Annotated in this window: 105 protein-coding genes, 1 tRNA gene and 1 pseudogene; 60 read left to right on the top strand and 47 right to left on the bottom strand. The window is 47.9% G+C overall.

Going from position 1 to position 115343, the window contains the following annotated elements; genetic code table 11:
• Nucleotides 1–271: 271 nt before the first annotated feature.
• Together feoB and GA0116948_RS03630 are read left to right on the top strand one after the other, a co-directional pair.
• Nucleotides 272–2395, top strand: a complete 2124-nt coding sequence (feoB, locus tag GA0116948_RS03635) for a ferrous iron transport protein B (RefSeq protein WP_089709141.1) — start codon at nucleotides 272–274, stop codon at nucleotides 2393–2395.
• Nucleotides 2396–2455: 60 nt separating this feature from the next.
• Complete coding sequence (locus GA0116948_RS03630; RefSeq protein WP_205686086.1) at nucleotides 2456–3397, top strand: M28 family peptidase; 942 nt, start codon at nucleotides 2456–2458, stop codon at nucleotides 3395–3397.
• Between the two features lie 69 nt (nucleotides 3398–3466).
• Here the strand turns inward: GA0116948_RS03630 and GA0116948_RS03625 are convergent, their stop codons facing one another.
• Entirely contained in the window at nucleotides 3467–4963 is a 1497-nt protein-coding gene (locus GA0116948_RS03625; RefSeq protein WP_089709139.1) for a S41 family peptidase, read from the bottom strand.
• Nucleotides 4964–5410: 447 nt separating this feature from the next.
• On the opposite strand from GA0116948_RS03625, the gene GA0116948_RS21880 reads away from it, so the two are divergent.
• Both GA0116948_RS21880 and nadD read left to right on the top strand, forming a co-directional pair.
• Nucleotides 5411–5548 (top strand): PaaD-like zinc ribbon domain-containing protein, encoded by a 138-nt coding sequence (locus GA0116948_RS21880; RefSeq protein ID WP_449384873.1) that lies wholly within the window; start codon nucleotides 5411–5413, stop codon nucleotides 5546–5548.
• A 36-nt stretch (nucleotides 5549–5584) separates the two neighbouring features.
• On the top strand, nucleotides 5585–6154 hold the full coding sequence (gene nadD / locus GA0116948_RS03615) for a nicotinate (nicotinamide) nucleotide adenylyltransferase (protein WP_089709135.1): 570 nt from the start codon (nucleotides 5585–5587) through the stop codon (nucleotides 6152–6154).
• Nucleotides 6155–6231: 77 nt separating this feature from the next.
• Here the strand turns inward: nadD and GA0116948_RS03610 are convergent, their stop codons facing one another.
• Nucleotides 6232–7269 carry an AI-2E family transporter gene (locus GA0116948_RS03610; RefSeq protein ID WP_089709133.1) on the bottom strand — a complete coding sequence of 346 codons (1038 nt, stop codon included), beginning with the start codon at nucleotides 7267–7269 and terminating at the stop codon, nucleotides 6232–6234.
• 87 nt (nucleotides 7270–7356) lie between these two features.
• Between GA0116948_RS03610 and GA0116948_RS03605 the strand changes: the two genes are divergently transcribed.
• From GA0116948_RS03605 to GA0116948_RS03595, 3 genes are read left to right on the top strand one after another with little or no spacing between them, the layout of a single operon-like run.
• A complete protein-coding gene (locus tag GA0116948_RS03605) occupies nucleotides 7357–7614 on the top strand; it encodes a YtxH domain-containing protein (protein ID WP_089709131.1) in 258 nt (85 codons plus the stop codon).
• Nucleotides 7615–7643: 29 nt separating this feature from the next.
• Complete coding sequence (locus tag GA0116948_RS03600) at nucleotides 7644–8066, top strand: phage holin family protein (protein ID WP_108675031.1); 423 nt, start codon at nucleotides 7644–7646, stop codon at nucleotides 8064–8066.
• 30 nt (nucleotides 8067–8096) lie between these two features.
• Nucleotides 8097–8423 (top strand): hypothetical protein, encoded by a 327-nt coding sequence (locus tag GA0116948_RS03595; protein ID WP_089709127.1) that lies wholly within the window; start codon nucleotides 8097–8099, stop codon nucleotides 8421–8423.
• A gap of 112 nt (nucleotides 8424–8535) precedes the next feature.
• Here GA0116948_RS03595 and GA0116948_RS03590 read toward each other — a convergent pair whose 3' ends face one another.
• A complete protein-coding gene (locus tag GA0116948_RS03590; protein ID WP_089709125.1) occupies nucleotides 8536–9564 on the bottom strand; it encodes an SPASM domain-containing protein in 1029 nt (342 codons plus the stop codon).
• 119 nt (nucleotides 9565–9683) lie between these two features.
• Between GA0116948_RS03590 and GA0116948_RS03585 the strand changes: the two genes are divergently transcribed.
• Both GA0116948_RS03585 and GA0116948_RS03580 read left to right on the top strand, forming a co-directional pair.
• A complete protein-coding gene (locus tag GA0116948_RS03585; RefSeq protein ID WP_089709123.1) occupies nucleotides 9684–10436 on the top strand; it encodes a glycoside hydrolase family 25 protein in 753 nt (250 codons plus the stop codon).
• Nucleotides 10437–10447: 11 nt separating this feature from the next.
• Nucleotides 10448–10711 carry a hypothetical protein gene (locus GA0116948_RS03580; RefSeq protein ID WP_089709122.1) on the top strand — a complete coding sequence of 88 codons (264 nt, stop codon included), beginning with the start codon at nucleotides 10448–10450 and terminating at the stop codon, nucleotides 10709–10711.
• A gap of 105 nt (nucleotides 10712–10816) precedes the next feature.
• Here GA0116948_RS03580 and GA0116948_RS03575 read toward each other — a convergent pair whose 3' ends face one another.
• Nucleotides 10817–11389 carry a CAP domain-containing protein gene (locus GA0116948_RS03575; RefSeq protein WP_165798395.1) on the bottom strand — a complete coding sequence of 191 codons (573 nt, stop codon included), beginning with the start codon at nucleotides 11387–11389 and terminating at the stop codon, nucleotides 10817–10819.
• 387 nt (nucleotides 11390–11776) lie between these two features.
• Nucleotides 11777–11989, bottom strand: a complete 213-nt coding sequence (locus GA0116948_RS03565) for a CsbD family protein (RefSeq protein ID WP_089709115.1) — start codon at nucleotides 11987–11989, stop codon at nucleotides 11777–11779.
• A 270-nt stretch (nucleotides 11990–12259) separates the two neighbouring features.
• Between GA0116948_RS03565 and GA0116948_RS03560 the strand changes: the two genes are divergently transcribed.
• Nucleotides 12260–12478 carry a hypothetical protein gene (locus GA0116948_RS03560; protein WP_089709113.1) on the top strand — a complete coding sequence of 73 codons (219 nt, stop codon included), beginning with the start codon at nucleotides 12260–12262 and terminating at the stop codon, nucleotides 12476–12478.
• 282 nt (nucleotides 12479–12760) lie between these two features.
• Here the strand turns inward: GA0116948_RS03560 and GA0116948_RS03555 are convergent, their stop codons facing one another.
• Nucleotides 12761–13201, bottom strand: coding sequence for a YybH family protein (locus GA0116948_RS03555; protein ID WP_089709555.1), 441 nt, complete (start codon nucleotides 13199–13201; stop codon nucleotides 12761–12763).
• Between the two features lie 106 nt (nucleotides 13202–13307).
• On the opposite strand from GA0116948_RS03555, the gene GA0116948_RS03550 reads away from it, so the two are divergent.
• The 4 genes from GA0116948_RS03550 (at nucleotide 13308) to GA0116948_RS03535 (ending at nucleotide 17805) form a co-directional block, all read left to right on the top strand.
• Nucleotides 13308–14498, top strand: coding sequence for a DegT/DnrJ/EryC1/StrS family aminotransferase (locus tag GA0116948_RS03550; protein WP_089709111.1), 1191 nt, complete (start codon nucleotides 13308–13310; stop codon nucleotides 14496–14498).
• An 85-nt stretch (nucleotides 14499–14583) separates the two neighbouring features.
• Nucleotides 14584–15309: a 3-deoxy-manno-octulosonate cytidylyltransferase gene (gene kdsB, locus GA0116948_RS03545; RefSeq protein WP_089709109.1), complete on the top strand. Its 726-nt coding sequence runs from the start codon at nucleotides 14584–14586 to the stop codon at nucleotides 15307–15309.
• Between the two features lie 70 nt (nucleotides 15310–15379).
• Nucleotides 15380–16456, top strand: coding sequence for an iron-containing alcohol dehydrogenase family protein (locus GA0116948_RS03540; protein WP_089709108.1), 1077 nt, complete (start codon nucleotides 15380–15382; stop codon nucleotides 16454–16456).
• Between the two features lie 131 nt (nucleotides 16457–16587).
• On the top strand, nucleotides 16588–17805 hold the full coding sequence (locus GA0116948_RS03535) for a DNA recombination protein RmuC (protein ID WP_089709106.1): 1218 nt from the start codon (nucleotides 16588–16590) through the stop codon (nucleotides 17803–17805).
• Nucleotides 17806–17869: 64 nt separating this feature from the next.
• Here GA0116948_RS03535 and GA0116948_RS03530 read toward each other — a convergent pair whose 3' ends face one another.
• The gene (locus GA0116948_RS03530; protein ID WP_089709104.1) at nucleotides 17870–19048 is read right to left on the bottom strand and encodes an MFS transporter; all 1179 of its coding nucleotides are present in this window, start codon (nucleotides 19046–19048) and stop codon (nucleotides 17870–17872) included.
• A gap of 177 nt (nucleotides 19049–19225) precedes the next feature.
• Here GA0116948_RS03530 and GA0116948_RS03525 point away from each other — a divergent pair, with 177 nt between their 5' ends.
• Together GA0116948_RS03525 and GA0116948_RS03520 are read left to right on the top strand one after the other, a co-directional pair.
• Nucleotides 19226–19696 carry a Dps family protein gene (locus tag GA0116948_RS03525; RefSeq protein ID WP_089709102.1) on the top strand — a complete coding sequence of 157 codons (471 nt, stop codon included), beginning with the start codon at nucleotides 19226–19228 and terminating at the stop codon, nucleotides 19694–19696.
• Between the two features lie 79 nt (nucleotides 19697–19775).
• Entirely contained in the window at nucleotides 19776–20561 is a 786-nt protein-coding gene (locus GA0116948_RS03520; RefSeq protein WP_089709553.1) for an NYN domain-containing protein, read from the top strand.
• A gap of 109 nt (nucleotides 20562–20670) precedes the next feature.
• Here GA0116948_RS03520 and GA0116948_RS21200 read toward each other — a convergent pair whose 3' ends face one another.
• From GA0116948_RS21200 to GA0116948_RS03510, 3 genes are all read right to left on the bottom strand, one after another.
• Nucleotides 20671–20817: a hypothetical protein gene (locus tag GA0116948_RS21200; protein ID WP_165798394.1), complete on the bottom strand. Its 147-nt coding sequence runs from the start codon at nucleotides 20815–20817 to the stop codon at nucleotides 20671–20673.
• 91 nt (nucleotides 20818–20908) lie between these two features.
• Nucleotides 20909–22912, bottom strand: coding sequence for an alpha-ketoacid dehydrogenase subunit alpha/beta (locus GA0116948_RS03515; RefSeq protein ID WP_089709550.1), 2004 nt, complete (start codon nucleotides 22910–22912; stop codon nucleotides 20909–20911).
• A 60-nt stretch (nucleotides 22913–22972) separates the two neighbouring features.
• Nucleotides 22973–23326: a phage holin family protein gene (locus GA0116948_RS03510; RefSeq protein WP_089709100.1), complete on the bottom strand. Its 354-nt coding sequence runs from the start codon at nucleotides 23324–23326 to the stop codon at nucleotides 22973–22975.
• Between the two features lie 133 nt (nucleotides 23327–23459).
• Between GA0116948_RS03510 and GA0116948_RS03505 the strand changes: the two genes are divergently transcribed.
• Nucleotides 23460–24755: a D-alanyl-D-alanine carboxypeptidase/D-alanyl-D-alanine-endopeptidase gene (locus GA0116948_RS03505; protein WP_089709099.1), complete on the top strand. Its 1296-nt coding sequence runs from the start codon at nucleotides 23460–23462 to the stop codon at nucleotides 24753–24755.
• Between the two features lie 515 nt (nucleotides 24756–25270).
• On the opposite strand, the gene GA0116948_RS03500 is transcribed toward GA0116948_RS03505, so the two are convergent.
• From GA0116948_RS03500 to GA0116948_RS03490, 3 genes are all read right to left on the bottom strand, one after another.
• A complete protein-coding gene (locus GA0116948_RS03500) occupies nucleotides 25271–26725 on the bottom strand; it encodes a Gfo/Idh/MocA family protein (protein ID WP_089709097.1) in 1455 nt (484 codons plus the stop codon).
• Between the two features lie 71 nt (nucleotides 26726–26796).
• Nucleotides 26797–27495: a gluconate 2-dehydrogenase subunit 3 family protein gene (locus tag GA0116948_RS03495; RefSeq protein WP_089709095.1), complete on the bottom strand. Its 699-nt coding sequence runs from the start codon at nucleotides 27493–27495 to the stop codon at nucleotides 26797–26799.
• A 26-nt stretch (nucleotides 27496–27521) separates the two neighbouring features.
• Nucleotides 27522–29258 carry a GMC family oxidoreductase gene (locus tag GA0116948_RS03490; protein WP_089709092.1) on the bottom strand — a complete coding sequence of 579 codons (1737 nt, stop codon included), beginning with the start codon at nucleotides 29256–29258 and terminating at the stop codon, nucleotides 27522–27524.
• 208 nt (nucleotides 29259–29466) lie between these two features.
• Between GA0116948_RS03490 and GA0116948_RS03485 the strand changes: the two genes are divergently transcribed.
• On the top strand, nucleotides 29467–30942 hold the full coding sequence (locus GA0116948_RS03485; protein WP_089709090.1) for a gluconokinase: 1476 nt from the start codon (nucleotides 29467–29469) through the stop codon (nucleotides 30940–30942).
• A 21-nt stretch (nucleotides 30943–30963) separates the two neighbouring features.
• Here GA0116948_RS03485 and mutL read toward each other — a convergent pair whose 3' ends face one another.
• Nucleotides 30964–32814, bottom strand: coding sequence for a DNA mismatch repair endonuclease MutL (gene mutL, locus GA0116948_RS03480; RefSeq protein WP_089709088.1), 1851 nt, complete (start codon nucleotides 32812–32814; stop codon nucleotides 30964–30966).
• Nucleotides 32815–33156: 342 nt separating this feature from the next.
• Here mutL and msrB point away from each other — a divergent pair, with 342 nt between their 5' ends.
• Together msrB and GA0116948_RS21195 are read left to right on the top strand one after the other, a co-directional pair.
• Nucleotides 33157–33627, top strand: a complete 471-nt coding sequence (gene msrB, locus GA0116948_RS03475; protein ID WP_089709086.1) for a peptide-methionine (R)-S-oxide reductase MsrB — start codon at nucleotides 33157–33159, stop codon at nucleotides 33625–33627.
• A 115-nt stretch (nucleotides 33628–33742) separates the two neighbouring features.
• Nucleotides 33743–33904, top strand: a complete 162-nt coding sequence (locus GA0116948_RS21195; RefSeq protein WP_165798393.1) for a hypothetical protein — start codon at nucleotides 33743–33745, stop codon at nucleotides 33902–33904.
• A 93-nt stretch (nucleotides 33905–33997) separates the two neighbouring features.
• Here GA0116948_RS21195 and GA0116948_RS03470 read toward each other — a convergent pair whose 3' ends face one another.
• Nucleotides 33998–34285 carry a YciI family protein gene (locus GA0116948_RS03470; protein WP_089709084.1) on the bottom strand — a complete coding sequence of 96 codons (288 nt, stop codon included), beginning with the start codon at nucleotides 34283–34285 and terminating at the stop codon, nucleotides 33998–34000.
• A gap of 239 nt (nucleotides 34286–34524) precedes the next feature.
• Between GA0116948_RS03470 and GA0116948_RS03465 the strand changes: the two genes are divergently transcribed.
• The 4 genes from GA0116948_RS03465 to GA0116948_RS03450 all read left to right on the top strand — a co-directional run bounded on the left by GA0116948_RS03465 (nucleotide 34525) and on the right by GA0116948_RS03450 (nucleotide 38755).
• Complete coding sequence (locus GA0116948_RS03465) at nucleotides 34525–36390, top strand: hypothetical protein (RefSeq protein WP_123891745.1); 1866 nt, start codon at nucleotides 34525–34527, stop codon at nucleotides 36388–36390.
• A 161-nt stretch (nucleotides 36391–36551) separates the two neighbouring features.
• Nucleotides 36552–37205 (top strand): ATP-binding cassette domain-containing protein, encoded by a 654-nt coding sequence (locus GA0116948_RS03460; protein WP_165798392.1) that lies wholly within the window; start codon nucleotides 36552–36554, stop codon nucleotides 37203–37205.
• Nucleotides 37206–37214: 9 nt separating this feature from the next.
• Complete coding sequence (locus GA0116948_RS03455) at nucleotides 37215–38408, top strand: FtsX-like permease family protein (protein ID WP_089709077.1); 1194 nt, start codon at nucleotides 37215–37217, stop codon at nucleotides 38406–38408.
• A gap of 29 nt (nucleotides 38409–38437) precedes the next feature.
• On the top strand, nucleotides 38438–38755 hold the full coding sequence (locus GA0116948_RS03450; protein WP_249260562.1) for a Dabb family protein: 318 nt from the start codon (nucleotides 38438–38440) through the stop codon (nucleotides 38753–38755).
• A gap of 78 nt (nucleotides 38756–38833) precedes the next feature.
• Here the strand turns inward: GA0116948_RS03450 and obgE are convergent, their stop codons facing one another.
• Both obgE and GA0116948_RS03440 read right to left on the bottom strand, forming a co-directional pair.
• Nucleotides 38834–39946, bottom strand: a complete 1113-nt coding sequence (obgE, locus tag GA0116948_RS03445; protein ID WP_240619171.1) for a GTPase ObgE — start codon at nucleotides 39944–39946, stop codon at nucleotides 38834–38836.
• 87 nt (nucleotides 39947–40033) lie between these two features.
• Nucleotides 40034–40624, bottom strand: a complete 591-nt coding sequence (locus GA0116948_RS03440; protein WP_089709073.1) for an adenylate kinase — start codon at nucleotides 40622–40624, stop codon at nucleotides 40034–40036.
• Nucleotides 40625–40882: 258 nt separating this feature from the next.
• On the opposite strand from GA0116948_RS03440, the gene GA0116948_RS03435 reads away from it, so the two are divergent.
• Nucleotides 40883–43858: a glycoside hydrolase family 3 N-terminal domain-containing protein gene (locus GA0116948_RS03435; RefSeq protein ID WP_089709071.1), complete on the top strand. Its 2976-nt coding sequence runs from the start codon at nucleotides 40883–40885 to the stop codon at nucleotides 43856–43858.
• Between the two features lie 104 nt (nucleotides 43859–43962).
• Here GA0116948_RS03435 and GA0116948_RS03430 read toward each other — a convergent pair whose 3' ends face one another.
• Nucleotides 43963–44391, bottom strand: a complete 429-nt coding sequence (locus GA0116948_RS03430; RefSeq protein ID WP_089709068.1) for a hypothetical protein — start codon at nucleotides 44389–44391, stop codon at nucleotides 43963–43965.
• 257 nt (nucleotides 44392–44648) lie between these two features.
• Here GA0116948_RS03430 and GA0116948_RS03425 point away from each other — a divergent pair, with 257 nt between their 5' ends.
• Nucleotides 44649–45707: a COX15/CtaA family protein gene (locus GA0116948_RS03425; RefSeq protein WP_089709546.1), complete on the top strand. Its 1059-nt coding sequence runs from the start codon at nucleotides 44649–44651 to the stop codon at nucleotides 45705–45707.
• 117 nt (nucleotides 45708–45824) lie between these two features.
• Entirely contained in the window at nucleotides 45825–48062 is a 2238-nt protein-coding gene (locus GA0116948_RS03420; RefSeq protein WP_089709065.1) for a patatin-like phospholipase family protein, read from the top strand.
• A 189-nt stretch (nucleotides 48063–48251) separates the two neighbouring features.
• Here the strand turns inward: GA0116948_RS03420 and GA0116948_RS03415 are convergent, their stop codons facing one another.
• Nucleotides 48252–49250 (bottom strand): alpha/beta fold hydrolase, encoded by a 999-nt coding sequence (locus GA0116948_RS03415; RefSeq protein WP_089709063.1) that lies wholly within the window; start codon nucleotides 49248–49250, stop codon nucleotides 48252–48254.
• 443 nt (nucleotides 49251–49693) lie between these two features.
• Between GA0116948_RS03415 and typA the strand changes: the two genes are divergently transcribed.
• Nucleotides 49694–51502, top strand: coding sequence for a translational GTPase TypA (gene typA / locus GA0116948_RS03410; protein WP_089709544.1), 1809 nt, complete (start codon nucleotides 49694–49696; stop codon nucleotides 51500–51502).
• A 75-nt stretch (nucleotides 51503–51577) separates the two neighbouring features.
• On the opposite strand, the gene GA0116948_RS03405 is transcribed toward typA, so the two are convergent.
• Nucleotides 51578–51898: a YbaB/EbfC family nucleoid-associated protein gene (locus tag GA0116948_RS03405; protein WP_089709060.1), complete on the bottom strand. Its 321-nt coding sequence runs from the start codon at nucleotides 51896–51898 to the stop codon at nucleotides 51578–51580.
• A 78-nt stretch (nucleotides 51899–51976) separates the two neighbouring features.
• Between GA0116948_RS03405 and GA0116948_RS03400 the strand changes: the two genes are divergently transcribed.
• The 3 genes from GA0116948_RS03400 to GA0116948_RS03390 all read left to right on the top strand — a co-directional run bounded on the left by GA0116948_RS03400 (nucleotide 51977) and on the right by GA0116948_RS03390 (nucleotide 55891).
• On the top strand, nucleotides 51977–53218 hold the full coding sequence (locus GA0116948_RS03400; RefSeq protein ID WP_089709058.1) for an NAD(P)/FAD-dependent oxidoreductase: 1242 nt from the start codon (nucleotides 51977–51979) through the stop codon (nucleotides 53216–53218).
• 87 nt (nucleotides 53219–53305) lie between these two features.
• Complete coding sequence (locus GA0116948_RS03395) at nucleotides 53306–54061, top strand: DUF3857 domain-containing protein (RefSeq protein ID WP_089709055.1); 756 nt, start codon at nucleotides 53306–53308, stop codon at nucleotides 54059–54061.
• 81 nt (nucleotides 54062–54142) lie between these two features.
• Entirely contained in the window at nucleotides 54143–55891 is a 1749-nt protein-coding gene (locus GA0116948_RS03390; protein ID WP_123891744.1) for a DUF2569 family protein, read from the top strand.
• 106 nt (nucleotides 55892–55997) lie between these two features.
• Here GA0116948_RS03390 and GA0116948_RS03385 read toward each other — a convergent pair.
• Nucleotides 55998–56070 (bottom strand) — tRNA-Thr (locus GA0116948_RS03385).
• A 193-nt stretch (nucleotides 56071–56263) separates the two neighbouring features.
• Here GA0116948_RS03385 and GA0116948_RS03380 point away from each other — a divergent pair.
• Nucleotides 56264–57112 carry a bifunctional transcriptional activator/DNA repair enzyme AdaA gene (locus GA0116948_RS03380; RefSeq protein ID WP_089709051.1) on the top strand — a complete coding sequence of 283 codons (849 nt, stop codon included), beginning with the start codon at nucleotides 56264–56266 and terminating at the stop codon, nucleotides 57110–57112.
• Here the strand turns inward: GA0116948_RS03380 and GA0116948_RS03375 are convergent.
• The 8 genes from GA0116948_RS03375 to rlmD all read right to left on the bottom strand — a co-directional run bounded on the left by GA0116948_RS03375 (nucleotide 57109) and on the right by rlmD (nucleotide 66384).
• Entirely contained in the window at nucleotides 57109–57726 is a 618-nt protein-coding gene (locus GA0116948_RS03375; RefSeq protein WP_089709049.1) for a DNA-3-methyladenine glycosylase family protein, read from the bottom strand. The genes GA0116948_RS03380 and GA0116948_RS03375 overlap by 4 nt on opposite strands.
• 23 nt (nucleotides 57727–57749) lie before the next feature.
• Entirely contained in the window at nucleotides 57750–58889 is a 1140-nt protein-coding gene (locus GA0116948_RS03370) for a M28 family peptidase (RefSeq protein WP_123891743.1), read from the bottom strand.
• Between the two features lie 12 nt (nucleotides 58890–58901).
• Nucleotides 58902–60395 (bottom strand): cysteine--tRNA ligase, encoded by a 1494-nt coding sequence (gene cysS / locus GA0116948_RS03365; RefSeq protein WP_089709045.1) that lies wholly within the window; start codon nucleotides 60393–60395, stop codon nucleotides 58902–58904.
• Nucleotides 60396–60533: 138 nt separating this feature from the next.
• On the bottom strand, nucleotides 60534–61478 hold the full coding sequence (locus GA0116948_RS03360; protein WP_089709044.1) for an endonuclease/exonuclease/phosphatase family protein: 945 nt from the start codon (nucleotides 61476–61478) through the stop codon (nucleotides 60534–60536).
• A 274-nt stretch (nucleotides 61479–61752) separates the two neighbouring features.
• Nucleotides 61753–62877, bottom strand: coding sequence for an endonuclease/exonuclease/phosphatase family protein (locus GA0116948_RS03355; RefSeq protein WP_165798391.1), 1125 nt, complete (start codon nucleotides 62875–62877; stop codon nucleotides 61753–61755).
• Nucleotides 62878–63003: 126 nt separating this feature from the next.
• Nucleotides 63004–63939, bottom strand: a complete 936-nt coding sequence (locus GA0116948_RS03350; RefSeq protein WP_089709042.1) for a rhomboid family intramembrane serine protease — start codon at nucleotides 63937–63939, stop codon at nucleotides 63004–63006.
• A gap of 180 nt (nucleotides 63940–64119) precedes the next feature.
• On the bottom strand, nucleotides 64120–64911 hold the full coding sequence (locus GA0116948_RS03340) for a rhomboid family intramembrane serine protease (RefSeq protein ID WP_165798390.1): 792 nt from the start codon (nucleotides 64909–64911) through the stop codon (nucleotides 64120–64122).
• Between the two features lie 51 nt (nucleotides 64912–64962).
• Entirely contained in the window at nucleotides 64963–66384 is a 1422-nt protein-coding gene (gene rlmD / locus GA0116948_RS03335; RefSeq protein ID WP_089709039.1) for a 23S rRNA (uracil(1939)-C(5))-methyltransferase RlmD, read from the bottom strand.
• Between the two features lie 161 nt (nucleotides 66385–66545).
• Here rlmD and GA0116948_RS03330 point away from each other — a divergent pair, with 161 nt between their 5' ends.
• The 3 genes from GA0116948_RS03330 to GA0116948_RS03320 all read left to right on the top strand — a co-directional run bounded on the left by GA0116948_RS03330 (nucleotide 66546) and on the right by GA0116948_RS03320 (nucleotide 69767).
• Nucleotides 66546–67940, top strand: coding sequence for a TlpA family protein disulfide reductase (locus tag GA0116948_RS03330; protein WP_089709038.1), 1395 nt, complete (start codon nucleotides 66546–66548; stop codon nucleotides 67938–67940).
• A gap of 179 nt (nucleotides 67941–68119) precedes the next feature.
• The gene (locus tag GA0116948_RS03325) at nucleotides 68120–68857 is read left to right on the top strand and encodes a porin family protein (protein WP_089709037.1); all 738 of its coding nucleotides are present in this window, start codon (nucleotides 68120–68122) and stop codon (nucleotides 68855–68857) included.
• 238 nt (nucleotides 68858–69095) lie between these two features.
• Entirely contained in the window at nucleotides 69096–69767 is a 672-nt protein-coding gene (locus tag GA0116948_RS03320; RefSeq protein ID WP_165798389.1) for a porin family protein, read from the top strand.
• Nucleotides 69768–69859: 92 nt separating this feature from the next.
• Here the strand turns inward: GA0116948_RS03320 and metF are convergent, their stop codons facing one another.
• Nucleotides 69860–70822, bottom strand: a complete 963-nt coding sequence (gene metF, locus GA0116948_RS03315) for a methylenetetrahydrofolate reductase [NAD(P)H] (protein WP_089709033.1) — start codon at nucleotides 70820–70822, stop codon at nucleotides 69860–69862.
• 231 nt (nucleotides 70823–71053) lie between these two features.
• On the opposite strand from metF, the gene lptB reads away from it, so the two are divergent.
• Genes lptB through fabG form a run of 3 tightly spaced genes read left to right on the top strand, consistent with a single transcriptional unit; the run spans nucleotide 71054 to nucleotide 74138 of the window.
• Nucleotides 71054–71791: an LPS export ABC transporter ATP-binding protein gene (gene lptB, locus GA0116948_RS03310; protein WP_240619170.1), complete on the top strand. Its 738-nt coding sequence runs from the start codon at nucleotides 71054–71056 to the stop codon at nucleotides 71789–71791.
• 30 nt (nucleotides 71792–71821) lie between these two features.
• On the top strand, nucleotides 71822–73345 hold the full coding sequence (locus GA0116948_RS03305) for a GH3 auxin-responsive promoter family protein (RefSeq protein WP_089709027.1): 1524 nt from the start codon (nucleotides 71822–71824) through the stop codon (nucleotides 73343–73345).
• Nucleotides 73346–73388: 43 nt separating this feature from the next.
• Nucleotides 73389–74138, top strand: coding sequence for a 3-oxoacyl-[acyl-carrier-protein] reductase (fabG, locus tag GA0116948_RS03300; RefSeq protein ID WP_089709025.1), 750 nt, complete (start codon nucleotides 73389–73391; stop codon nucleotides 74136–74138).
• A 76-nt stretch (nucleotides 74139–74214) separates the two neighbouring features.
• Here fabG and GA0116948_RS03295 read toward each other — a convergent pair whose 3' ends face one another.
• The gene (locus GA0116948_RS03295) at nucleotides 74215–75117 is read right to left on the bottom strand and encodes an SMP-30/gluconolactonase/LRE family protein (protein ID WP_089709023.1); all 903 of its coding nucleotides are present in this window, start codon (nucleotides 75115–75117) and stop codon (nucleotides 74215–74217) included.
• 94 nt (nucleotides 75118–75211) lie between these two features.
• Here GA0116948_RS03295 and GA0116948_RS03290 point away from each other — a divergent pair, with 94 nt between their 5' ends.
• Nucleotides 75212–76264, top strand: a complete 1053-nt coding sequence (locus GA0116948_RS03290) for a nucleoid-associated protein (RefSeq protein ID WP_089709021.1) — start codon at nucleotides 75212–75214, stop codon at nucleotides 76262–76264.
• A gap of 77 nt (nucleotides 76265–76341) precedes the next feature.
• Here the strand turns inward: GA0116948_RS03290 and GA0116948_RS03285 are convergent.
• Nucleotides 76342–78450: pseudogene (locus GA0116948_RS03285) on the bottom strand (S46 family peptidase).
• A 265-nt stretch (nucleotides 78451–78715) separates the two neighbouring features.
• Between GA0116948_RS03285 and GA0116948_RS03280 the strand changes: the two are divergent.
• The 6 genes from GA0116948_RS03280 to GA0116948_RS03255 all read left to right on the top strand — a co-directional run bounded on the left by GA0116948_RS03280 (nucleotide 78716) and on the right by GA0116948_RS03255 (nucleotide 84793).
• Nucleotides 78716–79174 carry a hypothetical protein gene (locus GA0116948_RS03280; RefSeq protein ID WP_123891741.1) on the top strand — a complete coding sequence of 153 codons (459 nt, stop codon included), beginning with the start codon at nucleotides 78716–78718 and terminating at the stop codon, nucleotides 79172–79174.
• Between the two features lie 60 nt (nucleotides 79175–79234).
• Entirely contained in the window at nucleotides 79235–79855 is a 621-nt protein-coding gene (locus GA0116948_RS03275) for a ribonuclease HII (RefSeq protein ID WP_089709016.1), read from the top strand.
• A gap of 75 nt (nucleotides 79856–79930) precedes the next feature.
• Nucleotides 79931–81418: an RNA polymerase factor sigma-54 gene (gene rpoN / locus GA0116948_RS03270; RefSeq protein ID WP_089709014.1), complete on the top strand. Its 1488-nt coding sequence runs from the start codon at nucleotides 79931–79933 to the stop codon at nucleotides 81416–81418.
• 53 nt (nucleotides 81419–81471) lie between these two features.
• Nucleotides 81472–82170, top strand: coding sequence for a hypothetical protein (locus GA0116948_RS03265; RefSeq protein WP_089709012.1), 699 nt, complete (start codon nucleotides 81472–81474; stop codon nucleotides 82168–82170).
• 529 nt (nucleotides 82171–82699) lie between these two features.
• A complete protein-coding gene (gene recA / locus GA0116948_RS03260; RefSeq protein WP_089709011.1) occupies nucleotides 82700–83716 on the top strand; it encodes a recombinase RecA in 1017 nt (338 codons plus the stop codon).
• Nucleotides 83717–84328: 612 nt separating this feature from the next.
• A complete protein-coding gene (locus GA0116948_RS03255) occupies nucleotides 84329–84793 on the top strand; it encodes a DUF1572 family protein (RefSeq protein ID WP_089709542.1) in 465 nt (154 codons plus the stop codon).
• Between the two features lie 554 nt (nucleotides 84794–85347).
• Here the strand turns inward: GA0116948_RS03255 and GA0116948_RS03250 are convergent.
• From GA0116948_RS03250 to radA, 7 genes are all read right to left on the bottom strand, one after another.
• Entirely contained in the window at nucleotides 85348–85710 is a 363-nt protein-coding gene (locus tag GA0116948_RS03250; protein ID WP_123891740.1) for a hypothetical protein, read from the bottom strand.
• 89 nt (nucleotides 85711–85799) lie between these two features.
• The gene (locus GA0116948_RS03245; protein ID WP_089709007.1) at nucleotides 85800–86408 is read right to left on the bottom strand and encodes a hypothetical protein; all 609 of its coding nucleotides are present in this window, start codon (nucleotides 86406–86408) and stop codon (nucleotides 85800–85802) included.
• 304 nt (nucleotides 86409–86712) lie between these two features.
• Nucleotides 86713–88224, bottom strand: coding sequence for a PSP1 domain-containing protein (ricT, locus tag GA0116948_RS03240; protein WP_240619169.1), 1512 nt, complete (start codon nucleotides 88222–88224; stop codon nucleotides 86713–86715).
• A 304-nt stretch (nucleotides 88225–88528) separates the two neighbouring features.
• Complete coding sequence (locus GA0116948_RS03235; RefSeq protein ID WP_089709004.1) at nucleotides 88529–89668, bottom strand: DNA polymerase III subunit; 1140 nt, start codon at nucleotides 89666–89668, stop codon at nucleotides 88529–88531.
• A 74-nt stretch (nucleotides 89669–89742) separates the two neighbouring features.
• Complete coding sequence (locus GA0116948_RS03230) at nucleotides 89743–90264, bottom strand: glutathione peroxidase (RefSeq protein WP_089709002.1); 522 nt, start codon at nucleotides 90262–90264, stop codon at nucleotides 89743–89745.
• A gap of 197 nt (nucleotides 90265–90461) precedes the next feature.
• A complete protein-coding gene (locus tag GA0116948_RS03225; protein WP_089709000.1) occupies nucleotides 90462–91160 on the bottom strand; it encodes a ComF family protein in 699 nt (232 codons plus the stop codon).
• Between the two features lie 84 nt (nucleotides 91161–91244).
• Entirely contained in the window at nucleotides 91245–92615 is a 1371-nt protein-coding gene (radA, locus tag GA0116948_RS03220) for a DNA repair protein RadA (RefSeq protein WP_089708998.1), read from the bottom strand.
• 650 nt (nucleotides 92616–93265) lie between these two features.
• Between radA and GA0116948_RS03215 the strand changes: the two genes are divergently transcribed.
• The 8 genes from GA0116948_RS03215 (at nucleotide 93266) to GA0116948_RS21875 (ending at nucleotide 99135) form a co-directional block, all read left to right on the top strand.
• On the top strand, nucleotides 93266–93958 hold the full coding sequence (locus tag GA0116948_RS03215; RefSeq protein WP_089708996.1) for a zinc metallopeptidase: 693 nt from the start codon (nucleotides 93266–93268) through the stop codon (nucleotides 93956–93958).
• Nucleotides 93959–94210: 252 nt separating this feature from the next.
• Entirely contained in the window at nucleotides 94211–94654 is a 444-nt protein-coding gene (rplM, locus tag GA0116948_RS03210; RefSeq protein WP_089708994.1) for a 50S ribosomal protein L13, read from the top strand.
• A gap of 14 nt (nucleotides 94655–94668) precedes the next feature.
• Nucleotides 94669–95058: a 30S ribosomal protein S9 gene (gene rpsI, locus GA0116948_RS03205; RefSeq protein ID WP_089708992.1), complete on the top strand. Its 390-nt coding sequence runs from the start codon at nucleotides 94669–94671 to the stop codon at nucleotides 95056–95058.
• 51 nt (nucleotides 95059–95109) lie between these two features.
• Nucleotides 95110–96126 carry a 30S ribosomal protein S2 gene (rpsB, locus tag GA0116948_RS03200; protein WP_089708990.1) on the top strand — a complete coding sequence of 339 codons (1017 nt, stop codon included), beginning with the start codon at nucleotides 95110–95112 and terminating at the stop codon, nucleotides 96124–96126.
• Nucleotides 96127–96264: 138 nt separating this feature from the next.
• Nucleotides 96265–97089: a translation elongation factor Ts gene (tsf, locus tag GA0116948_RS03195; protein WP_089708989.1), complete on the top strand. Its 825-nt coding sequence runs from the start codon at nucleotides 96265–96267 to the stop codon at nucleotides 97087–97089.
• A 149-nt stretch (nucleotides 97090–97238) separates the two neighbouring features.
• The gene (gene pyrH / locus GA0116948_RS03190; protein WP_089708987.1) at nucleotides 97239–97952 is read left to right on the top strand and encodes a UMP kinase; all 714 of its coding nucleotides are present in this window, start codon (nucleotides 97239–97241) and stop codon (nucleotides 97950–97952) included.
• Nucleotides 97953–98164: 212 nt separating this feature from the next.
• Entirely contained in the window at nucleotides 98165–98821 is a 657-nt protein-coding gene (gene pdxH, locus GA0116948_RS03185) for a pyridoxamine 5'-phosphate oxidase (RefSeq protein ID WP_240619168.1), read from the top strand.
• 98 nt (nucleotides 98822–98919) lie between these two features.
• Complete coding sequence (locus GA0116948_RS21875) at nucleotides 98920–99135, top strand: hypothetical protein (RefSeq protein WP_449384872.1); 216 nt, start codon at nucleotides 98920–98922, stop codon at nucleotides 99133–99135.
• A gap of 99 nt (nucleotides 99136–99234) precedes the next feature.
• Here the strand turns inward: GA0116948_RS21875 and GA0116948_RS03175 are convergent, their stop codons facing one another.
• The 5 genes from GA0116948_RS03175 to GA0116948_RS03155 form a co-directional block, all read right to left on the bottom strand.
• Nucleotides 99235–99504 (bottom strand): HU family DNA-binding protein, encoded by a 270-nt coding sequence (locus tag GA0116948_RS03175; RefSeq protein ID WP_089708982.1) that lies wholly within the window; start codon nucleotides 99502–99504, stop codon nucleotides 99235–99237.
• A 395-nt stretch (nucleotides 99505–99899) separates the two neighbouring features.
• A complete protein-coding gene (locus GA0116948_RS03170) occupies nucleotides 99900–100202 on the bottom strand; it encodes a DUF4286 family protein (RefSeq protein WP_089708980.1) in 303 nt (100 codons plus the stop codon).
• Nucleotides 100203–100226: 24 nt separating this feature from the next.
• The gene (locus tag GA0116948_RS03165) at nucleotides 100227–100991 is read right to left on the bottom strand and encodes an exodeoxyribonuclease III (protein WP_089708978.1); all 765 of its coding nucleotides are present in this window, start codon (nucleotides 100989–100991) and stop codon (nucleotides 100227–100229) included.
• 10 nt (nucleotides 100992–101001) lie between these two features.
• The gene (gene metH / locus GA0116948_RS03160) at nucleotides 101002–103746 is read right to left on the bottom strand and encodes a methionine synthase (RefSeq protein ID WP_089708976.1); all 2745 of its coding nucleotides are present in this window, start codon (nucleotides 103744–103746) and stop codon (nucleotides 101002–101004) included.
• Nucleotides 103747–103791: 45 nt separating this feature from the next.
• Nucleotides 103792–104808, bottom strand: a complete 1017-nt coding sequence (locus GA0116948_RS03155) for a homocysteine S-methyltransferase family protein (RefSeq protein ID WP_089708974.1) — start codon at nucleotides 104806–104808, stop codon at nucleotides 103792–103794.
• A gap of 360 nt (nucleotides 104809–105168) precedes the next feature.
• Between GA0116948_RS03155 and GA0116948_RS03150 the strand changes: the two genes are divergently transcribed.
• Complete coding sequence (locus GA0116948_RS03150; protein WP_089708972.1) at nucleotides 105169–105360, top strand: hypothetical protein; 192 nt, start codon at nucleotides 105169–105171, stop codon at nucleotides 105358–105360.
• A gap of 99 nt (nucleotides 105361–105459) precedes the next feature.
• Here GA0116948_RS03150 and recR read toward each other — a convergent pair whose 3' ends face one another.
• The 3 genes from recR to GA0116948_RS03135 all read right to left on the bottom strand — a co-directional run bounded on the left by recR (nucleotide 105460) and on the right by GA0116948_RS03135 (nucleotide 110970).
• Nucleotides 105460–106080 carry a recombination mediator RecR gene (recR, locus tag GA0116948_RS03145; protein ID WP_089708970.1) on the bottom strand — a complete coding sequence of 207 codons (621 nt, stop codon included), beginning with the start codon at nucleotides 106078–106080 and terminating at the stop codon, nucleotides 105460–105462.
• Between the two features lie 188 nt (nucleotides 106081–106268).
• Entirely contained in the window at nucleotides 106269–107657 is a 1389-nt protein-coding gene (locus tag GA0116948_RS03140) for an Ig-like domain-containing protein (RefSeq protein WP_165798388.1), read from the bottom strand.
• A 151-nt stretch (nucleotides 107658–107808) separates the two neighbouring features.
• Nucleotides 107809–110970, bottom strand: coding sequence for an ATP-dependent DNA helicase (locus GA0116948_RS03135; RefSeq protein ID WP_089709540.1), 3162 nt, complete (start codon nucleotides 110968–110970; stop codon nucleotides 107809–107811).
• A gap of 78 nt (nucleotides 110971–111048) precedes the next feature.
• On the opposite strand from GA0116948_RS03135, the gene GA0116948_RS03130 reads away from it, so the two are divergent.
• The 6 genes from GA0116948_RS03130 (at nucleotide 111049) to GA0116948_RS03105 (ending at nucleotide 114981) form a co-directional block, all read left to right on the top strand.
• A complete protein-coding gene (locus tag GA0116948_RS03130) occupies nucleotides 111049–111516 on the top strand; it encodes an SRPBCC family protein (RefSeq protein WP_089708966.1) in 468 nt (155 codons plus the stop codon).
• 211 nt (nucleotides 111517–111727) lie between these two features.
• Entirely contained in the window at nucleotides 111728–112225 is a 498-nt protein-coding gene (locus GA0116948_RS03125) for a hypothetical protein (RefSeq protein ID WP_089708963.1), read from the top strand.
• Nucleotides 112226–112484: 259 nt separating this feature from the next.
• Nucleotides 112485–113012 (top strand): RNA polymerase sigma factor, encoded by a 528-nt coding sequence (locus GA0116948_RS03120; RefSeq protein ID WP_123891739.1) that lies wholly within the window; start codon nucleotides 112485–112487, stop codon nucleotides 113010–113012.
• Nucleotides 113013–113074: 62 nt separating this feature from the next.
• Complete coding sequence (locus GA0116948_RS03115) at nucleotides 113075–113467, top strand: hypothetical protein (protein ID WP_123891738.1); 393 nt, start codon at nucleotides 113075–113077, stop codon at nucleotides 113465–113467.
• 134 nt (nucleotides 113468–113601) lie between these two features.
• On the top strand, nucleotides 113602–114102 hold the full coding sequence (locus tag GA0116948_RS03110) for a lipocalin family protein (RefSeq protein ID WP_089708956.1): 501 nt from the start codon (nucleotides 113602–113604) through the stop codon (nucleotides 114100–114102).
• A 96-nt stretch (nucleotides 114103–114198) separates the two neighbouring features.
• A complete protein-coding gene (locus GA0116948_RS03105) occupies nucleotides 114199–114981 on the top strand; it encodes a penicillin-binding transpeptidase domain-containing protein (RefSeq protein ID WP_089708954.1) in 783 nt (260 codons plus the stop codon).
• The last annotated feature ends 362 nt before the right edge of the window (nucleotides 114982–115343 follow it).

The following is a 115343-nucleotide window of genomic DNA, read 5'->3' as shown; positions in this document are numbered from 1 at the left end:
GAATGGCACATGACCACGGTTTTTACCGTGGTTTTTGCATGCTGGGCATAGCCGAAAGGGGCAACGACCAGGCTGGCCTTTTATGCCGGCACACAACCGGGTGGAGGTTGTAGGTGCATTTGTGCAAAAAGCAAAACCCGCCCATCCATTTTTTCCCGATACGATCATTCCCCCCTGCTTTTTAATTCATAGCTTTGCATGTTCGTTGAAAAGCCGTGGCCGTAAGCCGCGAGTCTCGGTTTTCAAGCATAGGATTAATTACGCGGAAAGGATGGAAGCTCCCATAAATATTGCGCTGGTAGGCAACCCCAACAGCGGTAAAAGTTCACTTTTTAATGCCCTCACCGGTTTAAATCAGAAGGTCAGCAACTTTCCGGGCGTAACGGTGGACAAAAAAACCGGTTCCAGCCGCATCACTTCCAACCTGGTGGCCAATATAATTGACCTGCCAGGTACTTACAGCCTCTATCCTAAAAGCGCTGATGAGTACGTGACTTACGAAGTACTCATTAACCCCTCCCATGAAGAAGTACCCGATCTGATAATCATTGTGGCCGATGCGGCCAATCTGAAACGCAACCTGCTTTTCTGCTCCCAGATTATGGACTTGAAAATACCCGTAATTATTGCCCTCACGATGATGGATATTGCCCGTAAAAAGGGCATTGAAATAGACCTGGAAGGCCTGGAATCCAAGCTGGGCGTGCCCCTGGTGGCCATTAACCCCCGCAAGAACAAAGGCCTGGGTGAATTAAAAAAGACGATAGAGCAGGTAATGCGTGATAAACAAGGGGTATCTGTGCACGATTTTATCGATAACCATGGCCTGGCGCCGCAAATGATCCGGGACATTAAACAATATTTCCCTGCTAAGAGCGACTACGCCGCCCTGCACATTGCGGTGAATGTGGAAGAGCTGCCTTTCCTGAATGGTGGCCAGCGCCTGGCCATCAAGAACAAGCTCGTAGAATCTAAGTTCAACAAGACGAAGATGCAGGCAGAGGAGATTATGCTCCGTTATGCCCGCATTAAAACGGTAATGAAGACCACCGTAGTAGAGGCCGACCCACTGGAAAAACAACTGCGTTCCGAAAAAATAGATAACCTGCTGTTGCACCGGGTATGGGGTTATTTGATCTTGCTACTGGTGCTGTTTCTGCTGTTTCAGAGTATATTTTGGCTGGCTTCTTACCCGATGGATGGCATTGAGGGGGCCTTTAGTGCCCTGAGTGGCTTTCTATCTGCTACGCTGCCCGATAATAATTTTACAGATCTCCTGGTAAATGGGGTATTGGCCGGTATTAGCGGCATTGCCGTGTTTGTGCCGCAGATTATGATACTCTTTGGCCTGATCACCATCCTGGAAGATACGGGGTACATGTCCCGTATCAGTTTTCTGACAGACCGCCTTATGCGCCAGGTGGGCCTGAATGGCAAGTCGGTTATGCCACTGATCAGTGGGGTGGCCTGTGCTGTACCGGCCATCATGGCCGCCCGCAGCATTGAAAACCGTAAGGAACGCCTGATTACGATTATGGTGACCCCGCTTATGAGCTGCTCGGCGCGTCTGCCCATTTATACTATTGTGATTGCCCTGGTAGTACCGGATCATAAGGTGTTGGGCTTTTTGAGCTTGCAGGGCCTGGTGATGATGGGGTTGTATCTTATGGGCTTTTTTATGGCCATCGTGCTGGCTGCAGTTATGCGCTTGCTGATACGCATGAAGGAAAAAAGCTACTTTATCATGGAACTGCCCGTATACCGCGCGCCACGCTGGAAAAACGTAGGCGTAACCATGATACAGAAAGCCCGGATATTTGTGACGGATGCCGGTAAGGTGATCATGGTCATTTCCGTGATCCTTTGGTTCCTGGCCTCTTACGGTCCGTCGAAGGCGATGAAGGAAGCCAAAACCAGGCATGAACAATTAGTGCAGGCCCACCCAGAAGATACAACAGACCTGGACCGCGTGTACCAGTCGGACAAGCTGGCCCATTCTTACGCCGGTGTATTGGGCCATGTCATAGAACCCGCCATTAAACCCCTGGGTTTCGACTGGAAGATCGGTATTGCTTTGATCACTTCCTTTGCCGCCCGTGAAGTATTTGTAGGCACCATGGCCACCCTGTACAGTGTAGGAGAAAATCCGGATGATAACGACGCCACCCTGCGAGAAAAAATGATGGCGGCCCGCCGGGAAGACGGCACGCCGGTGTACACCCTGGCCACGGGCTTGTCGCTGATGATCTTTTATGCTTTTGCCATGCAATGTATGAGCACCATGGCAGTGGTGAAACGGGAAACCCGCTCCTGGAAGTACCCTGTAATACAATTGTTTTACATGACGGGACTGGCGTATGTATGCAGTTTTGTTGTGTACCAGTTATTCAAATAAAATACCGCTAAACCAGCATTTTTAAAAAAGCTACATTGCAGGATACCTAAACACATTTCCATGCGCAAACTTTTTTTAGGCGGACTGCTGCTGATGGCAGCACAGATGGCGCAGGCCCAGTACAGCGTTGATTCATCCCGCCTCATGGACGATATCCGCACCCTCTCTTCGGACAAGTTTGAAGGGCGTAGAATAGGCACAAAAGGCAACCGGATGGCCCAGTTTTACCTGCTGGATCGTTTTAAAGAAATAGGCTTAAAACCTTTTAATGGCAAGTACGAACGTATGTTCTTGCACCAGGCCGGCACGGAGCGCATTAGCGGTACAAACATTTATGGTTACATTGCAGGGAAGTCTGACTCCACGATCATCATCACCGCTCATTATGATCACTTGGGTATCCGCAAGACAAAAGAGGGTAGCAAGGGTGAAGACAGCATTTATAACGGAGCAGATGATAACGCGTCTGGAGTAGGGGGGTTATTGGCCATTGCCAGATACTACAGCCTGCATACCCCGGCACATACCCTGGTGTTTGCCGCACTGGACGGGGAGGAAGAAGGCCTGCTCGGGGCCAAAGCATTTTTTGAACAGCCGCCCCTTCCGGTGAAACAACTTCAGCTGAATGTGAACATGGATATGATAAGCCGTAACGATCAGCAGGAGCTGTATGCCAGCGGCCTTTATTATAACCCGGCCTTAAAATCTTTTGTAGACGCAGCATCCGCACAAAGCCGCATACACCTGAAAACAGGCCACGACCAGCCCAACCAAGGGGGCAACGACTGGACAGGGCAAAGCGATCAATACGAGTTTAAGCAACACAATATACCCTTCCTGTATTTTGGCGTGGAAGATCATCCGGACTATCATAAAGTGTCTGATGAGTTTTTACACATCCAGCCGTCTTTTTATTTCCAGGCGGTGAATACTATTCTTTCTTTTGTAGATGCGGCAGATAAAGCGTTGCCGTTGAAACCAAAGGATAGACGGGTGATGTAGTTATATTTTATTTAAAAAAAATCCCGCTTCATTCAGGTGAAGCGGGATTTTCTTTTAAAGGTAAAGTACTCATTTGTGCAAACCCTGGTGGGGCAGTTTTAATACCATGCCTTTGAATGCGCGTAGCGAAAAATCTTGGTTTACACTAGGACGCAGGTAGGGATTAAAATCGTGGCCACGAAGCCTGCTGCCTAATTGGGCGTCTGTAATGCCCAGTATGTTTAAGGCTTGGTGAAGGTACACTTCCTGTGTATCTCCAAAATCTTCGCGGGCGTCTTCATAGGTTTCAGTTCCTCCATCAGGAGAAAGACCATAATAATAATCGCCTACGTTCTGTGAATTTTTAATGGAAAAAGAGATGGCATACATGTCTTTGCCGCCAATGGTAATACCAATAAATCCTACTGGTTTGCCATAAGTATAAGTACCCACCTGGTGCCAGGCTGGCAATACTGGTTTCAGGTTATTGATCAGCAATTCACTGGCAGAAGCTGTTTGCCCTGTGGCGATGAAAACAACATTATTGGGGCTTAGCGTCCCTGCTTTAGCCCATTTGGCAATGTTATTTTCCACCAGATAATCATATTCATCTGTGAGTTTATACTGCCCATTTTCAATGCGCATTACTTTGGTGTAGGCATTGTATTGTTTATTTATGAGGGCACTGTTAAAGTACTCCGTATACATTAATTTGGTGTTGGTGCCCACGGAAGCAGGTGCCAACAGATTGGCCAGGTATTCGGAAGTTTCAACAGCGCCACCGCCATTGTAGCGGATATCTGCAATCACATCGGTCACGCCTGCGCTGGCAAAAGCCCCGAAAAGGCTGTCTAGCCTTGACTTTACGATGTCTAGCGATAGGAAGGAATTAAAAACAAAATAGCCGATTTTATGTCCGTTAAAATTAAAGATATTGGAATACAGCAGCGGATTTATGTCGTACGTTGTAGTAGTAAGATTTACGGTAACGGAACTATTATCTGGTTTCAGGAAAGTGAAAGCGGTTTGGCTGCTGTAATAAAAGGCATCCACCAAACGATCATAGTTAGTACCGTGGCCAGTAGTTTCATTTAGGTCATAATATAAGCTGGTATCCCCATTTACCGCGGTGAGTTTCCAGCCACGCTTCACGCCAGCCAGGCCGGCGGGCGATCCGGGATATACATAAGTGCTACGGATATCATCATAGTTATAGAAACCGATATTAAACCCAAAATCGCCGGCGCGGCCTTGATCCAATGCTTCAGATACGGAGCCATCATCCAGAAAACTATAATGGTCTTTTGCTTTGGTGGGATCAAGCGAATCCCGCTTGTAGCTCATCAGCGCGTCGAGTTCTGGTTCCAGCGAATCTATGCTGTGGGGTTTAAAAGTATTGTAATCGGGAATGGCATCTGTCCACAAGTACTCGTCTTTAAAAATATAATACAGGGTATCTTTTGTCCGGTCGGCCAGTGATAGGGTGGTATTGGTGGGGGTACTACTGCCTTTATCTTTTTTATGACAGGCTGTTAGCAATGCCAGGGCAGCGAACAGCAGGGGCTTTCCAATTTTTATATTATACATCGGTTTAGAATTTTGGCCATTTATAGTAAAAAATAAATATACGAAAAATTGGGTAGCGATGAAACCCGCAATAACAGAGGTAGTGCAGCTATTTACTGCGGGCTGTCAAGCGCTGGAACCGGCAGTCCCTGCGCCGCCAGTTGCAGCCATTGGGGTACCTGCATTGCCCAGGCGTGTTGCCTTATGCAGCCCACCGAAAAATGGACAGCCCCAGTGGCATAAAAGCAAGGGAAAATGATGAATGAACTATCACTTGATCCAAGGATAAGCCGCCTGCAACTGGGCGCAGCCGGCCCAGTTACCGTGGCCGATGGAAAAGCTCCCGTGCTTAAGAAGTTTTTCACCAGGAAAAAGGGGAGCCCGTTGTCATCTCGTGGATCAATCTATAGGTAATTACAGTTTTAGCCTGGTACGTCATTTCCTGTTTGATCATTCGCTACAGAAATATTGCTGCATACAACCTGTCCGCATTGCGTCAGCAGGGATACCTATCTGCGTTCGCCCTTTGGCGCCACCTTGTGCAGGGTCACCCATTTTTGCAAAAGAAGTGGGCAGTTGTTCGAACAGTTTAAGCCATTGGAGTAAGATTTTTCCTACTTTCACGGCTCAAATTAGCAGGGCATGAAGATAGGCTTGTACTTTGGCTCTTTCAATCCGATTCACAACGGGCATTTAATCATTGCGAATTTTATCGCTTACAATACAGACCTGGATATGGTATGGCTGGTGGTATCACCGCAAAATCCGTTGAAATCTGCCGGTACCTTATTGAATGAGCATCACCGGTACCATCTTGTGGAATTGGCTGTGCAAGGTGCGCCCCGCCTTCGGGCCAGTAATATTGAATTTTCCTTACCCCGCCCTTCCTTTACCATCGATACGCTGACATATTTAGCGGAGAAGTTCCCCACCCACGAGTTTTCTGTTATCATGGGTAGTGACAGCCTCGAAAACCTGCCCCGATGGAAAAATTATGAACAGCTCATCCGGCAGTACCCGATGTACATTTACATGCGCCCAGGCCACCCCGCCAGCGAACTGGCTGGGGCCAGCATTACCGTATTGGAAGCTCCCTTGCTGGATATTTCTGCCACGGCTATACGTCGCTGGATAAAAGAAGGCAAACCGGTTCGATATCTCATCCCGGATAACGTGGCGGCCTACATAGAGGAGAATAATTATTACCGGTAAAAATGGAACAGCCACCGCCAGGATGACGGAGGCTGCATTTATTTCTTGGCAAAGCCCAGGAATTCTTATTGAATGTACTATGCAGGGTGCTGTAAATTTTCCTTTGTATGTTGGGAGAATTCGTTGGCATATATTTTCAGCAATAACAAAAACATAGAAATCAGCAGCGGCCCAAAAACAATACCGATAAATCCGAATATATTAAGCCCTATGAGTACTCCGAAAATTGTAATCAGCGGATGTACATCACCAATACGTTTGGCCAGCATGAAGCGGAACACATTGTCTACCGTACCCACAATAAGGAAGCCGTATAACAACAATCCCAATCCGTACCAGGTACCCCCCGTGGCCAGCACATACAGCCCAAGCGGCACATAAACGGCTGCCGCTCCAATCACTGGTAATAGCGAAGCAAAGGCTGTGACCACGCCCCAAAAAACAGGTTGATGAACACCTAGCAACCAATAGCCGAGTCCAGCCACCGTACCCTGTAAAATGGCAATGAGGGGAATTACCACCGCATTGGCGATCACCATGGTATGTACTTCTTTACCCATGCGCACTACATTTTCTTCTTTTAACGGGATGTTTTTGTGCAAAGACGTTTCCATGGCCCGGGCTGAAGTTAGCATGAAGTATAAAATAAAATACATGATCACAATGCTCGTGATGGAGCTAAAGGTGGCTCCCAGCAAATTGGGGACAACGATCGCCAGCTTACTTTGCATTTGCTGCATCCGTTCGGGCGACAAAGGATCAAACCCAACGCTTTGTTGTATACGGCCATTGAGTTGTTTAATGCTGCCAGCCAGATCGGCATAATGCTCGATGGCAAAAGAGGCTTTGGAGGCCAGCATATTAAACAACAGCCCAAAAGGCAACAAAATGATGACGAAAGACAACACCATCACCAGTGCTGCTCCGGCGGGTGCTGGCCATCGTCGTTTTTCCACCAGGTAGAACATCACTCTTCTACATAATACATAAAACGTTACAGCGCCCAGGAATCCGGGGATAAAAGGGGACAGTTCAAGAAACAAGAGCGTTCCCAGTAACAGAATAAGGATGATGAAACCCACCTGCTTAAGATGTTGGTTTTGAATAATTCCCATTGGCTAAATGATTATAATTAAAAAGCTAACAAATTACAGGCCCAACAAGTTCACACTTTATAGTTCTTTTATATTTAAAATGAATTTATGGAATGGTGTTTGCGTTTTACCCAACGTCATTACATTCCTCAACTTAAAAAAGAAAATACCATGAACAACAGTTCCAAAGCCGTAGTATCTTTCATTGTAGGAGCTGCCGTGGGTGTAGCCGTAGGTTATTTCCTGAACTCCGATAAGAAAGACGAACTGGTAGATAAGCTTAAATACCAGGCAGATAAGCTGAAAGACAAGCTGAAAAAAAGAAAAGCGGAGTATGAAAATGCCATTGAAAACGAATTGGCCTAAATTCACCCACCTGCAATAAAAAAATTTGCATGGAAGACAACTTCAGTAATTATTTTCAGGAGACGGGTAAAACACTCAAGGAATATCTCCAGACTAGGGTAGATCTTATTCGGCTCCAGGCAGCAGGGAAGCTGTCCAGGACCATCGGGATATTATTTTCGATGATGCTGGCTTTTCTGCTGTTTTTTTTCGTGATTGTTTTTTTAGGCATGGTGCTAGGTTTTTTTATTGGGGAGAAAACAGGTAGTTTCACCATTGGTTTTTCTTGCTCCGCCGGTGCCTTTCTGGTGCTAATGCTGATCATGTACCTGGTGCGCAAGCAGGTACAAAGGGGTGTTGCCAACCTGGTTATCGGTGAAATATTGCGGGAAGAAAAGATGGATGATCTCATTGAAAAATCTCAGGATGATCCCGAAGCCGAGGCAGAACCAGCCGTTACAGAGCATCATTAAAACATACCTCTCAATGATAAAATCATACCCATGCAGAAAGTGACCCCCATGGACGCGCTGGAACAAGAAATCATTCGCCTGAAAAAGCATTCCAGGGTGCTGGAGCAGGAACTGGGTGAAAGGGCTACACATTTTAAATCGAATTTCAAAGGCATGGCCGTAAACTCGATTGTACCCAGCAATGTGCGTAAGAGCGGAGCGATGGGCATTGTAGGCCGGGTGGCCAGGTTGGCTTGGGAAAGCGGCAAGATAAAAAGCTTTGCTACCACTGCATTAATGAGCGCCTTGGAATATGTAGGTGTACGTGCAGGGGTAAACCTTTACCAGAAATTCACAAACCGCAAAAAAGACAAATAATAAGACTATTAATCTATAAAAATAAAGGGGCCATCCTTTCAAGATGGCCCCTAAAAAATTAGGTTTAACAGCTAAAAATACCTGCCTGCAGATGTAGACCTGCAGGCATTTTTTAATCTTCCCACACCTTCGTTCCTTCACTGCAATTGGCGCAAATATCAATATTCTTGCGGCTCACCATCAACTGGGTGCGGAACTTCACATATTCATCATTATGCCATAATGTGCGAAAATCTTCTTTCTTCAGATCGCCCAGGCGATGTTGTGCATCTTTATCGAAACAGCAGGGTACCACCAGCCCATCCCAAGTAACTACCGGTGAGTGCCAGAGCCGCCAGCAATGATTGCCCATGCCATTTTTGATGGCAAAGGTGCCGTCTTCTTTTTGTTTATAACGGGAGTATTTATCGATGGTAGGGATAAGGCGGTTGCCTTCTTCAAAATCGTATACCTGTGCAGTTTTAAAACGCACCTGGTCTACCCCAATCTCTTTGGCCAGTTTTTTAATGTCTTCAATCTGGTGTTCATTAGGTTTTACTACCAGGAACTGGAAGAAGACGAAGGGTTTGGTGCTGTTCAACGCTTTTTTCCACTTCACAATGTTTTTAGCTCCCTCGATCACCTTATTAAGATTGCCACCCACGCGGTACTGTGTGTAAACATCTTGGGTGGTGCCATCTATTGAAATAATAAGGCGATCCAGCCCACTTTCCACGGTACGTTTGGCATTGGCATCTGTCAGGTAATGCGCGTTGGTAGACGTAGCGGTGTATACTCCGCGGCAGGAAGCATGTTTTACCATGTCCAGGAAACCAGGGTTCAGGTAGGGCTCGCCCTGAAAATAAAATATCAGGTATAAAAGCTCTTTGGAAATACTGTCGATGGTACGGCGGAAAAAGTCTTGTTCCAACATGCCCGTGGGCCGGGTAAAGGCGCGCAGGCCACTGGGACATTCCGGGCAGCGCAGGTTGCAGGAAGTGGTCGGCTCAAAAGAGAGGGAGATGGGATAGCCCCACTGCACCGGCTTGCCCGTCCACTTACTGACCCAGTAACTTGACAATACTTTCCCGGCATTCCAAGCTCGGCGCAGGGTAAATTTGGAAAGTAGGTTCAGGCTGTCGTTCAGGTTAAAATCCGGCATGACGATAAGATTGTTCGTAAAAATAGGACAACTATGTCTTATAAAAACGGAAAAAGAAATTTAAGCGCTATACTTGCGGAAATAATCGGCCTTGGCCGCCATCTATCCTGCAACGTACAATGATAAAAAAAGCCTGGCGTTTTTCCATTTTCCTGGTGCTGCTATTGGCGGCAGCAGTGGGGAGTTATCTTTGGTGGCGCCATCGGAGCGGCATCAACTTCGTTCATTATGCAGAATTCGGCATCGATATGCCGGTAAATTATTCCATGCATGGGATTGATGTGAGCAAATTTCAGCAGGACATTAACTGGAATGCCGTGGGACAAATGCAGGTAGAACAGGTAAAGATTAGCTTTGCCTTTATCAAGGCTACAGAAGGCATTACCCGGCAGGATGCCGCTTTTAAGCGTAACTGGGTCAAATGCCGGGATGCCGGCGTGATCCGGGGCGCTTATCACTTTTTTTACGCCACCCGCGACCCGCTGAAGCAGGCCATCAATTTTAAGAATGTAGTAAACCTGGAATCTGGCGATCTGCCGCCGGTACTGGATATTGAAACCAGCAACAACCAGCCCGCTGCAGTAATCCGCATGACCGCACGCATCTGGCTGGAAGAAATGGAAAAGGCGTATAAGGTGAAGCCCATCATTTATACCAACATGAAGTTTTACCACAATTATCTGGGAGATGAATTTGATGATTACCCTCTCTGGGTGGCACACTATTATGTAGAAAAAAACCCGCAAACCGCCCGCTCCTGGATGTTCTGGCAGCACAATGACCGGGGAAGGGTAGACGGCATTCGTACGACGGTGGATTTTAATGTTTTTAATGGGGATAGCGCCGCCCTCTCCAAACTATTGATCCCATAAAACTTTTACATATGACCGAGGAAGAAGAAAAGCCGCAAGGTGGGATAGACATGCGCCTGGTGCGCTTTTTCTCAAAGATCATCCGTACCGTTTTTATTGGACTTTTTTGGATGATGGTGAATGTATTCATTGGTCTTTACCTGGGCTATGGTTTGCCGGATCAGGCATCGGTGGGGCAACTGGTGGGATGCTATATTTTCTTTGGGATTACGCTGGTGGCCTATTTGTATTATGTGTATCGCCTGTGGCGGGATCGTTTTAAGCAGCAGCCATGACTTGCATCCAGCTGGCCGGCGGGGTACGATGAAGGCCCGCACGGCCAAAGGAAGATGCAAAAATTTCCAGGTGATGGTTTATTATAATTTTGGAAAGCCAGCTATTTATTTAACGGAAACACTACCCAGACTGCCCAGTTCCATGGTCCAGTAGTTACCAGCGCGGGCAATGCCGATATGCTCATAGTTTGCATTCATCATATTCTGGCAATGGTGAGGGCTTCCCAGCCAGCCTACCATTACAGCCTGTTCGTCCATGTTACCCATAGCAATATTCTCTCCTGCAAATACCCAGTTATAGCCAGCGGCCACTATGCGGCTTTCCGGAGTAGACCCATCTGGCGCAGTGTGGTCGAAATAATTTTTCAAAGACATATCCTGTGCGTGCGACCAGGCCGCTTTTTCCAGTTTACCATTCCAGGAAAGGACTGGAACAGGGGGCATTTGTATGCCGCCGCAGTTACAGCCATGGGATCGCAGACCGTTTACTAATTGGAGCAGGAATACACGATTAATATGGTTGTCCGCAACCGTATCTATGATGGTGGCCACAGGCGTACTATCTGCAATGATGGTAGTTTGTTTGGGAGGCGTAGCCGCCTCTTTGGTACAACTCGTAAATAGTACGGCTGCTATACCAATACAAAAAATTAAAAAGAAATTGATCTTGCCAGACATTTTATCCCGGTTTAACATTAAAAGTGTTGTTGCGGGCTTTTAACAGGAAAAAGGCTAAAAATTGGTCAGGTCAATTTCAGAGGAGGAGGCTAAAGGAGATGGCAAAGATAAGTGCGCTATGTATAAAGTAGTACAGTGCTTTTGCAAACGTTTAGTTAACGATCTTTGGAAACTCGCTACCCTTGCACATTTCAGCTTATTATTAGTTCGGGATCAACTAGTTGTATTTATGGTTGAGCGGGTAATGGTAGGTATTATTTAATATAAAATAGCCCGGCTGTATAGGCCAGGCTATTTTATAAATGAAGTGACAACATATAAGTGATGTTCAAACGACCAAAATGAATGGAACGTATTAATACATCCTATTTTTCATGATATGAACGATTACAACAGTTTGCGGTAGGTAAAATATGCTACATAAAAACTGCGGATAATACGCTCAATTTCCTCTGCTGGTTGCCCGATTTTTTGCTGTAACCTGGTCATTAGCTCATATTCTTTTCCTTTTTCATAGACGAGATCATCGTCAGACAACTGCGCAAAGCGTTTTTTAAGTAAAGGCTTCATCTCTGTCCATCTCTTTAGTTGGAGGCTCATAGCAATTATATATTTTAAACTTGTTTAGTGAGATAAATCTATAATCGGGTCATAATTCTTATAGTCAAAACCTATGCCCGGGAGCCAAGTAGCGCTATGCCCGGCAGCGTGTAGAAATCGTTGCACAGCAACAATGTGTCTCCTCCCATCTGTAGAATTTGGGCAACGCTGTATTTAAGAGGTAGTCAGCGTGCCTGCGGTCATTGAGTTGGAATAGACTTTGTTTGGTTTTTCTTGCAGCATAGTTTGTACTGCACAAAACAGGTCACGATGGTAAAAAGTAAAGACAAGCGCACTGCACCGCAAAACCGGAACGACAACGCAGCACAAAGTACAGGCGCTTATGAACAACAACCACAGCACCGCTCTAAGGTGTTGAAAACAGATAAGGCATCCAACTTTACCAATCCGCTAAAGGAAGCACTTTCTGAAAAACCGGAAGTAGAAAATAAGGCGGTAAAAGACAATAAGGATATCCAAAAGAAATAACGGCATAGAAAATGCCTTCTTCCGCGTGGGCTGGCCTATAAAAAGGATCCGTTCATTTAAATACCTTACAATAGGTACTGTCAGCACGATGATATAAAAAGTGATAGGAAAGAAATGGTGATGACATCGTGATAGTTCCTGGCTATTTTTTAAACTTCTTTTTAATGTTGTGGTGTATAGCAGCCGTCCTAATCCTGGGACGGTTCTATTTTTTAAGCCATTTCAAAGTGATCTCACCTACTTCTTTCCCCAATTATCTGTTTAGGCTTTAGCTTTGCACCATCAACTGGAGCTAGAATGATCGGCAACAATTTTCCATACTCCATCTATTTTACGCAGCAGTAGGGTAAAATATCCCTGCAAATCGCCGATTACGCGTTTCAGGTGCCATTTGCCCACTACAAACCATGCGTCTGGGGCGGGTTGCCGCCATTCCAGCAGCGTAAAGTCCAGTTGGCCCATATTGGCGCGGGTGGGATAGCCTTTTTTATAGGCGTCCAGTGTAGTTTGCCAGCCGTGGCGAGGGCCGTTCTTGCCAATAAATAGCAGCGAGTCAGAGTGCCAGTAAAACTGCATATAACCCTCCAGATCACCCTTATTCCAGGCGGTAGATTGTTTGTCCAGCAGGGCTTGTATTTCCGCAGGCCCGGCTTGCTGGGCCAAGAGGGCCTTAGGGAGTAGCAGGTTTATCATTAATAGGATGCTGAGCAGTGAAAAACGCATGGCAATTTTTTGGCAAAAGATAAACAGTTTTTGGGATGCACCCAATAATTGAATAATGTAACTTTGCGCAACAGAAAAATTATTCAACCCTCACAAATTTGTGTATATGCCTGGATATGAACTTTTTGGCGAAGCTGAAAGAAAAGAAGTAAACGAGGTGCTGGAAACGGGCATCCTCATGCGGTATGGTTTCGATGGTTCGCGCAAAGGTATCTGGAAGGCAAAAGAACTGGAAAACGAGATCAGCAAAAAACTGAAAGTAAGATATACCCAACTTACCACCAGTGGTACATCTGCCCTTACCACGGCCATGGCGGCCCTGGGCATTGGCGCCGGCCATGAAGTGATTATGCCCACCTTTACTTTTGTGGCCAGCTTTGAATCGATATTTTCTGCCGGCGCTATACCGGTGCTGGTAGACGTGGATGACACCCTTACCCTGGACCCCAAAGCGGTGGAAGCGGCCATTACCCCTAACACCAAGGCTGTAATGCCTGTGCATATGTGTGGGGCTATGGCGGATATGGATGCCCTGAAAGCTATTTGCGAAAAACATAACCTGTTATTGCTGGAAGACGCTTGTCAATCTTTTGGTGCTTCTTATAAGGGCAAGGCCCTGGGTACCATTGGCCATGCCGGCACCTTCTCTTTTGATTTCGTGAAAACCATTACCTGCGCAGAAGGCGGAGCCGTGGTGACCAACGATGCCGATGTGTACACTAAATGCGACGGCTATACGGATCACGGGCATGACCACCTGGGGGTAGACCGTGGTGCAGATCAGCATCCTTTCCTTGGATATAATTACCGCATATCTGAACTGCATGCCGCCGTGGGCCTGGCCCAAGTGCGGCGCCTGGATGATTTCCTGGCTGTGCAGAAGGCGCATAAAAAAATATTGAAAGACGCTGTGGCAACCATTCCAGAAGTAACTTTCCGCCGCCTGCCCGATGCAGCAGGAGACAGTGCTACCTTCTTGTCTTTCTTCCTGCCAACAGAGCAGACGGCACGTAAAGCAGCAGCCGCCATTAAAGCTGCCGGCATTCCCGCTTTCTTTTGGTTCGATAATAATTGGCATTACATCCGCCAATGGCAACACTTTAAACAAAGCGCTGTACTGACACCCTTTGCCGCCGAACTGCAACAGGCCATGGAAGTGTACAAGACCAAAGAATTTCCCGCTTCCGATGCCATCATAGGCCGCTGCATTTCTACCCCCATTAATCTCGCCTGGACGGAGGAAGAAACCATTGCCCGTGCAGAAAAGTTGGTGAAAGCAATTAAGGATAGTTTATAATACAGGCGGCAGTAAGCGAATGAAATCCACTTGGCTGCCTCAGTTTATCCAATACCAGTATTGGCCGCAGGTCTAAAAAACATACATGAAAAAAGTAGCACTTATACCAGCCCGCTATGGTGCCACCCGCTTTCCGGGAAAGCTGATGGCCCAATTGGGTAACAAATCGGTGATTTTGCGCACCTATGAATCGGCGGTAAAAACTGGCGTATTCGATGAGGTGGCGGTGGTGTGCGACAGTGAAATAATTTTTGACGAAATTACCCGCAACGGTGGCAAAGCCATTATGAGCCGGCAGGAGCATGTATGCGGTACTGACCGGATAGCCGAAGCAGCAGAAAATCTGGATGCCGACATCTTTGTGAATGTGCAGGGCGATGAGCCTTTTACCCAGAAAGAGCCGTTGGAAAAATTATTACAGGTATTTGAAGGAGCCGGCGGCCAGCAAGTGCAGGTGGCCAGCCTTATGCAGGTACTGACCGACTGGAAGTCTATCGAAGACCCCAATTATGTAAAAGTGGCCGTGGATAAGCATTTCAATGCCCTGTTTTTTTCCCGCTCGGTAATTCCTTACCCCCGTGAGAAAAACATCGGCACAGTGTATTATGAGCATATCGGTATCTATGCTTTCCGTAAGCAGACCCTGCTCAATTTCCCCAAAATGCCTATGACCCCGCTGGAAGCTGCGGAGAAAATAGAATGCCTTCGTTTCCTGGAAAACGGTATTCCCATGAAAATGGCGGTAACGGAATACATGGGCGTGGAAATAGATACACCGGAAGATCTGGAGAAAGCATCCAGGTTATTGTAAGCCATATCGATATTATATTGGTAGCCAATCACTGCCTTATTTTTAAACGCAAACGAAAAGCTTTAGCGATATGAAATTCAGGAATTTTAAAATGGTGGATTACGTGATCTTTGGACGTGGCGCCTTTAACCAGTTGGGTGAAATTATAGCCCCTCACCGTAAGGGCGATGCGCCGATGATCTTTTTTATAGACTATCATTTTGAAGGCAACCCGGCGTTTGCTGCCCGAGTGCCATTGCAAGGAAAAGATAAGATCGTGTACATCGATGTGACCGATGAGCCGAAAACCAAAGTGGTGGATGCTTTGCGCGACCAGTTGGTCGCCGAATTTGGTACCGTGTCCGGCATTATTGGTGTAGGTGGCGGTTCTGTGATGGATATGGCCAAGGCAGTGTCGCTCATGATGAACAACCCCGGTTCTTCTGCCGATTATCAAGGTTGGGACCTGGTTAAATTTCCTGGTGTGTATAAAGTAGGTATTCCCACGATCAGCGGCACCGGCGCAGAAGTAAGCCGCACCTGCGTACTTACTGGACCTACCCGTAAGCTGGGCATGAACTCCGACTTTACCCCTTTCGACCAGATTGTATTGGATCCCGAATTGGTACGGGGTGTGAACAAGGATCAAATGTTCTACACCGCCATGGACTGCTACATTCATTGCATTGAATCGCTGCAGGGTACCTATCTCAACGCGTTTAGCCAATCATATGGAGAAAAGGCGCTGGTGCTTTGCCAGGAGATCTTTCTGCAGAAAGAAAAGTGGGATGACGATGCAGACGATAAACTGATGATGGCCTCTTACGCTGGTGGTATGAGCATTGCTTATTCCCAGGTAGGTGTAGCCCATGCCGTGAGTTACGGGCTGGCTTATCTGCTGGGTACTAAACACGGTATTGGCAACTGCATTGTGTTCGACAAGCTGGAAGAATTTTATCCGGAAGGGGTGAAGGAATTTAAGCAGATGGTGAAGAAACACAACATCACCATTCCGCAAGGCATTACCAAAGGCCTTTCCAATGCAGATTTTGATAAAATGATCGACGTATCCCTGGGTATGGCGCCCCTGTGGGAAAACGCCTTGGGCAAAGACTGGAAAACAATCATGACCCGCGAACGCTTGCGCAAGCTCTATGAGCAGTTGTAATGGCTGGAATATATTATCTGCCAAAGCGGTCATGAACAGCACGGCCGCTTTTTTATTTTCAATCCTCCGTATACCGCAGATACAATGCGTATGCCATTGCTATTATTACCTTCGTGATCAAACAAAGGATTATGTTACTACCTATCCTGCTGGCCGCAGCCCTGGTGCTTTTGGGTGTGTTGTACTTGCAGCAGCAATTACGTAATAAATCCCTGCAACAGCTACTGGATGCCGCTGTGGAGGAAAAGCACGACATCCAGCTGGCGCACCACCGCCTGCTTGAACGCCAGGAGATACTGCAAACCCAGTTTGCCGAAGATAAACAACAAGTCCAGCGCCAATTTGAGATCACCGCGCAGCAGCTACTGCAACGGGTTTCCGGCAATTTACTCGAACAAAATCAACTAAAACTGGTCAACGTATTACAACCGCTGTCTGAGAAAATTGAAAGCTTCCGGGGGGCTATGCAGCAATCCCTGCTGGCCGAAACCTCCCAGCGGGCGGCGCTTCGCACGGAATTACAACAACTCCTGCAACTGAACCAAACTCTTACCCGCGAGGCCAACAATCTTACCAACGCACTGAAAGCAGACACCAAAAAACAAGGGAACTGGGGTGAAATGATACTGGAACGGGTGCTGGAAGCATCCGGCCTGGAAAAAAATGTACACTACCAGGTGCAGGACAGCCGCCGCGATGAAAATGGCCGCCAGTACCGGCCCGACGTAATCCTGCAACTGCCAGAACACCGGCAATTGGTAATTGATTCTAAAGTATCGCTCAAAGCTTACGAAGGTTATTGCAGTGCACCAAGCGAGGAGGAAAAACAAACCTTTCTGCGCAGTCATTTGCAGTCGGTTAAAAATCATATCGATGAATTGAGCCACAAAAATTACAGCGTATTATATGACAACAGTACCGACTTTGTGCTGCTATTTGTGCCGATAGAGCCGGCCTACACCCTGGCGGTGATGCAGGAAGACGATCTTTATGATTATGCCTTTCGCAAACGTATTGTTATGGTGAGTGTACCCGCATTGCTGGCCACTTTGCGCATCATAAACAGTATGTGGAAACTGGAACAGCAAAACCGCAACGCCACCGAAATTGTACGGCAGGGAACGGCCTTATACGATAAGTTTGTGGGCTTTGCTGAAGATCTTCGCCTGGTAGGCACCCAAATGCACAAAAGCCAGGAAGCGTTTGATAATGCCCTGGCCAAATTGAGCACCGGCAAGGGCAACCTCATGGCCAGGGCACAGCACATGCAAAAGTTGGGACTAAATAGTAAAAAAGAATTGCCTAAAGAATTATTGGATAAAAGCGAATTAACAACTCCGGAAGATTAATGCAATGCATTGGGCTTCCAGGGCTTCCGTGGTAACTGGGGAGCGGGCTATTCCCACCTGGCCCTTATGCCTGTAATGCTTTGCTCCGTGGATGTACGGTGAACAAATACAGGGGCGCCACCATCGTTACGGCAGCGGTTACATAAAAGGTAATAGGAAAACGCCCCGGCAAATTGTGGTACAGCAATGCAGAAAAATACGCGCCTAATCCAATTGCCGCTTCCTGGGCAATGTACATGCTTGCCAGCGCCCGCCCCCGGTGCTGTGGATTGCCCAGGTCTATCGTCCATGCGGTAACCGCCGGCGATCCCATGCCCACGGATACGCCATACACCAGCGCTGCCGCAAAAAGCATCCATGGAGAAGTACTTAGTGCAATCATTACCATGGCCACTGCCATTACCAGGGCAGATATTTTAAGAATGGGAATGCGTCCAAACTTATCAGACACCTTGCCCGCCAGTAGCCGGATAGCAATAGAACTACCGGTAAAGAAACTATAAAAAGCACCTTTGTTGGAAATGCCCAGATAATCGCTCATGTCGGGAATTACGGTAAATACGGCACCATAGCTTAGGTAGATCAGGAAGGTAACAATTACTGCCGGCCACACCAGGGGCTCAAACACCTCCTGCCGGGAAATTCGCAGCAGCGACAGCCGGAAGGGCTGCCGGTTTGCCAGGGTTTCTTTCATCCCAATTAAAATCACCACCGATAGCAGGGCAAACACAGCCGACAGCCGGAACATAAATATAATACCCCATTGATTACTCACCCATCCACCGATGACTGGCCCTATGCTCATGCCAATGGTATGAAAAAGCCCGATCACCCCCATGGCCTCGCCCCGGCGGGTGGCCGGCACCAGGTCAGATACGTAGGCGGCTGTGCCAGTGGGTTTAAAGCCCGTAGAAAACCCATGAAAAAAGCGGAGTAATAAAAAGGCAAAAACGGTACTCACCGCAGGATAAAGCAGACTGCAAACTACACAGGTAAGTGAGCCAAAGATCATAACCGGCACCCGGCCAATGGTGTCGGTAAGCTTGCCGCTGAAAGGTCTGGAAAGCCCAGCCATTAAGGTGAATAAGGCAAGAATATATCCCTTATAGTCTGCCCCGCCCAGGTGGGTAAGGTAGGCCGGCAGTTCGGGGAGCATCATGTTAAAACTGGCGGAAAACAAAAGATTGCTCAGGCAAAGTAAAAAGAACTGTAAAGTATAAATCCTTTCTTCCGTTGTATTCATCCTGCAAAATTAATAATTGAATGCATATTGGGTACGCTTTATGCAGGAAGGATGAACAACAGGGGGGAATTACGTTGTTCTTCATCATGAAGTTTCATGACGGCAAACATTGTTTTAACTGCCTAACAATCCGTAACTTTATCATATCCCACTACACACTAAAAATATCCAAACAATATGCAAGTAGAGATTGGCATTACCGACAGCAACCGTCAGTCCGTAGCCACCGGGCTTAATAAAGTGCTGGCAAACGAAGTGGTGTTGTATCAAAAAACCAGGAACTACCACTGGAACATTGAAGGATCCAGTTTCCTGGAACTACACCGTTTTTATGAAGAGCAGTATAAAGAGTTGGAAGCAGCCATCGACGACGTGGCAGAACGCATCCGCTCCATTGGTCACTATGCCCAGGGCCGCCTGGCAGACTTCCTGAAGTCTACCAGCCTGCTGGAACAGGATTATAGCACCGACCGCGTAGTTCAGATGACGAACCTGCTGAACGACCATGAAACCATCATCCGCGAGCTGCGTAATTTGGTAGATGAATTTGGCGACAAATACAAAGATTCTGGCAGCGCCGACTTTGTAACAGGCCTCATGGAAAAACATGAAAAAATGGCCTGGATGCTCCGTTCCTATCTGAAATAAGGGTATCTGACCGATAAAGATTAAATTGTAAGGGCTGGCATAATAAATTGCCGGCCCTTATTTATTTTAAATGATTTTTATGGACCAGGAAAAAGACCTGCGTTTGGCAATGTTGATCGATGCCGACAACATTTCCCACACTCACATTAAAGGCATGATGGAAGAACTGGCCAAGTATGGCAATCCTACGTTTAAAAGGATATACGGCGACTGGACAAAACCCACGCTCAATGGCTGGAAAACGGTACTGCTCGATAACGCGGTAACCCCCATACAACAATATGCTTATACTGCCGGCAAGAACTCTACCGATGCCGCAATGATTATAGACGCGATGGATATTCTCTACACGGGCCGGGTAGACGGTTTTTGCCTGGTGTCCAGCGACAGCGATTTTACCCGGCTGGCCACCCGCCTGCGGGAAGCAGGCATGCGGGTGTTTGGCATGGGAGAAAAGAAAACGCCCAGTGCATTCCGGGCAGCCTGCGATAAATTTATTTACTTGGAGATACTGCATACTGATGAGAAAAAAGAAAGAAAGAAAACCGGCACCAAGCAGCCAGCCAGTAAACAGGAAAAAATAAAACCACCCATCAGTAAAAGAGACGAAGAGCTGATCAATCTGCTGACAGATAGTATCAATGATATAGCAGATGAGGATGGATGGGCCTATCTCGGGGAGCTGGGTAACCTGATCTTAAAAAAGCAACCTGATTTCGACTCCCGCAATTATGGTTATACCAAACTGGTGCAGTTAATTAAGAGCTTCGATCAATTGGAGGTGGAACTGCGGGAAACCGGTAAGAAAGTAGGTAATAATCTGGTATACGTAAGGGTAGTTCCGGGGCCTTTCTTTTTAAGTTAAGACCGGCATATGCCTACCCGTTGTGGGTGCATAAACAATATAAAAAAGCAAAAACAGGCTGCATGTTATTAGGCAGCCTGTTTTTTATATAAAATGAATTAAAGGCAGATTAGCGCTTTACATATTTCACGGTAGCGAACAGAATGCCACATGCCAGCACTACAATGAAAACACGGCTCAGGATAAAGCCGATATGATCCCAGGTATAGTAAAATTGAGTAGTAGTAACTTCTGAAACTAAGAGCGACGACAACATATTACATGATTTAAATTCTGTGTGCAAGGTATAACATTCATCGGAGAATTACAATGCAAAGGATCAATTATATCATATGCTGACCTATCATTTAGTAGGCCAATAATTTGTTGAGACTGGCTTCCAGCCTGGATTTAGCAAGAAATTCATGTTCCAGTGCGGCGGCAAAGGGTACAGGTGTATCCAGGCTGGCGCAGCGTAGTACCGGGGCGTCCAGGCTGGTGAAACAATGCTCCCCTATCCAGGCCGCGATTTCTCCCCCAATACCGCCAGTGAGTGTGTCTTCATGTAAAACCAGTACCCTTCCCGTGCGTGCTGCGGTATTGCGGATAGCGCTGTAGTCCAGGGGCTGAAGCGTGCGCAGGTCCAGTATATCCAGTGAAATTCCTGGGTGAAGGGCTGCATATTCCATGGCCCAGTGCACGCCGCTGCCATACGTGATAATGCTGGCATCCGTGCCGGTTTGCACCAGGTGGGCCTTGCCGATAGGGGTTAAGTAATAATCTTCCGGCACTGGCCCGCTGATGCTGCGGTACAAGGCCTTATGCTCAAAGAATAGTACCGGGTTAGGATCTTCCAGGGCGGCCAATAACAGGCCTTTGGCGTCGGCAGGAGAAGAGGGATACACCACTTTCAGGCCAGGAGTGTGGGTAAACCAAGACTCATTGCTTTGGGAGTGAAATGGCCCTGCACCTACGCCGGCGCCTGTGGGCAGGCGCACCACCACGTCTGCGGGCTGTCCCCAGCGGTAATGTAATTTGGCCAGGTTATTTACAATCTGGTTAAAGCCGCAGGTCACGAAATCGGCGAACTGCATTTCCACCATACTCTTGTGGCCCTCCACAGCGGCTCCGGCAGCTGCTCCCAGCACTGCACTTTCGCACAAGGGCGTGTTGCGCACACGGTCTTTACCAAACCTTTCCAGGAAACCCTCGGTAATTTTAAAGGCGCCTCCGTAGCCGGCAATATCCTGCCCCATTAGCAACAACTGCGGATGTTTATTCATTGCCTGTTGTAAACCTTCTGTAATGGCGTCGATAAAACGTTTTTCCCGGGGAGCGGACATGGCCGCCAGCGCCTCATTTACGAGAGGGAGCAAAGACATGCTTGCAGGCAAGGGTGCATATACATCTGCCAGTTCCTTTTTCTGGTTGATCGCCACGGGGGCTGCAGCATCTGCCAGCGCCAGTTCGGCCTCCAGGGTGGTATGTAATTCGTGATGAAGCGCAGTGATAAGCTCCGGGTTCAGTATTTTTTGTTCCAGGAGAAATGCCTCATATTGTTCAATAGGGTCTTGCAAGGCCCATTCCTCTAGTTTCCGGGCCGGCACATACTTGGTGCCACTAGCCTCTTCATGGCCCCGCATACGGAACGTCATGGCTTCTATGAGTACCGGTTTTTGCTCGCGAATGGCGTACTCGCGGGCTTTTAAGATGGTTTGGTACACTTCCAGCAAGTTGTTGCCGTTTATGCGCATACCTTCCATGCCGTAGCCCCAGGCCTTGTCAGCCAATTGGGAGCAGCGGTATTGTTCCGAAACAGGCGTACTTAGGGCGTAGCCATTGTTTTCAATGAGAAAGATAACAGGGAGTTCCCATACAGCGGCCAGGTTGAGGGCTTCATGAAATTCGCCCTCACTGGTGCCACCTTCGCCAGTGAAGGCCAATGCTACCAGCTTTTCGCCTTTAAGACGATGGGCCAGGCCTATGCCATCGGCAATAGAAAGCTGGGGACCCAGGTGGGAGATCATACCCCAGATATGATGCGCTTTGCTACCAAAATGAAAACTACGCTCGCGGCCCTGGCTATAACCTTCGGCATGGCCCTGCCACTGGTGAAAAAGCTTGTGCAGGGGCATGTGGCGGGCAGTAAAAACTCCCAGGTTGCGGTGCAGCGGTAATATCCATTCGTTGGGTTGTAACGCCAGGGTGGCACCCACGGCAATGGCTTCCTGCCCTATGCCGGAAAACCATTTGGTAATGCGCCCTTGCCGCAGGAGCAATAGCATTTTTTCCTCTACCAGCCTTGGGTACACCAAAGCTTTGTAGAAGTCGAGCAATTGGGCGTCGCTCAGGTTGGTTCGGTCGAAATACATACCGTTCATTGCTTTAATCGAAGTGCTATTACAGCGGCTGCAAAGGTAGGCACTGCTGCATTAAGCACCACGCTGCTCATTAGGGCCGAGCGATACCAGAACGCTGTTAATAAGGGTCATCACAAGACTGAACAGCAACGCCCACCAAAAACCATCTACGTGGAAACCTGAAACCAGCTTGGCGGCCAGCAGGATAATTACCGCGTTAATGATTAGCAGGAACAGGCCCAGCGTAAAAACGGTGATCGGAAAGGTGAGCAAAACGAGCAGCGGTTTTAAAAAAATATTCAACAACCCCAGTACTACAGCCAGTATAATGGCAGACCAAAAAGAGTCGAGGTGTACACCTGGTAGAATGTAGGCCGTGGCAAAAGCCGCCAACGCGCTAATAATTAACCGGAAAAAAATGTTCATACGCCAGATTTGAATTTCAAATGTAGGGAATCTGGGGAGATGGGCAATATACCGTCACATTACCCGGAGCAGGTAGTTTTTTTCTTTACGGGAAATGTCCCCGTTTTGTTAAAAATGAATACTTTGACAAGCAATGAATCGTATATTATTTTCCTTATTGGCATTGCTGGCTGTGCCGGCTATTGCCTTGGGCCAGATAGCGCAATGGGCGCAGGCCTTCCGGCAAACCAAGGGCGTGGCAGGCGCGCATAGTGGCATATGCATTTATGAGCCGGCCACCGGTAAATACCTCTACCAGTATCAGGACGATAAGTATTTTATACCAGCCTCCAACACTAAGATCCTTACCGCCTTTACCGCCCTCACCTTGCTGGGCGATTCGCTGGCGGCTTTCCGGTACGAAGCAGGCAAAGACACTCTTTTTATACAGGGAACCGCCGACCCCAGTTTCCTGCACCCGGTATTTATACAGCAAAATGCTTTTACCTGGCTAAAGGCCGTTAACAAGCCCATTGCGCTGGTACCCATGCCCAACGATAACATGCCCTTTGGCCCGGGCTGGTCCTGGGAGGATTATGAAACCGAATACCAGCCCGAACGCAACGAGTGGCCTATGTATGGTAATGTGGTGACCATTTATCACCGCTGGAAAGCAGACAGTATAGCGCCCTCGTTTTTTAAACAGCCCATTGCTACCAAAGTAGATAATACGCTGACCGAGGCTACCGGAGGGAGGGCGTGGCATAGTAACCAGTTTTATGTGCAATACCCTGCACGTAATAATAACACCATGCAAGCCCGGGTACCCTTTATAACCGGCAGCCTGGCAGACCTGGCGGCCCGCCTGGCAGACACCCTGCACCGGCCTGTAACGGTAATGGATACACGTAAATTATCAACACCTGTGGTTTTCTACAGCCGCCCAGTGGATAGTATACTGCGTTATATGATGTACGAAAGCGATGATGGCATGGCGGAGCAAATGCTTATGGCAGCCAGCAGCCGCTTGCTGGATACGCTTAGCACGCCGCGTGTCATTGACTGGATGTTGAGCCATTCGCTGAAAGACCTGCCAGAGCCACCGCATTGGGTAGACGGTTCCGGCCTTTCGCGGTATAATTTAGTTACTCCCCGAGATCTGGTGGCGGTTTTACACAAACTCACCGCCACATTCCCGGCAAGCCGCGTGTACGCTTTATTTCCCACCGCTGGCCATGGCACGCTTACGAATCATTATGCTGGTATGGAAGGCGCTATTTATGCGAAAACGGGCTCCTTTGGCAACTGTTTTAACCTGAGCGGTTACCTCTTTACCAGGAAAAAAAGGAAGTTGATTTTTAGCGTGATGGTCAATAATCACAATGACAAGAATACCAACATCCGGATTGCGGTAGAACAATTGCTGAGGAAGATCTATGAGCAGGAATAAATAAACTTGTGCGGGATGCATGCGTGGGAAAGTGCCGGGTAAACAAATACGCAACCTGTAAGGGATAGGTCCAAAGGAGGGACATAAAATTTTAAACGTAATGAAAGTTAGTAGCCCAAATGTGTTTTTAAGGGAAAAGAAGGCATTCTATTGTAAATAAGAGTATGGGGTACGCTTATTTTTAGAAATTATTTAACGGGGAAAATATTAACTTAACAGGGATACGCAAAGGGAAACCTGTTTTTTTATAGCTTATAGTATCGTTTACCCATTTTCGAAAATTCCACGTTTACGCTTTTGCCGGCACAATCGCCGGTATTTCCATTTGTATACGGGATATTAACGAAGATGCTATTCACATGCGGATAGTGTTTTTTTTATAAATGTGTGTATTAAAGCTGCTGGTCTTCTGGCCGGCGGTTTTTTTTATGGGCATGGTAGTGCTAATATAAGCAATGGCCAGATAGGCTGTTTTCCAACCCATCCGGCCACGCCCGGTTATCTATAAAAGAGCATTATACGCCTAAGCTCCAGCCCTCACGGTATTGGCGTTTTACGAACTGGTTAGCCGCGTCAAAATTGGTCACCTTCATAGCCTGTTGGTCCCATAGCAACTTAATGTAACGGCCGGGATAGCTGAACTGGGCTGGGTTTTCTGGTTTTGATACCCGAATGTCAAAACTGCGGATAGCCAGGTTGGCCATCAGCAATGTTTCGGTGAGCGGGCCGGCAATTTCGAAGGGAGAACTCAGTTGTTTTTTGCCGTAGCCGGCAATGGCGCCATTTACCCACTGCTGGTAGTGGCCTTCCGGCACACGGGCAATGGTTTGCGCAACGCCTGCGGTAGCGGTTTTGCTGGTAGGCAGCAACTGGGGGTTAATGCCGTAAGTTCCACACATCATCTTGCCTTTGGTGCCGATGAACAGGGCGCCGTTACCACCATCACCCATAGTTTCGTTCGGACCAAGTTCTTCGGGGCGTTCTGGCTGAATGCCACCATCCATCCAGTGGAGGGTAACGGTTTTGCCATCTGGCTTTTTAAATCGCAGGGTTACGTGGGAAGACGGGGGGCAACTGTCGGGGAAGTAGCCACGTTTAAATTCGTCTACATACACACTTCCTACGCTGCATTCTACTTCAGAAGGATATTCCAGGCCCAATACGCGGAAAGGCGGCTCAATGATGTGGCAGCCCATATCGCCCAGTGCGCCAGTGCCGTAGTCCCACCAGCCACGCCAGTTAAAAGGCACTAATTTATCCACGAAATCTTTGTAAGGTGCAGTACCCAGCCAGAGGTCCCAATTCAGTTCTTTTGGCACTTCAGCCTTGTTAGCGCTCCATGGAATGCCCTGGGGCCATACGGGGCGGTCTGTCCAGCAGTACACCGTATGTACATCGCCTACCAGGCCGGCGTTGTACCATTCCATGAGCTGGCGTACACCATCGCCAGAAGAACCCTGGTTGCCCATTTGGGTTACAACTTTATATTTCTTAGCGGCGGCAGTTAGGGCGCGGGCTTCATAAATATCGTGGGTAAGGGGTTTTTGCACGTACACGTGTTTGCCCAGTTGCATGGCGGCCATAGCGGCTACAGCGTGCTGATGATCGGGTGTGGATACAGAAACGGCATCGATATGTTTATGCTCCTTTTCCAGCATTTCCCGGAAGTCTTTGTAATACTTGGCTTTGGGAAAATTGGCACGGGTGGTGGCGGAACGGCGGTCGTCCACATCACAGAGGAAGGCAATGTCTACCGGTGCCAGGCCCTTGTTAGAAAATTCAGCAATATCGCTTTGGCCTTTACCGCCTACGCCAATGCCGGCTATCTGGAGACGGTCGCTGGGAGCAATAAAACCTTTACCGCCCAGCACGTGGCGCGGCACAATCATAAAGCCAGCCGCCGCTAAGGCGCTGTTTTTCAGGAAATCGCGGCGGGAATTAGCGCCGGGTTGTTTGTGATCCTCTTGCATGATTTTTATTTAAAACATGGATAAATGGAGATAGCAATGTGGTGTGCCAAGGCCGGAAACTGGCCAGGCGCTTAGTCTTCCCAGGTCATGATCTTACCACGGTCCTCCATTTTCAGGTAGAGGGGCAGGTATTTTTCATCATAGGCAAGTCCATACTGGGCCAGTACGTCTGCCGGGGGGCCGTCCCATTCATTGGGTGTATTGCCCATGTAACCCAGGTCGTTTATGCCTATGCGGGTGGTGTAAAAACCGGTGGCCGTAAGGTCGCGCAAGTGGTTAAAAAAGCTTACGCCCTGGCTTAGTTCCGGGGCTGCTTTTTCGGGCCAGGCAATAAGTTCAACCATAGCAATCTGCTGCTCTTGTGTGCATTCCACAAACGACTTCCCAAAACGGCTGGCCATCTGTACGTCCAGCCAGCGTAGGCCGCCCCGCAAAGGGATTTGGTGGGATGGTTGGTCTTTCGCCATAAACTCGATGAACGCCGGCACCTTGGCATCTGAGGCGGAGCCAGAGTGTTCGTCTTTGGGAATAATTATATCGGCCAGCACGGTAATGGTGGCCATTTCAGCATCAGTAAAAAATTTTTCGCCCTTGAGCTTTGCATCGCGGTCGGCTTCGGCAGCAGTTCGGCCGTATACGGTGGGCTTATCGCCTGTGTCGGCACCGGCTGTTTTTTTATCCGTTTTTTTTGGGTTTTCGCAGGCGGCCATAAGGGTGCCTACCGCTGCGCCGCCTACCAAAAGGGCTTTAATCGATTTTCTTCTGTCCATATAGTGATGATGGTTAAAGACGTGTTTTACAGATTCTGTTTTTTTAATTCACCGTACAGGTATTCTGAAGCACGGATGGCCAGGGCCATGATAGTCCAGGTAGGATTTTTATCTGCCTGCGACACGAAAGCACCGCCGTCCATCACGAATAGGTTGTTCACATCGTGGGCCTGGTTGTACTTGTTGACTACCGATGTTTTGGGATCGTTTCCCATGCGGGTGGTACCTACTTCATGGATGATGCGGCCAGGATTTTCCAGTCCGTACATACTGTCGGCCCCGGGTTTAGTACCCATGGGAATGCCGCCCATTTCATGGATCAGCGATTCAAAGGTTTCGTGCATGTGTTTGGCCTGTTTGATCTCGTGATCGCTCCATTTATAGTTGAAGCGCAGAACGGGAATACCGTATTTATCTACCACATTAGGGTCTATCTCGCAATAGTTATCTATGCGGGCAATCGCCTCTCCACGGCCTGCCATGCCGATAGTGGCACCGTAGTGGCGGCGGATATCTTCTTTTAGTCCAGCGCCGTATCCACCTGCGGGTTTAGATTGGCCGTTTTTGTCGGGCAAACCGTTTATATGATGCATGCCCATGCCAAAGCCATAGGTAGGCATGCCCATGCCGCCACCCATTTCTATGTGGTAACCACGGGCAAAATCCAGCTTTTTATTATCTGCCCACCAGGGTACGTATACATGCATGCCGCCGGTTCCGTCTTCATTATATCGCTTACGGTCCATCAGTGCAGGGATGAACGCGCCGCGGGAAGCGCCGGTAGAGTCGTGGAGGTATTTACCTACCAGCCCGCTGGAGTTGGCCAGCCCATTAGGAAAGCGGGTGCTCTTGGAATTGAGGAGCAGGCGGGCTGTTTCACAGGTGCTGGCGGCCAGGATAATGGTATGTGCGTTTACTTCATATTCCTGTAGATCTGTCTTATCTACATACAATACAGCGGTGGCTTTGCCTTTATCGTCAAGCTTTACCTCGCGGGCCATGGCATTCACGAAAAGGTCTACCCGCCCGGTTTTCAGGGCGGGGTGTACCAGCACCGAGGAAGAGGAAAAGTCTGCGTAGATGGTGCAACCCCGGCCGCACTGGTGGCAGTAGAAGCAGGCGCCCCGGTCTTTATTCACGGTACGTGTTTGGATAGAAAGTCGGGAGGGAATAACGGGCAGGCCTATGCGACGGCCGGCTTTGGTTATCAACATTTCGTGCAGGCGGGGCTTGGGCGGTGGCAGAAAGTAGCCATCTGGTTCGTTGATCATGCCTTCTTTAGTACCAAACACACCCACCATTTTGTCGAGGCGGTCGTAGTAGGGTTTAATGTCGGCATATCCGATGGGCCAGTTTTCTCCCAGGCCATCCACGTCGCGGTGTTTAAAATCACGTTCGCTGAAACGCAGGGAAATACGGCCCCAGTGGTTGGTACGGCCTCCCAGCATGCGGGAGCGGAACCAGTCGAACTGTGTACCATTTTTTTGGGTGTAAGGTTCTCCTTCCAGTTCCCAGCCGCCATAAGCTGCATCAAAATCTCCAAATGGGCGGGAGGTGCTGGCCCCGCGGCGGGGAGAGTCCCAGGGCCATTTTAATTGGGTGGCCTGGTCTGGATTAGCGGGATCATAATTGGGGCCTGCTTCGAGCAGGGCTACACTCAGCCCGGCTTCGGCCAGCATTTTGGCGGCCATGCCGCCACCGGCCCCAGAGCCTACAATACAAACATCGTAGCGCTTCCCCTTCTTTTTAATTTCAAAAGCCATTGCGTGGTAGTTTACAATTCACAGCGTTGGTTGCTGTGGCGATTGCCTGTTTAATTCAATTACAACGTGGCTTCAATGTTCATAAGCAGTACGAGCATGAAAGTCAGCTATTTTGGTTTCCGTATAACCCATGGTATGGGCGCAATAAATCTATAAAAGAATAAGGGAAAATGAAAGGTCTTTTTTATTTTGTTCAATATTACACGATATGAAAACCGAAGGGACGTATTATTTAGGGATAGACATGGGAACCAGCAGCACCAAGGGATTGGCTGTAGATGGCCATGGTAGTGTATTGCAGGTAGAACAGGTACATTACACCATTGAGCACCCCTCCCCTGACCAAAGTGAGCAGCAACCAGACCAGATTGCGGAGGCGGTACTACAATGCCTGACCTCCATCGTACGGCAACAGGGGCCGCCAGCCGCCATTTCCTTTAGTAACGCCATGCATAGCATAATGGCAGTGGACGCTGCCGGACAGCCCCTTTCTCCTTTGCTGATCTGGGCAGACAACCGCAGCCTGCCAGTGGCGGAGCGCCTGAAAAATACCGAAGCCGGCCGGCGCATCTATGCAAAAACCGGTACGCCCATTCATCCCATGTCACCCCTTTGCAAAATTGCCTGGTGGAAGGATACGGAACCAGCGCTTTTTGCGAAAACCGCTCTTTTTGTAGGCATTAAAGAATATGTACTGTATCGCCTGTTGGGTAAATTTTATATAGACGATGCTACGGCTTCTGCCACTGGCATGTTTAACATCCACACCCATTCCTGGAGTAAGGAAGCCCTGGCGGTGGCCGGCATTGGTCCAGAAAGGCTGGCAGAGGTAGTGCGCAGCACGGATATACTGCGGGGCCTTACGCCAGCGGCAGCCCTGCGTACGGGCCTGCCCGAAAACACACCCATTGTGCCCGGCGGTAGCGATGGCTGCCTGGCCCAGTTGGGCAGCGATGCTATGGATGAAGGCCATGCCACGCTTACCATTGGTACCAGCGGCGCGGTGCGTATGGCTACTACCCGGCCCCAGGTAGATGCGGAGGAAAGACTATTCACCTACATCCTGCAAGAGCAGTATATCAGTGGCGGAGCCATTAACAACGGGGGCGTTATTTTGCAATGGTATGCCAAACAGTTCCTGCCAGCCCTGCCCTTTGCGCAGGCGCTGGAACAGGCCCTGGCCCTGCCGCCGGGAGCTGATCAGTTATTGTGTTTGCCCTTTCTGCTGGGAGAGCGCGCACCCATGTGGGATAGCCTGGCCCGGGGAGCATTTGTGGGCGTACAGCCCGGACACACGCCGCTGCACTTCCTGCGGGCGCTGATGGAAGGCATGGCCTATGACTTGCTGGAAGTAGCATTGGCCTTGCAGGATACGGTGGGACCCATAAAAAAAATATCGGTAAGTGGTGGCTTTACGGCCAGCCCGGGATGGATACAATTGCTGGCAAATATTTTTCAACTGCCCATGCACCTGCAGCAGCAAAGCGACGCTTCAACACTGGGTGCCATCCGGCTGGCCATGGAAGCCCTGGGACAGGCGCGGCCACATAATGCCACTATAGATGCCGACCAGGTATTTGCCCCCGATGCAGCACAGGCGGTCGTTTACGGGAAATATTTTGCCCTGTACCGGCAGTTGTACGGCCGTTTAAAAAGTGTGTTTGAAGCGCTGCATGCCATATAGATAATTACTGCAATCAGCGAGCTACTGCGCTCCCTTCTCAAACATTTTATCCAGTTCATTCAGCTTAAAAGACACAAACGTGGCCCGCCCGCTGGGCGACACATTGGGCGTAGCGCAGGCAAACAATTCATCGATTAGGTTCTGCATTTCCCGCACACTTAACCCTTTCCCAATGGGAATAGCATTATTGCGCGCCATAGAGCGAACCAGTTGTTCGCGTCGGTCTAACTTCAGGTCTGCACTGTGTTTAAACTGTTCCAGCAGCCCTTCTATACTAGCCTGCTCGTTCCCAAACTGTATGTCTGCCGGAGTACCCCGCACCACAAAAGTATTTTGTCCGAAAGGCTCCAGGTCGTAGCCCAGGGTTTGCAGGTCTGGCAGCATGGCGCTTACCAAGGCCGCATCTGCTGGTGCCAGGGATAGTGTTTGAGGAAATAATGACTGCTGTGTGGCCATAGGTTTTTCGTGCAGCGCACGCTGGTAGCGTTCATACAAAATGCGCTCGTGTGCCGCGTGCTGGTCTATCAAGAAAAAACCCGACTTAATGTGCGACAGGATGTATTGCTGGTGTACCTGCATGGGGGCCTTTTGCTGGTCTTGCCAGTGGGCGTCTATCACGGAAGCGCCACTAGGGATGTAGGCAGGTGGCGGGCTGACAAATTCACCGCCGGCTGGCCTGGGTGCGCTTGGTTCGTAAAGGTCTTTCCAGTGCCGCAGGTTGCTATCGTTTTGATCAATGCGATGTGCCTGGTGTGCCTGGGTAAATGTTTTATACAACGAGCCACCGGTGGAGTCTTCCTGCTGTTGTTTTGTAAATGGCTGGCTTACTGAAGTAAGCTGTTGAATGCTGGGATCCAGGTCAAAATCTAGGGTGGGCGTTATATTGAACTGTGCCAGCGAATGTTTGATGGTGGCCTGTATAAAGGCATACAATACCTTTTCGTCATCAAACTTTATTTCCTGTTTGGTAGGATGTACGTTAATGTCTACATGTTCCGGGCTTAGTTCAATGAACAGTACATACAGGGGAAAGCTGTCGCCGGGCAGCATTTCGGCGTAGGCGCTCATCACGGCATGGTTCAGGTAGGGGCTGCGGATGAAGCGGTTGTTAACAAAAAAAAACTGGTCTCCACGGGTTTTCTTGGCTGCATCGGGCTTGCCTACAAAGCCGTACACGTTCATGTAGTCGGTCATTTCTTTTACCGCTACCAGTTTGGAATTATAGTGCTGTCCCAGGATGTTTACAATGCGTTGTTTCAATGAACCTTTTTCCAAGTAAAAAAGCTGTGTGCCGTTGTGCGTAAGGGTAAACTGCAACTGGGGGAATGCCATGGCCACCCGGATAAATTCATCCACCACGTGGCGCATTTCCGCAGCATTACTTTTCAGAAAATTACGGCGGGCCGGCACGTTAAAGAACAGGTTCTTCATAGCGATGCTGGTACCCTGTAGCCACTGCACGGGCTCCTGTTTGCGTACGGTGCTGTTTTCGATTTCAATGTAGGTGCCTACATGATCTTCGGCCCTGCGGGTTTTTAGTTCCACCTGGGCTACGGCCGCAATAGAGGCAAGGGCCTCGCCCCGGAAGCCCATGGTGCAGATGCGGAACAAGTCGTCTATATGCTGGATCTTGGAAGTGGCGTGGCGTTCAAAACAAAGGCGTGCATCGGTTTCACTCATGCCACTGCCGTTGTCTATCACCTGCACTAGTTCTTTGCCGGCATCTTTCAAGATCAATTGAATTTCGGTAGCACCCGCGTCTACGGCATTCTCCAGTAATTCCTTCACGGCGGCTGCCGGCCGCTGAATTACTTCGCCCGCTGCAATCTGGTTCGCAATATTGTCAGGTAGTAAATGAATAATGTCTGTCACAAGGTCTAATTAAATTTGAGCCAACCGGGGAAAAAGAACAAAAAGCTGCTGCCGGCTGGTAACTTTCAAAGGTAACGGAAAATACTATCAAAAACAGTTGTAGTGGGTATGGAATTCCCCGTTTCCAATGTCTAATATTTGTTAATATTTGTTAATGCGTCAACTATATCGATTTTGTACAAAACTATTACCGGATGGGATTCGTACCTTAGAACAAGTATTTTAAGGGATACTTTATCTATGCAACTTGAGCAATGTGAGTGGAAGAATAATGCAGTTATTACTTAGTTAGTACTGTTAACAATTTATTCCTCTTCGCGCAGCGATTAATAAAAACACACAATGGGAGAAGACAAGTATGCTGTGTATTCAAGAACGGATACCAGCAAAATAGACCTAACCAACGAAGAGTGGAAAAAAATTTTGCCAACAGATGTGTATGAAATAGCCCGGGAAAAAGGTACCGAATGGGCATTCACGGGAAAGTTCTGGAACAGTAATGAAAAAGGCACGTATTACTGTGCTGTATGTGGCAATCCTTTGTTCATCTCCGACACTAAATTTGAGAGTGGCTGCGGCTGGCCCAGCTTTTATCAACCAGTTTCTAAAACCAGTGTTATTTATGCGCCGGACAATAGTCATGGTATGGAACGCACAGAAGTAATTTGTGGCCGCTGTAAGTCGCACCTGGGGCATGTCTTCAATGATGGGCCTCCGCCCACCGGACTGCGTTATTGTATAAATTCAGTGGTGATGGACTTTGAACAGGCGCAGGAAGCGGAAAAACAGCATAACGAAAAATCAGCACTTTAATCTGCCTTTAAAATAAGATTACGGGAACATGGGTGGCTGCCGGTCGGAAGACGGGCAGCCAGTTTTATTTTTAACCCTTCCAGAAAGTAATTTATTTTGCGCCCAAATTAAGGTCATGAAAGTAGAAACCAAGGAACAATACAGGGCCGCCATGGACAGGATTTATTATTTACTGACCATGTTGCTGGAGCCAGGATCGCCGGAAGAACAGGAGCTGAAGGAGCTTACGGACACCGTAACCGTGTATGAAGCTAAGCAGGAAAAAGAGCAGGAGTAGCAGTGTGTTCCGTAGAACATAGCCCACCCCCGACTGGCAAAATTTGATATTCGACAGTATGGGTTTTTTTCGTTGGCAAACAGGGAAGGCGTTTTACACCAGGTGCGATTGTAAGGCCGCGATTGTGGTGGTTGGCTCAAATTCAATGATCTCGTACATGGCCAGTTGCAACCGGTCGAAAGGGTCTTCAGCGATGATGGCTTCCACTTCGCGGCGGCTACTGGCTTTCACCAGGATAAGACCACCCGTACGCGGTTTGCGCCGGCCCGATAAAATAAATTGCCCCGTTTCGTAATACTTTTCCAGAAAGGCCAGGTGCTGATCCAGATAATGATCGATAGCGGCTAACGGCCGCACGTATTGTACAAGCACTAAATACATAATAAGGTTTTTCAACTAGTTGTTATACAATATGGTAAGATATGGCACAGTAATACTCTATGAAAGTGTGGCTAATATAATATTTTATTCAACAAATTCCCGGCAAGGACAACCGATATGAAAGCCGGTAAAGTTGCTCAGGTATCCTAATACGCTAATACCGGCCGATTATTGTAAGGGTGGGAAGAAAAAACATAGTAAATTCACTAGATATTCATTAAATTCTATCTCCTTTGTTTATGGTTACATCCATTCATCGATTTTCTGCGGTAGCACTTTTAGCCGTTACGTTGCTAACTTCTTGTGCTAAACTTCCACGGCAGAGCAAATACATCCCGGCTAATGCGGTATTTGTAATGGACATTAATACCCGGCAGATCAGCAACAAACTGGTCTCCGGCGGATTAAGTTTTGATAAGCTGGTGAGCGCCTCTGAAAAGGCCACTGCCGCATCCAGAGGAGAAGACACCAACGACTCCAGCCGGGAAACGTCTACCGCAAAAGCCGTAAAGCAGGCACAAAAATCTGGCATAGACCTCACCGATCATTTTTTCGCCGCTTATGTGCAGGATACTATAGACAATACTAAGTCTTACGTGAGCATGATCGCTTCGCTTACCGACTCGTCAAAATTCTCCAGCTTCCTGAAGGCTACTTCGCCCGATGCGGTGAGTGGCAAAGGCAGCGATTTCAGTTACCTGTATCTGCCCGAAGAGCATACTATCATTGGCTGGAACGCCGACAATGCGGTTTCAGTAACCGGCATCAATGTATCCCGCATGGCTGCTATGGGTGGAGCACTGTACCCACCCCTGAGTGGAATAAGCGGTTACAATGCTGGTGATACCATAACAGATAGCGCCCAGGCCGTCTTGTCCGACACAACCACGGTAACACCACCCCCAGACACCCTGGAACACTTCTGGGCGGGTCGCCTGGAATATCTGTTCCATCTGAAAGAGAGTGAGCGGGCCACCTCCTATGCATCATTGAAAAGCGCGCTGAAACAGGGTACAGACCTGAGCATATGGATAAATCCCACTACGCTGTATAAGGATGAATATATACTTAAATTGCCCGGCGATTTCCGTAAGCTATTTTCCGATAGCTATTATACCGCTTCCCTTAATTTTGAAGATGGCAAAGTAGTAGCCGCATCTTCCGCTTATATCAATCCTACGCTGGATTCCATCCTCAAAAAATACAATACTAACATCGATCCGGATATGTTGAAAAACTATCCCTCCAATAACATTACCTCCTTTCTGCTTTATGGTTTTGATCCGCGCATCATTGGCGATGTGCTGAATGCCCTGAAAGTAAATGACCTGGTAGATACGGGTATGCAAAGTATGCTGGGCATATCCCTCAGTGATGCCTTGAATGCTTTCAATGGCCAGTTTGTAGCCGTGGCGTCTGATTATGCCATCGTAAAAAAACCAGCGCCCTGGGACTCCACGGAACAGTTCAATGAAACCCAGGTAAAGTGGCTATTCTCTGCTAAAGTGAAGGATAAAGCGGCTTTCCAGCGTATAATGGATAGCAAAAATGTAAGTATGTTTTTCACCAAGGATGGCGACCATTATACATTTGCCATACAGAACTCCAAGACGTTCGTGGCCGACATTAACCTGGAGCATGTTTCCTTTGCCAGCGATGCGCAGCTACTGGCCCAGTATAGCGCCGGCAAATCTGGCAAAGTAGGCGACACGTTTACAAACCTGGTGAAAGGCAATACCATCGGGGCTTACGTAAACCTGAACCAGCTCCTTGGCGCCGTTGGCACCACCACTGAGAACGATACGACCGCTCTCGCGATCACTAAAAATGCTAAGGATCTGTTCCAGGATGTTGTGTTGGATCAATACCCGGTAAAAGACAAAGTAGTCAAATCGGCATGGGTACTAAACTTGAAAGACAAAAGCAAGAACAGCCTTGCCTCCTTGGTGAGCTTTAGTCTTGATGCCTATCAGCGGATAAGCGATGCCAACGCCAAGGCCCGCGCCCAGTGGGATGTGCAGCAGGCTTCAGATACCTCCGCGGCTGCGCTAGACTCGGCTGTCATGATATCACCTCCGCCCCCTATGAAAAAATATCATAAGTAATTGTAAAAAGCTGCTCCCCAAAGAGCAGCTTTTTTATAACATTGCAGGCCACCGCTTAAAAATAATGGTATTAAAACACGGGTGCTTACATTCGTATTACTTTATTTGGGATGCGCGGTAATTCGTACATCTTATTCCATAGGTCGTTTAAAAATAATTGCATGACCATTCAGCTAGATCACCTGATACCCGTTCCGCTGCGCGATAAAGTGCTGCAACAGGCTTCCGGTGTTTGGAACCAGGCGTTGACATGGCAGGCGGGCCAGTTTGTGAAGATCAATGCGCCTTCTGGCACCGGCAAAACCACGCTGATGCATTACCTGTATAACATCCGCTACGATTATACCGGCAGCATTTCGCTGGATGGCCGGCCCTGGCCTACTTTCAGCAAAAACGAAGTAGCCGGTTTGCGACAACAGCAACTGAGCGTGATCTTCCAGGACCTGCGCCTGTTTGATCAGCTTACCGCCTGGGAAAATATAAATCTGAAACGCAGCATGAGCGGAGACCAGCCCTTTTGCTCCGAAGAGCGGGTACAGGAAATGGCCGGGGCACTGCAAGTTAGCCATATCCTGCACCAAAGCGCCAAAACCCTTTCCTATGGTGAGCGGCAGCGCATAGCTATTATCCGCGCGCTGGTGCAGCCTTTCGTATGGCTGTTCATGGATGAGCCTTTCAGCCACCTGGATGAAGTCAATACCGCCCGTGCCGCCCAGCTTATTACGGAGGAGTGTCGCCACCGCCAGGCCGGTTTTGTACTAACAGACCTGGATACGGACCAGCATTTCGATTACCATGTTCACCATCATTTGTAAGCATGCCTAATGAAAATATTTTTTCAACTACTGCATAAAATTATCCGCACTGGGGTGGGCCGCACCCGCTTTGTGATGGCCGTGCTAGGCCTGGCCATTGCCACCCTGCTGATGCTGGTGGCGGTGCAAACCTGGGCCGATTTTGAGCAACTACTCTATAACCAGCGCAATACCAGCGACAGTGCAGACTTCCTGGTCATCAATAAAAAAGTAACGCATACTAACTCGGCAGACAACCAGCATATGTTTAGCCCCGCTGAACTGGCAGACCTGCAAAGCCAGCCCTTTGTGAAAAGCGCCGGCAACATCACCTCCAGCCAGTATAAAGTGGCCGTGGCCGCTCCCGGCAACTTGCAGTTTACCAGCGAAATGTTTTTTGAAGCCGTGCCGGATAGTTTCATCGATGTGCAGGATGGCGATTGGCACTGGCAGGCCGGCAACCGCTTGGTGCCAATCATTTTGTCGAATGATTTTCTGAATCTCTATAACTACGGGTTTGCCTTGAGCCAAGGCCTGCCCCAGCTATCGCCGGAATCTGTAAAGGTTATTCCCATGCAGATCACCATTAGTAATGGAGCGCACAGCGAGCAGTTTATCGGCAAGGTGGTGGGCTTTTCCGACCGTATTGCCTCCTTCCTGGTACCCCAGCCATTTATGCAGTGGGCCAATGCAAACTACGGCAGCGGCCAGCCTGCGGCTACCTCCCGCGTAATAGTGAAGGTCACCGATCCGTCTAATCCTGCACTGGTGAAGTACCTGAACGATCATGATTATACGACCAACCAGGACAAACTACGCCACAGCCGCACCAAACAAGTGGTGCAGATCATCGTATCTGTTATTGGTTTCTTTGGGTTAGTACTGCTATTTTTTGCGATGCTGGTGTTTAGTATGTTCATCCAGCTTATCGTGGCTTCGTGCAGGCAGGAAATAGCTTTGTTGGTGATACTGGGCGCTGCGCCGGGCCAGTTGCGCCGCTTTTTGCTGAGGCAATTTTCTCCTCTGTACCTCATTACCGGGGTAGGGGCCCTGCTACTGGCCGCCGGGCTGCAATACTGGACTAGCAAGGCCTTACAGGGGCACGACTTCTACGTATCGCCCTGGGTGAGCGTTTATACTGTACTGTCCGCCCTGCTGATTATGGCCGCCGTGTATGTAGTAAATGTGCGGTCCATTCGAAAATATGTGGCGTTATACAGTTAGAGGAATTATCTTACAACCCTAAAAAAAGTATGATGAGCCAGCATAAATTTGTGCACCTTGTAAATTTTTACCTGAAGCCCGGTCTTTCTGCCGCAGATATCAAACTATTTGAAGAAACTCTGGAAGGCCTTGGCGCCATTGAAAGCCTGTTGTTGTATAACGTGGGTAAGCCTGCCCGCACCGACCGTCCGGTGATAGACCGCAGTTACAGCTATTGTGAGCTGGCCGTATTTGCCGACGAAGCCGGCCATGATGTATACCAGGTGCATCCGCTGCACAAAGCATTTATAGAAAAATGCAAACATCTCTGGGAAAAAGTAGTGATCTTCGATTCTGAGACCATTTAACTACAACCTATATACAAATGCAAAAAGCCTCGGATTATGAGGCTTTTTTTATTTGTATTACGGGTAATTTATCGCGTATTATACCTGTGCCTTTGGTGTGGCATTCAGCGCCGCCCACAACGCATCTTTCAGTTGTTGAAGGCCCTGCTGGGTTACGGAAGAGATGAACAGGTGGGGAATGCCTTCCGGCAGTTCTTCTCCAATAGCCGTTTTCAGCTCATCGTCCAGCATATCACTCTTGCTGATGGCAATGAGAAATTGCTTGTCCAGCAGTTCGGGATTATACTGTTCCAGCTCATTAAGCAGCACCGCAAATTCCTTCCGGTGGTCGGGACTATCTGCAGGAATTACAAAAAGCAGCACCGAGTTGCGCTCAATGTGGCGCAGGAAGCGGTGTCCCAGCCCCTTGCCCTCGTGGGCGCCTTCGATGATGCCTGGAAGATCGGCCATACAAAAGGAAAGGTCGTTGCGGTAACTCACCATACCCAGTTGAGGGGTAAGGGTGGTAAACGCATAATCGGCCACCTTAGGGCGGGCCGCGGTGATGGTGGAGAGCAGGGTAGACTTGCCCGCGTTGGGAAAGCCTACCAGTCCCACATCGGCCAGCATCTTCAATTCTACCACCTTCCAGGCTTCTATGCCAGGCATGCCGGGCTGGGCGTATTCGGGGGTTTGGTTAGTGGCAGATTTAAAATAAGCATTGCCACGGCCACCCTGCCCGCCAGGTATCCAGATGATTTCTTGGCCGTGGTGGAGAATTTCGGCTTCTATTTCACCGGTGGCTTCGTCCCGGGTTTGGGTACCCAGCGGCACCTCAATGATCACGTCTTGCCCAAAACGGCCGGTACAGTTGTCTCCACTGCCGTTTTCGCCGTCTTCTGCGAGTACGTTTTTGTACCAGCGCAGGTGCAGCAGCGTCCATAGCTGGGAGTTGCCCCGTAGGATAATGTGGCCTCCCCGCCCGCCATCTCCGCCGTCGGGGCCGGCCTGTGCGTTAAATTTAGTACGCATGAAGTGCCGGCTGCCGGCGCCACCTTTACCAGAGCGACAGAAAATCCGGATATAATCTACAAAGTTTGCTTTTTCCATGGGTGAAGTACCGGCGCATGCGGCGCAGCGCGGAGCCGGTGATGTTAAAATAAAAACGCAAAGATCGTGAAGTTCCGGCGATTTTGCATGGCCGGTTTCCATCTTTGCGTTTTTAAATAAGCTATGTGTTGCGCCTGCCCGCTGGCAGGAATCTAAATATACAGTAATGGTAATGGCAGCCAGGCAGCCTTATACCTCTTCGCTAACCAGCAGGTTGTCGATCTCGCGGCAAAGCAGGTCAAACACTTCCTCTTCGTTGCCATTGCCTTTTACGGTGCGGAATTTTCCAAACCGGGCGTAATGATCGGCCACGGGAGCGGTTTTACTATGGTATTCCACAATACGGGCCTTCACAATCTTCTCATCGGCATCGTCAGAACGGCCGGAGGTAAGACCACGGTTCAAAAGACGGCGTATCAATTCATCTTCCGGCACTTCCAGCGCCAATACGATAGAGATAGCCGTTTTCTTGAGTGCCAATAATTTATCAAGTGCTTCTGCCTGGGCATTGGTGCGGGGAAATCCGTCGAAAATAAAACCACGGGCGTCCGGATTAGCATCCAGCTTGGAGCTGATCATGCCGATCACCACTTCATCCGGTACCAGGGCACCCTGGTCTATGAACTTACGGGCTTCCTGGCCCAGTGGCGTTTTTGCCGCCATTTCAAAACGCAGCAAGTCGCCGGTAGACAGGTGAAGGAGACCGTATTTTTCGATGATTTTGGTGCTTTGCGTGCCCTTACCACTACCGGGAGGGCCAAATAAAATCAGGTTGAACATGTTAGTTATCTACGTTAAAGCAAGGTTGCAAATATAATAAACAATTGAATGATAGCGAGTGGAAATTCACGTTGACTGCTGTGGAATGAAAATTTATACTTAAAATAGTAAAAATTTTGCAAACAACTGGTGCAATGCATAAATTTTCTTCAAATGCAATAAAGAAGGGATGTGATTTGTTCCAACGTAGTGATAAGTGCTGCCTGGTTTGTCTACCTTGTATTTTATTCAGTATCCATGCTTTCGTAAGTTTATAACATGATGATGTATAGACCAGTAGTCCGGGCCATGGCAGGCATTTGCGCGGTGGTGGCCTTATGTAGCACCGCCCCTTTTCCCGGCAAGCCTCCCCGCCATAAAAGCCAGCCAGCCGCCATGCCTGGAGACGCTGCCCAGCGTTGGGTAGACAGTGTTTTTAACCAGTTGTCCCCAGACGAGCGCATTGCCCAGCTTATTATGATCCGTGCCCACTCTAACCTGGGGGCAGAACATGTACAGCAGGTGGTAAAGGACATACAGCGGAATAAAATTGGCGGGCTGGTATTTTTCCAGGGTGGCCCGCAAAGGCAGGCCGCCCTTACCAACTATTATCAGTCTATTTCTAAAACGCCCCTGCTCATTGCCATAGATGCCGAATGGGGGCTGGGCATGCGGCTGGACAGCGTTACACCCTTCCCCAAAAATGTAATGATAGGCGCCACCCAAGACTCCAGCATTGCATATGCCGAAGGCCTGGCCATAGGCCGGCAATGCAAGCGGCTGGGTGTACAGATTAATTTTGCGCCAGACATGGACGTGAATAACAATCCCAATAACCCGGTGATCAATGACCGGTCTTACGGCGAAAATAAATATAACGTGGCTTCCCTGGGCGTGGCCGCCATCCATGGCATGCAGGATGCCGGTATTATGGCATCGGCCAAACACTTTCCCGGCCACGGCGATACCGAGGTAGACTCGCACCTGGATCTGCCCTCTATTACCAAAACCATGGCCCAGCTAGACTCTTTAGAACTGTACCCCTTCCGCCAGGCCATTGCCGCCGGCGTAAGTTCGGTAATGGTGGCGCATTTATTTGTACCCGCTATAGATCCCAAGCCTCACACGCCCACTTCCATTTCCAGACCTGCTGTAACCGGTTTGCTGCGGGGCCAGCTAGGCTACCAGGGGGTGGTGGTAACAGATGCTTTGGAAATGAAAGGCCTTTCAAAATACTATTCAAAAGGCCAGGAATCTTTGCAATCGCTGCTGGCGGGCAATGACCTGCTGGAACTGCCCAGCACCGCCTCCGGCAGCGTGGCGGCCATCCGGAAGGCCATCCGCAAGAAAAAAATAAGCTGGGATGAGGTGAATGTACACGTGAAAAAAGTATTGTTGGCCAAATACCAACTGGGCTTGGCCAACCTGCAACCCATCGATACCAACCACCTCACGGAAGACCTGAATGCCGGAACAGATATACTTCGCCAGCAGATAGCCAATAAGGCCATTACCGTGGTGAAAAATGAAAACCGCCTATTACCGTTTACCCCCGCCACCATACAGCCCCGGGTGGCCGTGGTGGCACTGGGCATTAGCAAGGCCAATGTCTTTGTACAGCAGGTGAAAAATTACCGGCCTGATGCCGCCACCTACCTGTTTTCCAACGCGGCAGATACGACCCAGGCCAGGGCCCTGCTGGCCCAGATACGCGAACAGCATTACCAGGCGGTAATCATCAGCCTGCACAATTATAACCGCCGGCCGGCCCACCATTTCGATATTACCGATGCACAGCTACAGCTTATGCAGCAGTTGCAACAGGAACTGCCTTCGGTAACCGTTTTTTTTGGCAATGCGTACGCCATTCAGTATGCCTGCTCCGCCCCAGCCATTGTGGCATCTTATGAAGACGATGATATTACCCAGGCCACTACCGCACGGATATTATTCGGCCAGTTGAAGCCACAGGGTCGGCTGCCGGTTACGGTATGCCCGGGTCTTCTATCTGGTCAGGGCATTACCTATGCACTGCCAGCACCGGTCATGGTGCCACACATTCAACCCGAGGCGGTGCATATGCACAGCTCCGTACTGGCCCGCATAGATTCTCTGACCAGAGATGCCATTGACAAGGGGGCCATGCCTGGGTGTTCCATTTTTGCAATGAAAGATGGGCAGGTGGTATACCAGCGGCAGTTTGGCACCCTGGATCCTGACAGGCAGGAACCGGTGACCCAAAAAACTATTTACGACCTGGCTTCCGTAACGAAAATATGCGCCACCACTTTGTCGGTGATGAAGTTGTATGATGAAGGGAAAATAAAGCTGAACGCCACCCTGGGCCAGTACCTGCCATGGGTGAAGGGTACCGATAAAGCAAAATTGAAAATACGCGATATCCTGCTACACCAGGCGGGGTTAGTGCCTTTCATTCCGTTTTACAAAACGATGCTGGATGCGCAGGGCAGGCCAGACACCAACTATTTCCGTGATCATCTGGATAGCGCCCACCAAGTGCGGGTAGCCCAAGGCTTGTACCTGCTCAACGACTATCCGACCGTAATGGAAAAAATAATCGTAGAAAGTAAGCTGGGGAAAAAGCATACGTATGTGTACAGCGACAATGATTTTATATTTCTTGGAAAATTGGTGGAGCAGTTAACCGGGCAAAAACTGGAAGACTATGTAATGACCAACTTTTATGCGCCACTGGGCCTGGAAAGCACGGGATTCCGGCCACGGGAGCGCTTTACACTGCCCTGTATAGCGCCCACAGAAAATGAATCCATCTTCCGTCGCCAGCTTATACGTGGCGATGTACACGACCCTGGCGCCGCTATGTTTGGGGGGGTGGCAGGGCATGCCGGTCTTTTCTCCGATGCGCAGGACTTAGGCATTATTTTACAGATGCTCCTGAACAACGGCGGTTATGGCGGCCGCCAATACATTCAACCCCAAACGGTAAAATTATTCACCGCCTACAATAGCGACATCAGCCGCCGTGGCCTGGGCTTCGACAAGCCGGAAAAGGACAATGCCCACCGGGAATATCATTACCCCTGCCGCGGCGCGTCGGCGCAAACCTTCGGCCATACGGGTTTTACAGGTACCTGTGTGTGGGTAGACCCGAAAAGCCAGTTGGTATTTGTATTTCTGAGCAACCGGGTTTGTCCAGATGGAACCAATCCGAAATTGTCAGCGCTTCATGTACGGGAAAATATAATGCAGACGCTTTATGATGCCATGTACTAATGGGTACAAGTGTAAGCGTAGTAGGGCAACGTGGGGATTATAAAGGCGGGAGATTGCTGTAGATAGCAAAAAAGTAATGGATACAATTGCGGTAATTAACCGGCTTATCTCATAGAAACGGTACGATTCACGGACGTGCGGATGTTAATGCTCCGTTCAATATCCTGCTGGCGGGTAGAAAGCACAATTTTGTAAGCACCATCTTCCAGCATTTCCAAGTTGTAGCGGGTTTCAAAATGCGCTTTAACAGGCAATGTTTCTTCGTGCAGCACGTAACCAGTTACGTCGGTGATAAGTAATCTTACTTTTTCCAGGCGGGGATTGTCTACATTAATGTGGAAGGTGAGCGACTTGTCGTTGGAGGGCAATACATTCAACTGTAGCGTGCTGGGTGTTTCTGCGCCACCTGCCATTTCAGCGGTCTTAGGAGCATTGTTGTAGGCCAGGAGGGGCTGTTGTGCAAAAACGCCGGTGGCGGCAAACAGGGTTGCGGTAAGCAACAGGGCCGTTTTGGAATGGTTTAAGTGTTTCATTTTGTGTTTGTTTTAATGAAGTTTGTGATAAAATTAACAAATAATAGGGAGATTAGCTAATACGATTTAGCAAAATCGGTCATTGCTTCAAAGATAAGCTGGTTCTATGATACAACAAACATAAACTTATCAGAAAAATGTAAATTTTTTTGGACCTGGCTGAGAATTATCAGTAAATAACCAACGCCGCTGCGCTATTTTTGCCGGCTGCCACTTTTTTAGGGGCTTGGGGACTTTTTGCTAATTTTACGCGCTTTATGGAAACATCTTTTTCTAAACACCGTCCCGTGGCCATTTGGCTGTTTGTGGGCGTGGGCATGCTCATAGTGCAGGTATTGCTGGGTGGCATTACCCGGCTTACCGGTTCTGGTCTATCCATTACAGAGTGGCAGCCTATACTGGGTGCCTTGCCCCCGCTAAACCAGTACGCCTGGCAGCAGGCTTTTGACCATTATAAAGAAATTGCACAGTTCAAATATGTAAATTCCCATTTTACTCTCTCCGATTTTAAATCAATTTATTACTGGGAATGGTTTCACCGCGAATGGGGCCGGCTTATCGGGGTGGTATTCCTAATACCGTTTGTGTGGTTTATTTATAAAAAAAGAATAGACCGCACCATGATAAAACCCCTGCTGATCCTGTTTCTGCTGGGAGGGCTTCAGGGCGCCATTGGCTGGATCATGGTACAAAGCGGTCTGAATGATGAAGATTTATATGTAAGTCATATCCGGCTGGCCGTGCATTTTATTTCAGCCATGGTGCTTACTTGTTATACCCTATGGTTTGCCCTGAAACTTATGGTTCCAGTAAAGGAAATACTGGCCCAGCCCCACCTCAAAAAACTAAATATTTTACTGCTCGCCGTGCTGCTGGTACAGTTGGTTTATGGCGCCTTCATGGCAGGCCTGCATGCGGCGCTGGCCGCTAGCACCTGGCCCGACATCAACGGCCTGATGTTGCCCCAGGGCATGTTTACCCAGGGTGGTTTTATAGCAGACATTACGCATAATCTCATTACCATCCAGTTCATTCACCGGGGGCTAGCTTACCTGCTCACCTTCTTAATACTGCTTTGGTGGTGGAAGGCCCGGCAAATGGGGGCGCACACGCTGCTGCACAAATTGCACTTTATCCCGCTGCTGCTGGTGCTGATACAGGTGCTGCTGGGTGTACTCACGGTATTGAATAGTAAGGTTCATATTCCCATTGGATTTGCCATCGTACACCAAGGGGTAGGCATGCTGCTGCTGCTGTCGCTGGTAAGCACCTATTATGTGAGCCGGGCAAAAGAAAACCGGTTTGGCAGCATGTAATATGGCCATAAAACCCATTCCTGGGAATCTATCATAAAACCGTCCGGGGCTGTGTTACGGACGGTTTTTTTGTGCCAGACCTGATATATAATAGATTTTTAGTAAGTTTATTTACGTATGCTTGGCAAACTGAAAATCATCCTATTAAAAACGTATTATTCCTTTCCGGTACAACTGCTGCTCCTACACTTCCGCAAGTACCAGGTGCTGCTGGTCTTCTGGGCTATATTATTTAGTACGGTGAATGGGGGCTTTGCTAAAGTATTTGGTGGCGATGCGCTTTTCCTGAATCCCGAATACCTGGGGCGTGTAAACTTCTACAGTACCGCTATTCTGGGCATAGCTACCGGTATGTTTACCATGAGCTGGCATATTACCACCTTCATATTGCATACCCAGCGCTTTAAGTTCCTGGCTACTACCGCCCAGCCTTTTTTCCGTTATTGTTTAAATAATTCTATCATTCCATTTGCCTTCCTGATATGCCTGCTGATGCGGGGATGGGAGTATCAACATAATTCTCAACTCAGCACTTTGCCGGAAGTGCTGCTACTGGCAGAAGGCTACATCTGCGGCTACATGTTTATCATATTTTTTTCTTTTTTTTATTTCTTTGGGGCAGACCGCAATATAGGCCGCAGGCTTACCAGGAAATATGGCAGCCCGCGCAAGTTTGTGAGGCTTATCCTGAAGCCCACCCAGGAGCCAGACGAGAATGCACTACCCGTACATAATTATTTCTTTACACCCTGTATGGTACGCCGGGCGCGGAAGGTAGACCATTACGATAAATTTTACCTGGATAGTATTTTGAAACAGCACCATTTCGCCGCCATCATTACCGTGGCCGCTGCCCTGGTAAGCCTGGTTATTCTCGCCTTTCTGATGGACTATAATGTATTTCGTATTCCTGCAGGGGCCAGTGTATTGATATTCTTTGCTTTCCTCATCGGGGTGAGCGGGGCTTATGCCTATCTGCTGCAAACCTGGGCCATTCCCCTGTTTCTGGTAATACTGCTGGGCCTCAACGTAATGGTGCAAAGCAATGTGGTAGACAACCGCAACAAGGCTTACGGGTTGGATTATAAACAAAAGGTCCATCGCCCGGTATATAGCCCCCTGGCCTTGCAACATTTCTTTACGGAAGAAAGACGCCGGGCAGATGTGGATAGTGGCCTGGCCATCCTGCAACGCTGGAGGGCAAAATTTACGGCAGGGCGTAAGCCGCTGCTGGTGGTCATGAATTTTAGCGGGGGAGGCAGCCGGGCTGCCCTCTGGAGCATGAATGTGCTACAGCGGCTAGACACCTTGCTACAAGGGCAGGTGATGAGGCATACTGTGATGATGACGGGCGCCTCCGGGGGTATGATGGGGGCTTCTTACTTCCGGGAACTGTATTATGAGCAGCAGCGGGGGCAGCCAGTTCATTTATCTGACACCGTGTACACGGAACGTATTTCGCGCGATCTGCTAAATCCCGTATTTACATCCCTGGCAGTAAATGATTTTATTACGCCCTTCCGCCGTTTCCGCATCAAGGATAATTATTATGCCATAGACCGGGGATATGCCTTTGAACAACAACTGAACCGCAATACCCACAACGTGCTGAACCGGACATTGGGTGAATATTACGCACCAGAGGCCCAGGGCAAGATACCGATGCTGGTATGGAATGCTACTATTAATGCAGATGGCCGCCGCCTGATGATCTCGCCCCAGCGCATTAGCTACCTTTGTGCGCCGCAATACCTGTACCCCACCCGTACCGCCCGGGATATAGATGGGGTAGACTTTGGGCAGTATTTTTCGCGGCAACGCCCCATGGACTTACAGGTAACCAGCGCCATCCGCATGTGTGCCACCTTTCCGTATGTGCTTCCCAATGTATACCTGCCCAGTGATCCTATTGTAGACGTAATGGATGCTGGCATCCGCGATAATTTTGGGCAGGAAACCACCCTGCGTTATCTCTACACCTTTCGTAAATGGATCGATGAAAATACTGCCGGCGTGGTGTATGTGCAGGTGCGCGATACCCGCAAAAACGATATCAGCCGCATTAAAGAATCGCAGACGCTGAGCGATGTGATGTTTGCACCCCTTTTTACCATGCAGGCACACTGGAGCGCTATGCAGGATTTTAACCAGGATCATGAGCTGAACTACCTGGAAGGATATTTTCCGCGCAAGTTTCACCGCGTTATTTTCCAGTACGTACCACAGCAGGAAGATAAAGCGGCCGCCCTAAGCCTTCATTTAAACTCCCGCGAAAAGCTGGATATTGCCGATGCCCTGAACAATCCGACCAATCAATCCGCTTTTAATTACATAAAATTACTGTTCACCAGGTAAATGCCCTACCAAAGCCCATCGGAAAATGGATGGTTGCTTTGGTCAATTAATATTAACTTTAAAATACCGGGTATAGCCAAATGTAATAGGAATGCTTTTCCCTAAAAGAGCAAAGCCTTCCTTAGGCGCTATTTTTTGTTGATATCGTCAATAAATGAATGTTGAATTTGTCAAATACATTATGATTAATTATTTGATTAGAAATGCATTAACGATTTTAATAAATTGGGAGAATACCTCAATGTGGGGTGCATGGCCTACCTGGTGTATGAGTTCCAGTTGGGCGTGGGGAATGCGTTGGGCCGCGGCCTTGCCCAGTGCCGGGTAAAGGCCCATGGTAGCCCTAACTTCCGGGCTTACACGATCTTTTCCAAGGGCCGTACGATCTAGTGTTCCCACGATAAGCAGGGTAGGGGCTTGAATTTTTTCCAGTTCATAAATGACCGGTTGGGTAAATAGCATGTCGGAAGTTAGGGCGTTATTCCAGGCTACTTGCGGGTAGTCGGGCGACAAAGTTTGGCTGGATTGGAGGGCAGCCCATTTGTCGTAAGCAGGTTTCCACTGTCCGTGGAAGTAATTGTCTAGTTGGTATTTTTTAATTTTTTCATAGTTCTGCTGCAACTCTCCGGCATAAAGCTTATCTACATCTGCATAGGGCGCTTTTAGCTTCCAGTCTTCCAGGCCAATGGGATCTTCTAAAATCAATTTGCGCACAGTTTCCGGGTACATGATGGAAAAACGCATGGCCAGCATGCCACCCATGGAGTGGCCGAGTATAATGGCTTGGTGAATGCCCAAGCTGTCTAGCAGGCGATGGGTGTTCTGGGCCAGCAGTTGCAGGCTAAACTGGAGGTGGGCTGGCTTGTCCGACTTGCCGAAACCAATTTGATCCGGCACGATCACCCGGTATCCCTCGCGGGAGAGGTAGGTAGCGGTACTGTCCCAATAGGAGCCGCCAAAGTTTTTGCCATGTAGCAGCACAATCGTCTGGCCGTTAGGCTGGGCAGGTGTTACATCCATATAGGCCATGTGCAGGGAATTACCCTGTAGGCTGAGATTAAAATACTGTACGGGGAAAGGGTAGGTGTACTGGCTCAAAGTGGCATCGTTGGGCGTTACCTGCTGGGCCAGCAGTGGGCTGATATAAAACAGGAGGCAAGCAAGCAGGAAGCTGAAAAATGGTCGCATGGTAAAGATTGAAATTTAAAGAAAAGTTCCTGATGCAAATCTAAGACCGTAGTGGTGCTCCTCAGGAGATTTTTTGTGGTGAATCCGGGGAATAAGAGGCGGCAAGCTTCATGGCCTATCCTTCCTATATTCTCCATCATCGCCTGGTTAACGGGTAGGTAGAGGTTATATAAAACGCCCCGATAGCCCAGAAAAAGTGTTTCCGTTGCATGGTTTTTGTTGGAATTTAGCTAGGGTTAGTAACTATGGTCGTCAAAAATGCCCGCCAGGCGGCTTTTTATGGGCAGAATAAAGCTTTTACCGTTTGATTACATATATTTAAAATGTAGGAGGCGGCTTATCCGCATCTTTTCGTACCTTTGCGCCGCGTTTAGGCGACCTTTGTGTCGGATAAGCGCATTCTTTCACTTCAAAACAAAGCTCCGCCGAGGCGGATAATGTGTATGCAGATTAGAAACATTGCCATCATTGCGCACGTAGACCACGGTAAGACTACCCTGGTGGATAAAATCCTCCACGAGACGAATGTATTCCGTGCCAACCAGGAAACTGGAGAACTGATCATGGATAATAACGATCTCGAAAGAGAACGCGGTATTACCATCTTGAGCAAAAACGTGTCCGTAGAATATAAAGGTACCAAGATCAATGTGATCGACACCCCGGGCCACGCCGACTTTGGCGGTGAAGTAGAACGTGTGCTGAAAATGGCCGACGGTGTAATCCTGCTGGTCGATGCTTTTGAAGGCCCCATGCCCCAGACTCGTTTCGTATTGCAGAAAGCCTTGCAACTAAACCTGAAACCCATCGTAGTTATTAATAAAGTAGATAAACCGAACTGCCGCCCAGACGAAGTACATGATGCGGTATTCGAACTCTTCTTTAACCTCGACGCTACGGAAGAGCAGCTAAATTTCCCGACCTTCTATGGTTCTGGTAAAAATGGCTGGTTCAATAGCTCCTTGGAACAGTGTGAGAACATTATCCCCCTGCTGGATGGTATTTTGGAATATGTTCCGGAGCCTAAGATCGCAGAAGGTACTTTGCAGTTGCAAATTACCTCCCTGGACTATTCTACCTTCCTGGGACGTATTGCCGTAGGTAAAGTAACCCGTGGCTCCATCAAGGAAAACCAGTCTATTTCCCTCATGCGCGCCGATGGCCGTGTGCAGAAATCACGGGTACGTGAACTGTATGTATTTGAAGCCCTGGGTAAAAAGAAAGTAACAGAAGTAGTGGCCGGCGATATCTGCGCGGTGGTAGGCCTGGAAGATTTCACCATTGGCGATACTATTGCCGATTTTGAAAATCCCGAAGCTCTGCCGATCATCCCCGTGGATGAGCCTACGATGAATATGCTGTTTAGCATTAATAACTCTCCCTTCTTTGGTAAAGATGGTAAGTTCGTGACCTCCCGTCACCTGCGCGACCGCCTGATAAAAGAAACAGAAAAGAACCTGGCCCTGCGGGTACTGGATACAGATTCTGCAGATAGCTTCCTGGTATATGGCCGTGGTATTCTTCACCTGGGCGTATTGATAGAAACGATGCGCCGCGAAGGTTATGAACTGACCGTAGGCCAGCCTCAGGTAATCGTGAAACAGATAGATGGTAAAAAATCTGAGCCGTATGAAATTTTGGTAGTAGATGTACCGGAAGAATTTGCGAGCAAGGTGATAGACCTGGTAACCCGTCGTAAGGGAGAAATGCTGATCATGGAAACCAAAGGCATCATGCAGCACCTGGAATTTGAAATTCCTTCCCGTGGCCTGATAGGTATGCGTACACAAATGCTAACCAATACTGCCGGCGAAGCCGTAATGGCCCACCGCTTTAGTGAATATAAAGCCTGGAAAGGCGCTATTCCTGGCCGTAATAACGGCGTGCTGCTGAGCAAAGAGCCTGGCACCACCACTGGTTACTCCCTGGATAAATTGCAGGACCGTGGTTCCTTCTTCGTGGATCCCGGAGAAGAAGTATATGCAGGTATGATCATCGGGGAAAATAACAAACCAGGAGATCTGGTGGTAAATCCCAATGAAGGTAAAAAACTGACGAACATGCGTGCCAGCGGTTCCGACGCAGCTACCAGCATTACACCCAAAATCCAGTTGACCTTGGAAGAATGTATGGAGTACATTCAGTTCGACGAATGCATTGAAGTAACGCCGAATAAGATCCGTATGCGTAAGGTAATTCTGAACGAAGAAGAGCGCAAACGCCAGCAAAAATCTATGAAAGCCGAAGCGTAAGCGAACGTTTTCTATACATAACAAAAGGGCGTCTCAATATAATGGGACGCCCTTCTTTATGCGGTATATGCCTGCTTACAGCCCCAGCCCGGGTAACCCCATGCCACCCAGCATGCCGCCGGCTACGCCCGCCATTTCGCGTTCGTAGGCCACTTCGGCGCTTTTAAGGGCGCGGTTCATCGCAGTGATGAGCAGGTCTTCCAGTTCTTCTTTTTGCGCTACGTTGCAGAGGCGGTCGGCAACCTCCAGGGATTGTACTTCGCGATTGCCGCTGATGGTTACTTTCACGGCCCCATTGCCCGCATCGCCTTGGTGCTGCATAGCCGCCAGGCGGGTTTTGGTTTCCTGCATTTGCTGCTGCGCTTCCTGCAACTTGCCCATAAGATCTCCGAACATAATTTTTGTGTTTGACGCAAATATAAAAAATCGGGCTTTAACCGTTAACTTAGGCATACATTCAATGGAGCGTATTTTATGATTGAAACGAAGGTGTGCATTGTGGGCGCCGGTCCGGCGGGGGCCGCCGCAGCACTTCAACTCCAGCAATATAATATACCTTGTGTGGTGGTAGATAAAGCCGTGTTTCCCCGCGATAAAGTATGTGGCGATGGGCTAAGTGGTAAAGTGCTGGCTGCCCTGAAAAAGATAGACCCAGGCATTGCAGTACGGTTACAGGCATTCCAGGCCAAACAAGATAGTTGGGGGGTAACCTTTGTAGCGCCCAACCGGGGTACGATGGATATCTCCTATAAACCCGCCTACGACAAAAAAGTGGAGCCAGTGGCGGCGGGCTTTGTGTGCAAACGGGTAGACTTCGATAATTTCCTGGTAGAGGAGGTAAAACGCTGCAAAGACGTGCAGCTGTTTGAAGGCCAGGCAATAGATCATTATACCCTGGGAAAAGACGGCTACCTGCTGAGCGACCAGGAAGGCACTTTCCAGGTAAAGGCACAAATGGTGATCGTGGCAAATGGTGCCCATAGCAGTTTTACAAAGGAGGTAGCGAAAATACAGATGGAACCCAAACACTACATGGCCGGCATCCGCTCCTACTACCAGGGTGTAACGGGAATGCATGAAGATGGCTTCATAGAACTGCATTTTCTCCAGGATTTATTACCCGGCTATTTTTGGATATTCCCCCTGCCCAATGGAGAAGCCAATGTAGGCATTGGCGTGCTGAGCGACGTGGTACGCAAGAAAAAACTAAACCTGAAAAAAATACTCCTGGAAACATTGGAGAAAGATCCCATCCTGAGCAAGCGTTTCGAAAACGCGGAGTTACTGGGTACTATAGATGGCTATGGCCTTCCCCTGGGTAGCAAACAACGCCAGCTTTCCGGCGATCGCTACCTGCTGGCGGGCGATGCGGGTTATCTCATAGATCCCTTTACGGGCGAGGGCATTGGCAATGCCTTATACTCGGGGCGTATAGCGGCGGAGCAGGTAAAGGCAGCCATTGGCGCAAACGACTTCTCGGCCCACCAGCTCAAAGCCTACGATGCTGAAATATACCGTATACTGGGTCCCGAACTGCAACTCAGTACCCGCCTGCAACGGCTGGTACAGATACCCTGGCTGTTTAACTTCCTGTTGAAACTAGGTATGCGCAATAAGCAATTGCGGGAACTGATGTCTTGCATGTTTTATGAACTGGACCTGCGCAAGCGGCTTACCCGGCCCTCGTTTTATTTTAAACTGCTTTTTAACCGGTAGCCCCGGCAGCCGCAGTAGAGGCTGTAGGGCAGGAATGGATGTCAATTACTGCTCAATGACCGTGCGGATGATAAAAGGCCAGTATCAATGTTTGTGGATATGTTTAATGGTCGTTTTTTTTTATTCGTCCTGTGTTGCCTGGTGTGGTGCTTACCGGTTACGGCGCAGCAGCATCGTTTCAGCATAGCCCCTGCACCTGCCTGGCGCGCGCCTTACCAGCCAGACCTGCACAAAAAACCCAATAGTAAAGATATTGCCGCAGGCTTTTACCAACTACTGTATGAAGAACAGATACAGGTGGAAAAACAAAGCACCTACCGCCATGTGATCCGCGACATTGTATCGGAAGCTGGTATCCAAAATGGGTCGCAGGTGTCTGTAGAATATGCTCCTTCTTACGAACAGCTCATCTTTCATACAGTGGTGATCCGCCGCGACGGGCAGGTGATTAATAAACTGGTGGCTTCCAATTTTAAATTCCTGCAGCAGGAAGAAGATATCAACGCCTTTATCTATAGCGGCACCTACACGGCCCACCTGATCCTTGACGATGTGCGTAAGGGCGATCAGATCGAGTATGATTACACGGTAGTAGGGCGCAACCCTATATTTGAAAACAAATATTTTCATACCTTTTATCTCACCAGTTACGAGCCGATTGTTAACTTTTATAAATGCCTGATAGCCGACAGCAGCCGTCATTTTGCCTTTAAGTATTTTAATGGTGCAATGCCGTTGCAACGCAGCCTGCACGGGCGCGAAGCCTGGTACCAGTACTCCGGCGCGGTGCCCTTGATGGATGCGGTAGAGGATGCTCCCAGTTGGTATACTAATTTTCCGTAAGTACAAGTAAGCGAATACAAAGACTGGAAAGAAATTGTACAATGGGCTTTGCGGCTCAATGTGGTAAAAAGCTCAGGCCCCTTGCTCAACACGCGCATTGCCACGCTGAAAGCCGCAGCAGGAAACGATGTTACACTTTATATGGAAATGGCCATTCGTTTCGTGCAGGACGATATTCGTTATATGGGCATTGAAATGGGGCCTTACTCCCACCAGCCCCACACACCGGAAAAGGTGCTGGCACAGCGTTTCGGCGATTGTAAGGATAAGTCGTTGCTGCTGTGTACGTTGCTCCGGGCCAATGGTATTGCGGCAGATATGGCTTATGCCAATACGGACGAGGGCCCTGTGCTGAACACCTACCTGCCCTCACCGGATAATTTTAACCATGCCATTGTTCACGCGTCTCTTCAAGGGAAAAACTATTGGATAGACCCTACCATATCCTACCAGCGCGGCAAACTTCAAACCCTGGCCACGCCAGACTATGGCCAGTCGCTCATTGTGAACGACACTACCACCGGGCTAACGGCCATGAATACACGCCCTGCTGGCGACATAAACATTCACGAAGAAATAACTATTTCAGACAAAAATACGGAGAGCGCCACGCTAAAGGTAACTTCTGATTATACCCACTACTTTGCAGACGACATTCGAGGCGAATATGCGGTCAACAGTGTGAAAGAGGAGGAAGATAATTTCCTGTCTTTTTATAAAAAGATCTATGGCGATGTGGTACAGCAAGATTCTTTGATAACCATAGACAGCATGGATAAGGATCACTTCCGTAGTGTGGAACATTATATTATTCACAAACCCTGGCGCACCGACAGTGCCGACCTGGACAAGCGGGTATTTAATTTTCGCGCAAAGGTATTTCTGGACGGCCTTACCATGATAGACGATGAGGAGCGCAAAGAGCCGGTGGCACTGCGATTTCCCTACCGGATGCACTACGTTGCTACATTTAACATGCATGAAACGCCGCCGCAAGAAGAACAGGAATTTGATATTAAAAACGCTTACTACCACTTGCATTTTAAGCCGGTAGCTACCGCTGGCAAAATTACCCTGTATTATGATTACGAAACCTTCAGCGACCATGTGCCGGAAGCATATGTGCGTCAATACATAAAGGATATAAACCGTATTACAGACGTATGTTATTTAAATACGGAGCAAAGCCTTAACCCCGGGGGCAATACCCTGGCAGATTCCAGGTCGGGATATTTTTTGCTGAACTTCACAGCGGCTGCCGTGCTGCTGTTTTGCCTGGGGCTTTTCGGCTGGCTGGCGTTTAATTATTTTCATAGGTATCATCTTCCCGTGCGGGAAGATGATACCTATGCGTGGAACCTGGGGGGCATGCTTCTTTTGCTGGGCATAGGGCTATTCCTATCCTTCTTTTTCCAGTTAGATGCTGTGTTTCGCCTGCCGGTATTTAATTATCTGGATGTGGTGAAATACACAGGCAATAAAAACTGGCAGAATGGCTCCATCACGGAAATGATGATGCTGGGGCAATTGGCGGTGCACGTGTTTTTCTTCGTGTATTCCATACTGTTAGCGTTCCTGTTATATTACCGCCGGGAAATTTTCCCGGTTACGGCCATTGTATATTTTGTGGCGTGTACGGTGTTCAGTATACTGGAAGTGTGGTTGGCCAGCGGCACCAGGGCGCTTGGGGGCGAGGAAAGTTCGCTGAGGCTGGCAATATCTGTGCTGGGTGCCTGCATTTGGATACCTTACCTGTATTTTTCGCGCCGGGTCAGGGAAACGTTTGTTTTGCCCCACCCGTCGAGGGAGATGAAGCGGCACGGGTTTTAGCCCGGTATATTTCTATTGGCGTCCGGTATTGCAGGGGCAGGTGATGAAAGCACCATAAAAAAAGGCGCATCCGGTGAGGATGCGCCTTTGGGGAAATTGATTTTAGAGCCAATGAAGGGACTCGAACCCGCGACCTATTATTTACGAAACAATTGCTCTACCAGCTGAGCTACATTGGCATGTGTGCAAATGTAATAAAACACCGTTAACATACCGCCAAAGGCCATCGGTAAATTTTAAACCGCAGAATTTATAACTATAGCATATTATTATTGCATATAAATGAGCACAATGCTGCACCAGTTTTCCGCAAGAAGTGGGTTGATGCCATGCGGTGGCGGGGGTATTTTTATGTACCTTAAATAACCGATCATGCAAGCACCACAATACCACATCATCGCCGCCGCCATCGAATATATCTTGGAACATTTCCTGGAACAGCCAAACCTGGAAACGGTGGCCGCCCAGGTGCATGTAAGTCCTTTTCACCTGCAGCGCATGTTTACCGAATGGGCCGGCATCAGCCCTAAAAGATTTCTCCAATACATCACCGCAGATTATCTCAAACAAAAACTACAGCACACACCCAACTTGCAGGAAGCCGCTTCCATTGCGGGCCTGTCTGCACAGTCGCGGGTGTACGACCTGTTTGTAACGCTGGAGGCTGTAACGCCCCAACAGTTTCGTACGGGAGGTGAGTCGGTCATTATCCGGTATGGTTATCATAACACACCCTTTGGGCCTGCTTTCCTGGCTGCCACAGTAAAAGGCATTGTAAGCCTGGGCTTCCTCGAGCCAGGGCAGGAAGCCCAGGTATTAGCAAAACTGCACAAGGATTGGCCGCAGGCACAAATGGTGGTGGATGATCCATTTACGGCGCATTTGGTGCGGCAAATATTCAGCGCCCAGCGGGGAGAGAAGCTTCATGTATTGGTGAAGGGTACTAATTTCCAGGTAAAAGTATGGGAGGCCTTGTTACGTTTGCCGCTGGGCAGCGTGGTCACCTACGCGAAGATTGCGGAATACATTGGTCATCCTAAAGCCGTGCGGGCAGTAGGGGCTGCGGTGGGAGCTAATCCGGTGGCCTTGCTGATTCCGTGCCACCGGGTTATCCGGAAAGAGGGCGTACTGGGTGAATATCACTGGGGTGCTACGCGCAAAAAATTGCTGTTGGGTTATGAAATGAGCAGGGCAGATAGCGAGGAGCACCCCCTACTTTAAACATCTGGTGTATTGGCTTTTTTATCGCCATCCTTCCAGGCCCAGAGGTAGCGTGCAGCATAGGTGCGGTAGGGCGACCACTTCGCCGATATTTTTTGTACTTTTTCATTCAGGGCCTTCTTATCGCTGATATCCAGTTTGTAAAGTTTAATCACGGCTTGTTGCAGGCCCAGGTCGTCCATCGCAAATACATCTTCCCGGCCCAGTTGGAACATGAGCAGCATTTCCACCGTCCAGCGTCCTACGCCCTTTATCTGGGTGAGATAGGAGATCACTTCATCATTACTCATGGCCTGTAATTTTTTGTCCGTGAGTTTTTCTTCCACGACGAAGCGAGCCACATTGTGTACATAGGTCACCTTGGCATTAGAGAGTCCAATGGCGCGCAGGGTGTCCGGGGGCGTAGCCAGTATTTGTCTGGCCGTAGGCTCCTTGCCTTTATAAATGTTCAGGAAGCGGCTGTAAAGCACTTGCGACACACGTACGCTGAGTTGCTGGCTCATGATAGCACCAATTAAACGCAGTGCCACGTTGGCTTTAGGCTCTATCTCCGAGAGCGCGGCAGTCATGATGCGCTGTAGCTTTTTATCGCGGGAAAGATGCTCCTGGTACATAAAACAAATGGCCGTAATACGGTTTAATAATTGAACGGCTGCGTATAAATTACTTGTAATAATGTTTGTCCTACGGCGTGCAGCGTAGCCTTATCGATGATCTGCATATCATCGTGTGTAGTATGCCAGTGAGCCGCAAAGTTGCGGCTGGGCTGCCAGGCCAGGATATCAAAAGTGGGTATTTTGGCGATATTGTTTACATATACATGATCATCATCTATCGGGTCGCCCAGGTCGTCGTAGCGGAAGTAGTCGGAGCTACCCAGGGTATTGGCCACGTCCCAGAACATTTTCATCTGTGGGTATGCCTTTTCTTTAGAGGTGCTTTCCATGAAAAAGGTAGAACCTTTGCCGCCTACCATGTCCAGCAGGATACCGTAATTGGCCTTATAACCCGGCACGTGGGGGTGCCGGGCCCAGTACTGTGTGCCAAGGGCATAGCTGTCAGGAATTTCGCTGATACCGGAATCTTCCACATCAGCAAAGAGCAAGTCAATGCCCACGGTGGCAGGTATTTTTTGTGTGTACAAATGGCGGGCTACTTCCAGCATAACGGCTACGCCGCTGCCGCCATCGTCTGCTCCATCAAAGCGTTTATTCTTATTCACGCCGGAGTCCTGATCGGCCTGTGGGCGGGTATCCCAGTGGGCCAATATTAACAGGCGTTGTTTGGCGGCCGGATTAAACGAAGCAATCACGTTAATGCAGCGCAGGCTTTCATGGTGTGGTCCGGTTACGTTGGTACGCTGTACATACACCGTGTCTGCCCAGGGTTTTACGGTATTGATGATCCAGGTGGCGCAGGCTTCCTGTGCGGGTGTATTAGGAATGCGGGGGCCGAAGGCCACTTGTTTGGCCACATAATTATAGGCACTATCTGCCTGGAAGCGGGGCACATTGTCTGTCGTGGCGGTGGTGGTGGCCGTGGAGCTGCTGTCGTTGCCGGGGGCAGAAGCGTTGTTGTTGTGACAGGCGCTGGCTAAAAAGAAAAGGCTGGCCGCTGCCACGGTAAGTTTTTTATACATAAATGAAGCGCTGAAAAGCGATTTTATAGTTTGCGGATAGGCAGAATGAGCCAGGAACATACACGAAAAAAAACTTGCCGCCATCAATGACACTGGCAATAATAGCGCCCTGAAATACTTATTGGTAAAAGATTTCAAGGCGCTATTATTTTATACAATACTGTAGCTCATACTGCCGTCTTTCTCATCTTTCAACTGAATGCCCATTTCTAGCAGTTGGTTTCGGATTTTGTCGGACGTTGCATAATCTTTACGGGCCTTGGCTTCTTTACGCATGCTCATGAGTAACTGTAATACGTTATTCAATTTGTTGTCGTCGTTCAGTTTTTCGCTTACAATGCCCAGGATATCTACAAGGTAAAGCTGCCAGGTGGTTTTCAGCAAGATAAAAGTTTCTTCGCTGATCTCGGCCATTTTGATCTGGCCACTTTTCAGGGAGTTGATGATGGGCGTCAGTTCAAACAGGTTGGCCATTACCTTGGCGGTGTTCACATCGTCGTTCATGAACTCCGGGCATTCCTGGCACCAAGTGGTTACCTGTTTGTCCAGTTCTTCGTTGTACAGACCCTCACCGGGCAGGTAGGTCAGTGACTGTAATGTTTCATGGGCGGCCAGCAGACGGGCCAGGCCTTTTTCTGCGGCTTGCAGGGCTTCGTTGCTGAAGTCTAGTGTACTGCGGTAGTGTGTTTGCAATACAAAGAAGCGGATGGTCATGGGGCTGTACGGCTTTTCCAGTTGCGGGTTAGTACCGGCAAACATTTCAGTAAGCTTAATAGTATTGTTATAGGCCTTCCCCATTTTGCGGCCATTGATGGTGATCATGTTATTATGCATCCAGTAGCGGGCCATCAGTTCGCCGCCGGCAATTTCGCTTTGGGCAATTTCACATTCGTGGTGGGGAAACTGCAAGTCCATCCCGCCGCCGTGAATGTCGAACTGGGAGCCCAAGTATTTGCGGCTCATGGCGGAGCATTCTATATGCCACCCCGGGAAGCCTTCACCCCAGGGACTGGGCCAGCGCATGAGGTGTTCTACAGGGGCATTTTTCCAGAGGGCAAAATCTACCTTGGCGTGTTTTTCATCCTGGCCTTCCAGCTCACGGGTACTTTCCAACATATCTTCCAGCACGCGGCCACTTAGAATGCCGTAATTATACCCGGCGGCATATTTCTTTACATCAAAATACACTGATCCGTTTACTTCATAAGCATAACCGGCTTCCATAATTTGTTTGATCATGGCTATCTGCTCTGTAATATGGCCGGTGGCGGTGGGTTCTATACTGGGGTTCAGGCAGTTGAATTGTTGCATGGCCCAATGGAAGAGGTTCGTATATTTTTGTACCAGCTCCATAGGTTCCAGCTTTTCCAGCAGGGCGCCGTTGGCAATCTTATCTACTGCGGCGCGGCCCTCTTCCTCAAAATGGCCGGCATCTGTGATATTGCGCACATACCGAACGCGGTAGCCCAGGTGTGTGAGGTAGCGGAATACCACGTCGAAAGTGATATAAGGCCTGGCATGCCCGAGGTGTGACTCGCCGGAAACGGTGGGGCCGCATACGTACATACCCACGTGCCCGGGGAAAATTGGTATAAACTCTTCTTTTTGCCGCTTAATAGAATTATAGACTTTCAGTGCTGACATAATATTTTTATGGATGGCAAAGATAGCAATTAGGCATTAGCCAACCGCCGTCTTTGCAGATTACAGGTCTGGAGCACCCTGCTACAGGGCAGCGTTGAAAGCGATCTATAGCAAGTGCATATTAAAAATAATATTATTTTATTTCACGTAAGCAATTACCGGGTAGTGATCCGATAAGTTAGATTTGATCTTGCGGTAGGCCAGCACTTTAAAGGTAGGGTCTGCAAAGATGTAATCTATCCGCAAGGTGGGCGACAGGCCGGCAAACGTGCGGCCCAGGCCACTGCCTTTTTCAATAAAGGCATCCTGCAAGGGTCCCCGGATGGTAAAGTACGTGTAAGAAGCGGGGATGTCATTAAAATCGCCGCAAACTATTACCCGGTAGGGGCTGCGGCGAATGAAGGCCGCCACCGTATCTGCCTGATGGCCACGGCGTATCATGGCCAGCCGCATTTTCTGTAAAATATTCTTGGTGGCGATGAGCCCTGTGTCTTCCTGAGCCTTTATTTTTTTGATAGAGGAATAATCTTTCTGATCGAAGCGGTAAGATTGCAGGTGCATGTTTACCACCCGGATGGTATCGCCCTGGCGGGCAATGTCTGCGTAAATCAGGCTTTCGCTAAGGCGGCCCTCGCTCATCTTCACTTTGTTAGAATTGATGATGGGATAGCGGGAGTAAATGATGGACCCCCAGTGCAGGGAACCATCCCGGTTAAAGTCGCTGGAAAAATATCGGTAGGGCATTTGTAGTTCCTGCGACATATTTTCCCGGTTATTAGCGTCCTGGTTTTTATCGGAAGTAAAAAAATCCTGCATGCACAAAATGTCGGGCGCTTGTTTCTTAATCAGGGCATAAATAGCCTGTCGGGTATATCGGCTGTCTTTTTCCCGGTAAATCCCGAATTGTGCTACGTTGTAACTCATTACAGTGAGGGAGCTGTCTGCCAGGTTTTCTGCCACCGCATCGCCGGCGGGCCAGTGAAAAGAAATATAAGCGCTCACAGACTTCCAGCCCAGCAGCAGTGTAATGAGCGGCAACAGAGCATAGCGAATGTTAAAAAACAGCCAACCTATTAAAAACAAGATAAGTAAGGCTAGTAGAAAAGGAAAACCCAACGTTAAAAATCCGATGGGCCAGAAACGGGCAGGGGAAAGTATGGGAGACAGGCACGTGATGAGAAACAGCACTGCTATGATCGTGTTGATTATAAGAAAAAAGCCCTTCGTAAATAGCCGCAGTAATCTCACCGGTAGTCTGTTTTTCCCTGTTTGGCAGGTTGGTACGTGTGGCTAAATTTACCGCAATTTTACGGAAGATGCGTGGCAGAAAAAGCGAAAGTTTCTGCTGGACAAGCTTTTAGCGGCGTAAAGACAGTGCCGCCATGATGGGCACATGCTCAAATCCCTTGCGGGCAAAGCTAGCATAACCATCTATCTGGAAAGCCGGCTGGCTCAGGATATAATCGATCCGTAAGGTGGGTGACAGCGCGTGGAAGGTACGCCCCAGACCCCAGCCCTGTGATAGAAAAGCATCGTTCATGTCTCGGCTAATGGTGCGATAGGTATAAGACACTGGCACGTCGTTAAAATCTCCGCAGAGCAAAACTGGATAAGGACTTTGGGCAATGAGGGTATGCAGGGTGTCAGCCTCCTGCGCGCGACGGGCAAAGGTAGGGTACATTTTTGCCAGGACATGGCGCGAGGCCGATAGGGTAATGTCGCGCAAGGTTTTAATGCGGCGGATGTCTTGGTACTCGGCATCCCGGAACATGTAAGATTTCAGTTGCAGGGCAAATACACGCACGGTGTCATTGTCAATGCGGAGATCTGCCTGCAGCACACTGTTGCCGCTGCCCAGGTTCGTGGTATCCAGGAGAATGCGCGTAGCGTGTAGGATGGGAAACCGGCTGTACAATACAATGCCTACGTAGCAGGTGTAAAAGAAATTACCATCGTTGGTAAAGAAATGGTCGCTGTATCCCAGGCGTTCCTGAATAAGGGACAGGTGATCAGTGCGGTCCTTATTGGGAGACGTATAAAACTCTTGCAGGCACAGGATATCTGGGCTGGCGGTTTGCAGCATATCGTAAATGCTTTGCTGCTCGGCGCTATCTTCCATATAGTGTTTTAGCCCCATGCTGCTGGTGTTAAAACTCATGATGGTAAAGCCATTGTCTTTTTTTTCTAAAGGCTGCTGCCGGAAGGGGTGCAGCCCAAAACTAACTTCCATAGCGGGTATGCAGGGTAGCAGAAGGATGATGGAAAGCCAGTAATATGGCCGTTTATACCACCACCACCAAACAGGAATAAAACATAGGGATAGCGCCAGGAGCGGCACAAAAAACAGCCCCGCCAGCCCACTGGGCCAAAAGGCGCGCGGATGCAATAACGGCAGCAAAACCGATAATAAAAGTAGTAAGGAGGTTAACAGGTGCAGCACAAGCAATAGGCGGAGCAGTGCAGCCTTAAATTTTCCTGACATAAAATAATCCTTCAATATGGAGGCTTTCTGGAAGGCAGGCATTCCGCATAATAATTCCTGGTGAATGAATAGCCCTGGGTGAAAAAACGCCGCTTTGCAGGCGGGACTAATTGCACAAGTAACTGGTTATTCGCCTCTACTGGCGCGCAGCAAGGTTTCCTTTTCTTCCAGGGTAAGGGCATCAATGCCCTGCATGCTGATCTTGTCCAGGATTTCATTGAGCCTAGCTTCCGGCACGGTAGGGGATTTAGTGCTTACCCTACGAAAAGGCATGCCGGTAGATACCAATAGATCACGGGTATTTTCCTCATCCGGGTGAAAGAGGTGGGAAAGTTTGTAAAGGAAACGGTTTAAGGGAGCGCCCCAATCGTTGCCGCGTTCCCACTGCCGGATCATCACAAAGCCGGTGAGTGCTCCGCCCGCCAGGGTAAGGTACAAGCTGTTATCATGCCCTTCTAAAACATTGCTGCCCAGCAGGGAAACAACGTAGAGCAAAGTAATCACCCACAGTGGAATACCGCCGCCCATAGTGGGCAAAATCCTATATCGTGGAGCAAGGGTTGTCACTGCTACGGCCAGGCACATTACGCTGCCGGCAGCACCCAGGGTATAGGAGGTGGAAGCCAGCAGGTGCAGGCTTGGAATAAGATTCATGCCTGTAATATAAAAAAGGGCCGCCACTAAACCTCCATATAGGTACAGCGGTACAATACGCTGATAACCGGCCAGGTGTTGGAGGGTAGACCCAAAGAAAAATAGCCAGATCATGTTGTAAACAATGCTCCAATCGAACCATTGATTACTATGGATTGCAGCGTGGGTAAACATGGAAGTGAGCAGCGACCAGGGTTTTGTAAGCAAACGGGCCGGGGAGGCCGGAAGGGTAAGCCAGTCCATCACATCTTCAAAAGAACTTTCATGGTACCTGCCTAGCAGGTAGATCACTTTTACAAATAATAAAAAAGCGAACAGGGTGAGGTTAATAGACAGCAATTTTGTTACCATGTTCCTGTCTTCTCCCAACGAAAGCCTGGGCTGATGCCCCTTTTCTGCAACTTGCATGGTATGGATTATTTTCTCTGCAAAAGTACGGAACAAACGGATTCCATTCTCCCTGATCCATATTTTAACCCCACTTGCGGCAGTATTTCCAGGCGGTGAGCCTTTGCAAGGAAGGGTAATGGGCGATACCCTAAAAGTTTTCTTGTTACCTCCGCACAAGGAATGGCACGCCCGTAAACATTAGTGATAATTAGACCGGCCGCTCTTGGCCCAAGCCTTTAGTAAGATGTAGCTGATCAGTACGCCGCTCAAGTGAGCAAAATGGGCTACGTTGTCGCCTGGTACATGGTGGAAACCCAGCACCAGTTCCAATAAAATATAAGCGCCTATCACATACTTAGCCCGCCAGGGCAGAGGCCATACCACGGCATTGGGAAATAAAAACCCAAAGGCGAACAAAATGCCAAACACCGCGCCGGAAGCGCCCAGCACGTAAGTGTTGGTATAGCTGTCTACAAACTGCCTAATAAACTCTTTGGTAGTAAAAATCACCTCCGGGTCGTGTGGAAAGCGGGCTAGACGGTCTTTGGTTTCATCGTACACATAATCGCCAGAAGAGAGGTCATATCGATTGTCCAGGGTTACAAAATTTTTATAGTTGGGCTGATCCAGGAACTGCTGGGCATCGCGCTGGAGGTGCAGATTTTGGTAGTTTTGCACGCCCATATACAGCGCGGCGGCACCCATGCCGCAGAGCAAGTAAAAAATCAGGAAGCGTTTCGGACCCCACAATTTTTCCAGCAGGCTGCCAAATAACCATAATGTAAGCAGGTTGTTAAGTAGGTGCAGCAGCGATTCGTGCATGAATAAATGCGTGAGAAACTGGTAAGGCCGGAATAGTTCTGAACCCCAGTAATGCAGGGCGAGGTGGTCATCTATCCAGGGGCCCAAACTGTTGCGCAACGATACTTGCGCCAGAAAAACCAGCCCATTGATGATGATAAGGTTTTTGATGACGATGGGGGTCGTCAAAAAGAAATTTTTGGGCTTTGTAACAGTCATTATTCAGTAGCGCATTAGTCGTTAAATATTGGGCCTTCGTTGCAGCAGCACCACGTTTTCGATGTGGTGGGTATGCGGGAACATATCTACGGGTTGTATACGTTCTACGGTATATTTTGCATCCAGCAAAGCCAAGTCTCTGGCTTGTGTAGCGGGATTACAGCTTACGTATACAATCCGGGGAGCGGCTATCTCAAGCAGTTTTTGTACCAGCTTTTCGTGCATGCCTGCGCGTGGTGGATCGGTGATAATTACATCGGGAGCGCCATGGTGGGCAAAAAATGCGTCATTGCAGATGTCTATTACATCACCGGCGAAGAAGGCGGCATTCTGCACGCCATTGTTCCGCGCATTTTCAATGGCATCGTCGATGGCTTCTTTTACTAGTTCTATCCCAACAATCTTTTTGGCCAGTTTGGACACAAAAATACCGATGCTGCCGGTGCCGCAATACAGGTCATATACAGTTTCGGTGCCTGTAAGGCCGGCATAGTCACGGGTAACCTGGTACAGCCGTTCGCCCTGGTAGCTATTGGTTTGGAAAAAGGATTTGGGACCTATTTTGAAAGTGAAGTCTTCTAGCTTTTCAGTAATGTAACCCTTTCCGTGATAGACCTTTGGCTCCAGGTCATAAATGGTATCATTCTTTTTAGGGTTAATGGTATACAGCAGGGTGGTAATGCTGGGTACTACCGATAGCAAATAGTCTAACAGGGCGGTGCGGGCGGCCTTGTCTTCATGATGAATGATCAGGTTTACCATTACCTCACCCGTGGTACAGATACGTACCACCAGGTTGCGCAGCCAACCCGTTTGGGAGCGGATATCGTAAAAAGAAAGGTCGTGTTCCAGTGCATAGGCGCGGATGCTGTTGCGGATAAGGTTCACGGGCTCGTCCTGCAGATAGCAGGTATTAATGTCCAGCACTTTGTCGAACAGGCGGGGAATATGAAAGCCCAAAGCGTTGCGTTGGGGAATACCGCCTTCCTCGGGAAGCTCATTTACCTCCTGCTGTGTAAGATAGGCGCGGTTGCTAAAGGTAAATTCCAGTTTGTTGCGGTAGTGCCGTGTGCGCTCGCCACCCAGGATGGGAGCAATGGGCGGCAGGGCCATTTTGCCAATGCGGGTTAGGTGATCCTCCACTTGCTGGGCCTTATATTTAAGTTGTTCCGCATAGGGTAGCATCTGCCACTTACAGCCGCCGCAGGTGCCAAAATGCTCGCAAAATGGCTCAGTACGGGTGGGGGAATAGGTGTGAATGTGAATGGCCTTGCCTTCTGCCCAGTCCTTTTTATTCTTATTAAGCCGTACATCCACCACATCGCCCGGCACTACACCACCCTCAATGAAAATTACTTTGCCGTCTATTTTGGCTAGGGCCTTGCCTTCGGCGGCGTAACCGCTTACCGGAACCAACTCCAGCACTACATTTTTTTTCTTCACGCCTGCAAAGGTAATATTTTAGGAGGGAGTGCCAACGAGTGTTTGGCCAAATTATACAAGGTAAGGTATCCTGGATAGCTTGTAACTCACCGTTTAACAATTAACGATTCATATTTACACGTAATCAATTATTTTTACATAGTTATATTCCATATTACCCTATGCATAAACTCATTTTGCTTCTCATAGCCGTATTGTTTCTGCGGCCCACCCTGCAAGCACAGGGCTACCATATCACCGTTCAGATAAAACCACTGAAGGAGGGCCGCTTATTCCTGGGCCACTACATGGGAAAGGGTACTTACCTGGCAGACTCTGCTCAGATTGGGCCTGATGGTACCGCCGTTTTCCAGGGCAAGGAAGCCCTGCTAGGAGGCATTTACCTGGTGGTAATGCCCGATAAACGGTCGTTTTTTGAAATGTTGGTAGATAAGCAACAAACCTTCTCCGTAAGTTCAGATACCAGTGATCTCACTGGCAAAGCCGCTTACAAGAACTCTCCAGACAATGAACTGTTCCTGGGATATAATCATTTTTTGGCTTCAGAGGCCGTGGAAGGCAATGCTATCCAGGCAGCCAGGGCTTCCGCACGCACTGCCGCCGATACAGCTGCGGTGCGCACCAGGCAGCAGGCTTTCAGTAAAAAAATACAGGCCTACCGGGAAGATCTGGTAGCCAAACATCCCCAAAGCCTGCTGGCCAGCATATTTCGCGTCATGCAGGAAGTGGTGGTGCCACCCACCCCACCTGGCGAAGACTCCACCTTTCCTTACCGCTACACCCGCGCTCACTTTTTTGATGGCACCGATTTCAGCGATGGCCGCCTGGTGCGTACCCCCGTGCTGGAAAATAAGTTGCAGCAGTACTTTGCCACCCTGGTGCCTGGCTACCCCGACTCTATCAACGCTGCCTGCGACGAAGTGATTGCCAAAACCCGCAAGGACAAAGAGATGTTTAAGTTTGTGCTGTGGTGGCTTACCTACAATTATGAATCGTCCCAGTACATGGGCATGGACGCCGTGTTTGTTTACCTGGTAGAAAAATATTACGTGCCAGGCGATGCCTACTGGCTTACCGATGAACAGTTAAACAAGATCGTTGCCCGGGCTTACGCTATCGCACCAAACCTCATCGGGCAAAGGGCGGCACCCCTGGAATTAAAAACAACAGACAACAAACCCGTATCGCTCTACACTACTAAATCCAAATTTACAGTGCTTGTATTCTGGGATCCGACCTGTGGCCACTGCAAAATAGAAGTTCCCCGCCTGGATTCCGCCTACCGCGCCAGTTGGCAGAAAATGGGGGTTACCATGTTTGGGGTGAAAACAGATGGTACTTTGGATCAGTGGAAAGAATTTCTCCAAACCAATAAAATTTCCCCAGCCTGGGTACAAGCCTACGACCCGGAGAATAAAACCAATTATCATCATCTGTACGACGTATATTCCACACCGTTGGTATACCTGTTAGACGAGAATAAAAAGATTCTCGCTAAACGTTTAGGTGTAGAACAACTTGATGATTTTATAAAACATAGTGCGGCGAATAAATAAAAATTTCTACATAATGTAAGAAATGCCCCCGGAACTACCTCATGTGTAGAACGGGGGCATTTTCATTCAAATCCTTTACAGTGGCGGTTTTTGAAGAACAATTTTTCGTTGGCATAGTCTTTGGTTGCAGGTTTTCAAACAAACTATTCTAAACAAACTCATCAAAAACAACGTAGGTTATGATTAAAAAGATCATGTTTACTGTGGGTGCACTGGTTATTGCGGGAGCATCTTTTGCACAATCCACAACTACTACCTCTACATCCGAAGAAGCCCCAACACATGTTCGGTTTGGTATTAAAGGCGGTTTTAGCCTCGCCAACATTTCTAATAGTAACAATGGGTCTTCGGACAAAGACAAGTCGCTCGCAGCCTGGAATGCAGGTGTGATAGTAGATCTTCCATTGTCTCCCATTTTGTCTTTGCAACCAGGTGTTTTCTACAGCAGCAAAGGTGCTAAGGTAGAAAGTGGAAATAGAGGCTCTGTCACAGACCCGTATTATAAATTCACCACAAATCCACAGTATATTGAAGTACCCATAAACTTTGTGATGAAAGTACCATTGGGCGATGATAAAAATAACTTTTTCGTAGGCTTAGGCCCCTATGTGGCTTTTGGCGTAGCTGGTAAAAACAAGTGGAAATCCACCCTGGCAGATATTACTACCAGCGGATCTACATCGATCAAATGGGACGATGATTCCCCGCTAAACACCGGCGATTCTAATCAAGGTTACGATAAATATAAACGTTTCGATTGGGGTGGTAACCTCATGGTGGGCTTCGAGTTTTCCGGAGTGCTGGTATCTGCCGAATATGGGCTTGGCTTTAACAAGATTTACAGTGGCTCAGATGACCAACGTAATGACAGTGGCAAAAACCGTGTATTCCGCGTTTCCGTAGGTTACCTGTTTTAAGCTGTAAAGAATAATATAACGCAGTACGATTTTTTTGTTGATATATAGTCTTGCCGGCTAATGTTAGATTGGCAATAATTTATCTATATATTATTTCTAATAGGGCTGACCTTCTTAAGGCAGCCCTATTTATTTCCGGGATGAACTGTAAAACAAATAGCATCGTAAATATATGCGCAGGTAAATCAAATCCTAATTTCTTACCAGTCCCCGAAATTGTATGAATAAGATTGCTCTAATGTCATGTGTCCTGACCTTTCTGTATGTAAGCACTTTTGCGCAGGTAAGTATTGGTTTTAAGGGTGGATATACTTTTTCTGATTTGAAAATTAATAATACAGCAGATGGTAAAAGCCCCCATAGTGGTGGTCTTACGGCATGGCATGGGGAAATGATGTTAAATATTCCTTTAGGAGTTCCACACATTTACCTACAGCCGGATATTACTTATTTACGCAAGGGTGCCACGTTTATTGGACCAAAGGAAATGAATAGTGTAGCCATTGGTGAGGGGCAAAAGCTTGTCCTGGACTATGTGGAGATACCCGTTAATTTTGTTTACAAAGTGCCGGTTTCTTTTGGGCAACTGGCTTTTGGGGTAGGTCCTTACGTAGCCCACGGCATATATGGCCGTTACGGCTATACACTCAACGATGGTAATAAAAATACGGGGTACACCAAAAAGGTACACTTTAGTGATCGTTATGGCAGCGACGATGCCGCCGTAAACCTACGTCCCTGGGACTTTGGGCTAAATGGTATGATCAATGTGGAATTTAATAGTTGTATTGTGTTGGGCGCTAACTATAGCCTGGGGCTTACCGATATTAACCGTTCTTATTTTGGAACGGTAAAAAACCGTTATGTCGGAATAAGTGTGGGATTCTTTTTTAACCGGGAAGATTATTGACCAGCGGATTTCCAACAAAAATTTGGACTAAATGAAAGCGGGTGTATCTGTTATAGACGTACCCGCTTTTATAGGAAGGAATAAATTAATAATTAGGAAATAGCTGCTACCACATTACGCACTACTATAGATTTACCCAGGGTGTAATAGTGCAATACTGGCACGCCAAATTTCTTCAATTCCTTAGACTGATTAATCAGCCACTCAGTGCCTATCTGTTCGGCATCCTTATCTGATTTGGCTTTCATCATTTCGCTGGCCAGTTCGGTAGGGATGTCTACATTAAAAATGGGGGGCAGCAGGTTTAGTTGTTTCTTGCTGGTAAGCGGCTTCAGGCCTGGGATAATAGGGATGTTGATACCCGCTTCTCGGCAGCGTTTCACGAAATCAAAATATTTTTGATTATCAAAAAACATTTGGGTAACCACGTATTCCGCGCCTGCATCCACTTTTTTCTTTAAATAAGCCAGGTCAGATTGCAAGTTAGGGGCTTCTGCATGTTTCTCAGGGTAGCCCGCTACGCCAATGCAAAATTTGGTCTTTACTCCGCCTTGCAAGTCTTTTTCGAGGTATATGCCATTATTCATGTTAGCCACCTGTTCCAAAAGATCAATTGCATACCGGTGTCCTCCTGGCTCTGCTTCAAAAAAACTTTCATTTTTAGGGGCATCGCCGCGCAACACCAGCACATTGTCCACTCCCAGATAAGCTAAGTCAATAAGCGCATTTTCCGTTTCCTCGCGGGTAAAGCCACCACAGATAAGGTGGGGAACTGCGTCTATTTTATAATGGTTCATGAGGGCCGCACAAATTCCCACGGTGCCGGGGCGCTTGCGGATCTCCACCTTTTCAAAAGAACCGTCCGGGCGCTTCTTAAACATATGCTCGCTGCGGTGATAAGTCACATTTACATAAGGTGGCTTAAACTCCATCAGCGGATCAAGGTGTTCGTATGTAGATTCAATGCTCTTACCTTTCAGCGGCGGTAATATCTCAAAAGAAACCAGTGTTTGCCGGGATTGAGCGGCATTGGCAATATGTTCAGTAATTTTCATGATGCATGTATAAGGGGACGTTTATATGAAACGCGAACAAAAATAGTATATCTCTACCTTTTTTCAAGCTAAACCCGTTCGCCCATAAATTTACAAGGGGTTAAAGCCCCTAGCCACAGGGGGTTATAGGCCGAAAGTCCCTTCCGGCGCGGACTTACCAGGCTAACTTTCAACTTATTTCTTATTTTTGCTGAGTTTGAACATATGGGACTTAAAATTCATACAGATCAATTGGTTAAAATATACGGTGCCCGCACCGTGGTGAACCACGTATCCGTAGAGGTGGAGCAAGGTGAGATCGTTGGTTTGTTAGGGCCTAATGGCGCTGGCAAAACCACCACATTTTACATGGTGGTGGGACTTATAAAGCCCGATGAGGGCAATGTGTACCTGGATACGCTGAATATTACCAAACTGCCCATGTACAAACGGGCCCAGATGGGAATCGGCTATTTACCTCAGGAGGCTTCCGTATTCCGTAAACTTAGTGTGGAAGATAATATTGCGGCCGTACTGGAAATGACCCAATTGAAAAAAAACGAACAAAAGGAGAAATTGGAAAGCCTGCTGGAAGAGTTTCACCTTACCCATGTTCGCAAAAGCCCTGGCGATGTGCTGAGCGGGGGGGAACGCCGCCGTACGGAGATCGCCCGGGCACTGGCCGTAGATCCGAAGTTCATTTTGCTGGATGAACCCTTCGCGGGCATTGACCCCATTGCGGTGGAAGATATCCAAGCCATCGTAGCTAAGCTGAAATACAAGAACATCGGTATTCTGATCACCGATCATAATGTGCAGGAAACACTTTCCATCACCGATCGCGCTTACCTGCTTTTCGAAGGTAAAATCCTGAAATCCGGCACTGCCGAGGAACTGGCGGGCGATGAACAGGTAAGAAAAGTGTATCTTGGCCACAACTTTGTGCTGCATCGTAAGAACTATCTTGACGAAGCCGCCAGACAGCAATAAAGACATTTCAATCTATCACTTGTATCCTTTATGAGAATATTAAGTCCTGCCTTGTCACAACTTGCAAGATTGCGGATGGGACGCATAGAGTATTTTATGCAGTACCCGTTGCAAGTACAGCAGCAGGTATTTCAAAATCTTATCAGCGCCGCCCAATACACCGAATTCGGTAAGCATTATGGTTTCTCCAATATTTATAAAATAGAGGAATACAAGCAGCGCGTTCCTATCCACACCTATGATACCATTAAACCTTACATCCAGCGTGTGATGGAAGGTCAGCAAAACATTTTGTGGAATACCCCGATCAAGTGGTTTGCCAAGTCCAGCGGCACCACGGCCGATAAGAGCAAATTTATTCCAGTAACCGTGGAAAGCCTTGATGAATGCCACTACCGGGCCGGTAGGGATGTGCTTTCCCTGTTTTATAATAATTTCCCCGAATCCGACGTGCTCACCGGCAAGTCGCTTGTGATCGGAGGCAGCCACCAGGTAAACAAACTTTCCTCCAGCAGCGATTCTTATTATGGCGACCTGAGCGCCGTGATGCTACAGAACATGCCCTTTTACGGCAATATGATCCGCACACCAGACCTGTCTATCGCCTTGATGGACGAATGGGAGGAGAAGATAGAACGCATGGCCAATGCCGTGATTCATGAAAATGTAACTTCCATCGCCGGCGTTCCTACCTGGACGCTGGTATTGATCAAACGTATCTTTGAACTCACCGGCACAGACAACCTAGCCGACGTGTGGCCCAACATAGAATTGTACATGCACGGGGGGGTGAGTTTTAAACCTTACCGGGAGCAGTTTAAAAGGGTGATCCGCAAACCTGGTATGTATTATCAGGAAACGTACAATGCCTCAGAAGGCTTTTTTGCCGCCCAAGACCTGATTGGTGAAGAGGGCCTGCTATTATTCCTGAACCATGGCATTTTTTACGAGTTCATGCCCATGGAAGAATATGGCCTACCGGAACCCCGCACCTTGCAATTGAACGAGGTAGAAACCGGTAAAAATTATGCCCTTATTATTAGTACCAATGGCGGCTTGTGGCGCTACCTGGTAGGCGATACCATCCAGTTTGTTTCGCTCTCTCCTTACCGCATTAAAGTAAGCGGGCGCACCAAATCTTTCATCAACGCTTTCGGGGAAGAACTGATTGTAGACAATTCAGACCAGGCTATTGCCGCTGCCAGCGAAGCTACCGGCGCTGTCGTGAACGATTATACGGCAGCGCCCGTGTATTTTTCCGAAGGCAAAAATGGAGGCCACGAATGGTTGATAGAATTCGCCAATCCGCCCGATAGCCTGGATCATTTCCTTGAAGTACTAGACAACACACTGAAGCAACATAATTCCGACTACGAAGCGAAGCGTTATAAAAACATAGCTTTATCTGCACCGCTAGTACATGTCATGAAAGAAGGCACCTTTACCGAATGGCTGAAGAGCAAAGGCAAACTAGGTGGCCAACACAAAGTGCCAAGACTGAATAATGAACGAAATTTTGTAGAAGAAATACTTACATTTTCACAGCAACAATAGCTCCGGGAGCGGGTGGCTATAACCTATAACTACACGAATTATTATGAAATTATTGGAGAACAAAGTAGCAATTGTAACGGGCGCCAGCCGGGGTATCGGAGAAGGCATTGTCTTGAAATTCGCGGAGCATGGCGCCCACGTGGCGTTCACCTATGTAAGCTCCGATGAAAAGGCTAAGGCCCTGGAACAAAAGCTGCAAGCATTTGGTGTTAAAGCGAAGGCTTATAAATCAAATGCAGGTATTTACGCTGAATGCGAAACGCTGGTCACGGAAGTACTCAAAGATTTTAACGCCATTGATATCTGCGTGAACAACGCCGGTATTTCTAAAGATAATTTGCTGCTGCGCATGAGTCCTGAACAGTGGGACGAAGTAATGGACATTAACTTGAAAAGCGTTTTCAATATGACCAAACAGGTAATCCGTCCTATGATGAAAGCCCGCAGTGGGGTTATCATTAACATGAGTTCCATTATCGGCATCCAGGGCAATGCAGGTCAGAGCAGCTACGCCGCTTCTAAGGCCGGCATCATTGGTTTCACTAAGTCCGTAGCAAAAGAGCTGGGCAGCCGCAATATCCGTTGCAACGCCATTGCCCCCGGATTCGTAGAAACCGATATGACCCACTACCTCAAAGATGGTGAAGGCCAGAGTAGCTACATGGAGAAAATTCCCTTGGGACGCTTCGGTACGGCTGAAGATATTGCAAACAGTTGCCTGTTCCTGGCCAGCAACATGGGCGCCTACCTCACCGGGCAGGTACTGAGTGTGTGTGGGGGACTTAACATCTAGTGTTAAAACAGACTATCATAAAAAAGGGTGTACCGTTTTGCACGATACACCCTTTGTATTTTCTTTTATTAATTCCTTATTCCGGTTTCACCCATTTCTTGCCAGGAATAGCTACCCGCACCGTTTCTATGCATTTACGGTCTTGCAGGGTTACATAAATCGTTTGGCCATCGCGTCCCCCAAAAACCAGGTTGCTGCATTGCTTACCCCGCAATTGGATGGTGTTGAATAATTTACCTGTGGGAGAAAGTACTACAATCTCTCCATTGCCCCAGCGACATATATACAGGTTGCCATTTTTATCGCACTTCATACCGTCCATACCGCCGTCGGTGAATTGGTAGAAGAGCGTTTTATGATACAAGTTGCCTTTTTTGTCTACCTCAAACTTCCAGACTTTACGTTGTATGCTTTCATTTACATACAGTGTCTTTTCATCGGGGCTTAATTCTATCCCGTTGGTAGTACCCATATCCTTGGCCACCAGGGTGGCTTCCCCCTTTTCTATGCGCCAGATCTGGCCGGTATTATCTTTCCAATTGGGATCGGAGGCAAAGAAGATATCATTTTTCATGAAGCACAGATCATTGGGTTGATTAAATTCGTCGTTGTGCAAGTACACACTAACCTTTTTGGTGCGCATGTCTACGGTAAGCACGTTGTGGCCCACAAAATCCGGGAGATACATGAGGCCCTTGCTGTCGAAGTGAATGCCGTTGGCAATACTACTGTCGGGCAGGGTGAGAAATACTTTACCCTTGCCATCTTTCGGGTTGATCTTGCCTATGGTGCCATCTTTTTCAAAGTTTACCACGTAAAAATTACCTGATTTGTCGAAGTTCGGCCCTTCAATATTTTTGCTGAACATATTTTCTGCCGTCAGGTCGTGGGCCTGGTTAAAGTCGTCCGTAAGCTTTTGCGAACGCGCCGCGCCCACACAAAGCAAGGCGGCAAGCAGCAATGGTGATACCTTTTTCATAGTTTCTCGTTGCGTTTTTTACAGCCATCAAAATAAGCAAAATGGTGATACTTTTGCAGCCCAGGCGGCCTGGGCGCAATATTAAATAGTTCATATGATTCATGTTTCCGATATACACGATCTTGAAAAGCTCACAATTCACAAGGTAGGCAACGCTTCCAAGGAAGAATCCCTCGTATTTTCCCAAAGCCCCCTGGCACTGGAAGACGAGACCATCAGTAACCTGCTGCTTAGTTATTTTATTCAGCCGTTTACCAACAACGCAGAATTTTTTCGCTTCACTCACGAGGCAGACCTGAATTTAAATGAGGTGTATCAATACTGCCGCCGCATTTTTGAAGACCGGGAAACCTTCCAGGAGCAATCGGTGAACATTGCCAAACACTTGTATAAGCATAGTACCCACCCCAAAATAAAAGGTGGAGAGTTATACATTGTTCATTTCAGCAAATGCCAGGTAGACGGGGAGGAGGTAGAAGCCGTGGGCATCTTTAAGTCTGAAAATCGCGATACCTACCTTAAAGTATATCTCCAGGACGAAAATTACCAGGTAAACCATGACGATGGTATCAATATATCCAAATTGGATAAGGGCTGCCTGGTATTTAACATCGAAGCGGAAGAGGGTTTTAAGGTGAGCGTGGTAGATAGCATCAGCAAACAAAATGAAGCCGTGTACTGGAAAGACGCCTTCCTGCAAGTGCAGCGCCGGGCCGACAGCTATCACCAGACGGAAAATATGGTGAATATGTGCAAGCAGTTTATCCATAATAAACTACCTACCGAGTTTGAACTGAACCGCATGGACCAGGCAGATTTGCTGAACAAATCTGCGGCCTATTTCAAAGAGAAAGATCATTTCCAGATAGAGGAATTTGCGGAAGAGGTACTGGGCCATCCCGAGGCCATTGAATCTTTTAAATCTTACCGCGATCATTTTGAAAGGGAAAACCAGGAGGCTTTTCCCGATAATTTCGACATTTCTAACGCAGCGGTGAAGAAACAAAGCAAAGTGTTCAAATCAGTCATTAAACTTGATAAAAATTTTCACATTTACATTCACGGCAACCGGGAAATGGTAGAGCGGGGATTCGATGACCAAATGAATATGCACTACTACAAATTATTCTTCGATAGCGAGGCCTGATACCGCAAAATAATCAACAAAGCCCGGAACTTCGTACCTACGAAATCTCCGGGCTTTGTTATAGATTAGAGGGAAGGCTATTTCTTAACTACAGCGCCCCCACTTAATTTTAGCTCATTGATCAGGTTTTTGGCGCCGCCGAGTTTATCAATGCACCACAGCACATAGCGTACATCCACACAGATGGTGCGGTTGTACACCGGATCAAACTGGATCTTATGGCTGAGCGCCTCATAATTGCCATCGAAGGCCAGCCCGATCAGCTCTCCATTACCATTCAATACGGGAGAACCGGAATTGCCGCCGGTAATATCGTTGGTGGTAATAAAACATACCACCATATCATTGTGCTCCGCGTCTTTGTAAGGGCCGAAATCCTTCTTTTTATACAGGTCTATTAAGTCGGATGGTAAATCAAATTCATAATCGCCCGGCACATATTTTTCCATCACGCCCGCCATGGTGCAGGCATAGTCATAGTGCACGGCATCGCGTGGACTGTAAGCCTTTACGTTGCCGTATGTAACACGCATCGTGGATGTGGCATCGGGATAACGTTGTTTGTTCGGTTCCATTTCCATCACACCTTTTAAGTAGGCGCGGCCCAGGTCCTGATTACGGGAAGTAAACAGGGCAAAAATGGGTTGGTACTTACTGTAATAATTTTTAAGGAAAGCATCTGCATAGGCAAAGGCCGGATCTTGTTGCAGGGTTACAGCGTCGGGATGGGCAACGAAATCATTCCACTTTTTATCGTTCAGGATAAAAGTATTGTTCATAAGAGCGGCGGCCCATATACGCCAGGTATTGTTGTCATTGAGATCACCGAATTTGCTGCGTATGTTTTCGAAGAAACCAATGGGCTGCTGATCCTTGGGGATATCCGTGTAAAACAGGTGGGCGGTAGCCGCAATTATTTCCTGATCGCTGGGGCGGTCTTCACTTTCCAGTAAAGTTTTGCGAGCCTCCCCAACGGTGACGAGGGCTTTGGGCAGTGCGTCTGCCGGCGCACCAGTTGTAGTAAGGGCGCGTTCAAGCAACATCAGGTTGGCCGCAAATGCCGCCAGGGGCGAACCTAGGATACCTTCCCCTATGTACACGCGCTGCTTCACGTAGGGCTTCCATTCATCGTATGCCTTGGCGTAATCGGAAAATATATGGGCATATGCTGGTTTGTCCTGCGCCCATTGATTAAAGGCAGCCTCCTGTTTTTTCTTCTGGCTTTCCACATTGTATTTCAGCAGTTGCTTGCTTTCGCCGTCATAAAATTTCCAATAGTTGGCAACGCCGGCATAGTAGGAAGCTAGTTTTAAACGTACAGCCGGGTCTTTTTTCATCTGCGCTAACATCGCCTTCAGGCGCACATCGCGCAGGTTTACAATGGCAGGATTTTCGGTGGTGGTTTTCAGGTTCACGCCGAATGATGTTTCATAGCGATTGGTTCCTCAGGGAAATCCGAAGATCATGGCATAATCGCCTTCCTTAACACCCTTGGTAGATACCGGGAGGAAGTATTTTGGTTTCATGGGGATGTTGTCGGCACTATAGTCGGCGGGTTTGCCATTTTTATCGGTGTATACGCGGAACACGGAAAAGTCGCCAGTGTGGCGGGGCCATTCCCAGTTGTCCGTATCGCCGCCAAACTTACCGATGCTTTCTGCCGGAACGCCTACCAGCCGGATGTCTTTAAAACGTTCATACACGAATAACAGAAATTGGTTGCCCTTAAACTGTGGGCTTACCAGCGCTTCATAACCGGTGCCTTCTGTAGCCTTGGTAACCAATTCGGAGGCTTTTTTTTGCTGGGCATCCGTGCGTTGTGCACCACTCAGGTCCTTGAGAACCTCGTTCATTTGCGCCGTTACATCTTCCACGCGAACTAGGAACTGAATGGATAAATTTTTGGAAGGGATTTCCTGTTGTTTGCTCTGTGCATAAAAACCATCTTTAAGGTAATTATGCTCCATGGTGCTGGCCGCCGCCACAGCGCTATAACCGCAATGGTGATTGGTGAAGATGAGGCCTTCATTGCTCACGATCTCTCCGGTGCAGCCACCGCCGAAGATGATCACGGCGTCTTTAATGGAAGCTTTGTTAATGCTATATAATTGTTCCTTGGTGAGTTTCAGCCCACGTTTCACCATATCGTTGTAGGTTTGTTGTTCTAAAAGGTAGGGCAGCCACATACCTTCATCTGCGCGGACAATCTGTGCAGCCAGCAGGAGGAGTAATAGGGATAAAATTTTCTTCATGATGGGGATTTTTTATGGAGGCAAACTACTTTTTTTCGTGGATATCTCGTTGGTAGCAAGGGCAAGTAATGTAAATTGAAGAAATAATAGCAGGCGCAGCTTTTTGGAATGCCATTTGCCTATAAACGCGCGGGTAACACTAATTTCAACGAATAAAAATTTATTATATACGTACGTGATTCAATTACTGCTTAATACTATGAAGAAGAGTTTATTATTAGTCCTCTCAGTGCTATTATTTGCCTGTCAGGAAAACAAAGCCCAGCAAGAGCAAAAGGAAAAGGCGAAAGAAAATGTGGAAAAAGCAGGACAAAACCTGAAATCAGCTGCCCAGAACACTGGCGATTATCTTGCCATGCAAAAAGACAGTGTGAAGGCCGCTTTACAGGAGCAGCTGGATAAGGTTGATAAAAAAATGGGAGACCTGAAAGAAGATGGTGCTGCAAAAACCGCCGATACTAAACAAAAACTACAGCACTGGCATGATGTCCTTTCCCGTAAAATAGACGATGTGCAACAGAGTAGCGGCGACAAATGGGAGGAAACTAAAACAGGAGCAAATTTGTTGTTAACTAAAAGTAACCGGGCCTGGGACCGCATTAAACAGGGCATCCGGGAAACATTTTCCGACCAGGACAGTACAAAAAAGGATAAATAAAAGAACTGCTGTTCCTGTAGGTGATTTTTGTAATTTTACTTTTACAGAAACACACTGAAATTGCTGAAATCGTATTATCAGAAAGGAGTTATAGAAGCTGGCTGCGATGAAGCCGGCAGGGGTTGCCTGGCAGGGCCGGTGTTTGCGGCGGCAGTTATTTTGCCTCCCCGGTTTAAACACCCCCTGCTCAACGATTCCAAACAAATGAAACCTGCACACCGGGAAGAAGTAAGACAAGTTATTGAAGCCAAAGCCATTTGTTACGCAGTAGCCAGTGTTGATAATGAGGAGATAGATCGAATCAATATTCTGAAAGCATCTTTTAAAGCCATGCACCTGGCCCTGGATAAGTTACAGCAACAGCCGGCTCTCGTATTGGTAGATGGCAACCGTTTTACTCCGTACCGGAATGTGCCGCACGCCTGCATTATACGGGGAGATGGTCTATATACCGCTATCGCCGCCGCATCGGTCCTGGCCAAAACTTACCGCGATGCTTACATGCAGGCCCTGCACCTGGAACACCCACAGTTCGGATGGCACGAAAATAAGGGGTATGGTACCCTGGTACATCGAAATGCCCTCCGGGAACACGGTGAAACCCGCTACCACCGCAAGTCGTTCCGTTTGAACTACGACCAGCCAGAACTTGATTTTGAAATAAACGATACCGGAATGTAAGCCTTTAACGGCCCAAACAGCAACGGTTACCATGAAAAGATATCTAGTTGTTAATATTGTCGTTAGAAAGAGATTATGTTAAAACAAACCCAGCAACAAAAATTATTACAAAAGTTGTCACCCCAACAGATTCAGCTAATGAAACTGTTGCAGGTACCGACTGTCAACCTGGAAGAGCGCATAAAGGAGGAGCTGGAAGAAAATCCAGCTCTGGAGTATGGTGAGGACGAACAGCATGAAGATGAATTTAAAGACGCGCCTGAAGAATTTGAAGAAAATGGCGAAGAAGAGTTTGAACCAGATGGCAGCGAAAATGAATACGACAACATCGACATCTCTGAGTATGTAAGCGATGGCGACGACGACATCGCCGATTACAAACTGCGCAATGATAATTATCCCGAACAGGATGAAAACAAAACGATCCCGGTAAAGGTAGAAACCTCTTTTCATGAGCATTTGCTGGAGCAGTTGGGCATGCTGGAACTGGAAGAGCGGCAGTCTGCCATTGCCGAGCAGATCATCGGTAGCATTGATGACGACGGCTATCTGCGCCGCGAAATCAGCGCCATCGTAGACGACCTTTCCTTTTCGCAAAATATCGATACCGACGAAGACGAGATCCGCATATTGATCAAAAAAATCCAGGAATTTGATCCTGCAGGCGTGTGTTGCGCAGATCTGAAAGAGTGCTTGCTGCTACAGTTACATCGTAAAAACCAGGACGATCCCGGCGTGATCACCGCCATTTCCATCCTGGGCAATTATTTCGACGAATTTACCAAAAAACACTACGAGAAAATACAGAAATCGCTGAACCTGAATGATGAAGACCTCAAAGAATCCATCAGTCAGATTATACGCCTAAATCCCAAGCCTGGCGGCAATTATTCAAACATGAATAAGGCCGAAAGTTATGTGCTGCCAGACTTCTTCATCTTCAACAATAGTGGCAAACTAGAGCTTACCCTGAACTCTAAAAACGCACCAGACCTGCGCATTTCAGAAGGTTACCGGGAAATGCTGAAAGAGTACGATCGCGGCGACAAAAAAGATCGGCGCCAAAAAGAGGCAGTGCTGTTCATCAAACAAAAAATAGATGCAGCCAAATGGTTTATCGATGCCATTAAACAGCGCCAGCACACCCTGCTCTCCACCATGGAAGCTATCATGAACTATCAGCACGATTTCTTCATTACCGGCGACGAAACCTCCATGCGCCCAATGATCCTGAAAGATATCGCCGACATTACCTCCCTCGATATTTCCACCGTGAGCCGCGTGGCCAATAGTAAATATGTACAAACAGAGTTCGGCACCTTCCGCCTCAAATTCTTCTTCTCGGAATCTTTGTCTACCGACAGCGGAGAGGAAGTATCTACCCGCGAGGTAAAAAAGATTCTTTCAGACCTCATTGCCGGTGAGCATAAACGTAAGCCGCTGAGTGATGAAAACTTAACAAAAATGCTGCAGGATAAAGGCTATAACATTGCCCGCCGCACAGTAGCCAAATACCGCGAGCAGTTGAACATCCCGGTGGCCCGCCTGCGTAAAGAGCTGTAGGCCAAAGCCCGGAGAGATCGTATCTTCGCGGCCTCATCACCAACTAAATTTTTATGACGGACCATAACAGTTTTGCGCAGGGCCAGCCAACGGTATACACCTCGGCGCCTTCTTTTCCACCAGCCACCAGGGCCTTTGCGCAAGCCGTTTCTTACGTATTCCATCCGCTCTTCATTCCCACCGCGGTGACTATTTTGCTGGTATGGTCCATGCCGGAATATTTTGCCACTTTCCGCAACCTTAGCAAACATTTTGATTACGATATCTTTTACTTCCGCGTGGTGAGCATCAGTTTACTATTCCCGCTACTGGTGGTGCTGCTGAGTAAGGCGCTGGGATTTTTACCCAGTATACATTTGCGCTCACAGCAAGACCGGATTATTCCTTACCTGAGCACCATGATTTTTTATTTCTGGGCGTTCTATACTTTTAAACGGGAAGGGCAGGCTGCACCATTCTTCAATGTGTTTTTCCTGGGCATTTTCATCGCCATTATCCTGGCTTTTTTAGCCAATATTTTCGTGAAGATCAGTATGCATACCGTAGGCTGGGGGGGCGTGATCGGCTTTTTGCTCACACTCATGTGGGGGCTACAGGTGAATGTAACGCTACCATTGCTGATTACCTTTTTGATAACGGGCCTGGTGTGTACCTGCCGGATGATATTGAATGCTCACTCCCCTTTTGAGGTGTACTTAGGAATAGCAGTAGGTATTTTATCGCAGGTAATGGCTTATGGAATTATTGGGTAAACAAACAGGGTTAACAAAACTGGTGTAAAATCCGGTTGATGGGTGTAGCGCACGAAAAGCGAGGTCTTTTCCTTGCAAGAAGAAAGGCCATAATGGTGTAGTGCCTAAAATAAATGTAGAAACCGGGGTTACGAATGGAGAAAGGCCGCTTCGTTATATCTTCTTTCACTTTTTTCTCCAGCACTATACAAAACTCAGGGTTTTCCGGGTTGTTATCAAGCGTATAAATACCTGTTTTTTGCAATTCAGTAGAACTACTGCCCGGGTAGCTTCCAAAAGGTATATTTCATATCTGGTTAATTTTCAGTTTGTTAATCATACATAAAATATTTTTTAAAACTTTTTACCCTCTACGCACATCCCTTGCGTATTAACCCTGCATCTTTGTAATGTTATCAGCGGGGAAACGCGGCAACGGGAAAACATCCTACTAGTTATTTTAGTAAAATTGCTAATTATTTTAGGATAAATCAAAATTGCTACCTACCTTAGCGTACCATTGAATTTATAATTACTAAACTTACTTACAATGTCTACAGCCAATGCAGAAAAATTAAAGGCCCTCCGCCTTACCATGGATAAAATCGAAAAAGATTTTGGTAAGGGGTCTGTAATGATGATGGGAGAAAGAGGTGCCGAGCCAATGGAGTTTATTTCCACCGGTTCATTGGGCCTGGACATAGCACTCGGTATCGGCGGTTTACCTAAAGGAAGAATCGTAGAAATATATGGCCCTGAGTCTTCAGGTAAGACTACCCTGGCTATCCATACGATCGCAGAAGCGCAGAAGAAAGGGGGTATTTGCGCCATTATCGATGCGGAACATGCATTTGACAGTTCTTATGCCCAGCGTCTGGGCGTAGATGTAGATTCGCTCCTGATCTCCCAGCCCGACCACGGTGAGCAAGCCCTTGAAATAGCCGATCGACTGATCCTGTCTGGTGCGGTAGACGTAGTGGTAATAGACTCCGTAGCCGCCCTGGTGCCCAAAGGTGAGTTGGAAGGTGAAATGGGAGAAAGCAAAATGGGCCTCCAAGCACGTTTGATGTCGCAGGCGCTGCGTAAGCTCACGGCCACAATCTCTAAAACTAATTGCTGCTGCATTTTCATTAACCAGCTTCGTGAAAAGATCGGCGTAATGTTCGGCAACCCCGAAACAACGACCGGTGGTAACGCCCTTAAATTCTACGCATCGGTACGCCTCGATATTCGTCGCATGACCCAGATTAAAGATGGTGACGAAGCCGTGGGTAACCGGGTTAAAGTGAAAGTGGTGAAAAATAAAGTAGCTCCTCCCTTCCGCCAGGCAGAGTTTGATATTATCTTCGGTCATGGCATTTCAAAAAATGGCGAGATCATTGACATGGGTGTTGAGTTTGGTATTGTGCAGAAAAGCGGTAGCTGGTTCAGCTATGACAGCAACAAACTGGGTCAGGGTCGCGATGCTGTAAAACAGTTATTGGGAGACAATCCAGGACTTGCTGCAGAAATCGAAGCCAAAATCAAAGCCAAGCGCCTGGAAATGCAGGCTGCTGCCGAAGCCTAAATGCTTTCTATGCCGAGGGCGGCATCAACAATTGCTTTGCTTGACCACCCCCGGTAAATTTTCATTAAAATTTGCCTGTGTAAATGTTGCCTGTGTGAATGTTAATTATTCGCAGATGAGAAGTGTGTGCGTGCAATTTTTATCAGGGCTTTTGAATCTACATCCAAAAGCAACAATATGTGCATCTAATTAGGCCAAACAATATATGGTACGGGCCTTAAATAAGGCACCTCATGCCCACCTATTACCGCAGGCAATAATTGATATTGGTGAGAAACAAATAAAAACTTTACCAACTAATTGCGCGAGGCAATAATTGATGTTGGTGATAAAGTCAAATCTTGTACATCTGATTGCACCATATAATAATTGATGCTGGTCATTGACTTTGTCTGGTTATTAACAGGAAAACGAATATGCCGTTGGTCTGAAATCCTGAACTATGGCAGTTTCAGATATATTTCGCTTATTAATGTAAGCATTGGGTTAGTTAGTAATTTAATCATCCCTGCCTGTTTTCAGGTGGGGAGTTTTTTTTCCGGGTAAGGCTGTATATTATGCGGCTCTACCTGGATAAAGTATCTTTATTTTACCATTTACTAAATGTTTTTTATGTTAGCAGATATCTTGGCCCCATTGTTCCGCAGAGATCTGGAGCGCCTGAAAAATGAATTGCTCCAATATCAGGATGAGCACAATATATGGCGCATTGACAAAAATATTCTTAACTCCGCAGGCAATTTATGCCTTCACCTTGTAGGCAACCTTAACAACTATATTGGCAGTGTACTCGGTAAGAGCGGCTATATCCGCCATCGGGAACTGGAATTCTCCCTAAAAAATATTCCCCGTACTACGCTGCTTTCAAGTATTGATGATGCCATTGTTGTTATTGATCGGACATTGCCTAACATTCCGGAGAATACCTGGAAGGAAAATTTCCCCGGTACGTTAAACGGGGAGGCTGTGAGTATAGCCTACTTCCTAATACACCTAACCACACACCTAAGTTATCATCTGGGGCAGGTAAATTATCACCGCCGCCTGCTGGATGAAACGGAGGTGCTGAATGCATAATGAAGGCTGCACAAGGGCAGTTTTTACAGGAGGCAATTATTTAAGGAAGGGAAGGAATGATAAGTATGTAGCAACACTTTGTAACGGCACCGTGAGCAGTTGCAAAAGTTGCAGAGCAACGTTCTGTAATTCACAGGAAGGTTGCTTGGTTAGCATTGCATTTCAGTAATTATTGGCTTAAAAGAATTTGCGCTGTAGTACCTGATATTGGACCGGATCTTCCAGGCAAGGCCCGAATCCACATTCCAGGAAGGCGATCACAAAGCCGGATACGCTGAAATAACCAGCAGCCAGCAAGCAGTCGGGATGGTATTTACCATGCCCCTTGGCACATAACAGGAAACGTTGGCCGTATCATCCAATTATTTATCGGCAAATAATAAAAGTGCTATACTTGTAATAGCTGCCAATAAAATGAATAAGCTCCAGGTATAAAGATGGATCCCTCCTATTGGATCACCATACCAGGGAGTACCGCTTCCTGGTACAATGTGTAAAAGAATCTGTCGCCTGACTATACCCGCGCCTACGAGGCCACTTAATATGGAAATGGCTTAATGCTTAGATTTTATCCCATTACGTAAGTTCAACATTAGTCCGAAAGCAACACCCATCACACATTTACGCTGTAACAGGTAGAGCGGGCAAGGAAATTCATGCCACGCAAATTGCACCACATAGGCCCTCACAAGATAAAACATAGGCTCAGCACACCAATCAGGTTTATCAGGATAATGGTTCGTTTGTCCATGTACAGTCTTAATTAAAATTGCAATGCCAAGTGAGTGGTTATATGATAGTTCTACGGCCAAATAATCAACAGGAGCCCCACCGGGAAGCATAATATGGCAGGTTTGCGCCAGCCTTTGAAGCCCGCCCATATGGCAACTTAATATAAATAATGGTGCTATAATCATAGCAAACCGTTTAAACTAAGGATAGAAAATTTGTGATAGATGATAGACAGGGCATGTAAGCCCTTGTTGCACGCAGGGGGGAATGGGATTTATTGCATGGGGATGGGCTGGTGGTATTTCGCTACTTTATTGAACAGTTCATCGTAGCGGAATTCATTGTTAAAAATGCGGGCATACCTTGCCAGCGCATACAGGATGGGACGGGTGGCTTCATCTAGCTGGCCTTTTTTAACCATGTCTTCCCATTTGGCAGTATTGCCATATGTATGTTTGAAAAGAGAACAAAGTTCATTATGCAATTTCACCTGAACATGCCGGGGAAGAAGCTCTGGTAGCATGTTGTAGCCGAAAGCTGTTTGAAGCAGTTGTCGTGCAGCTTTATCCGGTTCGCTTACGTAAAAGTAGCTGAACCAGTTAATGAGCGCATTGACCATAATTGCCGCAAATAATAACAGGCAATAAATATTATTCGCCATTAAAAGGCACATGCCTATCACAGGCATAGTAATGCGGGAATAAGCTGCCCAAACGCTTTTTTCGCTGAGTAGCATAGGAATGTCCTTTCCGGTTCCTGTCTGATAATAGCTGCCCTGAGGCAACAAAGGAACGCCGGCAATGGTGAAGAATTTGGTCTTAATCGCCTGGTCGCAAAAACGGTATAGAGTACCCGAAAAGTGCGCACCAAAGAAAGCGGCCATATTATTTCATGGGTTTGGTTAGCTTGGCTAGGTATAGGAATGCTAATTTAAATATAATATCCTATTATTCAAATAAATTATAATATATTAAGAAAATATAATGTTTTTTTAAGCTGAATATAGACTTGAAAGCGGCAGAATGGATAGCGCGTTCAGATATAGGTATTAATAAACAATTAGTTAGATAGGATAGCGTAGGCAGTTAAATTTTCTAATAGCCCCCTACACGGTTTTGCAATAAGTTGTTAAAAAAAAGGCGCTTCCGGAAGGAAACGCCTGGTAGAAATAGGGTATCAGAAATATGTTAATCTTCTTTTTTAGGCTGTTGTTGCCCTTGTCTTGGCCGGTGTCTTGGCCCACGGTTTCTGCCGCTACCTCCGCCTTGTCCCTGTTGGAGTGCAGCTTGGCCACCTTCAGGATTTGCACCGCTAGCGGGTTGCTGCGGTCTTTCTCCCCTTGGCTTTTGATCTACACGGTCACCCTTGGGGGCACGTTCCTGCTGCGAACGTTCGTTGCGGGGGTGATTATTGCCCCGGCCATCGCCTCTTTCTGAACGTGGGCTATTGCGGCCGTCGCGATGTTGCCCACGTGGCTCACGGCCTTCACGTGGTTCGCGACCTTCCCGTTGTTCGCCACGGGGTTCCCTGTTTTCATTGTTAGGCTTATCCCCACGCTGGCGTTGCTTTTGTTCGCGATTGGCTTCGCCACTACGTTGCTCACGGCCTTCCCGGTTACCACTGCCACTGGACTGTTGCCCACCTTTTTGTGATTGCTGGCGCTGTTTATCGCGGTCTTTCTGTTTGCGTTTCTGAGAATTTTTCTCCAGGGAGCGAAGGCTGATCTGGCCCACCACGTCCACAAACCCAAGGTCTGCTTCTTTGGGCGTTTTACCGCTGACTATTTCTACCGGTTTTAGTTCGTCTGGTTTCTGGCCCTGTTTGTTCATCAGGCGAATTTCCTTAACGCGGCTAATGGTAAGTGGGTACAATTTATTACTATTAGAATAGGAGTACCACATCAAGTTTTTGAAGATGTCACGCTTCTGCAAAGTAGCCGGGCCGCTGGCCGTTTCAATGATGTCGGCATCTTCCGGAAAATCTTTGAGGGCGTCGAGATAGGTATCCAATTCGTAATTCAGGCAGCATTTCAGGCGGCCGCATTGGCCACTGAGCTTAGCCTGGTTAATTGATAAGTTTTGGTAACGGGCGGCGGTCGTGTTCACGCTCTTGAAGTCGGTGAGCCAGGTGGAGCAGCAAAGTTCGCGGCCGCAACTGCCTATGCCGCCTACTTTACCGGCTTCCTGCCGGGCGCCGATCTGGCGCATTTCCACTTTTACCTTGAATTCAGAAGCGAAGATTTTGATCAGTTCACGAAAGTCTACGCGATCATCTGCAGTATAGAAGAAGGTGGCTTTGCGGCCATCGGCCTGCATTTCCACTTCTGTAAGTTTCATTTCCAAACCCAGGGTGCGGGCCAGGGCACGGGATCGCACCAAGGCTTCTTTTTCCCTGCGTTTGTTATCCTCCATCCGGTTCATATCCTCTGTAGACGACCGGCGCAATACCTTTTTTACTTCAGGGGTATCTTCTGCGCGACGCTTTTTCATTTGCAGTTTTACCAATTCCCCGGTAAGACTTACCATGCCTACATCGAAACCGCTGACGCCTTCTACCGTTACCATTTCGCCTTTATCCAATAATTGCCTGGTAACGTTGCGGTAGAAATCTTTGCGGCTACCGTTGTTGAAACTTACTTCTATAATGTCAAATGGTGCTAAACTATCACTCAGTGGAATATCGGCTAACCAGTCAAACACGTTTAGCCTGTTACATCCTCCCGTGCTACAACCTCCATTGCTCTTGCATCCTGTAGGTTTTCCATCTCCACCCGTACCACATCCGGCACAAGCCATATGAGTCAATTTTAAAATTTAACAAATATTAAAAATCCAGTCTAAACCCTCAATTTATGGTATTCCGGGCAGAACACCAAAAGGCGGGACAGGGACAGGACAAAGATAAGGGAATATAAATGGATGCCTGTATAGTTAAATGCCCGGATATCCGCTAAACACAAGCTCATGCCTCGCTCCGTGATAACGGAGCCAAGGTATCGGGAAATCATACAATAGGCAGGCGCTTCTTCTTAAATATATATTGCAGGCGGATGGAAAGGGCATGGAAAAGAATCTTGGCGTTTGCATTCCTTTCTATATGATAGCTAGCGTTATCCAGTTCTGTGGCGATCAGTTCCATTTGTTCCAGGTTAGCAAGTTTCTGGATTTTGCCGGCAAAGTCCTTTTCCTCCTCCGAAAAACCTAGCTGGCTTTTGTCCATATATTGAAGGCGGAGGGAATGTTCCAGCAAGTTAATGAAGTACCGGAGGAATTGCTTTTGGTTTTCCCGGCCCATTTTAGGGCTGGCAATATTTTCTATCCAGGCTTGCAGGTTCACCCGGTTGCCGGTGAAGATGAAATTGAGCCAGTTGCGTAGCAATTCATAATAATCGTCTTCCGCTTGCTGGAGCAGGTGTACGGCCTCCCGGTAGTTGCCCGAGGTAATTGTGGCGATCTGCCGTGCTTTTTGTTCTGGTGCTTGGGCCCGCGTTACCAGGGCTTGTACCACTTCAGATTTGGAAAGGGGGTTTATTTTGATGAGGTGTACGCGCGATAAAATGGTAGCCAGGATATGTTCCTGGTTTTCCGCCACGAGTAGAAACAGGGTGTTATCAGGCGGTTCTTCAATGAGCTTCAGCAAACGATTGCCTTCATTGCCCAGGTATTCTGGCATCCACATCACCAGTATCTTGTACTCGCTTTCAAAGCTCTTGAGGCTTAGTTTGTGAATGATATCGTTGCATTCATTGGCGGTAATATTACCCTGTTTGTTTTCAGCCCCAATAAACTGAAGCCAATCGTAAGCATTGCCATAAGGGTTTGTTGTTATAAACTGCCGCCACTCGGCCATATAGTCGGTGCTTATGGGTTTGTCTCCAGGTTTGCGAGGTACCACTGGAAAGGAAAAGTGAATGTCGGGGTGAATGTAACGACCCGCCTTTATACAGGAAGCACACATGCCGCAAGCATCTTGGGCCTGTTTATTTTCACAAGCCACATATTGGGAAAAAGCCAGGGCCAACGACAAGCCACCAGCGCCCTCTGGACCCAGCAGGATCATCGCATGACTAAGCCGGTTCTGCTGCACCGATTGCAATAATTGCTGCTTGGTTGCGGCCTGGCCTATAATGTCGGAAAAAAGCATGGGCGCAAATTACGGATTAACGCATAAAAAAACCGGCGTCTTCTGGACGCCGGTAGCAGTATATGTTGCAAGCTTTATTTTTCGATAGCGGCAATAACAGCCGGATCGTTGGGCAAAGTCTTGGGCGCAAATACCGCCGCAAGATTGCCTTTTTCGTCGATCAGGTATTTCTGGAAATTCCAGGTTACTGCAGCAGGCTCAAAATGTTTGGCCACACTTTGCTCATAAAGCCATTTGTATAGAGGGTGAATGTCAGCGCCTTTCACGGAGATCTTGGCTGCCATGGGAAAAGTCACGGCATATTGCTTGGTGCAAAAAGCATGGATTTCCTCATTGGAACCAGGTTCCTGCTGGGCAAAGTTATTTGCAGGAAAGCCAATGATCACCAGTTTGCCGGCGTATTTTTTATACAATTCTTCCAGGGCGGCATATTGCGGGGTATTGCCGCAAAGCGATGCGGTATTCACGATCAGGATCTTCTTGCCCTTGTAATCGGCCAGATTGATCTTGGTGCCGTCGATGGCATCTACTTTAAAATCGTATACATTGCCAGAGGCAAGAAACATGAAGCAGGAAAGCAGTAAGAGACGAAACATAAAATACGGTTTATGGTGTTGTTGAATAATTGCGCATTACATGATTAAATCCGGGGCAATTTTATAAAGGGTTGCCAGTATTACAAAGATCAAGCATAATTGAGCAATGATTGTTACCATAGAACACATTTTTGTCTGAAGTAAGCTATATTTTAAAATAGTAATAGCGTCAGGATCGTATGGTCCGGACAGGCACATCAACTTTCTGCCACTGCCAGGCTGCATATGCTTACACAAGTGCCTGGTATTTGTAGTAGCAAGGATGCGCAGGCCTCAGTGGTGGCGCCGGTGGTAATTACATCGTCTACCAGCAGCACATGCTGCTGAGCAAGGGTTACAGCATCGCCCAGGGAAAACATATCCTTTAGTTGCTGCCAGCGATCTAATCGTCCTTTTTGGGTTTGGGAGGTGCCGGGCCTGTGCCTACGTATGGCGTGGGGCCATACGGCTATCTGTAATATTTCGCTCATGCCTTCGGCCAGCAATAAAGCCTGGTTATAGCCGCGCTGTTTGAGCTTATCAGTATAAAGTGGCACTGGCACAATGGCATCCACTGCATTCCTCCACGGGCTTTCTTGCAACAGTCGCCCCATCTTTCGTCCCAAGAAATGGGCAATATCTTCCCGGCCCAGGTATTTGAACTGGTGTACCAATTGCTGTACCGGCGAACCGGGTTCATAATAATAAGCAGCGAAAGCATGTTGGATATCTACCCGTCCGCGATAAGTGCGCTGCAGCGGATTGTTGTCTATCAATTGGTAGCGCGTTAGGGGCAATTTGTGCAAACATCGCAGGCAAAGGATTTCCTCCGACAGCGTTAGTTCGCTGCCGCAGGCATCACAATTATGCGGATAAAATAACTGTCCCAGCGGGGCCAGGAAACGGCTGATACGCATGGTGTTGCAATAAGGGTTGGGTTGGTTTTACAACAGGAAACGTTATGCCGGTGTATTACGCTACACAGGTATTGCCCTAATATATTAAAACAATTGCTGGTAAACTTCTTCCACCCGTCCTACGGTTACGGCCTGGATATTGAACTTGCCAAAGTCTACTCCTTTCTGGTGATAGCGGGAAATAAATATTTTCTCAAAGCCCAGCTTCTCCGCTTCTGCAATACGCTGTTCAATACGGTTCACCGCACGGATTTCCCCACTCAGCCCCACCTCACCGGCAAAGCATACCTTTTGTGGGATCACCTGGTCTTCAAAAGACGATAGCAGGGCGCACAGCACCGCCAGATCTATGGAGGGGTCTTCAATACGAATGCCGCCTGTAATATTCAGGAATACATCCTTCACCCCAAAATGAAAACCGCCCCGTTTTTCCAGCACAGCCAGTAGGATTTGCAGGCGGCGCAGGTCAAAACCAGTAGCCGTTCTTTGTGGGGTTCCGTACACAGAGTGCGTTACCAGCGCCTGCACTTCCACCAGCATGGGGCGCATGCCTTCCAGTGTGGCACCGATGGCCACACCGCTCAGCATTTCCTCCCGTTGTGACATCAATATTTCAGAAGGGTTCGTTACCTGGCGAAGTCCCAGGCCGGTCATTTCATAAATGCCGAGCTCGGAAGTGCTGCCAAAACGGTTTTTGATGGTGCGGAGGATGCGGTAGGCATAGTGCTGGTCGCCTTCAAATTGCAGTACTGTATCCACCATATGTTCCAATATTTTGGGGCCTGCAATAGAACCATCTTTGGTGATATGGCCAATGAGAAATACCGGTGTATTACTCTCTTTAGCGAAGCGTTGCATCTCTGCGGCTGTTTCACGGATTTGCGATATAGTACCAGGTGCAGATTCTATAAATGGTGATTGCAATGTTTGGATAGAATCCACGATCACCAAGTCTGGCTGCAATTTTTTTATTTCCTCAAAAATACTATGGGTAGAGGTCTCTGTGAGCAAGTAAAATTGGTCGTTTTTTATATTGAGACGGTTGGCCCGCATCTTGATCTGTGATTCACTTTCTTCACCACTAATATAAAGCGTTTTGAGCTGTGTCATTTGCAGGGCGTCCTGTAAGAATAAGGTAGACTTACCGATGCCTGGCTCGCCGCCCACCAATACGATGGAACCCGCCACTATGCCGCCTCCCAGCACCCGGTTCAGTTCTGCGTCGGGGGTTATCCAGCGCTTTTCTTCCAAGGCGTTCACCTGATCGAGATGCACGGTTTTAGATGTCTTAGAGGCCTCTGTTTTCCATTCCTGCTGACGCAAAGGCGTGTCTTTTTTTACTACCTTTTCTTCTACCAATGTATTCCATTGTCCACAACTTGGACATTTACCCGTCCACTTGGCTGCTTCATAACCACAATGCTGGCAAAAAAAAGCCGTTTTAATCTTACTCATATTGCATAAAGGTAAGTGAAAGTGTAACCATGTAAAATGATAACACCCGTTACGCTTTGGATAGAATTTTTTTAAAAAACAAAAAGGGAAAGGTTAAAAACGTAATGTCTGGAACATCGAAAAGATAAAATAGGGGGTTAAAAAGAGAGCTAAAAAATAAAAGAGCCAAACGGAAGATTCCGTTGGCTCTTTCTACTTACTAACCCATTAAATTCACGTCTAAATTACAAAATGGCTTCAGAATAAAAAAGTTTATTTGAAGGGTGTGAATAACTTTAAAGTCAATTTAAAATTGTATAGATGCCCGTCCAGCCGCCGTTTCGGCAGACGGATCCCTACAATATTATAGGCAATAATCACTCATAAAAAGCTGATTGCGAAGAATAAAAAAGGCCTTCTTACGGGGCAAAAAAGTTGCATTTATGCGACGTACTTAGGCTGACAAAATAGCTATTTTGTCAGTTTTTCAGTTTGTGTTTGACAAAAAGGCAGTCATAAATTTTTATTTTGGCGACGTTGTAATTTAATGTGGAAAAAATGTCGTCCTTTTCTTAACAAAATCTTAAATCCTGCCATTTTAGACGGGTTGGATGCTAATTTGTACAGCTTTCTTTAATATTACATTATAATTTAAAATTCTATTATATCATATGCTGAACTCTGGTGTATTCTTTATTTCCATTATTTTCCTGGTCATTAGCATGATTGTAAGTGGCTTGCTGAAGAGCCGTTTCCGGAAATATTCTTCTGTAGCGCTCTCGTCCGGGCTTACCGGCCGCCAGGTGGCTGAAAAAATGCTTCGTGACAATGGCATTTACGATGTTCAGGTAATTTCGGTAAATGGGTTCCTTTCTGATCATTATAATCCATCAGATAAAACCGTGAACCTCAGCCCGGACGTGTACGCTGGGTCCAACGTCGCGGCTGCTGCTGTGGCCGCTCATGAGTGTGGACATGCCGTCCAGCACGCTACAGGCTATTCCTGGTTGCAATTGCGTTCAAAGCTGGTCCCTGCTGTACAGTTCAGCAATACTATTGTTCCGTGGGTGCTAATGGGCGGAGTGTTGCTCATACACGCATTTCCCCAGTTGCTGCTGGCGGGGATTGTGCTATTTGCAGTTACGACCTTGTTTTCCGTAATTACCCTACCGGTAGAATTTGACGCTTCCCGTCGTGGGTTGGCCTGGCTGGATAGTGCCGGGATAACACACCGCGAGGAACATGATATGGCCAAGGATGCCCTGAAATGGGCCGCTATGACCTATGTGATCGCTGCCTTGTCATCCATCGCTATCCTGGTACAATACATCCTGATTTATATGGGTGGCAGTCGCCGTAACTAATCATTGCATTTAATATTTTAGCATAGGGCCTGCCTTTCGGCGGGCCTTTTCATGCCTAAAAATAGCGGGAATGGATGGTTTGCACAAGCTGTTGAAAACTTACTGTCAAATTTTTTATTGAAAATCAGAATCTTACAAAGGTGCTGTATAAAAAAGTGGCTTAAATGTATGGTTATTTAAATATCCCTGCATACCTTTGCCCTCCCTGAAAACAGGAAGAATTTTACAGACGTAAAACTTTTATCGTTTCAAATGAATACTTTAAGTTTCAAAACAAAATCGGCCAACGACGCTTACGTAAAGCACGAATGGCACATCGTAGACGCTACGAACCAGACGGTGGGCAGAATGTGCGCGAAAATCGCGGCCATCCTTAGAGGTAAGAATAAACCTTACTATACGCCCCACACTGATTGCGGAGATTATATTATCGTGATCAATGCCGAAAAGGTGAAATTCACTGGCAACAAGCTGGCAGACAAAGAATACCTGACTTATACCGGTTATCCCGGCGGTCAGAAGAAAGAAATCGCTAAGGACGTGCTGAACCGTCGTCCCGAGTTGGTGGTGGAGAGAGCTGTAAAAGGCATGCTTCCTAAAAACCGCCTGGGCCGTGCGATGTATAAGAAACTCTTTGTATATGTAGGCGCTGAGCATCCGCATGCTGCACAGAAACCTTCTCCCTTAACTTTCTAATTTTTCTTTCATAAATGGAAAAGCAAAAGAACACAGTAGGTCGTCGTAAAGAAGCAGTTGCCCGCGTATACATTAGCAAAGGCACCGGCGCTATTACGGTAAACGACAAAGATTATAAAACATACTTTCCCCTGGTATACCTGCAGAACCAGGTAGAACTGCCACTGAAAACGATCGAAGGACTGGATAAGTTCGACGTGAAGGTTAATGCAAATGGTGGTGGCATTAAAGGCCAGGCTGAAGCAATTAAGCTGGGTATTGCCCGCGCACTGTGCGAAGTGAACGCTGAGTTCCGTCCTGCACTGAAAGCCGTAGGCGTACTGACCCGCGATTCCCGTGGCGTTGAACGTAAGAAACCAGGTAAACGTAAGGCAAGAAGAAGCTTCCAGTTCTCTAAACGCTAATCCCTTACTTAGCTTTAGCATTCATCATTCTTTAATTGAGTATAAGTTATCATGGAAAATAATACCTCATTACAGCAGCAGCTTCTGGAAGCAGGTGTGCACTTCGGTCACCTGAAGAAAAAGTGGAATCCTAAAATGCTGCCTTACATTTTCGCAGAAAAGAAAGGTATTCATATTATCGATCTGAATAAAACCGTAGAAGGTTTGCAGGACGCAGCAGCGGCCCTGAAATCTATCGCTAAAAGCGGTAAAAAGATCATGTTTGTTGCGACGAAGAAACAGGCCAAAGAAATTGTGAGTGAAACGGCACGCCGCGTGAATATGCCTTACGTTACAGAAAGATGGTTAGGTGGTATGCTGACCAACTTTTCCACCATCCGCAAAAGCGTAAAGAAGATGCAGAGCATCGAAAAAATGCTGAGCGATGGCACTTTCGAAAATGTAACCAAGAAAGAACGTCTGACCTTGACCCGTGATAAGGAAAAAATGGAAAAGGTGTTGGGTGGTATTGCCCAACTGGCACGTGTTCCGTCTGCCCTGTTTATCGTGGATATCGCGCACGAACATATAGCGTTGTTGGAAGCTAAACGCCTGGGTATCGCTACCTTCGGCATGGTAGACACCAACTCCGATCCTACTAAAGTGGACTTCGCTATTCCTGCGAATGATGACGCAACTAAATCGATTTCCATTATCGTGAATTACATCGCTGCTGCTATTGCTGAAGGCCTGTCCGAAAGAGCAGTAGAAAAAACAGATGATGTAACCGAAGAAGAAGATACAGACGATTCCGCAGCTAACTTCGACGTAGAAGGTGGCGACGATCGCGAACGTAATCGCCGTGGTCGTGGACCCGGCGGTGCTGGTGGTCCTGGCCGTGGACCTGGTGGCCCAGGTCGTGGACCCGGTGGTGCTGGCCGTGGCCCGGGTGGCCCTGGTCGTGGTCCTGGTGGCGGCGGTAGCCGTCCCGGCGGTGCTGGCGGTGGACAACGTCGTCCTTCCGGTGCTGGCGGCGGTGGTCGTGGTCCAGGTGGACCGGGTCGTGGTCCCGGCGGCGGCAGTCGTTAAGATTTTGTAAAGGGTTAATGGTTAATTGTAATCGTCAGGCGGCAGTCCATATTTTTCTGCCGTAGGCTGATTATCGTTAACCATTCACCATATTATAAGCAAGCATTTATTTAAAAAACTTTTAAATCAATATAGCTCATGGCAACAATTACAGCTACTGATGTAAACAAATTGCGTCAGCAAACTGGCGCCGGTATGATGGACTGTAGAAAAGCACTGGTAGAAAGTGATGGTGATTTTGAAAAAGCAGTGGATTACCTTCGCAAAAAAGGTCAGAAAGTAGCCGCACTACGTTCAGACCGTGAAACCAAGGAAGGTGTAATCATCGCAAAAACTACTGCTGCCGGTACTTCCGGTGTAATCGTAGCACTTGGTTGTGAAACCGACTTCGTAGCAAAAAATGAAGACTTTATAAAGTTCGCACAGTCTATCGTAGACCTGGCCTTGACCAGTGGTGCGAAGTCTGTAGATGAACTGAACGCCGCCCAGCTAGACGGTGCTACAGTGGCCGACAAGATCAACGACCAGGTGGCCAGGATTGGTGAAAAGATCTCCCTGACCAGGTTTGAAAGAATTGATGCAGCCGGGGTTACTGCTTACATACACGGTACTTATCGTATGGGTGTACTGGTAGGTTTTTCTCTTCCTGTATCGGAAGAAGTGGGTAAAGACGTAGCCATGCAAATTGCTGCGATGAATCCCATCGCTATCGATGCAGATTCCGTATCGCCTGAAACCATTGCCCGCGAAAAAGAAATTGCAATAGAACAGATCAAAGCCGAAGGTAAAACCGGTGACATGGCAGAAAAAATTGCCATTGGCAAAGTGAATAAATTCTTTAAAGAAAGCACTTTGCTGGGTCAGGCTTTCGTAAAAGATAATAACAAATCCGTTGCAGATTATCTGAAATCCGTAAATGCCAGCCTGAAGGTAACAGCCTTCAAGCGGGTTGCTTTGGGATAATAACACCTTAAAAAAAGAAAGGAGAGAAACGCAATTCTCTCCTTTTTTTTACGCCCGCCCGGAAAGAAGCGGCAGGTTACCACAGAATTCTTATATTCGGAGGCGGGAATAGCATTGCAAATCACCTTTTTACAACCTTTCTAAGCAGCATGTTGCCAAAGTACAAGCGAATCCTGCTCAAATTGAGCGGCGAAGCCCTGATGGGGGAAAATAGTTATGGAATTGATCATAAGGTAATTACTAAATACGCACAAGAAGTGAAGGCTATCACAGACCTGGGTATCCAGGTGGCCATCGTAATTGGGGGCGGGAATATTTACCGGGGTATGAATGAAGCGGAAACAGGTATTGAGCGTGCGCATGGTGACTACATGGGGATGCTGGCTACCGTGATCAACGGGATGGCCTTGCAGAGCGGTTTGGAAAAAGCAGGCCTTTACACCCGTCTGCAATCTGCTATTAAGATGGAACAGATTGCCGAGCCATATATCCGCCGCCGCGCTATCCGCCACCTGGAAAAAGGGCGCGTAGTGATCTTCGGGGCAGGTACAGGCAACCCTTACTTTACCACCGATACGGCCGCTTCACTACGCGCTATCGAAATACAAGCCGATGTGATTCTAAAAGGCACGCGGGTAGATGGTATTTACACCGCCGATCCAGAGAAAGATCCTACGGCTACCCGCTATGAAACGATCACTTTTTCGGAAGTATATAAGCAATCCCTCAACGTAATGGACATGACGGCCTTTACGCTTTGCCAGGAAAATAAATTGCCCATTATTGTCTTTGATATGAACAAGGAAGGCAACTTAATGCAGGTGATCATGGGCAAGCCCGTGGGTACCCTGGTAAAAGGATAATTTGCAAAAGATATAGAAACAGGGCATTCAGCAATGGAGGCCCTTTTTTTATGCGCATTCCCATAGTGAATAAGTATCGTCATTCGACGGAATGCTTTGTGGCAGCCCATTGGCTGGTAATATAGGAAGGGACCATTGACATTATTCACCATAGTGGCATGTGTTTTATTAGACAGCATTTAGGGTAATACATTTACCTTTGAAACATCAAAATGTTCACGATGTTAAACCAGCAGATAGCAGATTTACGCAGGGACTATAAACTTGCATCGCTCGATGAAAGTGGGGTAGCGGCGCAGCCCATTGCACAATTCGATAAATGGTGGCAGGAAGCCACACACAGCGATATTGCTGAGCCAAATGCCATGACGCTGGCCACCAGCACTAAATCAGGTAAGCCATCTGCACGGATCGTATTGCTGAAAAGTTATGATGCAGAAGGCTTTATGTTTTTCACCAATTATGAAAGTCGCAAAGGGCATGAGCTGGCAGAGAATCCTTATGTAACGCTGCTGTTTTTCTGGCAGGAGCTGGAACGCCAGGTGCGTATTGAAGGGGTGGTATCTAAGGCGACAGCTTCCATTAGCGATCAATATTACGACAGTCGTCCGTTGGGTAGCCGTATTGGCGCAATTGCCTCGCCACAGAGCCAGGTGATTGCTGATCGTGCCTTGTTGGAAGAGCAGGTACACCTGCTGGCAGAAAAATATGTGTTGGATGTACCGAAAAGGCCTGTATACTGGGGTGGTTACGTGGTAAAACCTACGGCAGTAGAGTTTTGGCAGGGAAGAAGCAACCGGCTGCACGACCGTATTTTGTACACGCAGATTGGAGAAGGGCAATGGAAAATAGCCCGCCTGGCGCCTTAAAATAGATAGCGTAGTGCGGCGGGATATGCCTGAAAAAGTTAATGGTTAATGGCCAGCCCGGGGCTTTCGCTTCCGGTTTGACCATTAACCATTAACTTATGAAGTTCGAAACGGATTATTTGCCGGCGGCGGCTTTGCCAGCAGCAGCAGTTGTATTTTTTACCTGTTTTGCTGGTCTTACTTTACCGAAAGATCCTTTAAAGATCTTACCTTTTTTGGTTTTTACGTCACCTCTACCCATGATAATATTTGTTTGTAGTTTTTATTTGAGATTAGCCCTAAATGCGGCTTTCCGGCTGCAAAATAATGATTAAATCACAATTTTCCGCTATATCGTTCGCGTCAGGCCTTTATAGGAACAAAAAAGCAAGAAACAAAAACTGTTCCTTGCTTGAATGAGTTGTTTGAAGTGGTTAGAGCTTATCGGATAAAGCTTTACCGGCTTTAAACTTAGCCACTTTCTTAGCTTTGATCTTGATGATCTGGCCAGTCTGAGGGTTTCTACCGTTGCGTGCAGCACGTTTGGTAACTGAGAAAGTACCGAAACCTACCAGGGTTACTTTGCCACCTTTTTTCAGGGTATCAGCAACAGCTTTGGTAAAAGAATCCAGGGCTTCGTTAGCCTGCGTTTTAGTAACGCCAGCATCTTTGGCAACTTTGTCGATTAATTCGGCTTTGTTCATAGTTAGTAAGATTTAACTAGTGAAAAATGTTTGATGTGAGCAAATATAAAGCGTTTTATCAGATTACCAAATTTTTTAAACCTTTTACAAAAGGTTTTTTATCGGCTGAAAGCGCCTACAGGTAAAGGTTACAGCGGATCGGCCGTTTGTAAAGCAAATTCGCTTAAAGATGAAAGAAAGGCGCAAAGTCCCGGTGGTGGCTGATTTCCAATGCTTTCCATTTGTTATGTCAAGACCTACCAAGTATTATACCAAACCTTCAAACCCTTTGCAGGCGGTGGATTATCTGTGGATAAGTTTAGATGTAAAGGACTGCCTACCGATACAATAAAGCCCGTAAACACCAGGTCTGGCGGGCTTTTATATGGATAATATTATACTAACGGAAGCTAGATTTATACGATTTGCATAATAGTCCTGAAAGAAACAAACTGATCGCCAAAACGCATGGTTGCTTTTTTTAAAAAGGAAGGTGCATGTTCTTGTAAATAGGTCTCATAATTCTCCAGCGTATCCGTAAAACATTGGACTACATATGTGGCCCCGTCGCTATCATCTTGATCCAGTAGCCTGCATACGCGGAAGTCGTGGAAAAGGCCGGTCTGCACGATGGCGGGCAGGTAATCCTGCTTGGTCCAGGCAAGCCATGCGCCTTCGATGATGGGCGAAACTTTGGTAGTTATGTTGTAAATGATCATGAGCAAATTTATGAAACGAATGTATTAAACATCCAGCTCCAGGAATACAGGGCAGTGGTCGGAGTGTTTTATATGGGGCATGATGTAGGCATTGGATAATTTCTCCAGCATGGGCGTGGTAACGTTAATGTAATCAATGCGCCAGCCCTTGTTGTTTGCCCTTGCATTGGCCCGGAAGCTCCACCAGCTATACTGTTGAGCATCTTTATTAAAGTGGCGAAAGGTATCTACAAAACCGCTGGCGAAAAACTTATCCATCCAGGCGCGTTCTTCCGGCAGGAAACCGGTGGAGTTTTTATTGCTTACCGGATCGTGTATATCAATGGGCTTGTGTACGATGTTGTAATCGCCGCATACCACCAGATTGGGCCGGGTTTGGGCCAGTTCCAGCAGAAAGGCATGGAACTCTTCAAGCCATTGATATTTATAAGACTGGCGTAACTCACCGGAAGTGCCGGAGGGGAAGTAGGCATTGATTAGGGTGATATCGCCAAAGTCCAGGCGGATTACTCTGCCCTCAAAGTCGCTTTGTTGATGACCGGTGCCATAAATAACATTATCTGGTTTGATTTTAGTAAGTACTGCAACGCCGCTGTATCCTTTCTTGGTGGCGGAGTGCCAGTAGTGCTCATATCCAAGGGCATCGAACTGCGAAAAGTCTACATTGTCTTTCTGCGCTTTCGTTTCCTGAATGCAGATAATGTCTGCGGGGTCTGTTTTCAGCCATTCTGTAAAACCTTTGGTCATGGCCGATCTCAGGCCATTCACATTGTAAGATATAATCCTCATGAGCAATAGATTACATGTCGTATTCCAATACTGGGCGCAGCCATTTTTCGGCTTCTTCCACGGTCCAGCCTTTGCGTTTGGCATAGTCTTCCACCTGGTCTTTTTCGATTTTGCCGATGCCGAAATATTTGGAAGCGGGGTTTGCAAAATACCAGCCACTAACACTTGCCGCCGGATACATGGCCAATGATTCGGTAAGGGTAATGCCGGTATTGTTGGTAGCATTCAGCAGGTCGAATAATTTATATTTCTCAGTATGTTCCGGGCAGGCGGGATAGCCGGGTGCCGGGCGAATGCCGCTATAGGCTTCCCCAATAAGTTGTTCATTACTCAGGTGTTCTTCCGTGGCATAACCCCAGAACTCTTTGCGCACCCTTTCGTGCATAAGCTCCGTAAAGGCTTCCGCCAGGCGATCTGCCAGGGCTTTAAGCATAATACTGTTATAGTCGTCATGCTCTTCTTTAAACTGCTGAATCCATCGCTCTATACCAATGCCTGCGGTTACCGCAAAGCCGCCAATATAATCCTGCTTGCCACTTTCTATGGGAGCGATGAAATCACTGAGCGACATATTGGGCTGGCCTGGAGCCTTCTTTATCTGCTGGCGAATACTTTCCAGGCGCACGGGGCTAATTTCGGGTTGTTCTGGTGTTACAGCTATAGTATCGGGGGCAACTGCATTGGCCGGCCAGAAGCCAACCACGGCATTGGCTTGCAGCCATTTTTCTTTTACCACTTTATCCAGCAGGTCGCGGGCGTCTGCATAAAGCTTCGTGGCTTCTTTACCCACAATGTCATCGCTAAGTATCTGCGGGAACTTACCATGCAGCTCCCAGGAAATGAAAAAGGGTTGCCAGTCGATATAAGGAACAATTTCTTCCAGGGGGTAATGTTCAAATTTCCGCACGCCGGTAAACTTAGGTCGCACTGGCGTAAACGTATTCCAGTCGATGGTCATTTTATTCTTCTGTGCTTCAGCAAATGGCAGGTATTGTTTTACCTGCTTCTTGTTTTTGAATGCGTCATTGAGTTTTACGTACTCGCTTTGCACTTCAGTCAGGAAGTTTCTTTTCAGCGCCATGTTCAGCAGGCTACCGGTTACGGTTACACTACGCGAGGCGTCTAGCACGTGTACTACCCCGTGTACATACTCCGGTGCAATTTTCACCGCGGTGTGGGTGCGGGAGGTAGTGGCGCCGCCAATGAGCAAAGGCACATTAAAGTTTTGGCGTTTCAGCTCGCGGGCCACGTGTACCATCTCGTCCAGGCTGGGGGTAATAAGGCCGCTGAGACCAATGATATCCACTTTTTCTTCGCGGGCGGTTTGTAATATTTTTTCGGCGGGTACCATTACGCCGAGGTCTATAATTTCGTAGCCATTACAGCCCAGCACTACACCAACGATATTTTTGCCGATGTCGTGAACGTCACCTTTCACGGTGGCCAGCAGAATTTTGCCGGCCGATTTTATTTCTCCGCCATTGGTGGCTACGTTCAGGCGTTTTTCTTCTTCAATAAAAGGCGTCAGTACAGCCACCGATTTTTTCATCACGCGGGCACTTTTCACCACCTGGGGCAGAAACATTTTACCGCTGCCAAAGAGGTCGCCTACGACGTTCATGCCATCCATGAGGGGGCCTTCGATCACTTCCAACGGACGGTTGTATAACTGCCGGGCTTCTTCCGTATCTGCTTCTATATAATCGGTGATGCCATTTACCAGGGCGTGGCTGAGGCGTTCCTGTACGGTTCCCTGGCGCCAGCGTTCGTCCTTTTCAATGACCTTGCCTTTTGCCTTAACGGTTTCGGCATAGGCAATTAGCCGGTCGGTGGCATCGCTGCGGCGATTGAGAATGGCGTCTTCGCATAATTCGCGCAGCTCGGGCTGAATATCGTCGTATATCTGCAGCATGCCGGCGTTTACAATACCCATATCCATGCCCGCTTTAATGGCGTGATAAAGGAACACACTGTGCATGGCCTCGCGTACCAGATCATTACCACGGAAGGAGAAAGAGATATTGCTTACCCCACCGCTTATTTTGGTAAGCGGCATGAGCTGCTTGATCCTGCGGGTAGCTTCAATAAACTCTACTGCATAATTATTGTGTTCTTCGATGCCAGTGGCTATGGCGAAGATATTGGGATCGAAAATAATATCCTGGGGGTCGAAGCCTACCTGCTCGGTGAGGATCTTATAAGCGCGGTGGCAGAAGGCCACGCGTTTTTCCAGGGTATCTGCCTGGCCGTTTTCATCGAAGGCCATTACCACCACGGCCGCGCCGAAGGCTTTGCAGATAATAGCATGTTCAATAAACTTTGCTTCGCCTTCTTTCAGCGATATGGAGTTTACCACACATTTACCTTGCAGGCATTTAAGGCCCGCTTCTATAATGCTGAATTTACTGGAGTCTATCATCACCGGGATCTTGGAGATATCCGGTTCTGCGGCCAACAGGTTAAGGAAGGTGGTCATGGAGGCCTGCCCGTCCAGCAGGGCGTCGTCCATATTCACATCCAGTATCTGCGCGCCGTTTTCCACCTGTTGCCGGGCTACGGACAAGGCTTCTTCATACTGTCCTTCGCGGATGAGGCGTGCAAATTTCTTTGAGCCGGTTACGTTGGTACGTTCGCCGATGTTAATAAAATTCGTCTCTGGCCGCACCACTAACGGCTCCAGGCCACTCAGGCGCAGGTAAGGGCGAATAATGCGTTCGGTATCTGTGGTGATAGCGTTAATATTGGAGGTACTCATTTATTAAAAGGGAGGGGATATGCAAGTTGAATAAAAAAATAGTCATTATACAAGTGCATCGGCCACCACCGGCAATTGACGGGTGGGTATTGTTTTCACATGCTCTGCCATATGACGGATGTGGTCGGGTGTGGTGCCGCAGCAGCCACCCACGATATTCACAAAACCGGAACGGGCAAAGTCTTCAATAATGTGGGCCGTATATTCAGGCTCTTCGTCATAACCGCCGAAGGCATTGGGCAGGCCGGCATTTGGATAGCAGCTTACATAGCAACTAGCTATGCGTGACAGCTCTTCCAAATGGGGGCGCATCTGCTCTCCACCCAGGGCGCAGTTAAGACCTACGGAAAAGGGGCGTGCATGCATTACGGAAATGTAGAATGCTTCCAGCGTTTGCCCGCTCAGGGTGCGGCCGGATGCGTCGGTGATGGTACCGGAGATCATAATGGGCAATTCTTTTTTGCCCGTGGTCCGGAAATACTGTTTCACCGCAAAAATGGCGGCTTTGCAGTTTAGCGTATCGAAAATGGTTTCAATGAGCAGGATGTCTACCCCTCCTTCCACCAGTCCGGCAATCTGCTCGTGGTAGGCAACGACTACTTCGTCGAAAGTTACGGAGCGGAAACCGGGATCGTTTACATCCGGCGACAGGGACAGGGTTTTGTTCATAGGGCCGATGGCGCCGGCTACAAAGCGGGGCTTGTCGGGATTTTGTGCAGTAAATTTTAGCGCGGCCGCTTTGGCCAGCCGGGCGGAAGCCACATTTAGCTCATAAGCCAGCTCCTGCAAATCGTAATCTGCCTGGGCAATGGTAGTGCTGCTAAAGGTATTTGTTTCTATGATGTCTGCACCGGAAAGGAGATATTCCTCGTGAATGGCAGAAATAACTTCCGGTTTGGTGAGGCTGAGCAGGTCGTTATTTCCTTTTAGATCGCTAGGATAATTAGCGAAACGTTCGCCCCGGTAATCGGCTTCTTCGAGGTTATAACGTTGGATCATGGTACCCATGGCTCCATCGATGATCAGGATGCGCTCGCGGGCGCAGTCGGCAAGTGATTTCATGTAAAAGCTGTTTATTAGTTACGGTTAAGAATTCCCAGCGGTCGAACAATAAACAAATCCACCACCGGATTGGTATGCAAAGATAACAAACCCCGTCATCATCTGTGCAAATAACAATTATACGCCCTTCCGGCCTGGTTTTGGATCAGAATAGGACGCGATGCACAAAAAAATATTTTGGAGAATTGTAAAAGTCTACTACTTTTGTAGGGTAATCAATCAACAGCGTTTACGTCATGAACCAGTTTTCTTCTTTTTCCGCTCGTACCACCCCAGTGTCCGCTTGTAATGCAGGATCTTGTAGCTGTTGTGCATAGCCCGGTTACTATTCTTTTTTTTATTACAACAAAATCATTTACCATGACAATCTCAAAGGACATACAGCGCCTAGAGCAACACTTGGCGCAATATGGGCTGCATGCGGTGGCAGTAGAAAGCAATACACAGCCAGAAGTGTTCAAGGTGTGCTTCCTCAACAAAATAGAACTGGACCAGTGGGAAAAGCAGCGGCAGGAGCGTAAAGCTGCCAACTCCGGACAACAAAAAAATTAAAAGTAAAAACTTACCAGTCAATAACTGGTCAATTATATTTTCATAACGTGGAATTACAGGTTGAAAACAAACGGGTGTTATCGAGCACCCGTATTTTTTTTATTTCTGCTGTACGTAATTTTCTAACGGCAGGCGGTTAAAAATAGAGCGTGCCAGCGTCATCTCATCCGCATATTCCAGTTCGCCCCCAAAGGCAATGCCCCTTGCAATAGTGGTGATCTTTACAGGCAGGTCTTTTAGTTTCTTAGACAAATAATAAATAGTGGTGTCTCCCTCAATGGTGGGGCTTAGGGCCATGATCACTTCGGTGATGCCCTTTTCGCGTACGCGTTCTACCAGGGTGTGAATATTTAATTGTTCGGGACCTACGCCGTCTATGGGGGAGATGATACCGCCCAGTACATGATAGCGGCCATTGTACTGCTGGGTATTTTCAATCGCCATCACATCGCGGATGCTTTCTACCACGCACACCAGGTCGTCATTGCGAGTATGGCTGGCGCAGATGGAACAAATTTCGTCATCAGAAACATTGTGGCAGTGGCTGCAAAATTTTATTTGCTCCCGCATGCGGGCCATGGCATCGCTGAACTGCTGTACCTGGGAGGAGTCTTGTTTAAGCAAATGCAGCACCAGCCTTAGCGCCGTCTTCTTCCCAATACCCGGGAGGCGGGCAAATTCATTTACTGCAGTTTCTATCAGCGCAGAAGAGAAAATCATAGTTACAAAGATAAATCTATTAGATATTATGAACGAGGTATTATATACCCGGCATAAGGCACAGCGGGCGGGGCGGAGAGACGGCCCTATAATGGCCGCGAGCTATCTCTACAGGCCCCTTACTTCTATTGATGGCTTGTAACGAAATGCCTGGTACGCAATACCTGCTGCGTAATATCTTTGCCTTCCTATAATTTTAAATCTGGTTTTACCAGCCAGTTGGCTTTAATATGCTGTATTTCCGGGAAGGTGACCACCCGCTCGGGTTGTCGCTTGGGGCTGCCATAATACAGGCCCCTATCCCATTTACCGTTATGGTTCTGGTCTATGAGAACGCGTAGCTCATAATCGCCGGGAGTGATCAGGTGTTGTATCCAGACGCCTTTGGTGATATCGCCGGAGTATTTAATCTGTTTGTCTTTGACCAGTTCTATTATATAATGAACCGTATCGCCCTGTTGGGCCAGTCGCATACTGTCGCTCAGGGTAAGTTTTACCAAGGCTTCCCCATAGTCCTGTGTACGTTTGGCGGTGAAGCTCACAGTATCGGCCCGGCGCAGGCTGTTGCCATTGGTATCTATCACAAAACCGGGCAGTACCACCAGGCGGTAGGGCAGGCCAGACTTCCACTTGTAGCCCACGTCTAGTTTGGTATGGGTAGAGTCGAAGGAGGTAGTAAATTCTACCGGGTCCAGCGTGGTATCTTCATCCAGTTCCATGCGGGTGGTGTCGATAGATTTGATGGGGAAATTAAATGTTAAATGCAGGGGTTCGGTAAGCTCCTGTTTGGTGCCTCCGTCCAGGTTCACGCCCATTTGCAGGCGGGGCTTTTTGTTTTTCTCTTTCTTAGGTGGCGCTGGCAGGTTACTACTGTCTATTTCCTTCTTGTTAAGCGTAGTATCTGTTTCTGCAAAAATGAGTAGGTTCACATCATGCAGGTTCTGGCTAATCGTTATGAGGCTGTCGGGAAAGGCGATCAATTCGGCGGGATCATCGTATTGCAAATCTTTGTTCTCTTCTTTTATTGCAAACATTTTGTAGGTGCCAGGAGCCAGGTTTTTAAAGTGGTAGCTACCGTCGCCACGGGATTTGGTGTAGTATACGGGTTTTTCCTTGGTCACTACAGAATCGCTGGTATTGCGGTACAACAGCACGGCTACGTTACTATCTACCCGGCCTATTTCGGCGTTTACAATATGCCCGCTCATTTGGAGGGAGTCAAGGTAGTTGCCGGTAGATACTACGTACACAAATTCCGGTACTGAGTTGCGCTCATTCACATCTTTAATGGCGTCGGCAAAGTTGAAGGTATAGGTGGTATTGGGCTGCAGGGTGTCTTTCATCACCATGGTTACGGAGTGCAGCTTGGCTGTTACCACGGGTGGGCGTTTCAGCGTGGGGGATACCACCAGTTTTTCGTTCACATTATCTAACTGCACATATTCATCGAAAATGAAGGTCACTTTATGGGAATTGAAGTGCAGGGAAGAATCGAGGGGAGTTACCTGTAGCAATACCGGAGGCAGCGTGTCCTTGGGCCCACCGGAGGGAGGCACAATATTGGCGCAGTGCGTCATAAAACAGGAAGCTATAATACAGACCAGCCAAAACGCAAAGGCCCCGAAATTTCGATTCATATCTGACGATTCAAAAAAAGTACGCGCAAATGTACGGAAAAACATGCCTTAGCCGTTGGCAACGATCGGCGAATGGCCGCCCTGCGAAGGCTTATCCCGCATCTTCTTCTTCCAGCAGGTCGTGTAAGGCCACATGCATTTTGTTATCCTTGATAAAATTGCACCAGTGGCAGTCTTCTTTGCCGCAGCCGATGTAAAATTCCTTATTCTGTATTTTATTCCATACGTCCACAATCTGGCTGGTTACCACTTCCTGGTCGTCCGGGGTGATGACTACTTTTTCTTTGTGATACACCTTTTGTTTGTTGGGTTCAATGAAATCGAACTCGGTACTGACTACTTTCCAGTTTTTAACCTTGTAATTGTCCAGCAGGATTTTGTAGAACACGGCCTGTCGCCAATAGTCGCCCCCATTGGGATTGCGGTCGTTTGGCCGCTCAAATTTTTTCCATTCCTTGATGGCCTTTTCATAATCGCCGGTTTTGTAATCCACTACATTCACCTGCTGGCCATCGAACTCCATTTTATCCACCTTGCCTTTAATGGGAATGCCCTTTATCTCTACATTGCGCACATTGCGTTCTACGCTTACAATCTTATTCCAGGTGTGTACGTAGGTGTCGTAATATTCGCTGAGAATGTCCTTGCCATATTCCATGCGCCGGGCAAAAGCCTCGCGGGTAAAGCATTCGCGGTTGCGCGTCATGCTCCAACCAAAATCGCGCAGGAACTCTTCCTTAGCGGGAAATTCATTGCGCCCATTTTCCTGCATTTTCACAAACAGCTTTTCAATGGCATAGTGTACGGCCGATCCAAATTCAGTGTTCTCAGACCGACCGGTGGGTACCCGCACCAGGTTTTTATAGAAGAAGCCCAGGGGGCAATCCAGGTAATTATTCAGCGCCGTTACGTTCATCACAAAGTTGCTCAGCAAGTGATCGATGAACAAATGGTCTACCCGTTGTATTTCCGGGGCCTGGGGCTGGTGGTAATGCAGTAGTTCAAATTCAAACATGGCCTCGGGCGTATGTTCTATACGCTCATTGGGCAGCACATGTTGCTCCTGTATTTCGCTGATAAACATACTGGGCTCCAGCGGCTTGCCATCTGCCCGGAATTCGGGGTAGCTGATGTACAGGTGTTTTTCGGTGCGTGTTACCGCCACGTAAAACAGGCGGCGCAGCTCCTGCTCATCGCTGGAAAGCGATTGGGTGGTGAATACTGTATCGGGAAAGGCAAACCCACTATTGTTCTTCCGTTTTTTCTCCCATACATGCGAGTTGGTGCCGGCCATAAAAACATATTCAAATTCCAAGCCTTTGGAGCCGTGGGCTGTGATCAGGTTAATGCCTTTTTCATTGCCAGATACCTGTACGAGTGGAATGGGCAGGCCATTGCTTTTCATTAGGCTCACCATTTCCATGAAGGTTACAATGGTCAGGTCCGGATTGCGGCGGGTTTCTTCTTTAAGGAAGTCGAACAGCGCCTGTAAAACCTTCATGAGCCAGATCTTTTCCGGCGATTGCATAATGTAAGACAGGACGCCCCCCTCGTGGATGATGTCGGCAAAAAGCTGCTGTAATGTTACGTTGTGGGCTTCCTTAATCCACTTTTCGGTGGTGCGGCTTAGCTGCACAATGGCTTCTTCCGGGGTGTCGGAGAAGAGGGAGAGGTTGCGCGTGGCGGCCCATTCCTTTAGGTATTGGCGCAGCGAGGTTTTTTCCTGGTAACTCTTTTCCGTGGCGCGGATGGTGGCCTTGGCGGCTTCTACCGGCGCTATGTTGTAAAAATCGTAGTGCATGATTTCGAAGAGCAGGTCGTCGCCACTGTAGGGCGTATCCAGCTCTGCGGCTACATACCGGAGGAGGGTAAGTACTTTTTTGGCAAAAGGATGCTCCAGCAGGTTGATGCTGCGCTTGGAATAAAAAGGAAGGTTCAGCAAGCGGAAATACTGGGCCAGCTCTTCCCCGTAGCGGTTCTCCCGGTATATTACCGCGATCTTGCCGGGCGGGGTGCCTTGCTGGAGTAGTTGCTGCACTTGCATGGTAATACCTGCCATTTCATCCTTCGGCGTGTTATAGCGGTGTATGACCGGTTGCAGGTGGAGGGGAATGAGCTGTTCATTAGCGGCTACCAGGTCTTTGCTCAGGCCATCCAACTGGTTTACCAGGCGGGAATGGCCATTGTGTTCTATCAGCGTCATCGATACGTTCAGTATTTCCTGCACGGAGCGGTAGTTCTGGGTGAGAACGATGGTGCGGAGGGAGTCGGAGAAGCTGTCTGCAAATTGTGCCATGTTCTCCACATTGGCGCCCTGGAAGCGGTAAATAGACTGATCGTCGTCGCCCACCACAAAGATGTTGGGCTTAATTTCATCCTTTACCAGTAACTGGATCAGGTGGTTTTGGGTACCGCTGGTATCCTGATATTCGTCTACCAGTATGTATTGGAACCTTTCCTTATAATCGGCCAGCAGGCCAGGATTTTCGGAAAATGCGCGGATCACCCAGTTAATCATATCGTCGAAGTCGTACCGGTTGGCCGTGAGCATCAGTTGCTGGAACACGTCGAACTGTGTTACGGCGGCCAGCAGACGGGCCATCTTTTCTTTTTCTACCAGTATCTTATCGGTGCGTACATCGCCTTTTTTAAAATCCTTGGTGGCGCGTTTGCAAATATATTCGTCGCGGGTGGGCAGGTCATTAATATAAACGTTCACCGCTTCGCGGATGAAGGTGGAGGTCCAGCCTTCCCGCTTCATGGTAGAGAACAGGTTGGCCAGGTTGTTCATATCGAAATACACATCGCCCCGGTAGCGCTTTAAAGGATTGTCTTTCTTAAAACCGTCGATCAGCTTTTTGAGGAGCTGTATTTTTTCCAGGTCAGAAATGGGATCCAGTATGGTTTTATCGAACAGGCCGAGGTTGTCCTGAATCACTTCATTACAGAAGGAGTGGAAAGTGTGGATATGCACCCGGTAGGCATCCGGGCCAATGAAGTCGGTAAGGCGGCGGCGCATGGCCACTGTACCGGCGTCGGTATACGTAAGGCAGAGAATATTCTGTGGCAGGAAGTCGGTATCGCGCAGGATCTTGCCGATGCGGGAGGCCAGAATCTGCGTTTTGCCGGTACCGGGACCGGCTATTACCATTACCGGGCCTTCTGTGTGGTCTACGGCATTGCGTTGCCGCTCGTTAAGGCGTTCGTAAACTTCCTGGAAGCGTTGATTATACTGGTTAAATATGATGGCCATGTTGTAAAAATAGGTAATAGTGCTGGCACAAATATATGCGGGCAGTACGCTATGTTTGTGCGTAGTAAATGTTAAATCATGGCAGCCATACACCGTTTGGAGCGTACCCAAAATATTCCCATTGACTTGGAACAGGCCTGGAACTTCTTTTCCCGGCCAGGAAATCTGGAGAAAATAACGCCGGCCTACATGCGGTTCCGCATCACTTCCCCGCCGGTGGCGCGCATGTATGCGGGGGAGGTGATTACTTATTTCATTCGCCCCCTGCTGGGCATACCCCTGGCCTGGATGACGGAGATCACCCATGTGCAGGAGGGGCGGTATTTTGTGGATGAACAAAAGAAAGGTCCTTACGCCCTGTGGCACCACCAGCACCATTTTGAGGCGGTACCTGGCGGGATCAAAATGACAGATATTGTACATTATCAATTGCCCCTTGGATTTTTGGGAACGCTGGCCGGAAAGCTTTTCGTGAACCGGCAACTGGAGGATATTTTTGCCTACCGGCGGGAAGCTATTGAACAATTATTTGGCAGTATGAACTGAACCGGGGCTTTATTTTTCCGGCCCCCGTGATGGGTTTTAACCTGGCGTATCCCAGTCTTTGATCATGCTTTGGGTAGATATGGTAGGAAGAAGGCAGGAGCGGGTTATCCACGGAGGCTTCTTGTTATGAAAAGTTTTCTGCAATCATAGTTTGTTTATATGTTAATTATTTCTATATTACATTCACTATTTGCTGTAAAATCGTTGTACTATGAAATCCAAGATAATAGCCGGTGCCGTGTTGGCACTCCTGGCTACTACTGTGCCTGCCATGGCCCAACATAGAAAAATAGCGATGGCTGCCCATCCATCAGCCACGGTGCTGACCGCCGATCCGGGCGATCTTCTCTCCACCATTGAATTCCAGGTACAGGCGGAAGGCGATGAAGCCAAGGTATTTGCCAAGGGCATTATTCCCTGGGTAAATCTTGCTCAAGCAGCTTCAGACCTCCATAAGCTGCTCAATGCCGGTGAGATTGTGCTGCCTTACACTAGCGTTACAGTAGTTACCACCTTTCCGCAGGCGGCCAGTTTTGTACTTAAGACTTCTGCTGCTGGTTTTTCCCGCGTAGACCTTATCCGGGCTCTCCGTGAAAACATTAATAAGTTACCTTCCGTGCAAGCAGATACATCGCTGAACCTCAGTATGGCCGATGTGTATGAAACAGAAAGTGGGCAGATTATTTTAAAACTGGAGGTAGCTTCCTAACGGCCCTTGTTACTACCCTTTGGCCCAAAAAAGGGAAGGTCGCCGATTTGCCATCCTTTTTGCTTTGCAGGGGTTCGTAAGGGGAAATAGCTAAAGCAAACCGTTGCACAAAAATCCGTTCCTAATTATTTGTCGTTAATCTAGTGGCTATTATTTTTACATCGCACAGGAAGGCTACATAACAAAATTTTCATAAGGGTAAGTAGTTGATTATTTCGTTGAAATTAGTACATTAGTGTAAATCAGCGACTTTCAGCACTTGCCACAACTTCCTTCGCATAGTAATGATCCATTATTGATCGCGCGGCTGATGGCCGGCGATCCTGCTGCACAACGGCTCTTGTATGATAAATATGGCGGTGCTCTTTATGGGATAGTATTACAGCTCATCCCGGAATGCGCAAAGGCCAATGAAATATTGGTGAAAGTGTTCACTTATGCGTTTCAAAATATCCATGCATTCACCGAATCGGATCATGTTTCTTTATTTACCTGGTTAATGAAACAGGCCCGGGAAATATCCCTCCGCGACACTTCACCCGCCTCTATGGCAGCGGAAGTAAAAGTGGAGGATCAGCAATTGACTTTAAGTAATGCCCACTACATACAACGGTTTACGGCCCACTTGCCAGAACAAAGCAGCCAGGTATTTCGCCTGTGCTATTACAAAGGTCTGAGTACGCAGGCAATAGCCCGGCTCCTGGATCGGGAGGAAGATGAAGTAAAGCAATCCCTATCGGTTGCCATGATCGAATTCAGAAAATATCTACAATCAAATTGGAGCTAGCGCAATACATATCAACCGGAATTATAGAAAGTTACCTGCTAGGTCTGGCTACAAAAGATCAAGTGGCGGAGTTCCGACTCATGCGTAAGCTATACCCGGCGCTGGAAATGGAAATCGCCCTGGTAGAAAACCGCATGGAAAAGGCTGCGCTGGGAGAAGCGGTGCCACCTCCCTCCCGGGTATGGGAGGGCATACAGCAGCGTCTGAACTGGAAATCTACCCAACAACAGGAGGAAGAAGATGAACGCCGTAAGCACTACACCTTCATCAACATGCAGCCTAAGGAAGGCACTTATATCTCGGTGCACCGCTCCTGGCGGCCTATCGTAATTGCCATTGTAGTACTCTGCAAGATATGCCTGGTAGCTGCTGTATACTATTACTTTAAAACCCAGGTGCTCCAGGACAAACTGGAAGATATGCGCCAGCAGCAAAATGTTACTGTTCCCCGTTAAATCTCATTACAGCAGATCATCCCCTATATTTGTTTCTCTTAAAGTGCTCCGAACAAATTACTTTGGTATGTTTCTTGTCTTTTATGCGTTTACTTTACACCCTGATTTTAAATTTTTAAAATAGTAGCATTAACATGAAGCACCTTACACTGACTGCGCTTTGTGGCCTTTTCCTCGCTTTTTTTGCGGTGTCTTGCGCCCCTAAAACCGCCGCTACCGGCACCACTTCCTTTTCCAAAAGAGCCCTGAATGGCTCCTGGATTCTGACGGATATTCAATTCGACGGTATCCCTAAAGGTTCCAAAGTGAGTATTTTCGATGAAGCGCCTTACCAATGCTTTATTGGTAGCCAATGGGATTTTGTATCCAACAATAACAAAGGATCTTTTACCCTTACTGCTACCGACAATGGTTGCAGCACCGGCAACCAGCCCATTATCTGGAGCATTGTCCAGGAAAATGGAGATAATGTGTTCCAGTTTAAAAAACTGTTCAACGGAGACAAAGCCAAGAATGTGACCACCGGTTACAAAGTATCCCTCAGTGATGTGCAGGCTACTTCCATGACCTGGCGGGCCGCGGTGGGTTTCCAGGGTCAAACCGGCTACCTGGTGTATAGCTTCCAGCGCAAATAAGTCATTGTATTAAAATATTAAGAAGGCGTGCCATTACGGCGCGCCTTTTTTATGCCCCAACCATTACCTTTGCAGCCAAACCGGAATATCAATATCATGAAAAAAGCTGGCTGGATCTTACTGGCGCTGGCATGCTGCCTGGGTGCTTGCGCTCCGAACAATGTGAAGATTGAACACGATTGGGAAAAATACTTTACGAAAAATAAAGCAGAAGGCTGCTTCATGTTATTCGATAATAGTCAGGGACAGTTTCAGGCATATAACATGGACCGCATCCGCCTCCGCTTCCCGCCCTCCGGTACTTTCGATATTTTAAACACCCTGATAGCATTACAAACCGGCAAAATACCCCACACCAGCACGGTAATTCCCGACAGTGTAACGGGCCAAAACCTAAGTACCGACCAGGCCTTCAAGGTTGGTGATGATGCGCATTTCAGGGAAATGGCCCGCCTGATAGGCCGGCAGAATATGGCCGCCTGGATGGATAGCGTGAAGTATGGCAATATGAAAATAGACAGCATAGACCGGTTCTGGCTGGACAATACCCTGCTTATATCTGCCGATGAGCAACTAGGCTTTGCCAAAAAGTTATATTTCGACAACCTGCCTTTTACCAAAACCTCGATGGAAGAGGTGCGCAAAATGATGTTGCAGGAAAATACCAGTAAGTATACCCTGAGCTATAAAATCAGCGCCGGAAAAATGGGTAAGAAAAACGTGGGCTGGGTAGTAGGCTGGATAGAAGAAAACCGCCATCCTACTTTTTTTGTGTTAAACATAGAATCGGAAGACCCGGCTTTTGATATGAAGAAAATACAGCTCCAAACCACCCGGGACATCCTGTTGGCCGCTGGTTATTTTAAAGGCGAAAAGTAAGTTTAAAACATATGGGCATCGCGCGCTCCGCATCGGGGCGTGCGATTTTTTTTGGTGCGCCACGCATGGCGATAAACTAGACGGTGTAAGTCCGTTATGGGGGTATGTAATCGCCAACCATTAGCCAAGAGCAAGGGTGTCCATCGCGAGGTGGAATCTGAAGGAAGCTGTCGGCAAAGTTCTGGCCCGAGGAACACGAACACCATTAGGCAGAAGCTGTGGGGGTAAGCTTGCCAAACAAAGCGAAGCCCAAAGATTACACGGACCTAGTACTGTAGATGGTGCGGGTAGATGGAATGAAAGTTTATCGTCTTACCGTGGGAGATCTCACCGACGTGCGGAAACGGTGTATGAAGCACGGT

The sequence above is a fragment of the Chitinophaga costaii genome, from assembly GCF_900094705.1.
Lineage (GTDB): Bacteria > Bacteroidota > Bacteroidia > Chitinophagales > Chitinophagaceae > Chitinophaga > Chitinophaga costaii.
The sequence above is the reverse complement of the archived record's forward strand: the minus strand, read 5'-3'. Positions and strand labels throughout refer to the sequence as shown.

Bases quoted from the DNA above. Each gene is read 5' to 3' on its own strand.
- feoB (WP_089709141.1), top strand. From the start codon at position 272: ATGGAAGCTCCCATAAATATTGCGCTGGTAGGCAACCCCAACAGCGGT.
- GA0116948_RS03630 (WP_205686086.1), top strand. From the start codon at position 2,456: ATGCGCAAACTTTTTTTAGGCGGACTGCTGCTGATGGCAGCACAGATG.
- GA0116948_RS03625 (WP_089709139.1), bottom strand. From the start codon at position 4,963: ATGTATAATATAAAAATTGGAAAGCCCCTGCTGTTCGCTGCCCTGGCA.
- nadD (WP_089709135.1), top strand. From the start codon at position 5,585: ATGAAGATAGGCTTGTACTTTGGCTCTTTCAATCCGATTCACAACGGG.
- GA0116948_RS03610 (WP_089709133.1), bottom strand. From the start codon at position 7,269: ATGGGAATTATTCAAAACCAACATCTTAAGCAGGTGGGTTTCATCATC.
- GA0116948_RS03605 (WP_089709131.1), top strand. From the start codon at position 7,357: ATGGAATGGTGTTTGCGTTTTACCCAACGTCATTACATTCCTCAACTT.
- GA0116948_RS03600 (WP_108675031.1), top strand. From the start codon at position 7,644: ATGGAAGACAACTTCAGTAATTATTTTCAGGAGACGGGTAAAACACTC.
- GA0116948_RS03595 (WP_089709127.1), top strand. From the start codon at position 8,097: ATGCAGAAAGTGACCCCCATGGACGCGCTGGAACAAGAAATCATTCGC.
- GA0116948_RS03590 (WP_089709125.1), bottom strand. From the start codon at position 9,564: ATGCCGGATTTTAACCTGAACGACAGCCTGAACCTACTTTCCAAATTT.
- GA0116948_RS03585 (WP_089709123.1), top strand. From the start codon at position 9,684: ATGATAAAAAAAGCCTGGCGTTTTTCCATTTTCCTGGTGCTGCTATTG.
- GA0116948_RS03580 (WP_089709122.1), top strand. From the start codon at position 10,448: ATGACCGAGGAAGAAGAAAAGCCGCAAGGTGGGATAGACATGCGCCTG.
- GA0116948_RS03575 (WP_165798395.1), bottom strand. From the start codon at position 11,389: ATGTCTGGCAAGATCAATTTCTTTTTAATTTTTTGTATTGGTATAGCA.
- GA0116948_RS03565 (WP_089709115.1), bottom strand. From the start codon at position 11,989: ATGAGCCTCCAACTAAAGAGATGGACAGAGATGAAGCCTTTACTTAAA.
- GA0116948_RS03560 (WP_089709113.1), top strand. From the start codon at position 12,260: ATGGTAAAAAGTAAAGACAAGCGCACTGCACCGCAAAACCGGAACGAC.
- GA0116948_RS03555 (WP_089709555.1), bottom strand. From the start codon at position 13,201: ATGCGTTTTTCACTGCTCAGCATCCTATTAATGATAAACCTGCTACTC.
- GA0116948_RS03550 (WP_089709111.1), top strand. From the start codon at position 13,308: ATGCCTGGATATGAACTTTTTGGCGAAGCTGAAAGAAAAGAAGTAAAC.
- kdsB (WP_089709109.1), top strand. From the start codon at position 14,584: ATGAAAAAAGTAGCACTTATACCAGCCCGCTATGGTGCCACCCGCTTT.
- GA0116948_RS03540 (WP_089709108.1), top strand. From the start codon at position 15,380: ATGAAATTCAGGAATTTTAAAATGGTGGATTACGTGATCTTTGGACGT.
- GA0116948_RS03535 (WP_089709106.1), top strand. From the start codon at position 16,588: ATGTTACTACCTATCCTGCTGGCCGCAGCCCTGGTGCTTTTGGGTGTG.
- GA0116948_RS03530 (WP_089709104.1), bottom strand. From the start codon at position 19,048: ATGAATACAACGGAAGAAAGGATTTATACTTTACAGTTCTTTTTACTT.
- GA0116948_RS03525 (WP_089709102.1), top strand. From the start codon at position 19,226: ATGCAAGTAGAGATTGGCATTACCGACAGCAACCGTCAGTCCGTAGCC.
- GA0116948_RS03520 (WP_089709553.1), top strand. From the start codon at position 19,776: ATGGACCAGGAAAAAGACCTGCGTTTGGCAATGTTGATCGATGCCGAC.
- GA0116948_RS21200 (WP_165798394.1), bottom strand. From the start codon at position 20,817: ATGTTGTCGTCGCTCTTAGTTTCAGAAGTTACTACTACTCAATTTTAC.
- GA0116948_RS03515 (WP_089709550.1), bottom strand. From the start codon at position 22,912: ATGTATTTCGACCGAACCAACCTGAGCGACGCCCAATTGCTCGACTTC.
- GA0116948_RS03510 (WP_089709100.1), bottom strand. From the start codon at position 23,326: ATGAACATTTTTTTCCGGTTAATTATTAGCGCGTTGGCGGCTTTTGCC.
- GA0116948_RS03505 (WP_089709099.1), top strand. From the start codon at position 23,460: ATGAATCGTATATTATTTTCCTTATTGGCATTGCTGGCTGTGCCGGCT.
- GA0116948_RS03500 (WP_089709097.1), bottom strand. From the start codon at position 26,725: ATGCAAGAGGATCACAAACAACCCGGCGCTAATTCCCGCCGCGATTTC.
- GA0116948_RS03495 (WP_089709095.1), bottom strand. From the start codon at position 27,495: ATGGACAGAAGAAAATCGATTAAAGCCCTTTTGGTAGGCGGCGCAGCG.
- GA0116948_RS03490 (WP_089709092.1), bottom strand. From the start codon at position 29,258: ATGGCTTTTGAAATTAAAAAGAAGGGGAAGCGCTACGATGTTTGTATT.
- GA0116948_RS03485 (WP_089709090.1), top strand. From the start codon at position 29,467: ATGAAAACCGAAGGGACGTATTATTTAGGGATAGACATGGGAACCAGC.
- msrB (WP_089709086.1), top strand. From the start codon at position 33,157: ATGGGAGAAGACAAGTATGCTGTGTATTCAAGAACGGATACCAGCAAA.
- GA0116948_RS21195 (WP_165798393.1), top strand. From the start codon at position 33,743: ATGAAAGTAGAAACCAAGGAACAATACAGGGCCGCCATGGACAGGATT.
- GA0116948_RS03470 (WP_089709084.1), bottom strand. From the start codon at position 34,285: ATGTATTTAGTGCTTGTACAATACGTGCGGCCGTTAGCCGCTATCGAT.
- GA0116948_RS03465 (WP_123891745.1), top strand. From the start codon at position 34,525: ATGGTTACATCCATTCATCGATTTTCTGCGGTAGCACTTTTAGCCGTT.
- GA0116948_RS03460 (WP_165798392.1), top strand. From the start codon at position 36,552: ATGACCATTCAGCTAGATCACCTGATACCCGTTCCGCTGCGCGATAAA.
- GA0116948_RS03455 (WP_089709077.1), top strand. From the start codon at position 37,215: ATGAAAATATTTTTTCAACTACTGCATAAAATTATCCGCACTGGGGTG.
- GA0116948_RS03450 (WP_249260562.1), top strand. From the start codon at position 38,438: ATGATGAGCCAGCATAAATTTGTGCACCTTGTAAATTTTTACCTGAAG.
- obgE (WP_240619171.1), bottom strand. From the start codon at position 39,946: ATGGAAACCGGCCATGCAAAATCGCCGGAACTTCACGATCTTTGCGTT.
- GA0116948_RS03440 (WP_089709073.1), bottom strand. From the start codon at position 40,624: ATGTTCAACCTGATTTTATTTGGCCCTCCCGGTAGTGGTAAGGGCACG.
- GA0116948_RS03435 (WP_089709071.1), top strand. From the start codon at position 40,883: ATGATGATGTATAGACCAGTAGTCCGGGCCATGGCAGGCATTTGCGCG.
- GA0116948_RS03430 (WP_089709068.1), bottom strand. From the start codon at position 44,391: ATGAAACACTTAAACCATTCCAAAACGGCCCTGTTGCTTACCGCAACC.
- GA0116948_RS03425 (WP_089709546.1), top strand. From the start codon at position 44,649: ATGGAAACATCTTTTTCTAAACACCGTCCCGTGGCCATTTGGCTGTTT.
- GA0116948_RS03420 (WP_089709065.1), top strand. From the start codon at position 45,825: ATGCTTGGCAAACTGAAAATCATCCTATTAAAAACGTATTATTCCTTT.
- GA0116948_RS03415 (WP_089709063.1), bottom strand. From the start codon at position 49,250: ATGCGACCATTTTTCAGCTTCCTGCTTGCTTGCCTCCTGTTTTATATC.
- typA (WP_089709544.1), top strand. From the start codon at position 49,694: ATGCAGATTAGAAACATTGCCATCATTGCGCACGTAGACCACGGTAAG.
- GA0116948_RS03405 (WP_089709060.1), bottom strand. From the start codon at position 51,898: ATGTTCGGAGATCTTATGGGCAAGTTGCAGGAAGCGCAGCAGCAAATG.
- GA0116948_RS03400 (WP_089709058.1), top strand. From the start codon at position 51,977: ATGATTGAAACGAAGGTGTGCATTGTGGGCGCCGGTCCGGCGGGGGCC.
- GA0116948_RS03395 (WP_089709055.1), top strand. From the start codon at position 53,306: ATGTTTGTGGATATGTTTAATGGTCGTTTTTTTTTATTCGTCCTGTGT.
- GA0116948_RS03380 (WP_089709051.1), top strand. From the start codon at position 56,264: ATGCAAGCACCACAATACCACATCATCGCCGCCGCCATCGAATATATC.
- GA0116948_RS03375 (WP_089709049.1), bottom strand. From the start codon at position 57,726: ATGTACCAGGAGCATCTTTCCCGCGATAAAAAGCTACAGCGCATCATG.
- cysS (WP_089709045.1), bottom strand. From the start codon at position 60,395: ATGTCAGCACTGAAAGTCTATAATTCTATTAAGCGGCAAAAAGAAGAG.
- GA0116948_RS03355 (WP_165798391.1), bottom strand. From the start codon at position 62,877: ATGTCAGGAAAATTTAAGGCTGCACTGCTCCGCCTATTGCTTGTGCTG.
- GA0116948_RS03350 (WP_089709042.1), bottom strand. From the start codon at position 63,939: ATGCAAGTTGCAGAAAAGGGGCATCAGCCCAGGCTTTCGTTGGGAGAA.
- GA0116948_RS03330 (WP_089709038.1), top strand. From the start codon at position 66,546: ATGCATAAACTCATTTTGCTTCTCATAGCCGTATTGTTTCTGCGGCCC.
- GA0116948_RS03325 (WP_089709037.1), top strand. From the start codon at position 68,120: ATGATTAAAAAGATCATGTTTACTGTGGGTGCACTGGTTATTGCGGGA.
- GA0116948_RS03320 (WP_165798389.1), top strand. From the start codon at position 69,096: ATGTCATGTGTCCTGACCTTTCTGTATGTAAGCACTTTTGCGCAGGTA.
- metF (WP_089709033.1), bottom strand. From the start codon at position 70,822: ATGAAAATTACTGAACATATTGCCAATGCCGCTCAATCCCGGCAAACA.
- GA0116948_RS03305 (WP_089709027.1), top strand. From the start codon at position 71,822: ATGAGAATATTAAGTCCTGCCTTGTCACAACTTGCAAGATTGCGGATG.
- fabG (WP_089709025.1), top strand. From the start codon at position 73,389: ATGAAATTATTGGAGAACAAAGTAGCAATTGTAACGGGCGCCAGCCGG.
- GA0116948_RS03295 (WP_089709023.1), bottom strand. From the start codon at position 75,117: ATGAAAAAGGTATCACCATTGCTGCTTGCCGCCTTGCTTTGTGTGGGC.
- GA0116948_RS03290 (WP_089709021.1), top strand. From the start codon at position 75,212: ATGATTCATGTTTCCGATATACACGATCTTGAAAAGCTCACAATTCAC.
- GA0116948_RS03280 (WP_123891741.1), top strand. From the start codon at position 78,716: ATGAAGAAGAGTTTATTATTAGTCCTCTCAGTGCTATTATTTGCCTGT.
- rpoN (WP_089709014.1), top strand. From the start codon at position 79,931: ATGTTAAAACAAACCCAGCAACAAAAATTATTACAAAAGTTGTCACCC.
- GA0116948_RS03265 (WP_089709012.1), top strand. From the start codon at position 81,472: ATGACGGACCATAACAGTTTTGCGCAGGGCCAGCCAACGGTATACACC.
- recA (WP_089709011.1), top strand. From the start codon at position 82,700: ATGTCTACAGCCAATGCAGAAAAATTAAAGGCCCTCCGCCTTACCATG.
- GA0116948_RS03255 (WP_089709542.1), top strand. From the start codon at position 84,329: ATGTTAGCAGATATCTTGGCCCCATTGTTCCGCAGAGATCTGGAGCGC.
- GA0116948_RS03250 (WP_123891740.1), bottom strand. From the start codon at position 85,710: ATGATTATAGCACCATTATTTATATTAAGTTGCCATATGGGCGGGCTT.
- GA0116948_RS03245 (WP_089709007.1), bottom strand. From the start codon at position 86,408: ATGGCCGCTTTCTTTGGTGCGCACTTTTCGGGTACTCTATACCGTTTT.
- GA0116948_RS03235 (WP_089709004.1), bottom strand. From the start codon at position 89,668: ATGCTTTTTTCCGACATTATAGGCCAGGCCGCAACCAAGCAGCAATTA.
- GA0116948_RS03230 (WP_089709002.1), bottom strand. From the start codon at position 90,264: ATGTTTCGTCTCTTACTGCTTTCCTGCTTCATGTTTCTTGCCTCTGGC.
- GA0116948_RS03225 (WP_089709000.1), bottom strand. From the start codon at position 91,160: ATGCGTATCAGCCGTTTCCTGGCCCCGCTGGGACAGTTATTTTATCCG.
- radA (WP_089708998.1), bottom strand. From the start codon at position 92,615: ATGAGTAAGATTAAAACGGCTTTTTTTTGCCAGCATTGTGGTTATGAA.
- GA0116948_RS03215 (WP_089708996.1), top strand. From the start codon at position 93,266: ATGCTGAACTCTGGTGTATTCTTTATTTCCATTATTTTCCTGGTCATT.
- rplM (WP_089708994.1), top strand. From the start codon at position 94,211: ATGAATACTTTAAGTTTCAAAACAAAATCGGCCAACGACGCTTACGTA.
- rpsI (WP_089708992.1), top strand. From the start codon at position 94,669: ATGGAAAAGCAAAAGAACACAGTAGGTCGTCGTAAAGAAGCAGTTGCC.
- rpsB (WP_089708990.1), top strand. From the start codon at position 95,110: ATGGAAAATAATACCTCATTACAGCAGCAGCTTCTGGAAGCAGGTGTG.
- tsf (WP_089708989.1), top strand. From the start codon at position 96,265: ATGGCAACAATTACAGCTACTGATGTAAACAAATTGCGTCAGCAAACT.
- pyrH (WP_089708987.1), top strand. From the start codon at position 97,239: ATGTTGCCAAAGTACAAGCGAATCCTGCTCAAATTGAGCGGCGAAGCC.
- pdxH (WP_240619168.1), top strand. From the start codon at position 98,165: ATGTTCACGATGTTAAACCAGCAGATAGCAGATTTACGCAGGGACTAT.
- GA0116948_RS21875 (WP_449384872.1), top strand. From the start codon at position 98,920: ATGAAGTTCGAAACGGATTATTTGCCGGCGGCGGCTTTGCCAGCAGCA.
- GA0116948_RS03175 (WP_089708982.1), bottom strand. From the start codon at position 99,504: ATGAACAAAGCCGAATTAATCGACAAAGTTGCCAAAGATGCTGGCGTT.
- GA0116948_RS03170 (WP_089708980.1), bottom strand. From the start codon at position 100,202: ATGATCATTTACAACATAACTACCAAAGTTTCGCCCATCATCGAAGGC.
- GA0116948_RS03165 (WP_089708978.1), bottom strand. From the start codon at position 100,991: ATGAGGATTATATCTTACAATGTGAATGGCCTGAGATCGGCCATGACC.
- metH (WP_089708976.1), bottom strand. From the start codon at position 103,746: ATGAGTACCTCCAATATTAACGCTATCACCACAGATACCGAACGCATT.
- GA0116948_RS03155 (WP_089708974.1), bottom strand. From the start codon at position 104,808: ATGAAATCACTTGCCGACTGCGCCCGCGAGCGCATCCTGATCATCGAT.
- GA0116948_RS03150 (WP_089708972.1), top strand. From the start codon at position 105,169: ATGACAATCTCAAAGGACATACAGCGCCTAGAGCAACACTTGGCGCAA.
- recR (WP_089708970.1), bottom strand. From the start codon at position 106,080: ATGATTTTCTCTTCTGCGCTGATAGAAACTGCAGTAAATGAATTTGCC.
- GA0116948_RS03140 (WP_165798388.1), bottom strand. From the start codon at position 107,657: ATGACGCACTGCGCCAATATTGTGCCTCCCTCCGGTGGGCCCAAGGAC.
- GA0116948_RS03135 (WP_089709540.1), bottom strand. From the start codon at position 110,970: ATGGCCATCATATTTAACCAGTATAATCAACGCTTCCAGGAAGTTTAC.
- GA0116948_RS03130 (WP_089708966.1), top strand. From the start codon at position 111,049: ATGGCAGCCATACACCGTTTGGAGCGTACCCAAAATATTCCCATTGAC.
- GA0116948_RS03125 (WP_089708963.1), top strand. From the start codon at position 111,728: ATGAAATCCAAGATAATAGCCGGTGCCGTGTTGGCACTCCTGGCTACT.
- GA0116948_RS03110 (WP_089708956.1), top strand. From the start codon at position 113,602: ATGAAGCACCTTACACTGACTGCGCTTTGTGGCCTTTTCCTCGCTTTT.
- GA0116948_RS03105 (WP_089708954.1), top strand. From the start codon at position 114,199: ATGAAAAAAGCTGGCTGGATCTTACTGGCGCTGGCATGCTGCCTGGGT.